General features: G+C 70.8%; 77 protein-coding genes (1 of these 77 only partly in view). 44 read left to right on the top strand and 33 right to left on the bottom strand.

Annotated features, from left to right (window positions below; genetic code table 11):
• Positions 1–44: 44 nt before the first annotated feature.
• A complete protein-coding gene (locus ACFVW6_RS33090; protein WP_355275683.1) occupies positions 45–380 on the bottom strand; it encodes an STAS domain-containing protein in 336 nt (111 codons plus the stop codon).
• A gap of 182 nt (positions 381–562) precedes the next feature.
• On the opposite strand from ACFVW6_RS33090, the gene ACFVW6_RS33085 reads away from it, so the two are divergent.
• A complete protein-coding gene (locus ACFVW6_RS33085; RefSeq protein ID WP_378830329.1) occupies positions 563–1,090 on the top strand; it encodes a pyridoxamine 5'-phosphate oxidase family protein in 528 nt (175 codons plus the stop codon).
• Positions 1,091–1,095: 5 nt separating this feature from the next.
• Here the strand turns inward: ACFVW6_RS33085 and ACFVW6_RS33080 are convergent, their stop codons facing one another.
• From ACFVW6_RS33080 to ACFVW6_RS33065, 4 genes are all read right to left on the bottom strand, one after another.
• On the bottom strand, positions 1,096–2,817 hold the full coding sequence (locus ACFVW6_RS33080) for an aldehyde dehydrogenase family protein (RefSeq protein ID WP_378830330.1): 1,722 nt from the start codon (positions 2,815–2,817) through the stop codon (positions 1,096–1,098).
• Positions 2,814–4,184, bottom strand: a complete 1,371-nt coding sequence (locus ACFVW6_RS33075; protein ID WP_378830331.1) for a flavin monoamine oxidase family protein — start codon at positions 4,182–4,184, stop codon at positions 2,814–2,816. Before ACFVW6_RS33075 ends, ACFVW6_RS33080 begins: the two co-directional genes overlap by 4 nt.
• A 108-nt stretch (positions 4,185–4,292) precedes the next feature.
• A complete protein-coding gene (locus ACFVW6_RS33070) occupies positions 4,293–4,913 on the bottom strand; it encodes a TetR/AcrR family transcriptional regulator (RefSeq protein ID WP_378830332.1) in 621 nt (206 codons plus the stop codon).
• A 72-nt stretch (positions 4,914–4,985) separates the two neighbouring features.
• The gene (locus ACFVW6_RS33065) at positions 4,986–5,120 is read right to left on the bottom strand and encodes a hypothetical protein (RefSeq protein ID WP_378830334.1); all 135 of its coding nucleotides are present in this window, start codon (positions 5,118–5,120) and stop codon (positions 4,986–4,988) included.
• Between the two features lie 63 nt (positions 5,121–5,183).
• Here ACFVW6_RS33065 and ACFVW6_RS33060 point away from each other — a divergent pair, with 63 nt between their 5' ends.
• Genes ACFVW6_RS33060 through ACFVW6_RS33050 form a run of 3 tightly spaced genes read left to right on the top strand, consistent with a single transcriptional unit; the run spans position 5,184 to position 7,411 of the window.
• Complete coding sequence (locus ACFVW6_RS33060) at positions 5,184–5,663, top strand: TrkA C-terminal domain-containing protein (protein ID WP_355275672.1); 480 nt, start codon at positions 5,184–5,186, stop codon at positions 5,661–5,663.
• 60 nt (positions 5,664–5,723) lie between these two features.
• Entirely contained in the window at positions 5,724–6,206 is a 483-nt protein-coding gene (locus tag ACFVW6_RS33055) for a TrkA C-terminal domain-containing protein (protein ID WP_355275671.1), read from the top strand.
• A gap of 5 nt (positions 6,207–6,211) precedes the next feature.
• Positions 6,212–7,411, top strand: coding sequence for a cation:proton antiporter (locus ACFVW6_RS33050; RefSeq protein ID WP_355275669.1), 1,200 nt, complete (start codon positions 6,212–6,214; stop codon positions 7,409–7,411).
• A gap of 50 nt (positions 7,412–7,461) precedes the next feature.
• On the opposite strand, the gene ACFVW6_RS33045 is transcribed toward ACFVW6_RS33050, so the two are convergent.
• Both ACFVW6_RS33045 and ACFVW6_RS33040 read right to left on the bottom strand, forming a co-directional pair.
• Positions 7,462–8,115 (bottom strand): response regulator transcription factor, encoded by a 654-nt coding sequence (locus ACFVW6_RS33045; protein WP_355275667.1) that lies wholly within the window; start codon positions 8,113–8,115, stop codon positions 7,462–7,464.
• Positions 8,112–9,098, bottom strand: coding sequence for a histidine kinase (locus ACFVW6_RS33040; protein WP_378830336.1), 987 nt, complete (start codon positions 9,096–9,098; stop codon positions 8,112–8,114). The genes ACFVW6_RS33045 and ACFVW6_RS33040 overlap by 4 nt, the downstream gene beginning before the upstream one ends.
• Before the next feature lie 181 nt (positions 9,099–9,279).
• On the opposite strand from ACFVW6_RS33040, the gene ACFVW6_RS33035 reads away from it, so the two are divergent.
• Genes ACFVW6_RS33035 through ACFVW6_RS33025 form a run of 3 tightly spaced genes read left to right on the top strand, consistent with a single transcriptional unit; the run spans position 9,280 to position 11,306 of the window.
• Positions 9,280–9,549 carry a hypothetical protein gene (locus tag ACFVW6_RS33035; RefSeq protein ID WP_378830337.1) on the top strand — a complete coding sequence of 90 codons (270 nt, stop codon included), beginning with the start codon at positions 9,280–9,282 and terminating at the stop codon, positions 9,547–9,549.
• A gap of 27 nt (positions 9,550–9,576) precedes the next feature.
• On the top strand, positions 9,577–10,014 hold the full coding sequence (locus tag ACFVW6_RS33030) for a CBS domain-containing protein (protein ID WP_355275661.1): 438 nt from the start codon (positions 9,577–9,579) through the stop codon (positions 10,012–10,014).
• A gap of 8 nt (positions 10,015–10,022) precedes the next feature.
• Positions 10,023–11,306 (top strand): SLC13 family permease, encoded by a 1,284-nt coding sequence (locus tag ACFVW6_RS33025; RefSeq protein WP_378830339.1) that lies wholly within the window; start codon positions 10,023–10,025, stop codon positions 11,304–11,306.
• A gap of 10 nt (positions 11,307–11,316) precedes the next feature.
• Here ACFVW6_RS33025 and ACFVW6_RS33020 read toward each other — a convergent pair whose 3' ends face one another.
• The 7 genes from ACFVW6_RS33020 to ACFVW6_RS32990 all read right to left on the bottom strand — a co-directional run bounded on the left by ACFVW6_RS33020 (position 11,317) and on the right by ACFVW6_RS32990 (position 18,979).
• Complete coding sequence (locus ACFVW6_RS33020; protein ID WP_378830340.1) at positions 11,317–12,333, bottom strand: ABC transporter substrate-binding protein; 1,017 nt, start codon at positions 12,331–12,333, stop codon at positions 11,317–11,319.
• Between the two features lie 61 nt (positions 12,334–12,394).
• Positions 12,395–13,207 (bottom strand): ABC transporter ATP-binding protein, encoded by an 813-nt coding sequence (locus tag ACFVW6_RS33015; RefSeq protein ID WP_378830342.1) that lies wholly within the window; start codon positions 13,205–13,207, stop codon positions 12,395–12,397.
• Positions 13,204–14,223, bottom strand: coding sequence for a FecCD family ABC transporter permease (locus ACFVW6_RS33010; RefSeq protein WP_378830343.1), 1,020 nt, complete (start codon positions 14,221–14,223; stop codon positions 13,204–13,206). Before ACFVW6_RS33010 ends, ACFVW6_RS33015 begins: the two co-directional genes overlap by 4 nt.
• Positions 14,220–15,230 (bottom strand): FecCD family ABC transporter permease, encoded by a 1,011-nt coding sequence (locus ACFVW6_RS33005; protein WP_378830344.1) that lies wholly within the window; start codon positions 15,228–15,230, stop codon positions 14,220–14,222. Before ACFVW6_RS33005 ends, ACFVW6_RS33010 begins: the two co-directional genes overlap by 4 nt.
• 198 nt (positions 15,231–15,428) lie before the next feature.
• Positions 15,429–16,343: a formimidoylglutamase gene (gene hutG, locus ACFVW6_RS33000; protein WP_378830345.1), complete on the bottom strand. Its 915-nt coding sequence runs from the start codon at positions 16,341–16,343 to the stop codon at positions 15,429–15,431.
• A 10-nt stretch (positions 16,344–16,353) separates the two neighbouring features.
• Positions 16,354–17,529 (bottom strand): imidazolonepropionase, encoded by a 1,176-nt coding sequence (gene hutI / locus ACFVW6_RS32995; protein ID WP_378830346.1) that lies wholly within the window; start codon positions 17,527–17,529, stop codon positions 16,354–16,356.
• A gap of 13 nt (positions 17,530–17,542) precedes the next feature.
• Positions 17,543–18,979 (bottom strand): purine-cytosine permease family protein, encoded by a 1,437-nt coding sequence (locus ACFVW6_RS32990; protein WP_378830527.1) that lies wholly within the window; start codon positions 18,977–18,979, stop codon positions 17,543–17,545.
• A gap of 246 nt (positions 18,980–19,225) precedes the next feature.
• On the opposite strand from ACFVW6_RS32990, the gene ACFVW6_RS32985 reads away from it, so the two are divergent.
• From ACFVW6_RS32985 to ACFVW6_RS32975, 3 genes are all read left to right on the top strand, one after another.
• Positions 19,226–20,638, top strand: a complete 1,413-nt coding sequence (locus ACFVW6_RS32985) for an amino acid permease (protein WP_378830347.1) — start codon at positions 19,226–19,228, stop codon at positions 20,636–20,638.
• A gap of 47 nt (positions 20,639–20,685) precedes the next feature.
• Complete coding sequence (gene hutH / locus ACFVW6_RS32980) at positions 20,686–22,254, top strand: histidine ammonia-lyase (protein WP_378830529.1); 1,569 nt, start codon at positions 20,686–20,688, stop codon at positions 22,252–22,254.
• A 152-nt stretch (positions 22,255–22,406) separates the two neighbouring features.
• Positions 22,407–23,009: a hypothetical protein gene (locus ACFVW6_RS32975; protein ID WP_378830348.1), complete on the top strand. Its 603-nt coding sequence runs from the start codon at positions 22,407–22,409 to the stop codon at positions 23,007–23,009.
• Between the two features lie 80 nt (positions 23,010–23,089).
• Here the strand turns inward: ACFVW6_RS32975 and ACFVW6_RS32970 are convergent, their stop codons facing one another.
• The gene (locus ACFVW6_RS32970) at positions 23,090–23,677 is read right to left on the bottom strand and encodes a TetR/AcrR family transcriptional regulator (protein ID WP_378830349.1); all 588 of its coding nucleotides are present in this window, start codon (positions 23,675–23,677) and stop codon (positions 23,090–23,092) included.
• Positions 23,678–23,732: 55 nt separating this feature from the next.
• Here ACFVW6_RS32970 and ACFVW6_RS32965 point away from each other — a divergent pair, with 55 nt between their 5' ends.
• Together ACFVW6_RS32965 and ACFVW6_RS32960 are read left to right on the top strand one after the other, a co-directional pair.
• Positions 23,733–24,251, top strand: a complete 519-nt coding sequence (locus ACFVW6_RS32965) for a GNAT family N-acetyltransferase (RefSeq protein WP_378830350.1) — start codon at positions 23,733–23,735, stop codon at positions 24,249–24,251.
• A 59-nt stretch (positions 24,252–24,310) separates the two neighbouring features.
• Entirely contained in the window at positions 24,311–24,808 is a 498-nt protein-coding gene (locus tag ACFVW6_RS32960) for an NUDIX hydrolase (RefSeq protein WP_378830351.1), read from the top strand.
• A gap of 221 nt (positions 24,809–25,029) precedes the next feature.
• On the opposite strand, the gene hutU is transcribed toward ACFVW6_RS32960, so the two are convergent.
• The gene (gene hutU / locus ACFVW6_RS32955) at positions 25,030–26,709 is read right to left on the bottom strand and encodes a urocanate hydratase (protein ID WP_378830352.1); all 1,680 of its coding nucleotides are present in this window, start codon (positions 26,707–26,709) and stop codon (positions 25,030–25,032) included.
• 146 nt (positions 26,710–26,855) lie between these two features.
• Here hutU and hutC point away from each other — a divergent pair, with 146 nt between their 5' ends.
• The 3 genes from hutC to ACFVW6_RS32940 all read left to right on the top strand — a co-directional run bounded on the left by hutC (position 26,856) and on the right by ACFVW6_RS32940 (position 28,877).
• Positions 26,856–27,629, top strand: a complete 774-nt coding sequence (hutC, locus tag ACFVW6_RS32950) for a histidine utilization repressor (RefSeq protein WP_355275634.1) — start codon at positions 26,856–26,858, stop codon at positions 27,627–27,629.
• Positions 27,630–27,998: 369 nt separating this feature from the next.
• Positions 27,999–28,256, top strand: a complete 258-nt coding sequence (locus ACFVW6_RS32945) for a hypothetical protein (RefSeq protein ID WP_378830353.1) — start codon at positions 27,999–28,001, stop codon at positions 28,254–28,256.
• A gap of 9 nt (positions 28,257–28,265) precedes the next feature.
• Positions 28,266–28,877: a hypothetical protein gene (locus ACFVW6_RS32940; RefSeq protein WP_378830354.1), complete on the top strand. Its 612-nt coding sequence runs from the start codon at positions 28,266–28,268 to the stop codon at positions 28,875–28,877.
• Here ACFVW6_RS32940 and ACFVW6_RS32935 read toward each other — a convergent pair whose 3' ends face one another.
• Positions 28,878–29,375 carry an HIT family protein gene (locus ACFVW6_RS32935; protein WP_378830355.1) on the bottom strand — a complete coding sequence of 166 codons (498 nt, stop codon included), beginning with the start codon at positions 29,373–29,375 and terminating at the stop codon, positions 28,878–28,880.
• Between the two features lie 895 nt (positions 29,376–30,270).
• Here ACFVW6_RS32935 and ACFVW6_RS32930 point away from each other — a divergent pair.
• From ACFVW6_RS32930 to ACFVW6_RS32875, 12 genes are all read left to right on the top strand, one after another.
• A complete protein-coding gene (locus ACFVW6_RS32930; protein WP_378830357.1) occupies positions 30,271–31,296 on the top strand; it encodes a polyprenyl synthetase family protein in 1,026 nt (341 codons plus the stop codon).
• On the top strand, positions 31,293–32,564 hold the full coding sequence (locus ACFVW6_RS32925) for a hypothetical protein (protein ID WP_378830359.1): 1,272 nt from the start codon (positions 31,293–31,295) through the stop codon (positions 32,562–32,564). The genes ACFVW6_RS32930 and ACFVW6_RS32925 overlap by 4 nt, the downstream gene beginning before the upstream one ends.
• A gap of 58 nt (positions 32,565–32,622) precedes the next feature.
• Positions 32,623–33,615 (top strand): fatty acid desaturase, encoded by a 993-nt coding sequence (locus tag ACFVW6_RS32920; RefSeq protein ID WP_355275622.1) that lies wholly within the window; start codon positions 32,623–32,625, stop codon positions 33,613–33,615.
• Positions 33,606–34,415: an isoprenylcysteine carboxylmethyltransferase family protein gene (locus ACFVW6_RS32915; protein ID WP_357345485.1), complete on the top strand. Its 810-nt coding sequence runs from the start codon at positions 33,606–33,608 to the stop codon at positions 34,413–34,415. Before ACFVW6_RS32920 ends, ACFVW6_RS32915 begins: the two co-directional genes overlap by 10 nt.
• Positions 34,416–34,492: 77 nt before the next feature.
• The gene (gene mvk, locus ACFVW6_RS32910) at positions 34,493–35,533 is read left to right on the top strand and encodes a mevalonate kinase (protein ID WP_378830360.1); all 1,041 of its coding nucleotides are present in this window, start codon (positions 34,493–34,495) and stop codon (positions 35,531–35,533) included.
• Positions 35,530–36,582, top strand: a complete 1,053-nt coding sequence (gene mvaD / locus ACFVW6_RS32905) for a diphosphomevalonate decarboxylase (protein ID WP_378830361.1) — start codon at positions 35,530–35,532, stop codon at positions 36,580–36,582. The genes mvk and mvaD overlap by 4 nt, the downstream gene beginning before the upstream one ends.
• Positions 36,579–37,673 carry a phosphomevalonate kinase gene (locus ACFVW6_RS32900; RefSeq protein WP_378830362.1) on the top strand — a complete coding sequence of 365 codons (1,095 nt, stop codon included), beginning with the start codon at positions 36,579–36,581 and terminating at the stop codon, positions 37,671–37,673. The genes mvaD and ACFVW6_RS32900 overlap by 4 nt, the downstream gene beginning before the upstream one ends.
• A complete protein-coding gene (gene fni / locus ACFVW6_RS32895) occupies positions 37,670–38,767 on the top strand; it encodes a type 2 isopentenyl-diphosphate Delta-isomerase (RefSeq protein ID WP_365013240.1) in 1,098 nt (365 codons plus the stop codon). The genes ACFVW6_RS32900 and fni overlap by 4 nt, the downstream gene beginning before the upstream one ends.
• Positions 38,760–39,818, top strand: coding sequence for a hydroxymethylglutaryl-CoA reductase (locus ACFVW6_RS32890; RefSeq protein ID WP_355275610.1), 1,059 nt, complete (start codon positions 38,760–38,762; stop codon positions 39,816–39,818). The genes fni and ACFVW6_RS32890 overlap by 8 nt, the downstream gene beginning before the upstream one ends.
• Positions 39,815–40,987, top strand: coding sequence for a hydroxymethylglutaryl-CoA synthase (locus ACFVW6_RS32885; protein WP_378830364.1), 1,173 nt, complete (start codon positions 39,815–39,817; stop codon positions 40,985–40,987). The genes ACFVW6_RS32890 and ACFVW6_RS32885 overlap by 4 nt, the downstream gene beginning before the upstream one ends.
• Before the next feature lie 9 nt (positions 40,988–40,996).
• Complete coding sequence (locus ACFVW6_RS32880) at positions 40,997–42,520, top strand: flavin-containing monooxygenase (RefSeq protein WP_378830365.1); 1,524 nt, start codon at positions 40,997–40,999, stop codon at positions 42,518–42,520.
• Entirely contained in the window at positions 42,517–43,995 is a 1,479-nt protein-coding gene (locus ACFVW6_RS32875; RefSeq protein ID WP_378830366.1) for a flavin-containing monooxygenase, read from the top strand. The genes ACFVW6_RS32880 and ACFVW6_RS32875 overlap by 4 nt, the downstream gene beginning before the upstream one ends.
• Before the next feature lie 494 nt (positions 43,996–44,489).
• On the opposite strand, the gene ACFVW6_RS32870 is transcribed toward ACFVW6_RS32875, so the two are convergent.
• From ACFVW6_RS32870 to mftR, 6 genes are all read right to left on the bottom strand, one after another.
• On the bottom strand, positions 44,490–46,820 hold the full coding sequence (locus ACFVW6_RS32870; RefSeq protein ID WP_378830367.1) for a SpoIIE family protein phosphatase: 2,331 nt from the start codon (positions 46,818–46,820) through the stop codon (positions 44,490–44,492).
• Between the two features lie 10 nt (positions 46,821–46,830).
• Positions 46,831–47,454 (bottom strand): stage II sporulation protein M, encoded by a 624-nt coding sequence (locus ACFVW6_RS32865; protein ID WP_378830368.1) that lies wholly within the window; start codon positions 47,452–47,454, stop codon positions 46,831–46,833.
• The gene (locus ACFVW6_RS32860) at positions 47,447–47,860 is read right to left on the bottom strand and encodes an ATP-binding protein (RefSeq protein WP_355276000.1); all 414 of its coding nucleotides are present in this window, start codon (positions 47,858–47,860) and stop codon (positions 47,447–47,449) included. Before ACFVW6_RS32860 ends, ACFVW6_RS32865 begins: the two co-directional genes overlap by 8 nt.
• Entirely contained in the window at positions 47,850–48,233 is a 384-nt protein-coding gene (locus tag ACFVW6_RS32855; protein ID WP_218719716.1) for an STAS domain-containing protein, read from the bottom strand. The genes ACFVW6_RS32860 and ACFVW6_RS32855 overlap by 11 nt, the downstream gene beginning before the upstream one ends.
• Before the next feature lie 10 nt (positions 48,234–48,243).
• Positions 48,244–49,149, bottom strand: coding sequence for an STAS domain-containing protein (locus ACFVW6_RS32850; RefSeq protein WP_218719715.1), 906 nt, complete (start codon positions 49,147–49,149; stop codon positions 48,244–48,246).
• Positions 49,150–49,267: 118 nt separating this feature from the next.
• Positions 49,268–49,867 (bottom strand): mycofactocin system transcriptional regulator, encoded by a 600-nt coding sequence (gene mftR, locus ACFVW6_RS32845; RefSeq protein ID WP_378830369.1) that lies wholly within the window; start codon positions 49,865–49,867, stop codon positions 49,268–49,270.
• A gap of 63 nt (positions 49,868–49,930) precedes the next feature.
• Here mftR and mftE point away from each other — a divergent pair, with 63 nt between their 5' ends.
• From mftE to ACFVW6_RS32830, 3 genes are read left to right on the top strand one after another with little or no spacing between them, the layout of a single operon-like run.
• The gene (mftE, locus tag ACFVW6_RS32840) at positions 49,931–50,635 is read left to right on the top strand and encodes a mycofactocin biosynthesis peptidyl-dipeptidase MftE (RefSeq protein ID WP_378830371.1); all 705 of its coding nucleotides are present in this window, start codon (positions 49,931–49,933) and stop codon (positions 50,633–50,635) included.
• Entirely contained in the window at positions 50,632–51,810 is a 1,179-nt protein-coding gene (mftD, locus tag ACFVW6_RS32835; RefSeq protein ID WP_387793563.1) for a pre-mycofactocin synthase MftD, read from the top strand. Before mftE ends, mftD begins: the two co-directional genes overlap by 4 nt.
• Positions 51,807–52,292, top strand: a complete 486-nt coding sequence (locus ACFVW6_RS32830; protein ID WP_378830374.1) for a hypothetical protein — start codon at positions 51,807–51,809, stop codon at positions 52,290–52,292. The genes mftD and ACFVW6_RS32830 overlap by 4 nt, the downstream gene beginning before the upstream one ends.
• 3 nt (positions 52,293–52,295) lie before the next feature.
• Here ACFVW6_RS32830 and ACFVW6_RS32825 read toward each other — a convergent pair whose 3' ends face one another.
• Positions 52,296–52,826, bottom strand: a complete 531-nt coding sequence (locus ACFVW6_RS32825; RefSeq protein ID WP_378830375.1) for a MarR family winged helix-turn-helix transcriptional regulator — start codon at positions 52,824–52,826, stop codon at positions 52,296–52,298.
• A 221-nt stretch (positions 52,827–53,047) separates the two neighbouring features.
• On the opposite strand from ACFVW6_RS32825, the gene ACFVW6_RS32820 reads away from it, so the two are divergent.
• The 6 genes from ACFVW6_RS32820 (at position 53,048) to ACFVW6_RS32795 (ending at position 59,873) form a co-directional block, all read left to right on the top strand.
• Positions 53,048–54,724 carry a fumarate hydratase gene (locus ACFVW6_RS32820; protein ID WP_378830376.1) on the top strand — a complete coding sequence of 559 codons (1,677 nt, stop codon included), beginning with the start codon at positions 53,048–53,050 and terminating at the stop codon, positions 54,722–54,724.
• A 101-nt stretch (positions 54,725–54,825) separates the two neighbouring features.
• Positions 54,826–56,229: an ABC1 kinase family protein gene (locus ACFVW6_RS32815; protein WP_378830378.1), complete on the top strand. Its 1,404-nt coding sequence runs from the start codon at positions 54,826–54,828 to the stop codon at positions 56,227–56,229.
• 108 nt (positions 56,230–56,337) lie between these two features.
• On the top strand, positions 56,338–56,742 hold the full coding sequence (locus ACFVW6_RS32810; RefSeq protein ID WP_378830379.1) for a hypothetical protein: 405 nt from the start codon (positions 56,338–56,340) through the stop codon (positions 56,740–56,742).
• Positions 56,743–56,845: 103 nt separating this feature from the next.
• Positions 56,846–57,949: a PLP-dependent cysteine synthase family protein gene (locus tag ACFVW6_RS32805; RefSeq protein ID WP_378830380.1), complete on the top strand. Its 1,104-nt coding sequence runs from the start codon at positions 56,846–56,848 to the stop codon at positions 57,947–57,949.
• A complete protein-coding gene (locus ACFVW6_RS32800) occupies positions 57,946–59,265 on the top strand; it encodes an MFS transporter (RefSeq protein WP_378830381.1) in 1,320 nt (439 codons plus the stop codon). Before ACFVW6_RS32805 ends, ACFVW6_RS32800 begins: the two co-directional genes overlap by 4 nt.
• Before the next feature lie 95 nt (positions 59,266–59,360).
• Entirely contained in the window at positions 59,361–59,873 is a 513-nt protein-coding gene (locus ACFVW6_RS32795) for a M15 family metallopeptidase (RefSeq protein WP_355275582.1), read from the top strand.
• A 27-nt stretch (positions 59,874–59,900) separates the two neighbouring features.
• Here the strand turns inward: ACFVW6_RS32795 and ACFVW6_RS32790 are convergent, their stop codons facing one another.
• Positions 59,901–61,037: an epoxide hydrolase family protein gene (locus tag ACFVW6_RS32790; protein ID WP_378830382.1), complete on the bottom strand. Its 1,137-nt coding sequence runs from the start codon at positions 61,035–61,037 to the stop codon at positions 59,901–59,903.
• 82 nt (positions 61,038–61,119) lie between these two features.
• Here ACFVW6_RS32790 and ACFVW6_RS32785 point away from each other — a divergent pair, with 82 nt between their 5' ends.
• Positions 61,120–62,079, top strand: coding sequence for a helix-turn-helix transcriptional regulator (locus ACFVW6_RS32785; protein ID WP_378830384.1), 960 nt, complete (start codon positions 61,120–61,122; stop codon positions 62,077–62,079).
• Between the two features lie 2 nt (positions 62,080–62,081).
• Here the strand turns inward: ACFVW6_RS32785 and ACFVW6_RS32780 are convergent, their stop codons facing one another.
• The 6 genes from ACFVW6_RS32780 to ACFVW6_RS32755 form a co-directional block, all read right to left on the bottom strand.
• A complete protein-coding gene (locus ACFVW6_RS32780) occupies positions 62,082–62,513 on the bottom strand; it encodes a hypothetical protein (protein WP_355275576.1) in 432 nt (143 codons plus the stop codon).
• Positions 62,510–63,304 (bottom strand): hypothetical protein, encoded by a 795-nt coding sequence (locus ACFVW6_RS32775; protein WP_378830385.1) that lies wholly within the window; start codon positions 63,302–63,304, stop codon positions 62,510–62,512. The genes ACFVW6_RS32780 and ACFVW6_RS32775 overlap by 4 nt, the downstream gene beginning before the upstream one ends.
• A 527-nt stretch (positions 63,305–63,831) precedes the next feature.
• Positions 63,832–68,217 (bottom strand): TIGR02680 family protein, encoded by a 4,386-nt coding sequence (locus ACFVW6_RS32770; RefSeq protein WP_378830386.1) that lies wholly within the window; start codon positions 68,215–68,217, stop codon positions 63,832–63,834.
• Between the two features lie 4 nt (positions 68,218–68,221).
• Positions 68,222–69,604: a TIGR02678 family protein gene (locus ACFVW6_RS32765; RefSeq protein ID WP_378830387.1), complete on the bottom strand. Its 1,383-nt coding sequence runs from the start codon at positions 69,602–69,604 to the stop codon at positions 68,222–68,224.
• Positions 69,601–71,160, bottom strand: a complete 1,560-nt coding sequence (locus ACFVW6_RS32760) for a TIGR02677 family protein (RefSeq protein ID WP_378830390.1) — start codon at positions 71,158–71,160, stop codon at positions 69,601–69,603. Before ACFVW6_RS32760 ends, ACFVW6_RS32765 begins: the two co-directional genes overlap by 4 nt.
• Positions 71,161–71,243: 83 nt before the next feature.
• The gene (locus ACFVW6_RS32755; protein WP_378830392.1) at positions 71,244–72,383 is read right to left on the bottom strand and encodes an XRE family transcriptional regulator; all 1,140 of its coding nucleotides are present in this window, start codon (positions 72,381–72,383) and stop codon (positions 71,244–71,246) included.
• A gap of 333 nt (positions 72,384–72,716) precedes the next feature.
• Here ACFVW6_RS32755 and ACFVW6_RS32750 point away from each other — a divergent pair, with 333 nt between their 5' ends.
• Positions 72,717–73,022, top strand: coding sequence for a hypothetical protein (locus ACFVW6_RS32750; RefSeq protein WP_355275569.1), 306 nt, complete (start codon positions 72,717–72,719; stop codon positions 73,020–73,022).
• Here the strand turns inward: ACFVW6_RS32750 and ACFVW6_RS32745 are convergent.
• Entirely contained in the window at positions 72,924–75,467 is a 2,544-nt protein-coding gene (locus tag ACFVW6_RS32745) for an AMP-binding protein (RefSeq protein ID WP_378830395.1), read from the bottom strand. The two genes, ACFVW6_RS32750 and ACFVW6_RS32745, sit on opposite strands and share 99 nt — an antisense overlap.
• A gap of 72 nt (positions 75,468–75,539) precedes the next feature.
• Positions 75,540–76,424 carry a PAC2 family protein gene (locus ACFVW6_RS32740; RefSeq protein WP_355275565.1) on the bottom strand — a complete coding sequence of 295 codons (885 nt, stop codon included), beginning with the start codon at positions 76,422–76,424 and terminating at the stop codon, positions 75,540–75,542.
• A 138-nt stretch (positions 76,425–76,562) separates the two neighbouring features.
• On the opposite strand from ACFVW6_RS32740, the gene metH reads away from it, so the two are divergent.
• From metH to ACFVW6_RS32710, 6 genes are all read left to right on the top strand, one after another.
• On the top strand, positions 76,563–80,159 hold the full coding sequence (gene metH / locus ACFVW6_RS32735) for a methionine synthase (RefSeq protein ID WP_378830398.1): 3,597 nt from the start codon (positions 76,563–76,565) through the stop codon (positions 80,157–80,159).
• A gap of 220 nt (positions 80,160–80,379) precedes the next feature.
• Entirely contained in the window at positions 80,380–82,206 is a 1,827-nt protein-coding gene (locus ACFVW6_RS32730) for a protein kinase (RefSeq protein WP_378830401.1), read from the top strand.
• A 77-nt stretch (positions 82,207–82,283) separates the two neighbouring features.
• On the top strand, positions 82,284–82,979 hold the full coding sequence (locus ACFVW6_RS32725; protein ID WP_378830403.1) for an HAD family hydrolase: 696 nt from the start codon (positions 82,284–82,286) through the stop codon (positions 82,977–82,979).
• 154 nt (positions 82,980–83,133) lie between these two features.
• The gene (locus tag ACFVW6_RS32720; RefSeq protein ID WP_355275558.1) at positions 83,134–83,997 is read left to right on the top strand and encodes an arpA protein; all 864 of its coding nucleotides are present in this window, start codon (positions 83,134–83,136) and stop codon (positions 83,995–83,997) included.
• Positions 83,998–84,009: 12 nt separating this feature from the next.
• Positions 84,010–84,825, top strand: coding sequence for a class I SAM-dependent methyltransferase (locus ACFVW6_RS32715; protein ID WP_378830406.1), 816 nt, complete (start codon positions 84,010–84,012; stop codon positions 84,823–84,825).
• A gap of 9 nt (positions 84,826–84,834) precedes the next feature.
• A protein-coding gene (locus ACFVW6_RS32710) for a choline/carnitine O-acyltransferase (protein WP_378830408.1) crosses the window boundary here: on the top strand, positions 84,835–86,001 show its 5' portion. The gene runs 654 nt beyond the window's last position; the window shows 1,167 of its 1,821 coding nt (coding positions 1–1,167); it begins with the start codon at positions 84,835–84,837; its stop codon lies off the right edge, out of view.

The raw sequence follows: 86,001 nt of genomic DNA, 5'->3' as shown, positions 1-86,001 counted from the left end.
GCCCGGAGGGGATTCTCCGGGCGGCGGCGCGTTTTATCGTGTGGTCAGGACGTGAACGACGCCAGGGCGGCGGCCAGCGTGGTGTGCATGGCGAACACCTGATCCAGGCTCGTCATCTTGAGCTGACGACTGGTGGCCGGCCCGTCGGCGACGACCGCGATCGAGGTGTTCTCCCCGGCCCGCTGGTGCGCGGCGACCAGGGTCGCCATGCCCGCCGACGCCAGGAACCCGACCGCGGTCAGGTCGATCACCAGCGCCGCCGGGCGGTCGGCCAGGATCGCCTCGATCGCGGCGTCCAGCGCGGGCGCCGTCGCCAGATCGACCTCGCCGGTCACCGTGAGCACCGTGACGCCGTCCTGTACCGCCGTCGTGGTGGTCATCGTGTCCGTGAGTGGATACGCGTCTCCGGATGAGTTGGTCACGACTCAACAACACACAACTTCGCCCGAATACGCAAGCCGTTCGGGTTCGGGCGGCCCTGCGCGACCGGGCGCGCGCCTATACTCGGGCACCAGTTGCGTGTCCTCCACGGGCCCCGGCGGGCCACGACGAAGGAGTGCCGATGCTGCCCGATCCCGTCGACGCCACCGATCTGAACATCTACGGCAACGACCAGCTGCCGTGGAGCCGGGTGGCCACCGCCATCGAGCAGGGCCTCGCCGCCCTCGAGACCGCCCAGTTCCTCGGCACCGTCGGCCCCGACGGCAGGCCGCACTCGGCGGGGATCGGCGCGACGCTGGTCGGCGAGTACTTCTACTTCACCAGCGGCCCCGGCACCCACAAGTCGCGCTACCTGGCCGCCGATCCCGCGTGCACCCTGTCGTTCCGGTTCCCCGACGATGTCGACCTCGTCGTCGAGGGCACCGCGGCGCGCACCGTCGACCACGCCGAGATCGACCGCGTCACCGCCGCCTACCGCGACACCGGCTGGCCCGCCGAACGCGACGGCGACGCGATCACCGCGCCGTTCAGCGCCCAGAGCGCAGGCCCGGCGCCGTGGTACCTGTACCGGTTCACCACCCACACCGCGGTGGGTGTCGCGCTGACCGATCCGCACGGCGCCACCCGCTGGCGGTTCGACCAGCGCTAGCCGGTTCACCCGCGCAGGGCCGAGGCGAACAGCGCGGGCAGCGTGCGCCACCGCGGCCGGGCGACGAAGCCGGTGAGCAGGCGGCCGGTGGTCGCGGCGGTCCGGTTCGTGACGAACCACGGCGGCACCGGCGACAGCGACAGCTCCCCGTGCAGCAGCGAGCGCGGCGCCGGGCGGAACGGCCCGGTGACGACGGTGCGTTCGGCGCCGTCGAGGAGCAGGGCGTTGTGGACCACCCCGATTCCGCTGCGCACGTCGTCGAGGGTGTGCCCGGGGAAGGCGCCCCAGGTGGCGCGCGGGGTCAGGTAGCCGACACCGGTCCACGCGTTGATACCGATGGTGCCGTAGCGCAGGGCGGCCACCGCCCGGTGCAGCCGGTCGCCGAGGGCCCTGATGGTGCCGGGGTGCGCGATGATGTTGGCGCCCAGGGTGCCGTGCAGCCGGTCGTTGGCGGCGGCGACGGCGGCGTCGAGGAACGCGGCGCCGGTCCCCGGCAGCTCCGCCACCCCGAGCACCGGGCCGAAATACTCGGCGGTGAAGGCGGATTCGTCGGGATCGCCGAGGTCGAGCCCGGTCAGCAGGGTGCGTTCCGGTGTGCCGCCGACTTTTTCGGCGGTGGGGTGCAGCTCCCGCGCGGAGCGCACCCGGTCGGCGCTGCCCGGGTACCAGGCGGGCCGGGCGGGCGCGGCCGCCAGTGCCCGGCGCAGGGCGGCGAGGAATTCGTCCTTCTGCGCCCAGTCCGCGCTGAGCAGGACGATCTGCCCGGCGATGCAGTTGCTGCCGCTGTTGTGCAGGCGCTGGGTGGCCACGTGTTCGGCCTGGAAGCGCAGATCGGCCGCCGACCATTCGCCCGGCACGACGATGATGGGGGCGACACCGCCGAGCTCGCTGGTCATCGGCTTGTCGAGGATCGGGGTGCCCGCGGCCTTCGCCGCCGCCCCGGCCGCGCCGGTGCCCCAGACGACGGCGTCGTGGGTCGCCTCGCTGCCGGTCATGTGCACGGCGGTGATGCCGGGGTGATACGCCAGGGCGGCACCGACCTCGGGTCCGCCGGTGACGATCTCCACCAGGTCGCGCTCGATCAGCGGGGCGAAGATCGCCCGGAACACCGGCGCCAGCGCGTCGGTCATCGGATTGAGTTTCAGGACGGCGGTGCGGTTCTCGGCGAAGAGCTGGTGCAGCACGTCCAGGGGCGCGATCGAGAAGATGTTGCCCGCGCCCAGCACCAGGGCCACCCCGTCGGTGGCTTCCGGCGTGCGCTGTCCGAGTCCGATGCCCGCGCGCAGCTGCGTTTCGGTGGTGCCGGGGGTAGTCCACACCTCCGCCTGGTAGCCGTTGAGCAGCAGCTGGTCGGCGAGGCCGCCCGGCAGCACGCGGACGGTGCGCCGATCGCCGGGTGCGGTCCCGAGGCGGTAGCCCGCCAGGACGTCCGAGCCCTGGGCCAGCCGGCGCAGGGTCTCCTGGAGGGCCTGGGTGTAGCCGATCAGGGCGTACGGTCCGCTGATCCATTCCTCGCCGACCAGCGGCGAGGACGGGTCGAGCTGCTTGACGGCGGCGGCGACGCGGACCCACTCCGCGGCCTGCGCCGCCGCGGCCTCGCCGACCTCCAGGAGCAGGTCGCGGCGCACCGCCAGGGAGAGCGCGGCCCAGGTCTTCTCGCCCGCACCGAGCCTGCGGACGATCTCGTCGATGCCGGTCGGCGCGGTGGTGCTGTTGTCGTTCGTCATGCGCTGCGATCCTCGGTGCGGGACTGGGCGGTGAGCACTTCGTCGGCCGCGCGATAGCCGGAGCGGACGGCGCCGTCCATGTAGCCGTTCCAGACCGTGGCGGTCTCCGCGCCGGCCCAGTGGATCCGGTCGATCGGTGCGGCCAGGGCCTTGCCGTACTGGGTCCAGACGCCGGCGCCGAGGCGGCCGCCATAACAGCCGCGGGTGAATTCCTCGGCGTTCCAATCCTGTTCGACCAGGTCGAACGGTTCGGCGGCCTGCGGGCCGAAGTACTTCACCAGCGCCGAGACGACGAGTGCGCGCCGTTCCCCGGCGGTCAGCAGCGCGGCGGTGCGGGCGTGCGCGCCCTCGATGAAGCCGACCAGCACGCCACAGGAACCGTCCTGCGGCGAGTTGTCCAGCACGAGCCCGAACGCGTCGTCGACGCTGAGCGCGAACCCGTTGAGCCCGTCGGCCCGCCAGAACGGCGTCTCGTAGCCGACCTGGAACTTGATCACCGAGCCGGCGGGCATCTGCTGGGTGAGCCCGTCGCGCAGGGCGGGCAGCGGCGGTACGTAGCGCAGCCGGCCCGCCAGCGTCGGCGGCACCGCGACGATCACCCGATCGGCCGTGACGCTGCCGCCCTCGTACTCGACGACGACGCCCTCGGCGTCCTGCCGGATCGTCCGCACGACCGTGCCGAGCCGGACCGCGTCGCCCAGCTCGGCGGCGATCCGCTCGCTGATCAGATGGGTACCGCCGGTCACCCGGCGTTCCTGGGCGCCGCCGGTGGTCGCGACCAGGGTGGCGAGGCTGGTGCCCGACCGGAGGTAGAACAGGAAGTGCAGCAGCGACATCTCGGGCGACTCCGCGGAGAACAGCGCGGGCACCAGCAGCCGGAAGAAGCGCCGGGCGAGGGTGTCCTCGGTGTTCGCGCACAGCCAGGTGTCGAGCGTCTGCCGGTCGAATTCGTCGGCGCCGTCGGTCTCCCACGGTGTGTCGGTGGTGATCGAGGCGGCGAGGGTCTCCAGCTCCACCCACAACCGGCCGACTTCGGCGGCCGTCTCGTCGGGGAGGCCGAACGTCTCGTCGGTGTACCGGATGACGGCGCCGTCGACGACGGTCAGCCCCGCGCCCTCGTCGAAGGTCGCGAAGGTCGACAGGCCCAGCTCGGCGACGAGCTCGGCGACGACGTCCTGGGTCGGGCCGATCCACTGACCGCCCAGTTCCACCGGCACCCCGTTGCGCAGCGCACCGCCCATGGTCCGGCCGCCCACGCGATCGCGTGCCTCCAGCACGGCCACGGTCTTGCCCGCGGCGACCAGCGTGCGCGCCGCGCTCAAGCCCGCGAGTCCGGCGCCGATCACGGCGACATCGACCTGCTGCATTTCTCTGCCCTCGATTAAAAGTCGGTCGGTTGTATGACTGTTGTGACAGAGGTTACTGCCGGGCGGAGGGGCATGCAACCCCCAATTCATACAAGCGACCGGAAAATTTCAATCGATGGGCGTGGTGGTCTCCCGCGCGCCGGTCAGTGCGATGAACATATCGATGGCGACGTCGAGGTCGGCCCTGGCCCTGGCCTGGTGGGGGTCGGCCACGTACTGCACGATCAGCCCGTCCACGGTCGCCAGCATGACCCTGGCGAGCCGGGCGAACGGCACGGCGCAGGTCTCGCCCGCGCGGTGGGCGGCCTGCTGGCACCAGTCGGCCACGACGCTGCCGTAGCGCTCGTATTGCCAGCGTGCGAGGGCTTCCTGGCCGGGCGTGCGCAGGGCGTAGGTGACCAGTTCGTACTGCATGATCTGCAGGCCCGACCGGTCGACCACCAGGCGCTCCCAGAACTGGGTGAAGCCGGACCGGATCGCGTGCGCCAGGCCGTGGTCCAGATCGGTGGTCTCGGCCAGCACCGCCGCGATCTCGTCGACGACGTCTTCGATCACCGCGCGCAGCAGCTGTTCCTTCGACGGGAACACGTACTGCAGGGTGCCGAGCGGCACCTCGGCCTCGGTGGCGACCGCGCGCAGCGACGTCCCGGCCACGCCGTGGCGTTCCAGCGCGCTGCGGGCCGCGCTCACCAGCTGGGTGCGCCGGACCGACGCCTCGACATACACCATCTCGACTCCTCGAATTCGGTCAACGGACCGAATTCTCTCACGGTGCGGGTCGGCCGTGTCGCCGCCGGCTGGCTACTGCTGAGCAGGCAGCTGCCCGACTCGCCCGCCGACGATCTCACCACCGGGTGGATCGCGGGTCACCGCGCACAGCGTGCTCAGCTTCTTCGTCAACGCGGCCGTGGTGGCGATCGCCATCGACTGGCTCACGGGGTGAACGCCGGGTAACGGGGTAGGGCTGGTGTTATTCGGAAGTCGTCGTACTGTGAGGGCGTGAACATCGATGTGACGCCTCTCCCGGGGATCGGCGTGTGCAAGGACTTTCCGCTGGTCGAGGCGCGCCGGCGGATCGGCGTGATCGAGCACCGCGACGGTTCGGTCGACCTGGTGGTCTCGCGGCCGGGTGACTACGACACCACCACCTCGATTCCGCTGTCCGGCACCGAGATCGGTGTCCTGGCCGGGCTGCTCGGGGCGCCGCAGGTGGTGCAGAAGAGCCGGGACGTCCCTGTCGTCGGTGAGCTCTCGACCAGGCAGTTCGCGATCGATCGGGGCAGCCCGTTCGACGGTCGTCCGTTGCGCGACACCGCGATGCGCACCCGCACCAAGGCCTCGGTCGTCGCGGTGGTGCGCGCCGGTGACGTGACCCCCTCGCCCGGAACGGATTTCACCTTCATCGCCGGTGATCTGGTGGTCGTGGTCGGCACCGACGAGGGCCTCGACGCCGCTGGAAGGTTGCTCGACCAGGGCTGAGCCCCCGTGCGAATGGTAAAGAGAAGGTAAGGTATCGCCTAGCTGAGGTTAGGTGATCCAATGAATGTAGATGTGACTTCCCTGCCGGGAATCGGTGTCCGGAAAGAGTTTTCGCTGACGAAGGTAGACCGCCGGATCGGTGTCGTCGACCACCGGGACGGCGGTACCGACCTGATCTTCACCAAGGTCGGCGACCCGGACACGACCGTGCAGGTGCCCCTGTCCGAGACCGAGGCGCGCACCCTGGCGAGCCTGCTCGGTGCGCCCCAGTTGGTGGCGCAACTGCGCGAGGAGCACCGCGAGCTCGACGGCGTGAGCACCCGGTCGCTGCCGGTGCCGCCGAACTCGCCCTACGCCGGACGGCGACTGGGCGAGACCGAGATGCGGACCAGGACCCTCGCCTCGATCGTCGCGGTCCTGCGGGCGGGTCAGGTACACGCCTCGCCCGGACCCGAATTCGGGTTCGTCGGTGGGGACATGGTCGTCGTGGTCGGCACCAACGCCGGGCTCGACGCCGCCGCCGCGATTCTCTCCGACGGCTGAGCGCGGTGCAGCTCACGGGAACCGCGCTGGCATTGATCCAGTTGGGGGCGGTGTTCTTCGGGTTGGGGGTACTCGGGCGGATCGCGGCGAAGGTCGGCCTCTCGCCGATTCCGCTCTATCTGCTCGGTGGTCTGGTCTTCGGCACCGGCGGCCTGATCGAATTGCACGAGGTGGAGGACTTCATCCACCTCGCCAGCGAGATCGGTGTCGTCCTGCTGCTTCTGCTGCTCGGCTTGGAGTACACCGCCGGTGAACTCGTCACGGGTATGCGCAAATCGTGGACGGCGGGTCTGCTCGATCTGGTGCTCAACGCGACGCCGGGGGTGATCGTCGCGCTCATGCTCGGATTGGGTCCGACCGGGGCGATCGCGATGGCGGGCGTCACCTACATCTCCTCGTCCGGCATCGTCGCCAAGGTGCTCAACGACCTGGGCAGGCTGGGCAACCGCGAGACGCCGACGATCCTGTCGATCCTGGTGTTCGAGGACCTGGCGATGGCGATCTACCTGCCGGTGCTGACCGCGGTGCTGGCCGGCGTCGGCTTCGTGGCCGGCCTGACCACGGTGGGGATCGCGCTGGTCGCGGTGACGGTGGTGCTCGTCGTCGCGCTGCGCTACGGCAAGTACGTCTCGGCGATCGTGGCCAGCGAGGATCGGGAGATCTTCCTGCTCAAGCTGCTCGGTTCGGCGCTGCTGGTGGCCGGGGTGGCCTCGGCGGTGCAGGTGTCGGCGGCGGTCGGGGCGTTCCTGCTCGGTATCGCGATCTCCGATTCCACCGCGCACGACGCCACCAAGATCCTCGAGCCGCTGCGTGATCTGTTCGCGGCGATGTTCTTCGTGCTGTTCGGTCTGAGCACCGATCCGCGGACGATTCCGCCGGTGCTCGGCTGGGCGGTGCTGTTGGCCGTGGTCACCACCGCGACCAAGATCGCCACCGGTTGGTGGGCGGCCAAACGCGCGGGCGCCTCGCAGCTGGGCCGGGCGCGGGCCGGTACCGCGCTGGTCGCGCGCGGTGAGTTCTCGATCGTCATCGCCGGTCTGGCCGTGGCCGCGGGCGCGGTGCCCGACGAGTTCGCCGCGCTGGCGACGACCTACGTGCTGCTGATGGCGATCATCGGCCCGATCGCGGCGCGCATCGTGGAACCGGTCATGCGGGTCACCGTCTCGCGCAAGCAGACGCTGCGGGCGGACCCGGTCACCGAGTGAGCGCTGTCGTCGGCCCTCGCGTCTGTCCGGCGCGGGGGCCGTCGGCGTTCTCACGGCTCGATCAGCCCGGCCCGGATCGCGTATCTGGTGAGCTCGAGCCGGTCGCGCAGCCCCAGTTTCTGCAGGATGTTGGCCCGGTGCCGGTCGACGGTCTTCGCGCTGATCACCAGGGTGGCCGCGATGTCGCGGGCCGAGTGCCCCTCGGCGATGAGCTTGAGCACCTCCTCCTCGCGCGGGGTCAGGATCGCGTCCGGCAGCGTCGCGCCCTGCCGGGCCAGCTGGAGGTAGTCGCGTACCAGGGCGGTGACCGCGCCCGGGTAGAGAAAGGACTCGCCGCGCATGGTGGCCCGGCACGCCTCGATCAGGTCGCGGTCGGCCACCGACTTGAGCACGTAGCCGGACGCGCCCGCCTTCAGCGACTCGAAGAAGTACTGCTCGTTGTCGTACATCGACAGCATCAGGATCCGCACGCCCGGCCGGGTGCGGGCGATCTCGCGGGCGGCCTGGATGCCGGTCATCCGCGGCATGGCGATGTCGAGGATCACCAGGTCGATCCCGTCCTGCGCGAGCGCGGTCACCGCGTCGAACCCGTTGGCCGCCTCCGCGACCACCCGCAGGTCCGGTTCGTTGTCCAGGATCATCCGCAGGCCGCTGCGGACCAGGGCGTGGTCGTCGGCCAGCAGGATCCGGGTCGGCGCGCTCATGTCGGTGCTCCGTTCTGCCGCACGGGGATGGCGAGTTCGACCGCGGTGCCCCCGGCGACCGGGGAGGTGATGGTCAGCGTCGCGTCGATCAGCATGGCGCGCTCGCGCATGCCGCGGATGCCCGCCCCGTCCTGGACGACGCCGCCGCGCCCGTTGTCGGAGACCCGCAGCAGCACGGTGCCCGCGCGCGGGGTCAGCCGCAGATGGACCTCGTCGGCGCCCGCGTGCCGCAGCACATTGGTCAGGCTCTCCTGGGCGATCCGGTAGCAGACCAGCTCGACATTCGGGTCCAGCCGGGAGATGTCCGGGTCCAGCTGCCGGTGCACGGGAATGGCCGCGGTGCGGGTGAATTCGTGGCAGAGCGCGTTGATCGCGCTGTGCAGTCCCAGGTCCTCGAGCACGTCGGGGCGCAGCCGTGAGGCGATCCCGCGGACCTCGTCCAGGCACCCGCGCACCGTCTCCTGCGCCTCCTCGACCTCCTCGCGCAGCTCCGCGGGCGCCCGGTCGAGCACCCGTTTGAGCCGCAGCAGCGCCACGGTCAGGCTCTGCCCGATCTCGTCGTGCAGCTCACGGGCGATGCGCTGACGCTCGCCCTCCTGGGCGGCCAGCGCGGTGGCCCCGGCGACCGAACGCTCGGCCTCGAGCCGGTCGAGCATGGCGTTGAACGTCTCGATCAGATGGTGGAAGTCGCCGCTCGCGTGCCGGTCCAGCCGGTCGCTGCGGTGCGGCGGGTCGACCCGGCGCATCGAGGCGACGAGTTCGTCGAGCGGGGCGAAGCTCCGGCGCAGCGCGATCGCGTTGGCGGTGAGGATCACCGCCAGCCCGATCAGCAGCACCGGGATCTCGGTCAGCCGGACCCGCGCCGAGACGGTGGCGGGGGAGAACGCCAGGACCAGCGTGCCGAGGGTGAAGACGACCCCGTTGAGCAGGCACACCCGCCAGAACAGGGCCGTCACCGGAGTTCGGGCTGCTGAACGGCTCATACGACCCAGCATGCTGGCGCGCCTCCTCTGTTGTCCATGGGGTCCGGCACCCATTCCCGGCCCGGCTGGTCGATACCGCGGCGCCGGGAAATGGGTGTCACGGCCGATGGTGGCGGCCCGCCCGGCGCCCGAGACTCGGTGGTGGACGCATTCCACCAGGTCAGGAAGGACCCGCTCGCCGATGGACACCGATCGCACGACGATCCCCGGCACCGGCGTGCTGTACAGCTTCCGCACCCGGCGCGGCACCCGCTTCGCGTTGCTGACGGAGCCGACCGGCACCCGGCACCTGCTCACCTACGCCCCCGGCAGCGACGAGCCCGCCGCCGACATCGCGCTGGCGCCCGACGAGGCCGACCAGGTCGCCGAACTGCTGCACAGCAGTTCGGTCCGCGACCGGCTCGCCCGGCTCGAACGGCGCCTCGACCACCTGAGCACGGACCGGGACTGATCCGCCGTGCGCGCCAGGGACATCGCGATGAACCTGCCGACCGTGCGGCCCAGCGACCCGGTCGCGCGGGCGGTGCGGCTGATGGTGGTCAACCGGCTGCCCGGTCTGATCGTCGTCGACGCGGCCGACCGGCCCGTCGCCGTGCTGCCCGGCACCCAGGTGCTGCGCCTGGTGATCCCCGGCTCGTATCAGAGCGATCCGTCGCTGGTCCGCACGATCGACGAGGTGCACGCCGACCTCTTCTGGCAGGAACCCGGCAGTCTCACCGTCGGTGACTGCCTGCCCGACGGCGCGGTGACCCCGGCGACCGTCACCCCGGACGCGACCCTGCTCGAGATCGCGATCCTGATGGCGCGCAAGCACAGTCCGCTGCTGGCCGTGGTCGACCGCTCGCGCACCCTGTGCGGGGCGATCACGCTGGAGCGGCTGCTGACCAGCCTGGCCGTCGTCGGCCCCGGCGACTGAGCGCGACGATGGCCGCCGCCCTCGCCGTGCTGATCTTCGTGGTCGCCTTCTTCTTCATCGCCACGGAGAAGGCCGACAAGGTCAAGACCGTGCTCATCGCGGCGGGCTTGATGGCGGTGTTCGGGCTGATCCCCGGCGAGGAGGTGTTCTTCTCGCCGCACGAGGGCATCGACTGGAACGTCATCTTCCTGCTGCTCGGGATGATGATCATCGTCGGGGTGGTCAAGCAGACCGGGCTGTTCGACTACCTGGCGATCTGGTCGGCCAAGCGCTCGCGCGGCAACCCGTACCGGCTGATGGTGATGCTCATGCTGATCACCGCGGTGGCCTCGCCGTTCCTCGACAACGTCACCATCATCATGCTGGTGGCGCCGGTGACGCTGGTGGTGTGCCGCAGGCTCGGCATCGCCGCGCAACCGTTCCTCATCGCCGAGGTGCTGGCCGCCAACATCGGTGGCGCGGCGACGCTGATCGGCGACCCGCCCAACATCATCATCGCCAGCCGCGCCGGGCTGAGCTTCAACGACTTCCTGGTGCACATGGCGCCGATCGTCGTGCTCACCTTCGTGGTGTTCGTCGCGCTCACCCGGCTGCTGTTCCGCTCCGCGCTGCGCACCGATCCCGGTTCGGTCGACGCGGTGATGGCCCTGCGGGAACGCCGCGCGATCCGCGACCCGAAACTGCTGGTCCGATCGCTGATCGTGCTGGCAGGGGTGATCCTCGGATTCTGCCTGCACAGCGTCGTGCACGTCGCGCCCTCGGTGATCGCGCTGGTCGGCGCGGGCACCATGGTGCTGGTCTCGGGCCTGGACATCGGCGAGATCCTGCACGAGGTGGAATGGCCGACGCTGGTGTTCTTCATGGGCCTGTTCGTCATGGTCGCCGGGCTCGTGCACACCGGGGTGATCGCGGCGATCGGCGCCGCCGCCATCGACCTGGTCGGTGACGACTATTTCCTGGCCGCCACCGCCCTGGTCTTCGGGTCCGCGCTGCTCGGGGCCTTCGTCGACAACATCCCCTACACCGCCACCATGGCACCGGTGGTCGAGGACATCGTCGCCGGTGCCCCCGACCCCGAGACCGGGCGATCGCTGTGGTGGGCCTTCGCCCTCGGCGCCGACTTCGGCGGCAACGGCACCGCCGTCGCGGCCAGCGCGAACGTCGTCGCCCTCGGCATCGCCGCCCGCGCAGGCCAGCGCATCTCCTTCTGGCAGTTCACCCGATACGGCATCCTGGTCACCCTGCTCAGCACGACGATGGCCTGGATCTACGTCTGGCTGCGCTACTTCTGATCCGGCGAGCTCACTCGGCGGGCAGCGGCACGCCGGTGGCCTGGGCGATGTCGGCCAGCATCCGCTGGGCCGCCTGCACGCCGATACCCGACATCCAGGTCTCGTCCGGCACCTCGAACACCTTGCCGTTCTTCACCGCGGCCAGATCGCGCCAGACCGGGCCGCTGGTGACGGCGTTCTTGGGAGTCTTGCCCGGATCGTCGATGGTGGCGACGAAGATCAGGTCGGCGTCGGCGCCGTCGATCTGTTCCGGGCTCACCTCGAGCATGGTCTTCTTGGCATCGGTCGAGACCTGGTTGGCCGGGCGGTTCAGGCCGACATCGGTCAGCACGACACCGCTGAACGACTGTGTCAGGTACAGCCGGGTCGGACCGGCCAGGAAGCGGACCACCGAGGCCGACGGCGCGGTCCCGTTGTTCTTCGCCGTGATCGCCGCGCCCAGCGCCCGCGCGCGGGCCTCGTACTTGCGCAGCGCGTCGGCGGCGGGCTGGTCCAGGCCGAGGGCCTTGCCGTGCACGGCCAGGTTGGCCTTCCACGGGCCGCCGGTGGTCTCGGTGAACACGGTCGGCGCGATGCCGCTGAGCTTGTCGTAGATCTTCTCGTGCCGGATCTTGGAGGACAGGATCAGATCGGGCTTCAGCGAGGCGATGCGCTCGAGGTTCGGCTCCAGCAGCGGGCCGACATCGGTGACGCCGTCCAGGCCCGCCTTCAGGTAGTCGGGGAAGCCACCCGCGGTCTTGGTGTGCGGGATGACCGCGCCGACCGGCGTCACCCCGAGCAGGGTGGTCGAGTCGAGTTCGGCGGTGTCGAGGACGACCACGCGCTGCGGGACCCGCGGGATGGTCACCTGCCCCATGACGGTGTCGAGGGTGCGCGGGAAGCTCGCGGCGTCGGCGGCGGTGTTCGCGCCGCCGGTGGTGGCGGTGTCGGTGCCGCAGCCGACGAGCGTGCCGAGCGCGAGCAGCGCGCCCGCGGCCACGGTGCCTGCCCGGCGGACTCCGCGGGCGCGGAGACGTCGAAGGGACATGACGGTCCTCATTTCTAGTGGGGGACAGGGCGACCCGGAACGGGGTCGCCGGGGCGGGAGGTCAGACGCGGGCGCGGGCGGCGCGGCCCAGCGGAACCACCAGGGGGGTCCCGGTTTCCGGATCGGGGATCACCCGGCACTCGACGTCGAAGACGGTGCGCACGAGGTCGGCGTCGAGGACCTCGGCGGGCGGCCCGGCCGCGGCCAGCGCGCCGTCGCGCAGGACCACCAGGTGGTCGGCGTAGCGGGCGGCCTGGCCGAGATCGTGCAGCACCATGATCACTGTGCGGCCCGCGTCGGCGTTGAGGTCGGCGACCAGATCGAGCACGTCGAGTTGATGACGCAGATCCAGGAAGGTGGTCGGCTCGTCGAGCAGCAGCAGGTCGGTGTCCTGGGCGAGTGCCAGGGCGATCCAGGCACGCTGGCGCTGGCCGCCGGAGAGCTGGTCGACGGGCAGGTCGCGCAGCGCCGTGGTGCCGGTGCGCGCCATGGCCTCCTCGACCGCCGCCTGATCGCTCGCCGACCAGGGGCGCAGCATCTTCTGGTGCGGATACCGGCCCAGGCGTACCAGTGCTTCGACGGTGATCGCCTCGGGGGTGATCGGCTGCTGGGGGAGCAGGCCGAGCCGCAGGGCCAGGGTGCGCGCCGACATCCGGTGGATGTCGGCGCCGTCGAGGGTGACGGTGCCGCCCGCGGGACGCAGCAACCGGGTCAGGCCGCGCAGCAGCGTCGACTTGCCGCAGGCGTTGGGGCCGACGATCGCGGTGACGGCGTGTCCGGGCAGCGTCAGGTCGAGCCCGTCGATCACGGTGCGCTCGCCGTAGCGCAGCGCCAGTGCGCGGGTGGCGAGTTCGTTGCTCGGTCGCTCGGTCATGCGTTCCTCCGGTTCGCCGGGTTGCTGTCGCGCACGAGCAGCCACAGCAGCCACGGTGCGCCGACGGTCGTGGTGACGACGCCGACCGGCAGTCCCCGCACCGGCAGCAGGTTCTGCGCGACGAAATCGGCGGCGGTGAGCAGGGTCGCGCCCGCCAGTCCGGTGACGGCGAGGGTCGCCGCCGTCGGCGGCCCGCACAGCAGCCGCACCAGCTGCGGGACCGCCAGCGCGACGAACACGATCGGCCCGGAGATGGCCACCGCCAGCGCGGCGAGCGCCACGGCGGTGCACAGCAGCCGCAGCCGCGCGCCGGAGACGCCGACCCCGAGTCCGCCCGCCGAGTCGTCCCCGAGATCGAGTACCGCCAGGGTGCGGTACTGCACGACCAGCGCGACCAGCACGACGACGGAGCCGAGGGCGGCGCCGGTGACCTCCGGCCAGGTCCGGCCGTAGAGCGACCCGGCGGTCCAGTGCATCGCCGAACCCGCCAGCTCCCGGGGGAAGCGCACGATTACCAGATTCACCGCGGCGGCGAGCCCGGCCTGGATGGCCAAGCCGACCAGCACGAGCCGGGCCGTGGACAGCTGTGAGCGCCAGCCGATCGCGCCGAGGGCGACCGCGGCCACCATGCCGCCCGCCAGCGCGGCGAGCGGAATCGAGTACTGGCTCGCGCCCGCGGCCAGCACGACCACCGCGCCGAGCGAGGCGCCGCCGGTCACACCGATCACGTCGGGGGAGGCGAGCGGATTGCGGAACAGCCGTTGCAGCACGCCGCCCGCGACGGCCAGGCCGGCGCCCGCGACGACCCCGGCCGCGATCCGGGGCGCGCGGAACTCCTGCACCACGTAGACGTCACCGCGATCGCCGAGGCCGACCGCGGCCCCCAGCGCGGTGATCGCGTCCATCGGCACCTCGCCGGTGGCCAGCGCGACGGTCACGAGCGCGAGCAGCGCGACGGCGAGAACCACGGCGAGCAGCCGGACCCGCGTGGTCGTCGAGGTCGTCAGGGTGGTCATCGGCGCACCTTCCGTGTCGCGAGCACCGCCAGCAGCGGGGCGCCGAGGAATGCCGTGACGATGCCGACTTCGACCTCGGTCGGGCGCATGATCATCCGGCCGACGATGTCGGCGCTCAGCAGCAACAGCGGCCCGGCGAGCAGGCAGCCGGGCACGAGCACCCGGTGGTCGGTGCCCGCGACCAGGCGCACCAGATGCGGCGCCGCGAGCCCGACGAACGCGATCGGCCCGGCCACCGCCACCGCGGTACCGGCCAGCAGGACCACCGCGACCATGCCCGCGACCCGGATGCGGGTGACCGGCACGCCCAGCGCCTCGGCCGCCTCGTCACCGAGGGCCAGCGCGTTGAGCCCGGCGGTGATCGCCAGCCCGACGACGGCGCCGACCGCGAACAGCGGCAGCAGCGGAACCAGCACCGACAGTTCGCGTCCCGCGATCGAACCGACCAGCCAGAACCGGGCCTCGTCGAGGGTGCGCTCGCTGAACAGCAGCACCGCCGAGGTCCACGAGGCCAGCACGAGCTGCACGACGGTGCCGCCCAGCACCAGCCGGATCGGGTCCAGGTCACCGGCCCGGCGGCCGAGCGCGAGGGTGGTCGCCGCCGCGACGGCGGCACCGGCGAAGGCGAACCAGACGTACTGTCCCGGCTGGCTCAGGCCCAGCGCGTAGATGGCGGTGACGACCGCGAGCGCCGCGCCCGCGTTGATACCGAGCGTCGTCGGCGCGGCCAGCGGGTTGCGGCTGACCCCCTGCACGACCGCGCCCGCCAGCCCCAGCGCCGCCCCGACCACCAGTCCGACCACCGTTCGCGGCCACCGCATTCCGGTGACCACCGCCGCGTCGCGATCGGTGCCGTGGCCGAGGATCGCGTCGACGACGGTGCCGACGGGCACCGACCGCGAGCCGAGCGCGAGGCTCAGCACGACGCACAGCGCCAGCGCGGCGGCACCGAGCGTGAAGAGCGCGAGACGGCGCAGCGCCGGACTGCGCAGAGCGGGAGTGGACACGGTGGGCATTCCTCATCGCGCACGACCGAGCGCGCCTGGCCGTCGGGCAGGCGGAAGACGCTGTGGTGCATGCGGATCGGTCGGCGGGCGGGTGCGGGACGACGGCGCGGTCGTCACCACCGCCGAGATGCGAAGGTTGCGAACCGGATCGCGGCAGACTTTAGGGTAGGCAAGCCTTAATGCGCAAGATCGTCGATCTCAGCCGCGGACGTGCCGGGTGACCAGGCGGTGCAGCAGCCGGGCCGCGGTCCGCGCGGTGCGCTGGTCGATATCGAGGTCCGGATTGAGTTCGGCGACATCGGCGACGGCGAGTTTGCCACTGGCGGTGACCTGGTCACAGACGGCCTGGATCGTCGGCAGCGGCACGCCGAACGCGGCGGGCGCGCTGACGCCCGGCGCGACCGCGGCGGGCAGGACGTCGAGATCGATGGTCAGGTAGAGCAGATCGATCCCCGCCAGGAACTCCGCCACGAACGCGGCGGCGCGGTCCGGCGCGCAGTCGTCGTCGAGCAGGTACCGCACGCCGAACCGATCGGCGGTGTCGAACAGGATCGTGGTGTTGCTGGGCTGGCTGATCCCGAGCACCGCGTACCGCACGTCGGGATCCCGGTCGAGGATCTGCCGGAACGGCGTCCCCGAGCTGGGCACCGGATCGGGGCGCAGGTCGAAATGCGCGTCCAGGTTGAGAATTCCGACGACGGTGCCGGGTGTGCGCCGCGCCGCGCCGGCGACCCCGAGATAGGTGCCGTAGGCGACCTCGTGCCCGCCGCCGAGCACGACCGGGAAAGCGCCCGCGTCCAGCAGCTCCGACACCGTCGCGCCGAGCAGGCGCTGGCCGTCTTCGAGCCGGCCGTCGGTGACCGCGACGGTGCCCACGTCGTAGGCGCGCAGCGGTGCGCCGAGCGCCATCGGCGACAGCGCGCGGCGCAACGCCTCCGGGCCCCGCGCCGCGCCCGTCCTGCCCTTGTTGCGCCGCACCCCTTCGTCACTGGCGAAGCCGACGAACACGCACGCACCGGGATCGGCGCCCGGCGCGTAGGGTGCCACGGCTTGATGCCAGCGCAGGTGCTCCGGCGTGGCGCCGTCGATCCGGCCGGTCCATGCGGATGTCATCGGGCAGACCTCATTTCGTCGCGGCGAGCGCGCCCGCGCGCCACACCCGGTCGATCAGCGGGACACCGGGGCGATAGGCCAGGTGCAGGTGGGAGGGCGCGTCCAGCGCGATCGCGTCGGCGCGCGCACCGGGCGTCAGCGCGCCGATATCGGTGCGGCGCAACGCCCGCGCGCCGCCCGCGGTCGCCGCCCAGACGGCTTCGTCGGGCGTCATGCGCAGGTCACGCACGGCCAGCGCGATACAGAACGGCAGGCTCGTCGTGTAGCTCGTGCCGGGATTGCAGTCCGCGCCCAGCGCCACGGTGACGCCGGCGTCGAGCAGGGCCCGCGCGTCGGGATAGCTGTTGCGGGTGCAGAAGTCGGCGCCCGGCAGCAGCGTGGCCACGGTCTCGCTGCCCGCCAGGGCGTCGATGTCGGCGGCGGTCACATGCGTCACGTGATCCACCGACGCGGCGCCGAGTTCCACCGCCAGCCGCACCCCGGGACCCTGGTGCAGCTGGTTGCCGTGCACCCGCGGCACCAGGCCGTGCGCGATGCCCGCCGAGAGCACGGCGTGCGCCTGGTCGCGGTCGAACGCGCCCTGCTCGCAGAACACATCGATCCACCGGGCGTGCGGCGCGCACGCCGGGATCATCTCGGCGCACACCATCGCGACGTAGTCGTCGGCGCGACCGGCGTACTCCGGCGGCGGCACGTGCGCGGCGAGCAGGGTCACCTCGTCGGTGAACCGGCCCGCGATTCGCACGCTGCGCAGTTCGTCGGCCACGGTCTGGCCGTAGCCGCTCTTGCATTCGACCGTGGTGCTGCCCGCGCGCAGCGACTCGTCCATCAGCCGCGCCACGTTCGCGGCGAGCTGCTCGTCGGTCGCCGCGCGGGTGGCCGCGATGGTGGTGCGGATGCCGCCGGCGCCGTACGGGCGCCCGGCCATCCTGGCCGCGAACTCCTCGGCGCGCTCGCCCGCGAACACCAGGTGCGAATGGGTCTCGACGAAGCCGGGCAGCACGGCGCGCCCGCCGAGATCGACGCCGGTGTCGGCGGCGGGCGCGTCGGCGCTGTCGCCGACCCACACCACCGTCGCGTCGTCGAAGACGACGGCGGCGTCGCGGCGCAGGCCGAGTGGGCCGTCACCCAGGGCGGGGTCGTTGGTGACCAGGGTGCCGATGCCGGTCAGTGCGGTGGTGGGCACTGGGGGAGTCCTCCTAGGTGCGGGTGTCGACCATGTCGGTGTGCGCGGGGTAGATCATCCGCGCGGGCGGGTGGGCGGTGCGGCGCGCGATCGGGTAGTAGATCGCCGCGGTGAACACGATGCCGACGATCCAGGAGATGTCGGCGCCGCCGAGCAGATCCGTGATCGGACCGGTGTAGAGCTTCTGCGCCAGGAACGGGATCTGGGCCACCACACCGAGGCCGTAGCAGGCCAGCGCGGGCACGTTCCAGGCGCCGTAGCGGCCGTGCGGGTCGTAGAGCGCGGGCAGGTCGACCCGTTCCTTCGAGATCAGGTAGTAGTCGATCAGGTTGATCGCGCTCCACGGCGTGAACACCATCAGCAGCACGAGCACGAAGTTCTTGAAATTGTTCAGGAAGTCCGCGCTGGCGGCGATCGCGATCACCATCGACACTCCGACGAACCCGACGATGTAGAGCGTGCGGGCACGGGTGGAGATCTGCGAGCGCCCGTCGAACGCGGTGACGGTGGTAAGGATGGACATGAACCCGCCGTAGGCATTGAGCACGTTGACCGTCAGCTTGCCCACCACGATCACCAGGTACACGCAGAACGCGAGCACGGCGGGCCCGGCCAGGTGCCCGAGGAACCCGACCTGGTCGGCGAGGAAGGCCTTGCCCGCGACCGCGGCCACCAGCGCGCCGAAGGTCATCGCCCACTGCGAGCCGAGCACGCTGCCCAGGAACGTCGACCAGAAGGTGGTGCGCTCGCTGGTGTTGCGCGGCAGATAGCGGGAGTAGTCGGCGACGTACGGGCCGAAGGTCAGCTGCCAGCCCGCGCCGAGCGAGATGGCGAGCAGGAAGGTGACGATGTCGAAGCCGATCACTCCGACGAAGTCGCCGACCGGGTACTCCGCGAACAGCCGCACCGTCAGATAGGTGAAGCCGACGATCCCGATCACGGTCGCGATCCGCCCGACGACGTGGATCAGCCGATACCCGGTGACCGCGACGAACGCCGTCAGCGCGCCGAAGATCACGATGCCGATCACGGGGTTGTCCACGTGCAGCATGTTGTTCACCGCCTGCCCGGCCAGCACCGTGCCGGTCGCCGCGAAGCCCAGGTACATCAGGATCACCAGCACCAGCGGCACGACCGCGCCCTTGACCCCGAACTGGGCCCGGCTCGAGATCATCTGCGGCAACCCCATCCGCGGGCCCTGCGCCGAGTGCAGCGCCATCACCACGCCGCCGAAGACGTTGCCGAGCAGCAGCCCGACGATCGCCCACAGCGCGTCGGCGCCGAACACCACCGCCAGCGCGCCGTCGACGACCGCCGTGATCTGCATGTTCGCCCCGAACCAGAGGGTGAACTGACTGCGCGGCGTGCCGTGCCGTTCGCTGTCGGGGACGACGTCGATGGTGCGGCGTTCGGGGGTGAGGAGGTCCTCGGAACTGCCGGAGCTGGTCATAGCGGCCTGTCTTTCTGCGGTGACGCCGTCGAGCGTGGGACCGGCGCGTGTGCGCTGGATCACGTCCGATATGTATATGCCTGTATAGACAGGTACGTCAAGCGCTAGGCTGCCCGGCGACCGGCCGTGCGTTGACAGAGCTGTATATACAGGTTTATACATGTAACGGTCGTTGTGACCGGCCCCACAGGCGAATCCGCCGGGTATCACCCGATCCGTGCGCCTTTCCGATCCCGGGAGAATGGTTTGAACAAGCCCGTTGCTGTGCTGACGCGCGGACTCACCGCGCGTCACATCCGTTTCATCGCGCTCGGCTCGGCCATCGGCACCGGCCTGTTCTACGGCTCGGCGGAGGCCATCCACCGCGCGGGCCCGTCGGTGCTGCTCGCCTACCTGATCGGCGGCGCCGCGATCTACATCGTGCTGCGCGCCCTCGGCGAGATGGCGGTGAGCAACCCGGTCTCCGGTTCGTTCGGCGAGTACGCCAGCAAGCACCTCGGCCCGCTGGCCGGCTTCGTGACCGGCTGGACCTACACCTTCGAGATGCTCATCGTGTGTCTGGCCGACGTCACCGCGTTCGGCGTCTACATGGGCTTCTGGTTCCCCGACGTGCCCCGCTGGATCTGGGTGCTGTCGATCATCTTCTTCATCGGCGCGATCAACCTGCTCAGCGTGAAGGTGTTCGGCGAGGTCGAGTTCTGGTTCAGCCTGGTCAAGATCGTCGCCATCGTGGCCATGATCGCCGGCGGCATCGCCATCCTGATCTTCGGCTTCGGCATCCACGACACCAGCGGCGGCGTGCAGAACCTGTGGGCCGACGGCGGCTTCTTCCCGACCGGCTTCGGTGGCTTCGTCGCCTGCTTCGCGATCGTCATGTTCGCCTTCGGCGGCACCGAGATCATCGGCATCACCGCGGGCGAGGCCGAGGACCCGCAGCGCACCATCCCGCGCGCGATCAACACGGTGCCGGTCAGGATCATCCTGTTCTACGTCCTCACCCTCGCGGTGATCATGGCGATCAATCCGTGGCAGACCATCGGCGACGAGGGCAGCCCGTTCGTGCAGATCTTCCAGAGCCTGGGCCTCGGCCCCGCGGCGGCCGTGCTGAACGTCGTGGTGATCACCGCGGCGCTCTCGGCCATCAACAGCGACATCTTCGGCGCGGGCCGGATGATGTACGGCATGGCCCAGCGCGGTCAGGCGCCCGCGGTCATGCGGCGGGTCTCGCGCAACGGGGTGCCGTGGATGACGGTGGTCATCATGACCGTCACCCTGCTGGTCGGTGTGCTGCTCAACTACCTGATCCCGGACAAGGTGTTCCTGGTGATCGCCTCGATCGCCACCTTCGCGACCATCTTCGTCTGGTTGATGATCCTGTTCTCGCAGTACCGCTCGCGGCAGCGGATGTCGGCCGCCGAGGTCGCCGCGCTGAAGTTCCCGGTGCCGTTCTGGCCCTACGGCCAGCTGATCACCATCGGCTTCCTGGTGTTCGTGATCGCGGTGATCGCCTTCGACGCCGACAGCCGGGTGGCGCTGGTCGTCGGCGCGGTCTGGCTGGTCCTGCTGTGGGTGGCCTACCGGCTCTGGGTCCGTCCGGCCCCGGCGCCGGAGTCGCCCGAACCGGTCGCGGCGCCGGATCCCGTCGCCGACATCGCCTGAGAAACCTGGTCCCGCACATCGTTCGGAATGGAGAAAACATAGTGAGCATCGACTCGGACCGGACCGCACCGGTCGCGGTGGAACCGGTCGTCGTCGGGACGGGGCCGGTGGCGCCCCTGGACGTGGTGCGGGTCGCCAGGGACGGCGCCGCGGTGCGGCTGTCGGCGGAGGCACTCGCCGCGATCGGCACGAGCCGCAGGCGGATCGAGGCGCTGGCGGCCGACCCCAAGCCGGTCTACGGCGTGTCCACCGGCTTCGGCGCCCTCGCCGTCCGGCACATCCCGCTCGAGCTGCGTAAGCAGTTGCAGCGCAGCCTGGTCCGTTCGCACGCGGCCGGGTCGGGTGCCGAGGTGGAGCGGGAGGTGGTGCGCGCGCTGATGCTGCTGCGCCTGTCGACGTTGGCCACCGGCCGGACCGGCGTGCGTCCGGTGGTCGCCGAGACTTACGCCGCGCTGCTGTCGGCGGGGATCACCCCGGTGGTCTACGAGTACGGCAGCCTCGGCTGTTCCGGCGACCTCGCGCCGCTGGCGCACGTGGCGCTGGCCGTCCTCGGCGAGGGCACGGTGCGCGACGCCGACGGCGAATTACGTCCCGCCGCCGAGGCATTGGCCGCCGCGGGCATCGAGCCGGTCGAGTTGGAGGAAAAGGAGGGGCTGGCGCTGATCAACGGCACCGACGGCATGCTCGGCATGCTGGTGCTCGCCTGCCACGACCTGCGGCAGCTGCTGCGCTTGGCCGATGTCACCGCGGCCATGAGCGTGGAGGGTCTGCTCGGCACCGACAAGGTCTTCGCCGCCGATCTGCAAGCGCTGCGGCCCCAGCCCGGACAGGCCGTCGCCGCCGCCAATATGACCCGCCTGCTGGCCGATTCGGCGATCGTCGCCAGCCACGCGACCCCCGACTGCACGGTGGTCCAGGACGCCTACTCGCTGCGCTGCGCCCCGCAGGTGGCCGGTGGCGCGCGCGACACCCTGGCCCACGCCGAACGCGTCGCCGGCTACGAATTGGCCAGTGCCGTGGACAATCCCGTCGTCACCCTCGACGGGCGCGTCGAATCCAACGGCAACTTCCACGGCGCCCCCGTCGCCTATGTCCTGGACTTCCTGGCGATCGTCGTGGCCGATGTCGCCAGCATCAGCGAACGCCGCACCGACCGGTTCCTGGACAAGGCCCGCAACCACGGCCTGCCCCCGTTCCTGGCCGACGATCCCGGCGTCGACAGCGGTCACATGATCGCCCAGTACACCCAGGCCGCCATCGTCTCCGAACTCAAGCGCCTGGCGGCCCCCGCCTCGGTCGACTCGATCCCGTCCTCGGCCATGCAGGAGGACCACGTCTCCATGGGCTGGTCGGCCGCCCGCAAACTCCGCCGCGCCATCGACGGCCTCACCCGCGTCCTCGCCATCGAGGCCCTCACCGCCGCCCGCGCCCTGGACCTGCGCGCCCCCCTCACCCCGGCCCCCGCCACCGCCGCCGTCCGCGACGCCCTCCGCACCCAGGTCCCCGGCCCCGGCCCCGACCGCTACCTCGCCCCCGAAATCGACGCCGCCTACCACCTCGCCACCTCCGGCACCCTCCTCACCGCCGCCGAATCCGTCACCGGCCCCCTGGGCTGAACAACGCACCGCCTGGGACCCACCGGATTCACGGGTCCCAGGCGGTTTCCGAGCAGATCGGAACACCTCCGCCTGGTGCGCGGTCCCGAATCACTCCTCGCGAGACTGGTACGTTCGTCTCCGACTACGCCGAGTCGCCCGGGGGTTCGATCATGTTGTCGCTGTACGACTATCAATTGGCGATGCTGCATGTGATGCGTGACAGCGCGCCCATCGAGGCCGCGGCTCTGCTCGATTCCCTCGGTGCGACGCGAGTGGAGACTGCACTGGCCGAGCAGCGGCTCCGGCGTGCGCCTCAACAGCGTTTCGACGACTATCTCGCGGCATGGGGCGCACCGGATTCGGCGGCCGTGGAGATTCTCGGTGTGGGTACGGAATGGCGGAAGGCGTGGTGGGGCCTGTCGTGCTGGCCTGGCCTGCGCATCGAACTGACCAGCCCGGTCGAGTGGTTCGTCGGTCGGCGGCTGGTCCGTCATGGCGATTGTCCGCCGCCGGTGCTGGAGACGGTGGCCGACCTGCGGCCATGGTCGTGTACCTACGACGAATTCGTCGACAGTGGGCGCTGGCATGTCCACTACTTCGACGGGATGCGTTCGACGCGGGACATCGACGCCTTCGTCGCGACCGATCCGGAGTCGGGCCGCACCTGCACCTATTGGGCAAGGTTCGACTGGTCGCTGCTGCAGTCGGTCGAACTCGCGCCTGCCGAGTACGTGTGGAAGCCGTGTCGTGACTGTGACGGATCGGGCCGGTAGGCCAGGGCTCCGCGCGGCGCCGAGCGTGACGTTTCTCGCCGCAGGCCGCGAGCACGGTGATGTCGAGCCGGCCGGTGCGGTCAGCCGCGGGTGCCGCGGAGCGTGGTGATGTGGTGCTGGACGGCGGCGGTCGCGCGGGGTTCGTCGCCGGTGGCGAGGAGGTCGAGGAGGGCGCCGCGCAGGACTGACAGGGCGAGGGTGCGGGTGGTGCGGGCGGTGGGGGTGTCGCGGTGGGCCGGGGGCTGGAAGCGGGCGAGGAGGTCGAGCCAGTCGTCGACGGTGGTGCGGGCGAAGCCGGTCCAGGGGCCGTCGGGGTCGACCAGGGAGCGGGCGTAGGCCTCGGTCCACAGGCGCAGGAGCGGGTGGTGCTCGGGGGCGGACAGCCAGCGCCAGACCTGGTCGACGGCGGCGGCGAGGTCCGGGGGAGTGGGGTGGTCGGTCAGAGCGTCGAGAAAGGTCAGCTCGTCGGCCCGTGCCCGGGCGAGGAGGGCCCGGACCAGGCCGTCCTTGTTGCCGAACAGGAACATCAGGACCCGGGGGCTGGACCCGATGGCGGTCGCGAGCGGGCGCAGGGAGAGGTCGGCGAGCCCGTGCTCGAGGACGTACCGGTAGGCGGCCTCCAGCAGTTCGGTCTCGCGGGCGGAGGGGGTTGTCGCGGCAGGGCCCATGGCGGTAGCTTACAGCTACTGAAACAGTCGTTTCAGTGAACCGCGGAGGTGACCGATGTCCGACGATGCGCGAGTCCTGATCCGCCCGGCCGACCAGCCGGGCGACCTGGGCTGGGTGGTGATGGCCCACGGCGAGATCTACGCCGAGCAGTTCGGGTGGAACACCGACTTCGAGGCCATGGTCGCCGGCATCGTCGGCGACTACGCGACCGCGCACGACCCGGCCGTCGAAGCCGCCTGGATCGCCGAGGTCGACGGCCGCCGCGCCGGCTGCGTCTTCTGCGTGCGCGGCACCGAACCCGGCGTGGCCAAACTACGCACCCTCCTGGTCACCCCCGCGGCCCGCGGCCTCGACCTCGGCACCGACCTGGTGCACACGGTCATCGCCTTCGCGACCGCCTCCGGCTACCGGCGAATCACCCTGTGGACCACCGACGCCCAGTCGACGGCCCGCCGCATCTACGAATCCGCCGGCTTCACCCTGACCACCGAAGACCCCCACCCCGGCTTCGGCCACGACGTCCTCGGCCAGCACTGGACCCTGAACCTCGCCCCGATCGCCGCGAGCCGATAGCCCACTCGCGATCGGGCATGCTGGAGGTGATCCCGCTCGTCGACAGAACAGGAATCACCGTGCCTCCGACGACCGATCGCCGCGAAGCGACTGTCCGGCACTCCATCCGGCTGGTCCTGCTCGACGAGCACGACCGGCTCCTGCTGTTCTCCGGCACCGACGAAGCCGACGGCCACACCTTCTGGTATCCGATCGGCGGCGGTACCGAAGACGGCGAGACACCGCAGCAGACCGCGGCCCGGGAAGCACACGAGGAAACCGGCCTCACCGACCTCGTCGTCGGTCCCGAAGTCTGGCGCCGCCGCGCCTACGCCACCTGGGGCGGCACCACTTACGACTGCCGCGAACGCTACTTCCTCGCCCGCGTCCCCGCGTTCGACATCGACACCTCCGGTTTCACCGAGGTCGAACGCGCCACCGTCACCGGCCACCGCTGGTGGACCCTGGCCGACCTCGCCGCCAACCCCGACCGCATCGTCCCCGGTGACCTACCCACCCGCCTGGCCGACCTCCTGCTGAAAGGCCCACCCGCCGAACCGATCACCCTCGACGCCTAGCAGGCCGCCGCACCCGCCGAGTCGACCAGCGCGCCACGCACCCAGTCGATCGCCCGGCCCACGGTGATCCGGTCGCCGATGAGCTGGCAGTCAGTGTCCAGATGGAGGCGGATCAGCCGGACCTCGCCGCGGAGATGGAAGCGAAGTTCCGGGCGGCACAGCCGGAGTGAGCCGACACCGCCGCCCGCGCCGGGGAACGGTGCGGGCGGCGGTGCGCCGGATCAGCTCTCCCGCATCGGAATACGCACCCCGCGCTCGCGGGCGACGTCGGCGGCGTGTTCGTAGCCGGCGTCGACGTGGCGGATGACGCCCATGCCGGGGTCGTTGGTGAGCACCCGCTCGAGCTTCTGGGCGGCCAGCGGCGTGCCGTCGGCGATGCACACCTGGCCGGCGTGGATGGAGCGGCCCATGCCGACGCCGCCGCCGTGGTGGATCGAGACCCAGGAGGCGCCGGAGGCGGTGTTGAGCAGGGCGTTGAGCAGCGGCCAGTCGGCGACGGCGTCGGAACCGTCGGCCATGGCCTCGGTTTCGCGGTAGGGGGAGGCCACCGAGCCGGAGTCGAGGTGGTCGCGGCCGATGGCCAGCGGCGCGGACAGCTCACCGGAGGCGACCATCTCGTTGAACTTCAGGCCGGCGCGGTGGCGCTCGCCGTAGCCGAGCCAGCAGATCCGCGCCGGCAGGCCCTCGAACTGCACCTTCTCCCCGGCCATGGTGATCCAGCGCTTCAGGTGCTCGTTCTCGGGGAACAGCTCCATGATGGCGCGATCGGTGGCGGCGATGTCCTTCGGATCGCCCGACAGCGCGGCCCAGCGGAACGGGCCGAGGCCCTCCTCGAACAGCGGCCGGATGTAGGCGGGCACGAAGCCGGGGAACGCGAAGGCCCGGTCGTAGCCGCCCTTGCGGGCCTCGTCGCGAATCGAGTTGCCGTAGTCGAACACCTCGGCGCCCTTGTCCAGGAACCCGACCATCGCCTCGACGTGCTTGGCCATCGACGCCTGGGCCTCGGTGGTGAACCACTCCGGGTCCTTCGCCGCGAGGGTGTGCCAGTCCTCGAGCGCGACACCGATCGGCAGGTACGACAGCGGATCGTGGGCCGAGGTCTGGTCGGTCACGATGTCGATCGGCGCGTCCATGGCCAGCAGCCGCGGGAACACCTCGGCCGCGTTGCCGACCAGGCCGATCGACAGCGCGCGCCGCTCGTCACGGGCCGCGATCGCGAGCGCGAGTGCATCCTGGAGGGTCTCGGCCTTGGTGTCGAGGTACCCGTGCGCGATGCGCCGATCGATGCGGGCCGGATCGCAGTCGACGCAGAGCGCGACGCCCTCGTTCATCGTCACCGCCAGCGGCTGCGCGCCACCCATGCCACCGACACCGGCGGTGAGGGTGATGGTGCCTGCCAGCGTGCCGCCGAACCGCTTGCGCGCCACCGCGCCGAAGGTCTCGTAGGTGCCCTGGAGGATGCCCTGGCTGCCGATGTAGATCCACGAACCGGCCGTCATCTGGCCGTACATCATCAGGCCGAGCTGCTCGAGTTTGCGGAAGTCCGCCCAGTTCGCCCAGTCGCCGACCAGGTTGGAGTTGGCGAGCAGCACGCGCGGCGCCCACTCGTTGGTGCGGAACACGCCGACCGGCTTGCCGGACTGCACCAGCAGCGTCTCGTCGTCGGCGAGGGTCTCGAGGGTTCGCACGATCGCGTCGAAGGCCGCCCAGCTGCGCACCGCGCGGCCGGTGCCGCCGTAGACGACGAGGTCGTCGGGACGCTCGGCGACCTCGGGATCGAGGTTGTTCATCAGCATCCGCAGGGCGCCCTCCTGCTGCCAGCCCAGCGTGTGCAGCCGCGATCCGCGCGGGGCGGACACGGGCCGGGGGCCGGGTTCGGGCTGGGTGGCGGCGTCGGTCATCGGTTCACTCCTCGGAAATGACGGCTGTGTCCTGGGTCACTGGAATCCAGACTAGTGGTATAGTCCTGTATATACAAGTAGCTGTCAAGCGTGCTGTGTCGTTCGGGCGCAACGTATTCTCTGGGCAAACTGAGGGAACGGATACCGTGGTGGCGATCGAAGTGGTCGATGCGGACCTGGCCGCACTGTACGGCGAACTGGGCACCGAGTTCGCGGCGTACGAACGCGTCAAGCAGCTGATCATGGCGCAGATCAAGGGCGGCCGCTGGACCGAGGGTGAGCAGATCCCCTCGGAGAACCAGCTGGTCAACGCGCTGGGCCTGTCCCGGATGACGATCAACCGCGCACTGCGCGACCTCACCGCCGACGGCGCGCTCAACCGGGTGATGGGTGTGGGCACCTTCGTCGCCCCGACCAAGGCCGCCTCGCCGCTGTTCGAGGTCAGGAATATCGCCGACGAGATCACCCGGCGCGGTCACCGGCATCGCACCGAGGTGGTGTTCGTGCGCGCGGAGGAGGCGGGCGACCGGCATCCGGTGCTCGGGAACGCCATGAGCGGCAGGGTGTTCCACTCGCTGCTGGTGCACCGCGAGGACGACATCCCGATCCAGGTGGAGGACCGCTATGTCAACCCGGCGCAGGCGCCCGACTATCTGGCGCAGGACTTCACCACCGTCACGCCGAACACCTACCTCAGTGAGGTGGCTCCGCTGATCCGCGGCGAGCATGTCGTCGAGGCGGTGCGGGCCAGTCGCGAGGAGTGCGCGCTGCTCGACATCGATCGCGACGAGCCGTGTCTGCTGATTCGCCGCCGCACCTGGTCCTCGGGCGGGCTGGTCAGCGCGGCCCGGTTGATCCACCCCGGATCACGCAACCGGCTGGAGGGCAGCTTCGGTTCCGCGGCGAATGACGCCGAATAAGAGGTCTCGGCTCGGGCGGGTAACTCGCCACGCCATTCTCCGCAGTGTGCGCACTGTCCGGTGAAAGATGTGACTCGCCCCGCGGCGGTCCCCGGAATTGTTATGCGATCTGAATATCCTGAAGCGATAGCAAATCTTCCGCTAATCGCAAAGATGGGCTTGACCAGGCTGTCTCCGCAATAGATGGGTGAGGGCCGGTTTCGGGTTATCACTGTTTCGTGACGAACTACGCGACATGCCGGATTCGGGCTGTACGTTTAGTGGCCCATGGCTCGCTGGGTTCCATTCGGGTAACGGAGGGCGGAAATGGCTACAGTCGCGCGGCAGTCGGGGCCGCACAGGGTGAGTGCCCGGCAGAGCTTTTCCGCAGTGAAATCCACGCTGTCGCCGTCGACGCTGGTGACGGTCGGGTTGATCTTGTTGATCCCGGTTCTCGCCACCGCGGGACCGATCCTCGCGTCGGCGATGATCGCCCGCTACGCCGGGGTCGGGCGGTCGGGGGTGGTGGTGCTGGCGGTGCTCGCCGGCGTGGTCGTGGTCGCGGTGCTCGCCGCGTGCTGGGCGTTCCGGCAGGCGTGGCGACGCGGTCCGGCCGGTCGGCCTTCGTTGGGTTCCTTAGCGCGGTAGGAGATCGCCATGCAGACGTACCGACCCACCGCGGGCGCTGTCGTCCCCGCGATCGAACCGATCAGTACCCCGGACGTCGTCGAGGAATGCCGCCGCTTGCGCATCGTCGCCCGGATCGACGACGCCGTCGTCTGGCAGGCGGCCGCGACGCGACTGCTCGAGTGCGGTCGCCGCCGCTGGCGCACCCGCACCGATATCGCCGATCAGCCTGCGGTGCGCCGGTGGTCGCGCATCGAGGCCGCGCGGGAAGTTCCCGAGCGGCCGAGCCTGCCCGCGCTGTTCGCCGCGGTCGCCGCCGGCGCGGAGATCGGCGCCGCGGACCCGTACGCCGACTTCGCCGCCGCGATCATGCTGCTGGCGAGCTGCCCGGCCGAGGTGGTCCTGCAGTCGGATCCGCGCCACGATCCACGCGCCGTGCGCTTCTCGGTCTTCGCCTGCCGCGAGGACGACCTGCCCCTGGCGGAGGATCTGATCACCACCACGATCCTGTCCTGCGGCGCGGTCCTGGCCCGGCGCTGCTCGGTCCTGCGCCGCGGCCCGGCGGTCCGCCCGCCCGCTCCGATCGTGGACCATCCACTGCCGGAACTGCTCGTTCTCGGCAGCAGTACCGCGGCCCGCTGATCACCCCTCGGCGAGTATCTCGCCGAGGGCGGCCGTGATCGCCGCACGCAAGTCGTCGTGCCGGGCGTCGAGAGCATGCTCGGGCGCCGTGCGTTCGGCGCCGTACAGGTACACCGGTCCGGCGCGGAGGTCGGCCGGCTCCCACTCGTACCGCGCGTGCACGTGCCCGTGCAGGTGCGTCCAGGTGTTGCCGAGCACCTCGTAGTTGATCCGCCGGAACGCGGGATCGGCTGCGCGGCAGGCCCGTTCGACCGCCTCGCCCAGGACGACGAGGTCGGCCATGAACGAGATCCGTTCCGGCCGTGGCAGATCGGTGAGCTGATCGGCCGCGCCGTCGTAGATCAGGACGCAGTATCCGGGCAGGTGCTGGGTGTCGCCGATCACGGCCCATCCGGTCGTGAGACGGCACAGTGCCGTCGGATTCGTTCCCGCGGCCGCCGTCCCCGCGCGATCGCGGCGCCAGTCGTCGTCGGCGGTGTCGACCTGGTCTCCGGTCATGCTGCCCCGTTCCTGGTGTGCGCCGACGGCGCCTGTGTGAGCAGGGATTTCGATCCTACCCCGGGCTCGACGCCCGCGCCGATCCGAAAACCGCGAATGTTCCTCTTTGACATTCGGTGATGAATTGTCAAGTGCGCCTGCATATCTCGAGCCGGGCACAGGGCGGTTTGGGAAAAGCCCCAAAAGTTCGACTTCCGAGTCGGCGAGATCTCACCAAGCGCTCGACCCGATTCGCGGCATCGACGGTGTGGTCGTAGAGTCGTCGCACGAGCAGTGTTCGCGTGCTCCCTCGGTGGCCGCTCGCCGGACGATGATGTCCTCGGCGAACGGTCCGGTCAGGCCGTTCCCGGCATCCCAGGGACCGGCCTCGTAGTCGGCGTGACCCTACAAGGGGGCCGTCACGCCGAATCATCTCTGCCGCAGCGTCGCGTCAGCCCACGATTTTTACGTTCACGCAACACGTTCCCGGCCACGCATGGGCTAGGGTCACGAAATCTGTTGGGGCACTGACGCTTACGACGCAAGTCCGATCGGACGAGCGGGGGTCGTCCACCATCTTCGGTGCGCTCGGGCGCACGAGTTACTTTGCGGCACTATCGATTCCAACATCTCGAACTGGAACTTGTTGTAGTGCTTGACAATTCGGCGGGGTCTCTACAAAACTACCCGTCGGTAGCCGACGATCGGGAAGCTCGGGCCCGGTAGTTGTGACAAGTCACCGCCGACGATGCCACCGCCTGAACCCCCGTGAACCCCTGTGCACCAGTCGGGGTGAACCTCACCGCCACCGTGACCATCACCAAAGGAGTTCAGCGCTATGGACAATCCCGCGCTACCCTCAGCGCACCGTCAGGATGCTCATCCGGCAGTGCACCCGGAGCACTCGGGTGATCAGGTGGCGGTCCTGCCCAGACCGTCGGTCAGCACGCCGTCCACCGTCGCCGACGACGTCAGGACCGTGGGCCCGGTCGAGCTGCTTCCGCTGGTCACCGACCGATTGCGGGAAATCCTCATCACCGGTGGCGATTTCGACGACATCTACCGGCACGTCCTGGCCGCGCCCGGCAAACGCGTGCGGGCCCGCCTCGTGCTCGCGTGCGCGCGACTGCTACCCGACGGCGCGGCCGCCCCGCGACCCGCCGCGATCGACCTGGCCTGCGCCATGGAGATGCTGCACGAGTCCTCGCTGCTGCACGACGACATCTGTGACGGGTCCCTGTTGCGCCGCGGCGCACCCTCGGTGCCCGCCGCGTTCGGGGTGCGCGTCGCCGCCAGGGCCGGCTTCCACATGGCGGGCACCGCCATGCAGGTGGTCGCCCAGGTCCTGGCCGAGAATCAGAACGTGTTCGGCGGCATCGGCGAGGCGCCGGGCGTCACCTACGCCGACCGGCTCTCCGACCTGTCCTTCGGCCAGCTCATCGAAACCCTGCCGCCCGCGGTGGACGCGACCGCGCTGCGCAGGCACTACGAACTCGTGGCCGGCGCGAAGACCGGCACGCTGTTCCGGCTCTCGTGCTCCTACGGCGGCACGGCGGGCGGTGCCGATCACGATCGCCTGCAGGCCCTGATGCAGTACGCCGACCAGCTCGCGCTGGCCTTCCAGATCATGGACGACGTCCGCGACATCGAGGGCGGCCCCGAACTGGGCAAGGACGCCTGCGGCGACCTGGACCGGCGGGTGCCGACCTGGCCGGTGATCGAGTGGCTCGCGGTGCGTCCCGGTGCCAGGGAGATGTGGCTGTCGACCGAGACCGCCAGCGCGACCCTGCAGGCCGACCTGGTCGACAGCGGCGCCACCCAGGCCGCGCGTGCCGTCGCGCTGCAGGCCACCGAGACCGCGAGCGCGGCCTTGGACATCTTCCCGTCGTCGCCGGCCCGCGACGATCTCCGCGAACTCTTGCAGCAGGTGATCAACCGATGAGACAGACCAGAATCGGCTCGCTGGCCTACGGGCTGCGGCATCTGCGGCGCGCGCCCGACATGGCCGCGCTGCGGGCCGCGGCCACACCGGACGAACTGGCCCGGCTGGCCCTGATCCCCGCGGGCCGCAACCTCGGCATTTCGGTGAGTTTCCTGCCCGCGCACCTGCGCGCGGAGGCGACCGCCGCGCTGCTCGCGTGTCGCGTGCTCGACGCCTTCGAGGATCTCAGTGACCGCGCGGTCGCCAGCGGCGCCGTGCTGGCCGCGGCCGACTACCTCAACAGCACCTCCGACACGCCGCCACCCGCCTTGCCTGCGGTGACCGCCGAGGCCCGCGACAGCGAGGCCGTCGACCGGCTGCTGGCCGAGCGCATCGGTGACATCAGGGCGCTGCTGTCGGCGCTGTCGGCCGAAGGCCAGAAGCGGGTCGGCGAGGTGATCACCGACGTCGCCGGGGTGATGGCCCGCAATATCGACGGACCGCTCTCGCGCGTGGCCTACAGCGAGGGCGTGCTCGGCCGGGTCACCCACTACGCGTGCGCCCTGGTCGCCGAGGACGTGCTCTCGGAAGCGGACCTGCGCGAACTGACCGGCTGCGTCGCGGTGATCGCCCAATCGGCGAACGACCTGCGCGACAACGAGTTCGAGATCTACGGCGTCGCCGACCGCGAGGAACTGAAGCGGATGGTGATGCTGCAACTGCTGGCACCCGCGCTCGGTGGGTTCGCCCTGCTGGCGCGCCTGGGCCCCGGCACACCCAGTCGCGGTGCGCGCGCGGCGATGGCGTACATGACCATCACCACCTCCGCGTTCCTGTGCTCGGTGGTCGACGCGCCGTCGCCGTACCGGCGCAAGGTCGGCGCCGCGCTGCTGGCCGCGTCCTCGGCGCGGTACTGGACCAGGATGATCGACCGCGTCCGGCACACCGCCGACCTGGCGATCCACCGGATGCTCGACGCCTCACCGGATTTCGCGGAGGGCGCCGGCGGCACCCGCGAAGTGCTCGGCGCCGGTGATCCGGCCACGATGCCGACCTCGCTGGTCCCGCTGATCGTCGACACCACCTTCGCGCTGGTGCAGACCCTGCCGGAAGCCCCGCTGACCGGCGAACTGCCCGACGCCGAGGTGCGCACGATGATGATCGCCGATCATCTCGCCTTCGGCGCGATGGAGCGGGTGCCACCGCACGAACCCGAAGCGCTGCACGCGCTCGCCACGAGACTCCAACTCGCTGCCCTCGACACCAGCACCCAAGGGAGCCGCCCATGAGCATCCGCACCAGACCCGCGCTCACCGTCCTGGACACCACTAGCGAAGGAGCTCGACTATGAGCACCGGAACTCCCGTCGCGCCCGAACAGGCCCCGTTCAGCAAACGGGTGCTCAAGCTCGAGCACGCTTCCAATGTCGGCCCGCTCGTCCACATCGCGCTGTGGATGGGCATGACGGCCTTCGGCCTGTTCGTGCCGTTCGCCTCGAACTGGTACGTGGCCGTGCCGCTGATCATCGTGCTGGCGCTGCTGAACCTGTCGCTGACCATCGGCGTCATGCACATGCACACCCACCGGCCGCTGTTCGTGTCGTCGCTCCCGAACCGGGTCGTCGACATCCTGTGCTGCCTGCCGGGCAATCTGACCGCGGCCGAGATGCGTGAGGTGCACGTCCTCAACCATCACCGGTTCAACGACGGCCCCGGCGACGTCACCGCGACCACCGGCATGGAGAAGGGCATCGGTGCCATCTGGTACTGGGTCCGCTACGGCGTGATCGTCAAGATCCACACCATGCGGATGATCTTCGCCGCCGATCCGGCGCCGCGCCGCCGTCGCACCCGCCACCAGTTCCTGTTCGACATCGCGGTGTACGCGCTCGTGATCGGCGGCGTCTGGTACGCCGCGGGCATGGAGAAGTTCGTCCTGTTCTACTGGGTGCCGTTCCTCATCACCCAGGTCAACGCGGGCTACTTCGCCTGGCTGAGCCACGCGCCCGCCAAGGGCTTCGAGGACGACCCGAGCACCTCGCTGAACAACGCGGGCAACATCCTCAACTTCCTGATCTTCAACCAGGGCTACCACAGCGTGCATCACCGTTACCCCGGTATCCACTGGAGCCAGATCCCGGACAAGCTCGACTACATGCGTGATGTCAACCCCGGCGTCATCGTGCCGTATTGGATGGTCGCGCAGTCGGGGTGGCGGCTGTTCTGGCCGGGCGGCTTCCTCAACGAGGGCTACGGCACCAAGTGGAAGGCCCGGCTGGAGCGGCGGATCGAAGAGGGGACCGTGCGTAATCGGTACCTGCCGTGGTTCGCATGGATCTGATCACCCCGACGCCCACCCAGGCACGGGACGTGCTGACGAGCCGTTCGCGGCTCGTCCCGTTCCTCTTCTCCTTCGCCGTCTACGGCGTCGCCGGCATCACCGTGCCGCTGATGCTGCTCTTCGCCGGCGGCTGGTTCCTGCCGAAGACGATCGACAAGGGCCCGCACCTGTCGACCGTCCCGGCGCTCGTCATCGATGTGGCGCTGCTGGCCCTGTTCGGCCTGCAGCACTCGGGCATGGCCAGGCCCGCGTTCAAGGCGTTCATCACCCGCTGGGTGCCCGAAGCCCTCGAACGCTCGGTCTACATCGTCATGGTGTGCCTGGTCATGTGGGTGATCATGCTGGCGTGGCAGCCGATCCCGGCCGAGCTCTGGTCGGCCGAGGGCACGGTAGGCCTGGTGCTCGACGCCGGGTTCTGGCTCGGTTTCGTGCTCGTCTACGCGGCGACGTTGCTGCTGAACCACTTCCATCTGCTCGGCATCAGCCAGGCCTACCGCGAGTACGTCATCCAGGTGCCGGACGCGACCGTCGACCGGTTGCAGGTGAACGGGGTCTACAAGCTCGTCCGCCATCCGCTGATGACCGGTCTGCTGATCTCGTTCTGGTTCGCGAGCACGTTCACCGTCGGGCACCTGGTGTGGGCACTCGGGCTGACCTGCTACATCCTGCTGGGCACCTACCTGGAGGAACGCGATCTGATCGCGCGCTTCGGTGCGTCCTACCGCGCCTACGCCGCGCAGGTCCCCGCGTTCTTCCCGTCCGTGCTCCGCATCTTCGGCCGATCGACTCGGCAGCCGTAACGGCAGGCCGCCCAGCGCGTTTCCCCTCGGGGTGACGTGCTGGGCGAGTCCGGCCCGAGTTCGGGAGAGGAATCGACGTGAACGGTCATCCTGTTCGAGAGCGCATCAGACACAACTCCACCGACCCGGGTTCCGTCGCCGGCGTCGGCCACTCCTACGCCAAGGCGATCCTGCTCGGCGAGCACACCGTCGTCCACGGCACTCCCGCCATCGCGTTCCCGCTGCCCGCGCTGCCGGTGCGCGCCGTCGCCCGGCCCGCGTTCGCGGGTACCGAAGCCGATGTTCTCGCCGCGGGCCACTTCCGTTTCCGCACCGGTGACGCGGGGACCGCGTCCGGACCGCGCGTCGCGGTGGAGGAAGCGCTGCGGCGCTGGGGACTCGCCGACGACATCGTCGATGTCGTTGTCGAGTGCGACATTCCGCTCGCCCGCGGCCTGGGTTCCAGTGCCGCGTGCGCGGGCGCCGCGGTGCGCGCGGTCGCCGATCTGTACGGCCGCGCGGTCGCTCCCGGCACGCTCTACGAGCTGGTGCAGTGTGGCGAGCAGGTCGCGCACGGCCGGGCCAGCGGCATCGATGCCAGTGCCGTGCTGGCGAGCGGGCCGATCTGGTTCCACGAGGGCACGGCCCGGCCGATGACGGTCGGACTGGACGCCGCGCTGGTGATCGCCGACACCGGGGTGCCGGGGTCGACCCAGCACGCCGTCGCTGGCGTGCGCCGGGTCCTGGACCGGGACCGTGCGGCCGCCGATCGGCTGCTGGCCGAAGCCACGGACCTGATCACCGCGGCCGCGACCGACCTGTCGGGCGGACAGGCCGCCGCGCTGGGCGCGACGATGCTGGCGTTCCAGCGTCTGCTCACCGAACTCGGGGTCAGCACACCGCATATCGACACCCTGGTGACCGCGGCGCTGGACGCGGGCGCGTACGGCGCCAAACTCACCGGCGCCGGCCTCGGCGGCTGCGTCCTCGCCCTCACCGCGACCGACCTCGCGCCCGCGGTCGGCACCGCGCTGCGCCGGGCGGGCGCGGTGCGGACCTGGACGGTCCCCACCGCGAGCCTGCGCTCGGACGCCCTGTCCCTATCCGCCTCGAGACCGGAACGCGAAACCCACCGATGACACCCACTTCCGCAGTCCCCGTCGCCGCCACAGGGCCGGTCGAGCACGTCCGTGAGGGCGAGGCCGTCGCGGTCGCGTACCCGAACATCGCCCTGGTCAAGTACTGGGGCAAGCGCGACGAGACGCTGTTCCTCCCCGTCACGGGGAGCCTGTCGATGACGCTGGACATCTTCCCGACGACCACCTCGGTGCGGCTGATCGACGGTCCGGCCGACACGGTCGAGCTCAACGAGGCCGCCGCCACCGGCACCGCCCTGACCCGCGTCGAGACCTTCCTCGACCTGGTCCGCGCGCTGGCCGGCCGCGACGAGCGCGCCGCGGTGGTGACCGGCAACGCCGGTCCCACCGGCGCGGGCCTGGCCTCCTCGGCGAGTGGGTTCGCCGCGCTGGCCACCGCCGCGGCCGCCGCCTACGGACTCGACCTGGACGGTCGCGCCCTGTCCCGGCTGGCCCGCCGCGGTTCCGGATCGGCCTCGCGCTCGATCTTCGGCGGCTTCGTCGTGTGGCACGCGGGCGAGGGCGACGGCGAGGCGGGCGATCTGAGCTCCTTCGCCGAGCCGATCGGCGGCGACGACCTCGACCCGGCGCTGGTCGTCGGCGTCGTCGAGGCGGGCGCCAAGGCGGTGTCGAGCCGGGTGGCCATGCGGCAGACCACCGAGACCTCGCCGTTCTACCGCCCGTGGGCCGAGTCCTCGGTCCTCGATCTCGCCCAGATGCGCGACGCGGTCGCGCGCCGGGATCTTCCGGCGATCGGGGAGATCGCCGAGCGCAATGCCCTCGGCATGCACGCCACCATGCTCACCGCGCGACCCGGGATCCGCTATCTGTCACCGCATTCGGTCGCCATCCTGGACGCGGTGCTCGCGCTGCGCGCCGACGGCATCGCCGCCTACGCGACGATCGACGCGGGCCCGAATGTGAAGGTGCTCTGCACCCGCGCCGAAGCGCCCGTCGTCGCGGCCACCCTCGAGGGGCTCGGTGACTTCGTCACCACCCGGACCGCGCACATCGGTCCGGGCGCCCGGCTGATCGGGGGCGACGACCGGTGATCAGTTGTCGCGCTCCGGGCAAACTCTTCATCGCGGGGGAGTACGCCGTCGTCGAGCCGGGGCATCTCGCGGTGCTCACGGCCGTCGACCGCTACGCGACCGCCACGGTGACCGGGGTGTCCGCCGGGACGGCCACGACGCTGCACTCGGATCTGGACGGCGGAGTCTCGCTCACTCTCGGCCGCGACGGTGACCGTCTGGTCCCGGCGACGGCCGATGCCACCGTGCCCGCCGCGTTCGCGTACGTCTTCGCGGCCGTGTCGGTCCTGGACCGGCTCCGCGCCGAGCGTGGAATCGATTCCGGCGCTTACACAGTGACGGTATCCGCCGATCTCGGTGACGCCGACGGTCGCAAGTACGGTCTCGGGTCGAGCGCGGCCGTGACGGTCGCGACCGTCGCCGCCCTCGGCCGCTTCCACGGGCTCGAACTCACCGCGATGGATCGGTACCGGCTGGCCGTGCTCGCCACGATCGCGGTCAATCCCCGCGCGTCCTGCGGCGATGTCGCCGTGAGCACGTGGGGTGGCTGGCTGGCCTACGGCTCGCCCGACCGCGCGGTGGTCGCCACGAAGGCCGCCGCCGACGGCATCGACGCCGCCCTGCGCGCCACCTGGCCCGGCCTGTCGATCCGCCCGCTGCCGACCCCGACCGGACTCGACCTGCGGGTCGGCTGGACCGGAAACCCCGCCTCCACACCGGCATTGGTCGGTGCGGCGAGCCGGGCGAAGAGCGACCGCACCGTCTTCAACGCGCGCAGCAACGAGTGCGTGACCCGTCTGCGGACGGCGATCGAAGCCGACGACTCGGTCGGTGTCGGCAGCGAGATCGACCACGCCAGGGAACTCCTGCTCGACCTCGACCTGAGCGCCGGGCTGGGCATCATGACGCCGCGCCTGCGCGCGCTGTGCGCGGCGGGCGCCGCCGTCGGCGCGGCCGCCAAACCGTCCGGCGCGGGCGGCGGCGACTGCGGGATCGCACTGGTCGACCGCGCCCGCCCGGCCGCGAGCACCGAACTGACCGACCGTTGGGTCGCCGCCGGCATCCGGCCGCTGCCGTTGCGGACCCACCCGTTCGAAGGGGAGACCGCATGATCGCCGATCGCAAGGACGACCACGTTCGCCACGCGGTGAACCAGCGCCGCGCCGACACCGGCGCCAACGACTTCGACGACGTCACCTTCGTCCACCACGCGCTGGCCGGGATCGACAGCCAGGACGTCTCGCTGGCCGTCGACATCGCCGGAAAGCAGTGGGACACACCGCTCTACGTCAACGCGATGACCGGCGGCAGCGTCAACACCGGCGAGATCAACCGCAAGCTGGCCATCGCCGCCCGCGAGACCGGCCTGCCCATCGCCACCGGGTCGATGAGCGCCTACTTCCGCGACCCCGAGGTCGCGGGCACCTATCGGGTGCTGCGCGAGGAGAATCCGCACGGCTTCGTGATGGCCAACGTCAACGCGACCGCCTCGCTGGATCAGGTGCGCCGCGCGATCGACCTGCTCGAGGCCGACGCGCTGCAGATCCACCTCAACACCGTCCAGGAAGTCGTGATGCCCGAGGGCGATCGGTCCTTCGGCGCGTGGCCCCGGCAGATCGAGCACATCACCGCCCACGTCCCGGTCCCGGTGATCGTGAAAGAGGTGGGCTTCGGGCTCAGCAGGCAGACCGTGGCCTGGCTGCGCGATGCCGGTGTCTCGGTGGCCGATGTCGGCGGCCGGGGTGGCACCAACTTCGCCCGCATCGAGAACGAGCGGCGCCCCGCCGCCGACTTCGCCTTCATCGAGAGCTGGGGGCAGTCCACCCCCACCTGCCTGCTCGACTGCGCCGGGATCGACGGCATCGATATCGCCGCGTCCGGCGGTATCCGATCGCCGCTCGACATCGCCAGGGCGCTCGCGCTCGGCGCCGCCGCGACCGGGGTCGCCGGCGCCTTCCTGGACACCGTCGTGCGTCAGGACACCGACGCGCTCGTCGAGCAGATCCGTACCTGGCTCGACCAGTTGCGCCAGATCCTGACCGTGCTCGGCGCCCGCACCCCGGCCGACCTGGCCGGCTGCGACCTGCTGATCACCGGGGACGTGGCGGCGTTCTGCGCACTGCGCGGCATCGACGCGGCGTCCCTTGCCCACCGGAGTCCCTGGTGGCGCGAATCGAAAGATCGAGGAGGAGTCATCGATGAATGACATGTCGTACGCAGCGGTCCCGCTGCAGTGGGTGGGGCCCTTGCGCATCACGGGCAATGTCGTCGACGATGCCGTCGACGTGCCCCTGGCCACCTACGAAACGCCTCTGTGGCCCTCGGTCGGTCGTGGCGCGCGGATCTCCACCCTCACCGAGCGCGGCATCGTCTCCACGCTCGTCGACGAGCGGATGACCCGCTCGATCCTGCTCGAGGCCGACGACGCCTACACCGCGCTCACCGCGGTCCGGCAGCTGAAGGATCGCTTCGCCGAGCTGCAGGAGGTCGTCACCGGCAGCAGCCGCTTCGCCCGCCTGATCGACCTGCACCACCAGATCAACGGCAACCTGCTGTTCCTGCGGTTCGAATTCAGCACCGGCGACGCGTCGGGCCACAACATGGCCACCCTGGCCAGCGACCACCTGATGGACCACATCCTGACCACGGTCGCCGGCGTGCGCTACGGCTCCATCTCGGGCAACTTCTGCACCGACAAGAAGGCCACCGCGGTCAACGGCATCCTCGGCCGCGGCAAGAACGTGGTGACCGAACTGCTGATCCCGCGCGAGGTGGTGCAGCAGCGCCTGCACACCACCGCGCGGCAGGTGGTGGAACTCAATATCCGCAAGAACCTGATCGGCACCCTGCTCGCGGGTGGAATCCGGTCCGCCAACGCGCATTACGCGAACATGCTGCTGGCGTTCTACCTGGCCACCGGGCAGGACGCCGCGAACATCGTCGAGGGCTCCCAGGGCGTCACCCACGCCGAGGACCGCGACGGTGACCTGTACTTCTCGTGCACGCTGCCCAACCTCATCGTCGGCACCGTCGGCAACGGCAAGCACGCGAGCTTCGTGGACGAGAACCTCGAACGTCTGGGCTGCCGGGAAGACCGGGAGCCCGGCGAGAACGCCCGCAGGCTCGCCGTCATCGCGGCGGCGACCGTGCTGTGCGGCGAGCTGTCGCTGATGGCCGCGCAGACCAATCGCGGTGAATTGATGCGCGCCCACACCCAATTCGAGCGGTCCACCACGAGCAACGGAACACAACGATGAACACATCCTCGGTCGGCATCCACGACCTGTCCTTCGCGACCACCCACTACGCCCTCGACCACGCCGTGCTCGCCGAGCGGCTCGGCGTCGACCGTGACAAGTTCTACCTGGGCATCGGCCAGGAGAAGATGAGTGTCGCCGCGGCCGACGAGGACATCGTCACCATCGCCGCGGCCGCGGCCAAGCCCATCCTCGAGCGGCACGGCACCGACAACATCCGCACCGTGCTGCTGGCCACCGAGACCGGTGTCGACCAGTCCAAAGCCGCCGCGCTGTACCTGCATTCGCTGATCGGGCTGCCCAACGCCGCGCGCGTGGTCGAGCTCAAGCAGGCCTGCTACGGCGGCACCGCGGGCCTGCAGTTCGCCGCGGGCCTGATCGCGCGTGATCCGGCCCAGCGGGTGCTGGTCATCGCGGCCGACATCGCCAAGTACGATCTGGACTCCCCGGGCGAGCCGACCCAGGGCGCGGCCGCGGTGGCGATGCTGATCACCGCGAATCCGGCCATCCTGCAACTGGATCCGCATTCCGGGCTGTACAGCGCCGACATCATGGACTTCTGGCGCCCGAACTACCGCAGCGCCGCCATCGTGGACGGCAAGACCTCGGTCAACGCCTACCAGAAGGCCGCGCAGGAAGCCTGGACCGACTACCGGCGCCAGGGCGGCCGCGAGCTGTCGGAGTTCGCCGCGTTCTGCTACCACCAGCCCTTCACCAAGATGGCCTACAAGGCGCACCGGCACCTGCTGGAGAGCCAGGGCCACACCGCCGACGCCGCCGAGATCGAGGCCGCCATCGGCGACACCACCCGCTACAACCGCACGGTCGGCAACAGCTACACTGCCTCGCTCTACCTGGGCCTGGCCGCGCTGCTCGACTACGCCGACGACCTGACCGGACGGCCACTGGCCATGATCAGCTACGGCTCGGGCAGCGTCGCCGAATTCTTCAGTGGCACCGTGCAACCCGGCTACCGCGAGCACCTGCGGACCGAGGCGAACCGCACCGCGATCGACTCGCGCGAACTGATCGGCTACGAGCACTACCGCGAGTTGCACGAGGCCACCTCGCCCAGCGACGGCGCCTACCACGCCATGCCGGAGGAGACCCGCCGTCCGTACCGGCTCTCCGCCGTCTCCGGCCACAAACGCATCTACGAATCCCGCTGAGGTCGCCCCATGAGCAGTAACGACACTTCCACGACCGTGGACGACCGGCCCGCCGGCGACACCACCCGCAGGCACGTGCAGGTCCTCATCGTCGGGAGCGGCCTGTCCGGCCTCGGCACGGCGATCCGGCTCAGCCAGCACGGGATGACCGACTACCTGGTCATCGAGCGCGGCCCCGATGTGGGCGGCACCTGGCGCGACAACACCTATCCGGGCGCGGGCTGCGATGTGCCCTCGCACCTGTACTCGTACTCGTTCGCGCTGAATCCGGGCTGGTCCCGGTCGTTCTCGCCGCAGGCCGAGATCGAGCGGTACCTGCGCGAGGTGGCCGACCGGTACGGCGTGCGCGACAAGCACAAGTTCGACTGCGCGATGACCGCGGCGCGCTGGATCGACGCCGACGGCCGGTGGGAGGTCGACACCAGCGACGGCGGCTTCACCGCCGACTTCGTCGTGTCGGCCGCGGGCGTGCTCGCCGAGCCGAATCTGCCCGACATCAAGGGGATCTCGAGCTTCGAGGGCGAGATCTTCCACTCGGCACGGTGGAACCACGACGCGAGCCTGGCGGGCAAGAAGGTCGCCGTCATCGGCACCGGGTCCTCCGCCGTGCAGATCGTCCCGTCGATCGCGCCCGAGGTGGAACGGCTGGATGTGTACCAGCGCACCGCGACCTGGGTGATGCCGCAGCTGAACCGGCCCTACCTGGCGCCGGAACGCTTCGCGTTCGAGCACGTGCCCGGCCTGCAACGGCTGATCCGCGCGCTGATCTACACCACGCGCGAACTGTTCGTGATCACCCAGGTGAAGTACCCGTGGACCGGCCTGCTGCTCGAGGCCGTCGGGCGGGTGAAGATGCGGCTCGAGATCCGCGACCCGGAGAAGCGGCGCAAGGTGCTGCCCACGCACCGCGTCGGCTGCAAGCGCATGCTGGTCTCGAACAAGTTCTACGGCGCGCTCGACCGCGACAACGTGGATCTGGTCACCGACGGCATCGCCGAGGTGCGTGCGCGCTCGATCGTCACCGAGGACGGCACCGAACGCGAGGTCGACGCCATCGTCCTGGCCACCGGGTTCCACGTGGCGGATTCGCCGACGTTCAACCTGTACACCGGTCGCGACGGCCGGACGGTGTCGGAGGCGGCCGACGCCGAGGGCTACCAGATGTACAAGGGCACCACGGTCGCCAACTTCCCGAACATGTTCTTCATGCTCGGCGCCAACTCCGGGCTGAACTACACCTCGCTGATCTACATCATCGAGTCGCAGATCAACTACATCGTCGACGCGATCGCCACCATGCGGGCGCGCGGTCTGCAGTCGTTCGAGGTGAAGGTGGACACCCAGCGCGCCTACAACAAGGCGCTCGAGCCGAAGATGGCCCGCACCGTGTGGGTCAACGGTGGCTGCACCAGCTGGTTCCTCGACAAGCACGGCAACAACTCCGCGCTGTGGCCGGACTTCAGCTTCCGGTACCGGAAGCTGGTGCGTCACTTCGACATCGAGGCCTACGACACCACGGCGTCGACGCGGTGACCGACACGCCTCGGCGCCACGTGCGGGTGGCGATCATCGGGGCCGGGTTCGCCGGGCTCGGCGTGGCCATGCGGCTGCGCCGGCTCGGGATCACCGACTTCGTCGTCTTCGAGCGCGCGGGCGACATCGGCGGCACCTGGCGGGACAACACCTATCCCGGCGCGGGCTGTGACGTGCCGTCGCAGCTGTATTCGTACTCGTTCGCGCCGAATCCGGACTGGACGCACTCGTTCTCGACCCAGCCGCAGATCCAGCGGTACGTCCAGGACACGGTCGACCGGGAAGGGGTGCGCGAGGCGATCCTGCTCGACTGCGAGGTGACCGACGCGCGCTGGAACCCGGCGGCGGCGCGCTGGGACATCCAGACCGCCCGTGGCGCGTTCACCGCCGACATCATGGTGTCGGCGGCGGGTCCGCTCAGTGCGCCGAAGCCGCCCGATATCAAGGGCATCACCACGTTTCGCGGCGCGATGTTCCACTCCGCGCGCTGGGATCACGACGTCGACCTGACCGGCAAGCGGGTGGCGGTCGTCGGGACCGGCGCCTCGGCGATCCAGATCGTGCCGTCGATCGCGGAGCGGGTGGGCCGGCTCGAGGTGTACCAGCGCAGCGCGCCGTGGGTGCTGCCGCGCCTCGGTCATCGCTACACGCTGCCCGAACGCCTCTGGTACCGCCACGTTCCGGGGTCGCAGCGGCTGGCCCGCGCGGGGGTGTACTGGCTGCGTGAGTCGTTCGTGCTCTGGCAGTCGAAGTACCCGCCGCTGGCCGACATCTTCGCCGCCGGTGCCCGGCTGAAGCTGTGGTGGGTGATCCGGGACGCGGCGTTGCGCCGCAAGGTGACGCCGAACTACCGGCTCGGCTGCAAGCGGATGCTGATCTCCAACGAGTACTACCCGGCCCTGGCGCGCCCGAACGTCGACGTGGTCACCGACGGCATCAAGGAGATCAGGGAGCAGTCGATCGTCGCGAACGACGGCACCGAACGCGAGGTCGACGCGATCGTGCTGGCGACCGGCTTCGAGATCACCGATTCGCCGACCTACGACCTGATCACCGGCCGGGACGGGCGCACGCTGGCGGAGGTGTTCGGCGCGGACGGGCTCAGCGTGTACAAGGGCACCACCATCGCGAACTTCCCGAACATGTTCCTGATGATCGGGCCGAACGCGGCGCTGAGCTACACCTCGGCGGTGTTCACCATCGAATCGCAGATCAACTACATCGTCGACGCGATCACGACGATGGAGGCGCGCGGGCTGCGCACGGTGGAGGTACGCGCGCAGGCGCAGACCGAGTACAACCGGGAGCTACAGACGAAATTCGCCGGCACCGTGTGGAACGCGGGGGACTGCACGAGCTGGTTCGTCGACGAGCTCGGGCGGCACTCCCGGCTCTGGCCGGACTTCAGCTTCCGCTTCGAGCGGATGCTGAAGACCTTCGATGTCGAGGCCTACGACACGACCGCGCGGACGTAGGGCTCGCGGCGCACAGCTGATCCCGGGACGAGGTTGGGGGCGTCCCGGGATCGCTGCTGTTGCTAGCCCGACAGCGTCTCGATCAACGTGATGATTACGTCGAGGAGGTCACCCAGAAAACCGGAAAACATGAATCTCTCCCTTCAGTCGGATGATCGGCCCGCAGGAGAACCCAAAGCGGCGCAGCGCGCGGCTTCATCGATGTTGTGCAGAATGGGCGGAAGGCCCGTACTCCGGACTGCGGGAAGATCGCTGGAATATCCGGGATCACACCAGGCTCGGTGTGGAAATGCATCCACACCGTAGCAAACCGGGATTTGTGCGGACAAGGATTTGTCGGCGCGCGGAAGAATCGTTATAGGGGTTTCGAACCAGCAGGTCACGGCGGGTATTCGGGTCGATCCGACGGTGTCGGGGGAGGGAATTCGCCCCGCCGTTCTCCGTGGCTGCCCGGGTGACCGCGACGGCGGTCGACACGGCGCGTCCGCGGGCCGTTATCGGAATGTATTGTTGGCCGCCTGCCCCGCAGGCCGGGTCGATCCGCGCAGCGGATTCGCAGTGGGAAAGGTGATCGACGGGAGCGTGACCCACATGCGGACGCGCGTGCCCTTCTCGTCGTGGCCGAATTCCAGGTCCTCGGTGAGCACACGCATCATCTCCACGCCGCGCCCGCGGAAGCCGGGGTCGGTCGGGGTGGGGACCCAGCGGCCCGAATCGGCGACCTCGATGACCACCCGGTCGCCCTCACACGTGGCGGTGAGCGTGACCCGGCCGGGCTCGGCATCGCGGTAGGCGTGCTCGACGCTGTTGCTGCACGCCTCGTTGGCGGCCGCGACGAGGTCGGCGGCCAGATCGTGCGGGACCGCGGCGGTGGCGAACCAGCGGTAGAGGTTGCGCCGCAGCCCGGTCAATTCCGCTGCGGCGGCGGGGATGTCGAGGTGCAGTGGTTCCGGCGGCTGGCGGTAGACGACCATGGCGACGTCGTCGTCGTAGCCGGCGGGCGGACACAGGCGCGACAGCACGGCGTCGGCGACGTCACGGGGCAGCGCGGCACCGGTCTCGCTGAGCACCCCGGCGATCTTGACGAAGCCCTCTTCGATGTCGTACCCGCGCTGTTCGACCAGGCCGTCGGTGAACAGCACCAGCGTCGCGCCCGGCGGCAGTGCCGTGGTGGCCTCGGGCCTGCGCGGGGTGTCGAAGGTGGCCAGCGGCACCGCCCTTCCGCCGTCGAGTACCCGGCCGGTGCCCCCGGGCGGTGCCAGGATGGGCGGCATGTGACCGGCGTTGGAGTAGCGGACCATGCCGCGCTCGGGATCGAGCACCGCCGCGCACACCGTGGTGCACATGGCGCCGGGGATCCGGGCGGCGACGGCGTCGAGCTCGGCCAGCAGCTGCGCCGGACCGGCGCCGCGCAGCAGCAATGCCCGTGCGGCCGTACGCAATTGGCCCATCACGACGGCGGCCGAGAGGCCACGGCCGACACAGTCGCCCACCACGACGCCGATGGTGCCGTCGCGCAGCGGCACCACGTCGTACCAGTCGCCACCGATCTCGAGCGGCGGCAGCGCCGGCTCGTAGTGCACCGAGAACCGCGGCGGCAGCTCGATCGGGCCGAGCATCGCGCGTTGCAGGGTGAGCGAGGTCGCGCGGGCCTGGTCGAAGTTGCGGGCGCGCTGCAGCGCGACGCTGAGATGGCCGACCAGCAGCGAGTACAGCGCCCAGTCCGCGGCGCTGATCGCGCGCGGCGCCCCGAAACGCACCCACAGGGCCGCGTCGCCGGTCTCGCCGAGCGGCGCGACCACGGCGTCGACGCCGCCGTCCTCGCCGGTGATGGCGGACAGGCCACGGGCGGGCTGCCTGCGAGCCCGATCGACCAGGGCGCGGACCTCCTCGTCGAGGACGACCCGGCCGGTCGGTCCCGCGACCGGCGCGGCGACGAACTGCGGTGCGCCCGCGCTGCTTTCCGGTGCGCCGGCGGGCGGTTCGCCACAGGAGTACACGTCCGGCTGCCCGGTCCGGCTCGGCCAGACCGCGACCAGCGCGGTCCGCGCGCCCATCGTCCGGCGCAGCTCGTCGAGCCCGACCTCGAGCACCTCCACCATGCTGGTGGCCGCGCCGACGGCGGTCGCCAGCCGCGAGGCCGCCTGATCGCGGGCCTGCGCGTCGTGTTCGGCGGTCACGTCGCGCACGGTGCCGACGAAGATCTCCTCGTTGTCCTCCTGCTTCACCAGCGAGCTCGCGCTCACCGCCAGCCAGCGTTCCCGACCGTCGCGATGCCGCACCGGCATCACGAAACGGGATGCCTCCGTACCGATCTGGGGGTAGCCCGCCCGATCCGGCAGGGCCCAGGGATGTGGCACCGGGTAGGGGACCGCGTCCGCGCCGTAACCGGTGAGCACGCCGAAGGCGGAGTTCACCTCGACGATGGTGCCGTGGTCGTCGGCGACGAAGAACCCGTCCTGCAGGGACTCGACCAGCGCGGTGCGGAACGCGTCGCGGCCGGCGAGATCCTCGGCGCGCGAACGCTGTTGCTCGTAGCGGCGGGTGCCGTCGAGATAGCCGCGGGTGGCGATGTCGAGCGCGGCCATCGTCTGAAGCAGGAACTCCAGCGCCACCTCGGCGCTGCGCGAATCCGCCGCCTCGTCGGTGTACGCGGCGACCGCGCGGAAATGGTGCTCGGTGAGGTCGAGCAGGCTGATGCCCTCGACGAGGGCACGCCTGCCGAGGTCGTAGCCCTCGGTGAGGCCCGCCTGGCCGGGCGCGGCGACGTGGCGGCCCAGGGCAGCCGAGTAGTCGTCGAGAAATGCGGCCAGGACAGCGCTCATCGGCAACCTCTCATGGACAGGCTCCGCGGAAACGGGCCGCGAGGACCAGGGCGTCGTCGGTGTCCTTGGCATCGCGGGCGAGCAGATCACCGGCGATCTGGGTGGCCGGACGCGCCAGATCGATCGACTCCGGGCCCACCGAGACGATTCCGTCGGTGGCCATCAGCAGCAGGTCACCCGGCCGGATCGGCAGGGTCTGGGGTTGCAGGTGCGAGGGCAGCCGGTAGCCGACGATGCCGCCGGTGAGCAGCATCGTCGCGCGTAGCTCCGGACCGGCCGGGCCGAGCGTCAGCAAGCGCGACTCGACATTGCCGACGCCGAGCCACTGCAGGGTCTCGCCCGGACCCATCAGTGCCAGCGAGACCGCGGCGCCGCGGGTTTCGACCATCGCGCGATGACACAGCACCATCAGCACGTCCAGCGGTTCGCCGCGATTCTCGGACAGGATGACCATCGCGCGATCGGCGGCGTCGGCCGCGGCCGCGCCGTGCCCGAGGCCGTCGAGGACGCCGAACAGCGCACCGCCGTCACCGGTGTCGAGGATGACCGCGCGATCGCCCGAGACGTCCTGCCCGGGCAGTGCCCGACCGGCCGTCGACCATTCCGTGCGGCCGATGATCCCGTCTTCATGCACCGTCGGGTACCCACTTCCACATCTCGATCAACGTCCCGCGGCCGGGGGCGGAATCGATGGTGAGGCCGTCCATCAGCCTGCGCGCGCCGGGCAGGCCCAGCCCGAGTCCGCGGCCGGTGGAATAGCCGTCCTCCAGGGCGCGCGCGATATCGCGGATGCCCGGTCCCTGGTCTTCCGCCTGTACGACGAGGGAACGTCGGCCGTCGCGCAGGTCGACGAGCAACCGGATCTCGCCGCTGCCCGCGTAGCTGGTGATGTTGCGCGCGATCTCCGAGATCGCGGTGGAGATCATGGTCCGGTCGGTGAGGGTGAAACCCAGGGCCGCGGCCAGCTCGTGTCCGGCCTGGCGTGCGGTGACGATGTCTTCGGAGACTTTGACCGCGATGGCCACCTGCTCAGCGGCCACTGTCACGACCGTCTCGTCGCCTGCTCGGCAGACGGTTCAGCCAGGCCAGGCCTTCCTCCAGGTCCAGCGCGGTGTGCATGTCCTCGAAGGTCAGGCCCAGCTGGACCATCGCGAACGCGACTTCGGGCTGGAGCCCGACGATGACGGTTTCGGCTCCGCGCAGCTGGGTCATGTGCGCGATGGTGCGCAGCGAGCGCGCGGCGAAGGAGTCCATCACGTCGATCGCGGTGACATCGACGACGATGCCGGTAGCCCGATAGCGGCTGACCTGCTTCATGAGGTCGTCCTGGAGCCGCTCGGTGTCGCTGTCGGTCAGGGCCGACTGCACCGAAGCGATCAGGAACGTGCCCTGTTTGAGAATGGGTACCGGCATGGTGGCTAGCTCAGCGTCCGTCTCGTTCGCTCAGGCGCTCGGTGACCCGGGAGACCTCGTACCCGAGCAGGCGCTCGGCCTCTTCGATACCGCCCTGCAGGTCGCCGACCGCGTTCATCTTCGACAGGTCGAGGCCGATGGTCACCAGCGTGAGCGCGATCTCCGAGGACAGGCCGGTGATGATGACGTTGGCGCCCATCAGGCCCGAGGCGTCGACGGTCTGCACGAGGTGGTTGGCCACCACGGAGTCGATCGCGGGCACACCGGTGATGTCGATGACGACGACCTTGGCGCGGTTGGCGCGGATGGCGCGCAGCAGCTGCTCGGTGAGCTGGCGGGCGCGCTGGGAGTCGAGCACACCGATGATCGGCAGGATGAGCAGCTGCTCGCGCACCTGGAGCACCGGGGTGGACAGCTCGCGGATGGCTTCCTGCTGCTGGCGGATGACGCGCTCGCGCTCCTGCACGAACGAGATGGCCACGGTGCTGGCGATGCGGTTGGCGGCCGGTTCGTAGGCGTCGAGGACCTGGTTGAGCAGGTCGAAATCGGCCTGGTACTTCTCGAACAGCGAGCGGGCCAGCACGTCGCGCAGCAGCAGCACGATACCGAGGACCTCGTCGGTCTCGACGCCTCGCGGAATGATGCGCTCGGACAGGTCGCGCGCGTAGGCCTGCAGGGCCTCGACGCTACCGGTGACGAGCACCTCGACGTAGTTGTCGTACATCGACGTGGCCTCGGAGAAGATCTCCTCCGGGGTCATGGCCGTCAGCAGCTCGGCCTCGGTGATGCGGCGTGCCCACTCCTCGCGCAGTCCGGTGCGGTTCTGCCGGAGGTGCTCGACCAGTTGCGGCAGCAAGTTGTCTACCGGGCGCGCCGGCAGCGAATCCGCCGAAAGACTCATGGACACCTCGGACATGGAAACTCCTGCCCCTTTCGACGGGCTTTCTCTGGTGCGCACCGCGCGCTTGGCTCGAGCCTACTCATACCCCATCCCGGATGCCGCCCAAACGTGTGGGTTGCTCGGCGGGCGCTGGCTACTCCGGGGCGAACCCTCGTTCCAGCGCCCGCAGCGCGCGGTCCAGGTAGCTCGTCAGATCGGTGTCGCCGCGTTCGAGCCAGGCGTCGAACGCGGCCCGCGCGGCCGCGAGGGTGGTGCGGCCGACGGCCAGCGGGACCAGGTCACCGGCGGTGGTGCCGAGGCGGCGGGCGGCGAACTCGCCGACCGCGCGTTCCCAGGCGTCGTAGTGCGCGCCCGCGCCCGCCGAGAGCGCGGGCACCCCGGAGACCAGGCGCATCCTGGTGCGCAGTTCGGGGATGTCCTCGGCGCGATATCTGTTGGCCGCCACCACGATTCGGCGCACGGCCGCCATCATCGGCTCGTCGTCGGGGACCGCGGCGAACGCGTCGCGCAGGTCGGCGACCTCGTTGTCGAACTGGTGCCAGAGCACCTCGGCCTTGCTGGGGAAGTACCGGAAGAAGGTGCGTTCGCTGACGCCGGCCTCGGCCGCGATGCGCTCGACGGTGATGTCGTCGAAGCCGTGCTCGGCGAACAACTTCATCGCGATGACTTCGAGTTCGCGGCGCGTGGTGCGCGGCGGGCGACCGCGATGAGCGCGCGGAGACGGGGCGGACATGGATACAGAGTAGGGAATCCCGCGCTCTTGATTATGTCAGTGACTGTCGTTAATCTCGGGATCATGTTCGTGGCCCACCTCACATGGCCCGAGGCGGGCACATGTGCCGCCGCGGGAGTGATCCTGGTCATCCCGCTCGGCGCCACCGAGCAACACGGCCCCCACCTGCCCCTGTCCACCGATACCGACATCGCCGCCGCCGTCTGCGCGCGGGTGGCCGCCGCGCGGTCCGACGTGCTGGTCGCCCCGCCGGTGCCCTACGGCGCCAGCGGAGAGCACGCGGGCTTCGCGGGCACCCTGTCGATCGGGCAGGCCGCGCTGGAACTGCTCGTCGTCGAGCTGTGCCGGTCGGCCACCGACACCTTCGACCGGATCGTGCTGGTCAACGGGCACGGCGGCAACGTCGAGGCGCTGCGGCGCGCGGTCACCCTGCTGCGCGCGGAGTCGCGCGACGTGCGCCTGTTCTCGCCCGGGTACGGCGGCGACCCGCACGCGGGCCGCGCCGAGACCTCGATCCAGCTCGCGCTGGCGCCCGACCTGGTGCGCGCCGAGCTGGCCGAACCGGGGGACCGGCGCCCGCTGGCCGAGCTGCTGCCGCTGCTGCGCGCCGGCGGTGTGCGGGCGGTGAGCCCCAACGGAATTCTCGGTGACCCCACCGGGTCGAGCGCAGGCGAAGGCGCCGCGCTGCTGAACGCGGCAACCACCGCACTGCTGACCGACCTGGGCCGCTGGTGGCCCCAGGTTCCTGAGGAAGGATCACGTCGATGAATCCCTGGTTCGAGACCGTCGCCGAGGCGCAGCGCCGCGCCCGCAAGCGCCTGCCGAAATCGGTGTACGGGGCGCTGATCGCGGGCTCCGAACGCGGCCAGACCATCGAGGACAACCAGACCGCGTTCACCGAACTCGGCTTCGCCCCGCACTGCGCCGGCCCGATCGGCGAGCGCGACCAGTCGACCACGGTGCTCGGCCAGCAGGTCTCGATGCCGGTGCTGATCTCGCCCACCGGCGTGCAGGCGGTGCACCCCGACGGTGAGGTCGCCGTGGCCAGGGCGGCGGCCGCGCGCGGCATCGCCATGGGCCTGAGCTCGTTCGCGAGCAAGCCGATCGAAGAGGTCGTCGCGGCCAACCCGTCGACGCTGTTCCAGCTGTACTGGTGTGGCAACAAGGACCAGATCCTGGAGCGGATGGCCAGGGCGAAGGCGGCCGGCGCGGTCGGGCTCATCCTGACCCTGGACTGGTCTTTCTCGCACGGTCGCGACTGGGGCAGCCCGGTGATCCCGGAGTCGCTGAACCTGCGCACGATGATGAAGTTCGCGCCGCAGACCCTGGCGCGCCCGCGCTGGCTCGCCACCTACCTGCGCTCCGGCTCGATTCCCGACCTCACCGCGCCCAACATGGCCGTCGGCGGCGGCGCGGCGCCGGGCTTCTTCGGCGCCTACGGCGAATGGATGCAGACCCCGGCGCCCGACTGGGACGACGTCGCCTGGATCTGCGCGAACTGGGACGGCCCGGTGCTGCTCAAGGGCGTCATGCGGGTCGACGACGCGCTGCGCGCGGTCGACGCGGGCGTGGCCGGCATCTCGGTGTCCAACCACGGCGGCAACAACCTCGACGGCACCCCGGCCGCCATCCGGGCGCTGCCGGTGCTCGCGGACGCGGTCGGCGACCAGATCGAGGTCGTCCTCGACGGTGGCATCCGCCGCGGCAGCGATGTGGTCAAGGCCGTGGCCCTCGGCGCCCGCGCGGTGCTGATCGGCCGCGCCTACCTGTGGGGCCTGGCCGCCAACGGCCAGGCGGGCGTGGAGAACGTGCTCGACATCCTGCGCGGCGGTATCGATTCGGCGCTGCTCGGCCTGCGCAAGACCTCGATCGCCGACCTCGACCGCGGCGACATCATCGTGCCCGCCGGGTTCGAACGGGCCCTCGGCGTGCCCGAATCATGAAGTCGCGCAGCGTGTCCTGCACGCTGCCCGCCGTGGTCGCGATGGCGCTGGTGTCGGCGGGCTGCGGCACCGACGCGTCCGCGCACCGCGCGGCGACCACCTCGGTGAAGCCGCCGGTGACCAGCACGGTCCGGCCGACCACGACCGCGCGGCCGACCACGACGACCTCGGCTCGGCCCACCACCAGTGCCTCCGCGCAGCCGACCGCGGTGGGCATCTGCGTGGACACCACCTCCTCGACCCGGGTGGCCGACGGGCAGTGCGACACCACCGACAGCCGCTACGCCAATTTCTGGTACCAGCACACCGATACGCTGGTCTACCCCGCGATCGGAGCCGCCGTGGCGCTCGCCGCGGGCAGCTTCCTGCGGCCGTCCGGCACGGGCGTCTACGACCGTGGCGTGCCGGAGGCGGGCGGTACGGTCCAGCGCGGCGGGCTGGGCACCAGTCGCCCCGACTCCGGCGGCAGCTCCGGGTCGTAGCGCTCAGGCCGGGTCAGGGGCGGGCTCGGGGGCCCTGGTGGCTGCGCTGCCCCGTCCGGTCGGATCGAATCCGCCTGCCGCGCTGCGATGGTGGTTGATCAGCACGTCGTAGATCTCGGCCAGGGCGGCCAGCTGGCCGCGGTCGAGCACGTCGATCATGTGCCGTCGCACGCTGCGCACGTGCGCCGGCGCGGCCGTGGTGAGCAGTTGCCCACCCGCGGTCGTCAGCCGGGCGACGGTGCGGCGCTGGTCGTGCGGCATCGTCTCCCTGATCACCAGCCCGCGCTTCTGCATGCGGGTGATCTGGTGCGAGAGCCTGCTCTGCGACCATTCCAGCGCGCCCGCCAGATCGGCGAAGGTCAGGCGCTGTCCCGGCGCGTCGGCCAGGTACACGAGCACCGAGTACTCGACCCAGCTGAGGTCGGCCGCCCGGCCCGCGTCACGTCCGATCGCCGCGGCGATCAGGTCGCGGGTCCGCACGTAGCCCAGCCAGGCGCGCATTTCGACATCATCGAGCCACTGTGGATCGGTCACGATCGAGCTCCAGATTCTCCGGTGCAGGCTTCGGATTGGAACGGTGCACGCCCCGCCACCGTTCGGGTGAATGGGTAGCACCGTTTGGGTTGAACGTGCAACCTCGATCTTGGTTCAGGCGTTTGCCTTACGTCACATAGGGTTGCCTAACCAGCAGGTGGGCGCGGGTGGTCGATAGGCTTCCGAGTGCTTTGTGACCAGCCACCCGAGGAGTGCGATTCGTGACCGCGCCGGAGTTCCGCTATTCCGATCTGCTGCCGATCGGCGCCGACGACACGCCGTACCGCTTGCTCACCACCGAGGGGGTCAGCACCGTCGAGCACAACGGGCGCACCTTCCTGCAGGTCGAGCCCGAAGCGCTGCGGCTGCTCACCGAGACGGCGATCCACGACATCAGCCACTACCTGCGCCCCGCGCACCTGCGCCAGCTGCGCAAGATCATCGACGACCCCGAGTCCTCGGGGAACGACCGCTTCGTCGCGCTGGACCTGCTCAAGAACCTCAACATCTCCGCGGGTGGCGTGCTGCCGATGTGTCAGGACACCGGCACCGCGATCGTGATGGGCAAGAAGAGCGAGGGCGTGCTGACCGGCGTCGACGACGCCGAGTGGATCAGCCGCGGCGTGTTCGACGCCTACTCCAGGCTGAACCTGCGCTACTCCCAGCTCGCCCCGATCACCATGTGGGACGAGAAGAACACCGGCTCCAACCTGCCCGCGCAGATCGAGCTGTACTCGACCGAGGGCACCCCCGACAACCCGGTCTACAAGTTCCTGTTCATGGCCAAGGGCGGCGGCTCGGCCAACAAGTCGTTCCTGTACCAGGAGACCAAGGCCGTCCTGAACCCCGAGCGCATGCTCGAGTTCCTCGACGAGAAGATCCGCTCGCTCGGCACCGCGGCCTGCCCGCCCTACCACCTCGCCGTGGTCATCGGCGGCACCAGCGCCGAATTCGCCTTGAAGACAGCGAAGTACGCCTCCGCGCACTACCTGGACAACCTGCCCACCGAGGGCTCGATCACCGGCCACGCGTTCCGTGATCTTGAGCTCGAGGAAGAGGTCTTCCAGCTCACCCGCGAGTTCGGCATCGGCGCGCAGTTCGGCGGCAAGTACTTCTGCCACGACGTGCGCGTGGTGCGCCTGCCCCGGCACGGCGCCTCCTGCCCGGTCGCCATCGCGGTGTCCTGCTCGGCCGACCGCCAGGCGCTGGCCAAGATCACCAAGGACGGCATCTTCCTGGAGCAGCTGGAAACCGAACCGGCCCAGTACCTGCCGGAGCAGACCGAGGACATCCTCGGTGGCGACGTGGTGCAGATCGACCTCAACCGCCCGATGGACGAGATCCGCGCCGAGCTGTCGAAGTACCCGGTGAAGACCCGGCTCTCGCTCACCGGCCCGCTGGTCGTGGCCCGCGACATCGCGCACGCCAAGATCAAGGAGCGCCTCGACGCGGGCGAGCCGATGCCGGAGTACCTGCGCGACATGGCCGTCTACTACGCGGGCCCGGCCAAGACCCCCGAGGGCTACGCCTCCGGTTCCTTCGGCCCCACCACCGCGGGCCGGATGGACTCCTACGTCGACCAGTTCCAGGCCGCGGGCGGCTCCATGGTGATGCTGGCCAAGGGCAACCGCTCGGCCCAGGTGACCAAGGCCTGCAACGAGCACGGCGGCTTCTACCTGGGCTCCATCGGCGGCCCGGCCGCGCGCCTTGCGCTGGACTGCATCAAGAACGTCGAGGTGCTCGAGTACCCCGAGCTCGGCATGGAAGCCGTCTGGAAGATCGACGTCGAGGACTTCCCCGCTTTCATCGTCGTCGACGACAAGGGCAACGACTTCTTCGCCGAAACCTCCAAGCCGATCGCCCTGCGCGTGCGCACCCGCTCCAAGGAACGTGTGTAAGCGGTCGAAGATCCCGAAGACCCCGGCCTCGCCACGGTGCGATCCGGGGTCTTCGTTCGTCCGGCCCTGCGCGGTCGCGGTGCGGTGTAGGGTGACGCGACATGCGCTGGACCGGCTCGACGGGGGTGGATATGGCGACCTCCGGAGTTCCCTCCGGCCGCGTGGCGCGCGGCGGGAAGCTGGGCAGGCTGGCCGCCGAGCAGACCGTGCGCGGGGTCGGGACGCGGCTGTCGATGATCGGGCGCACCGAGGAGGCCAGGCAGGTCCTGGCCGAGCGGTCGGCGATGAAGACCGCGCAGCAGATCGTCGCGGTGCTCGGCAGCATGAAGGGCTCGGCGATGAAGCTCGGGCAGATGCTGTCGGTGCTCGACCTCGACTTCGTCCCCGAATCGCACCGCGCGCAGTTCACCCGCCAGCTCGCGGCGCTGCGTGATCGCGCGCCCGCCGTCGCGTTCCCCACCATGCGCACGGTGATCGAGGAGGACCTCGGCCCGCTGTCGGGGATCTTCGCCGACTTCGACGAGACCGCGATCGCCGCGGCCTCGATCGGCCAGGTGCACCGGGCGACCTTGCACGACGGGCGCGTGGTCGCGGTCAAGGTGAAGTACCCCGGCGTGGAGCGCGCCGTGCACGCCGATATCGGCAACCTCGAATTCCTCAGCAAAATGGCCAGATCCGTGCTGCCGAGCATGGCCGACACCGGGGTGCTGGAGGAGATCGCCGCCAATCTGCGCAGCGAACTGGACTATCTGCGCGAGGCCAGGACCCAGCACCTGGTCGCCCAGCGCTACCGCGGCCATCCCTACATCACCGTGCCCGACGCGATCGAGGAGTACTGCTCGCACAACGTGCTGGTGACCGAATACGTGGCGGGCCACGGGTTCTCGCACCTGCAGACGCTGCCGTCGGCGGAGCGAGACCACTACGGCGAACTGATCTACCGCTTCTACCTCGGCACCCTGTTCGCCGACAACGAGTTCTGCGGCGATCCGCATCCGGGCAATGTGCTGCTCGCCGAGGACGGCAGGCTCGCCTTCGTCGACTTCGGGCTCTACAACCGGATGGATCCCGAGCACGTCGATTTCGAGCGCTCCTGCCTGCGGGCCGCCGCCGAGGACCGGCCCGAGGACCTGTACGCGGCCTGGGTCGGGCGCGGCATCATCGACCCGGACGCCGGCGTCACCGTCGAGGAGTGCCTGGCCTACGTGTGGGCGGCCTGCGGGTGGCACCTGCTCGACGAGGAGGTGACCATCACGCCCGAACTGGCCACCAGCGCCGTCCTGCTCGCCGTCGACCCGCGCTCGGTCGAATTCCAGGGCATGCGCAGGCAACTGCTCCCGCCCGAACACGTCTTCTCCCGCCGCGCCGACCTGTTCACCTTCGCCACCCTCGGCCAGTTGCGGGTGCGCGCCAACTGGCATCGGCTGGCCCGCGAATGGCTCTACGGCGAGCCGCCCGCCACCGAGATCGGCCGCGCGATCGCCCGCTGGCGGGCGGACCGGTAGCCGCCACCGCGACCGAATCGCCTGGCTCCATGGCGCTGACCTGTGTCTACGCAATGACGTAGTAGCTTGGTCGGCGGAGGTCACCGGCGACGAGCGGAAGGAGGCGCGGTGGGTCATCCGACGGACCGTCGCTCGCCGCGCCGGGCGGGGGCGCTGTGCGCGTTCGTCATGATCGTGGCCGCCGTGTGCGCGCTCGTGATCGACTGCACCACGGTGCATCACGACGACCATCACCGGGTGGACGCGCCGCTCGACGTGGTCGCCGCCGCGTTCGTCGACGGGGCGGGGCTCGCCGTTCCCGATCATCCGCTGCCCGACCACTGCCTGGTCGGCACCGCGGCGCCCGACACCGGCCTCGTGCTCCCGCTGCTCGGTCTGTTCGGCGCGCTGGTCGTCGTTCTCTTCGCGAGCCTCGGTCATCCGGCCGCGGCCCCGCGCGCCCCGCCGCGCGCGCAACTGCGGTACCGCCAGGGCCGCGACATCCTCACCCAGTTCTGCATCTGTCGACGCTGATCGGTCAGCGCCAGGCCCGCCACACCCGTGGCAGGGCCGGTGTTCGCGTGCCCGTTCTCGTCCGCGCCGTCGTCCCCGGCGGCCGACACAGGAAGCGACAGACATGCAGGAATACGTGCTCGACCGGACCGTTGCCGCGATCGCCGAGCGCCCACAGGGCCTCGTCGGCAATACCCCGGTGATGTGGGTGGGGGCGCCGCTGGCCGCCGCCGACCGGGGGTTCTGGGCCAAGCTGGAAGGGTTCAACCCCGGCGGGATGAAGGACCGCCCCGCCCTGCACATGGTGCGCAGGGCCGAGCAGCGCGGTGATCTCGTCCCCGGCGCGCGGATCGTCGAATCCAGCAGCGGCACACTCGGACTCGGGCTCGCGCTGGCCGGGCTGGTGCACGGTCATCCGGTCACCGTGGTCACCGATCCCGGGCTGGAACCGATCGTCGCGCGCATGCTCACCGCCTTCGGCGCCGAGGTCGACCTGGTCGACCGCGCCCATCCCACCGGCGGCTGGCAGCAGGCGCGCCGGGACCGGGTCGCCGAACTGCTCGCCGCCGAGCCCACCGCGTGGTGCCCGGACCAGTACAGCAATCCCGATGCCGCCGACGGCTACGCCGGGCTCGCGCACGAGCTCATCGACCAGATCGGGCGGGTCGACGTGCTGGTCTGCGCGGTGGGCACCGGCGGGCATTCCGCGGGCGTGGCCAGGGAACTGCGCCGCCGGTATCCCGGGCTGCGCCTGATCGGCGTCGACACGGTGGCCTCCACGATCTTCGGCCAGCCCGCCGGGCCGCGGCTGATGCGCGGCCTCGGCTCGAACATCCACCCGGCCAATGTCGACTACCGCGCCTTCGACGAGATCCATTGGGTCGCACCGGCGGAAGCGGTCTGGGCGTGCCGGACCCTGGCCGCGACGCACTACGCCACCGGCGGGTGGAGCGTGGGCGCGGTCGCCCTCGTCGCGGGCTGGGCCGCCCGCACCGCCGACGCGGAGACCAGGATCGTCGCCGTCTTCCCCGACGGGCCGCATCGCTACTTCGACACGGTCTACAACGACGGCTACTGCCGCGAGCACGGCCTGCTGACGGGGCCGCCCGCCACCGATCCCGCCACGATCGCGCACCCCGCCGAGCGGGTGGTCGAGTCCTGGACGCGCTGCACGACAGTGCTCGATCCCGGCGCGCTCGCCGCCGGGCTGGGACCGGTGCGCGCATGACGACCCTGCGGACCTTCGCCGGTTTCGACACCCCGGCGCGACTGCTCATGATCAACCAGTTCGGCATCAATCTCGGCTTCTACATGCTGATGCCGTACCTGGCCGGGTACCTGTCCGGCCCGCTCGGCCTGGCCGCGTGGGCGGTCGGGCTGGTGCTCGGCGTCCGGAACTTCTCCCAGCAGGGGATGTTCCTGATCGGCGGCACGCTGGCCGACCGGCTCGGCTACAAACCGCTCATCGTGGCCGGATGTGTGCTGCGCACCGCGGGATTCGCCGCGCTGATCTTCGCCACCTCGCTGCCGATGCTGCTGCTCGCCTCCGCCGCGACGGGATTCGCCGGTGCCCTGTTCAATCCGGCCGTGCGCGCCTACCTGGCCGCCGAGGCCGGTGAGCGGCGGGTCGAGGCGTTCGCGGTGTTCAACGTGTTCTACCAGGCGGGCATCCTGGCGGGCCCGCTCGTCGGGATCGCCCTGCTCGGTGTGGATTTCCGGTGGACCGCCGCCGCGGCGGCGGCCGTGTTCGCGGTGCTCTCGGTGGCGCAGCTGTGCGCGCTGCCGCAGCGCTCCGGGGTGAGTACCACGGCGTCGGTGTGGAGCGACTGGCGCACCATCGCCGGCAACCGGCGCTTCGTGGCGTTCGCGGTGGCGATGGGCGGCACGTATGTGCTGTCGTTCCAGGTGTATCTGGCATTGCCGCTGCACGCGGGCACCGTCTCGGGTGCGGGCGGGCAGGAGCTGACCGCGCTGGTGTTCGTGGTGTCCGGGGTGGTCGCCGTCGCGGGACAGGTGCGGATCACCGCGTGGTTGCGCGCGCGATGGGGGATCGGGCGCGGTCTCGTCCTCGGGGTCGGGGTGCTGGCCGCGGCCTTCGTCCCGCTCGCGCTGGTCCCCGGCGCGGCGTCGTTCGGGACGGCGGCCGCGGCCGGGGCCCTGCTGCTGTCGGCGGCGGTGTTGGCGGTCGGGACGGCGGCGGTCTTCCCGTTCGAGATGGACACCGTGGTCTCGCTGAGCGAGGACAGGCTGGTGGCGACCCACTACGGGTTCTACAACACCATCGTCGGGGTGGCCATCCTGGCGGGCAACCTGGGCACCGGCGCGGTCCTCGACGTCGCCCGCGCGGCAGGCGCCGACCGGCTGGTGTGGGTCGGGCTGACGCTGATCGGCCTGCTGACCGCGCTCGCGGTGCATCGGGTGATCCGGCCGGGCCCGGGCAGGCACCGGCAGTCCGACGGGCTGCCCGCCTACACCGCGGCGCCGGGTCGATGGCCGATCCGGTCGGCTCGGGAGTCCGCCGACGAGCTGACCCGAACACGGTGAGAGGGTCGTTCGACCTGCGGAAATGAACCCGAGGCCCGGGCCGGGGCCGACCCCGGCGGTCGGCTCGGGCTCGGGCCGGTCGATAGACTCCCGGCATGACTACTGTGCTCGGCCGGGTGGCCGACCGGATGCTGGTGACGATGACGGCCGCCGCGGCCGTGACCGCCGTCGGCCTCGGCATCGCCGGCGCCCAGCCGACCGACCAGCGTGAACAGTTCCAGTCCGCCGCCGGGACCGAGGGCCTGGACCCGGCGCTGGCCCTGGCCTACACCCTCGCCGAGCAGCAGGCGCACGCCGAGGGTGTCCCGCTGTCGATCACCTCCGGCTACCGCACCCACGAGCAGCAGGAAATGCTGTGGCAGGACGGCCTGGCCACCTACGGCACGCCCGACGAGGCGCGCCGCTGGGTGCTGCCGCCCGCCGAGTCGACCCATGTCTCCGGCCACGCGGTCGACGTCGGCCCGCAGCAGGGCGCGCAGTGGCTCGAGGCCAACGGCAACCGTTGGGGCCTGTGCCGGACCTTCGACAACGAATGGTGGCATTTCGAGCTGGTCACCGCGCCCGGCGCCGCGTGCCCGCCCCGGGTCCCGGACGCCAGCATGCGGTAGTCCACGAGACGAACGGCCGGGCCCGGTTCAGCGCAGGTCGGTGAAGAAGGTCCGGATGTCGGTGACGTGGGCCAGCGGTTCCTCCATGGCGACGAAGTGATTGCCCGGGTTGCCCGAGGGCCAGTGGGTGATCTTGTGGTCGCGGTCGGCCAGCTTGCGCATCAGCGGTGAACCGCCGCCGTAGACGCCGGTCGGCACCAGGTTCTGGCCGGGCGGCCAGCCGAAGCCGCCGTCGCGCAGGCCGTCGTACATCGGCCACGAGGAGGTGCCCGCGGTCTGGGTGAACCAGTAGATCGCGACATTGGTGAGCAGGTGGTCGCGGTCGATGACGTCCTCGGCGAGGTCGGCCATCGGGGTGAACTCCTGGAACTTCTGCATCAGCCAGGCCAGCAGCGCCACCGGGGAATCGTTCCAGCCCAGCGCGAAGGTCTGCGGCGCCGCGCGCAGCAGCGTGTGGTGATCGACGCCGCCGGTCATCCACTGCTGCATCTCCGCCCACTGGCTCAGGTCCTCCGGCGACATGCTCGGCACGTCGGCCTCGGTCGGCATGCCGATGCCGCCGTCGAGGTGGACGCCGATCACGTGCTCCGGCGCGGCCAGCGCCAGCTCCGGCGCGACATAGGCGCCGAGATCACCGCCCTGGGCGCCATAGCGGTCGTAGCCGAGCCGGTCCATCAGCGTCGCCCACATCCGGGCCACCCGCGCCGTGCTCATCCCGGTCTCGCGCGGTGCCGCCGAGAAGGCGAACCCGGGCACCGACGGCACCACGACATGGAAGGCCAGGGCCGGATCGAGGCCGTGGGCCCGCGGATCGGTCAGCGGGCCGATGGTGCGGGTGAACTCGACGAACGAATTCGGCCAGCCGTGGGTGAGCACCAGCGGCACCGCGTCCGGCTCGGGGGAGCGCACGTGCAGGAAATGCACGTCGAGGCCGTCGATCTCGGTGACGAACTGCGGGAACTCGTTGAGCGCGGATTCCTGTGCGCGCCAATCGAAATCCTCGGCCCAGTACCGCGCCAGCTCGCGCAGGTAGTCGGTCGGCACGCCGCGTTCCCAGCCCGCGCCCGGCAGCGGCGCGGCCCACCGGGCCCGGCCCAGGCGCGCCCGCAGGTCGTCGAGGTCGGTCTGCGGGATGTCGAGGTGGAAGGGGCGAATGGTCGTCATCTGATCTCCTCGGTCGGTGTACACACCACGCTAGAAGCCATCTAGGACAGTTTCGGTCCTAGATGCGCGGCAGAATGTGGACATGACCGATACCGCCGCTCGGCTGCTCCGTTTGCTCTCCCTGCTCCAGCTGCCCCGGGAGTGGCCGGGCAGTGAACTCGCCGACCGGCTCGGCGTCACCGACCGCACGGTCCGCCGCGACGTCGACCGGCTGCGTGAGCTGGGCTATCCCGTCGTGGCCGCGCTGGGCGCGACCGGCGGCTACCGGCTCACCGCCGGGTCGGCGCTGCCGCCGCTGGTGCTCGACGAGGACGAAGCGGTGGCCGTCGCGGTGGGCCTGCGGGTCGCGGCCGGACAGGCCGTCACCGGGATCGAGGACGCGTCGGTGCGCGCGCTGACCAAACTCGAGCAGGTGCTGCCGACGAAACTCCGCAGGCGGGTGCGGGTGGTCGGCGCGACGGTGACGGTCGGCGCGGGCAGCGGCCCCACGGTCGACCCGGACGTGCTCACCACGCTCGCCGCCGCGGTGAGCAACCGGGAACGGCTGCGCCTGCGCTATCGGGACGCGGCGGGCGCAGAGACGCGGCGGCACGTCGAACCGATCGGCGTCGCGGCGGCGGGCCGACGCTGGTACCTGGTCGCCTACGACCTCGACCGGGACGCCTGGCGCAGCTTCCGCGCCGACCGCATCGAGGGACCGCAACCGACGGGCGCCCGCGTCGTCGCCAGGGCACTGCCCGCCGCCGACGCCGCCGAGTACGTCGCGGGTCGCCGAACCGACTGGGCCACACCGAGTTACGAGGTGGACGTGACGATCGAGGCGCCACCGCACCGGGTCGAGGGCAGGCTCGGCGCGACGCCGGGCAGCATCGTCGCCGACGGCGCCACCGGATGCCGGTTCACCGAGACCCGCGACGACGATCCGGAATGGCTCGCCGCGCAGCTGATCACCCTGGGCGTGCCGTTCCGGGTACACGGATCACCGGAATTGCGCGCGGGGCTGCGCGGTTGCGCGTCGCGGCTCGCGCACGCGCTCGACTGAGCTCAGAGCCGACCGGTGTCCTTGAGCACCCGGCGGGACTGCGCGAAGAGCATGCCCACATTGACGGTCTTGCGGCACACCACGACGACCACCAGATCGTCGCGGCTCTCCGCGCGCAGGAACAGGTGGGTGAGATTGTTGGAGTTGACCAGGATCTCCTGGAAGTAGTGGTCGTCGCTGCGGATACCGCGACGTTCCTTCCAGATGTCCTCGATCATCACCACATTGCGGCCCTGGAACAGGTCCAGGGTGGCGGCCGCGAGCAAGTCGAGCACCTCCGGCGGGTGGTTGTCGACGGTCTCCACCGACAGCAGCATGCCGGTCGACATGTCGATGACGCCCGCCGCGACGCAGTCGGGAACTTCGCCACGCAGCGACTTGACCATGCCGGCCAGCCGTTCGCTCATGCTGGCGGGGGTGCCGTTGGTGTTCATGGGATCCTCTCGGTTCTCCGCCGTGGCGAAGAGTCGGGCACGTCCACGGCGGTCGTGGACGGGGGAGCGGCCTGCGGTGGACGCGGCCGCAGAGTGTCGTTGATGCCGCTGGCACCGCGGCGGCGGCGCGGCAGCGCGGGATCGACCATGCCCGCCCCGACGGTGGCGGGCGGCTGATCGGCGGCGTGCCGGGCCGGCACCGTCAGCTGGCCGCCGCCGAGCAGGCGCGCGACCTCGACGGTCACCGGATAGAGCGGACGCCCGAGCAGGAAGGCCAGGTCGCGGCAGCTCCGCGTGCCGTCGACCAGGCGCAGCAGCTCGGCGCCCTCCGCGCGCATCGAGCGGCCGAAGTCGGTGAGCGCCAGCAGGTTCCGGTACGGGGAGAAGCCGGCGTGCGCGAGCGCGGCCAGCCTGCGCTCGGTCTCGCCGAGCAGCCACTCGGCGTCGTAGCCGGGATCGTCGCCGGCGAAGACCTGGGGGTGCGCGTCGATCCAGTGGCAGCGATCGACCCAGCCCGCCGCGATCGCGAACGTCCCGTCGACGGTCGCCGTCATCCGCAGCAGCCGGGTGCGGGCCGCGCCGAGCGGCTGCTCCTCGTCGCGCGGGTCGAGCTCGTCGAAACCCGGTGCGCCACCGGTACTCACGGCCACGATCCGGCCGTCGACGAGGCGGATGTCGCCGCCCGGTTCGCCGGTGACGCGCAGGATGCCGGTGAACCGGCTCGCGTCGGCATCGGTGAGCGCGGCCGCGAGTGGACGGGTGGTGTCCCGCAGGGGGACGGGGAGCTGCATGGTGGTCACATCCCGCGGTGGGCAGGGGAAGGTCGGCGCCGGATCGGTGGAACGGCGACCCCGGCGCAGGCGAGCCAGCAACGGCCGCAGGCCATTTCCGGCGAATATGTCCGGCACCTTCATCGGGCTGGGTCGGCCGAGTTCCGGCGAACTCAGCGCATCGGCGCGCGCGGCGGCCGCGATGGGCCGCCGGGCACGGCATCCCGGCCCGGAGCGCTGCCGGAAAACTGCCGGTATGCCCCGGGTGGGAGGTGTTGATTCTGTCGATATCGCACGACGATCCCCTGAAGAATTGCTGAAGACGTGCGGCATCGACCGCACCGTGATCGTGACGACCCGGCCGGGGCCTGCGCCGTCACGAGCAAAATCCTGGCAGCACTGAGGATTTCGAGCAACCGATTCCGCGAAATTCGATGCGGTTAATTCCGAGTAAGAAAACTGGTCGGTCTAGGGCTTCCGGCAATTGCCTGGCCACCACGCCGCCGGTGCGGCGTGGTGGCGTCAAGACCGGTTGGCGCGGCGGGCTGTCAGCCCACCGGCGCCGGTTCGCCCGGCATGCCCTCGAGGGTGAGTCCGCCCTCGATGGTGTTGGGGACCCGGCGGCGGTTGGGGGAGCCCAGTGCGGTGGTCAGGTCACCGCCGTCGTGTTCGGCGAGCAGCTCGCCGCTGTCCCACACCAGCAGGGTGGCGCTCACGGTGTTCTCGGCGGTGGAGTGCGCCAGGTCGTAGTGCGCGCAGCCGGGGACGTGGCCGTAGGTGATCCACAGGTCGTAGCCGGTCATGAACAGGTCGAGGTCGAATTGCACACTGAGGCCGAGCAATTCGCTGCGGCCGTTGTCGTCGACACCGGCGAACGCCTCGTCCAGCGCGAGCAGGCGCGGGGCCTGCGGGTCGGCGGAGTCGAGCATCACGTGCGCGGCCGCGAACAGCGGCAGGTGCAGCGAGACCGACTGCTCGCCGCCGGAGAGCGCGCTGTGCCGGGCCACGGTCAGCTTGTCCTCGCTGCCGTCACCGTTGATCAGGGTGAACGAGAACACCCGCCAGGTGCGGTAATCGAGTGTGGCGCCGAGGATCTCGGGGTAGGAGCGCTCCGGATGGGCGGTGCGGGCCGCCCGGATCTCGGCGGCGAAGTGGGCACGGACCGCGCCCAGATCCTCCGGGCTCAGCGCGGCGGTGTCGCGGTCGAGCAGTTTGCACATGGCGCGGGCGGCCTCGGACAGGCCGTCGGCCAGGATCCAATGCACGCCGATCGTGTTGCCCGAGGACATCCGGCGCTGCTTCATCTCCGCGCCCATCCGGGTGATGAGTTCGCGTGCGTCGCTGGTGCGTTCGTGGATCTGCTGGGCCAGGCCGGTCAGCAGCGCGTCTTCCAGGATGCGGCGTTCGGCGTCGGTGAGCAGCAGTTCCTGATCGCGGCGCGCGGCGTCGATGCGCGCGGCGAAGTCGGCGAGCGCGGCCTGGCCGTTCTCGTCGTGCACGGCCACCACGGTGAGCCCGTCGGCGGCATCCCAGTGCAGGCGGTAGTCACGCCCCGAGGCGGTGAGCGCGGCGTCGAACTCCTGCAGCGCGCTGGTCACCGCCGACCGGGTGGACTTGCGCCCGGCCTCGGTGGCCCGCACCTGGGTGGTGGCGGTGTCCAGGTCGGCGAACAGGGCCGCGACCTCGTCGGGCAGCACGACCGGGTCGGTCTCCGGTCCGGCCGCGACGATCCGGTACTGCAGCTGCTCCGGGGTCGACCACGCGGCATCGGTGCTCGGCCAGCGGTGCTCGACGGAGGCGCCGAGCAGGCTCAGCAGGTCGGGCCGGGCGTACGGCGCCAGCGACCGCACCTCCGCCAGCACCTCGGTGAGCGCGGTGGCCAGCGCCTCGTTGGCGGTGCGGTAGGCGGCCTCGGCGTCGCCGACCGCCTCGATCGCGGTATTGGCGGCCTTGCGCGCGGCCCGCTGCTCGGCTTTGGCCGCTTCGATGGCCGCGCGCGCGGCGTCGAGTTCCCGATCGATGTCGGCCGCACTGGCGCCCAGCGCTTCCCGCAGCGTCTCCAGTTTGCGCTGTTGTTCGGTGAACCCGAGCCGGGCGGCCTCGGCCTCCTCGGCGAAGGCCTCGGCCAGCGCCCGCGCCTCGTCGTGCCGGTCGGCGCCCTCGCGCTCGCGCTCGTGTTCGCGCTCGTGCTCGGCGCGCAGGCGCAGCAGTCCGGTGCCGGTGTTCTCGAAGTGCCGGATCGCGGCGGCGAGGGCGTCGAGTTCGCGGGCCTCGGTCGGGGTGCGATGCGCCTGCGCGGTGGCCCGCAGCTTCTTCTCCATCGCGGTGGCTTCGCCGACCGCCTGGTCCAGATCGCGCTCGGTCTGGGTGACGGCCTCGGAGCGGGACCGCATGAGGCCGGCCGTCTCCGCGACCGCGCGCAGGGCGGCGGTGATGGCGGACGGGCGGGGGAGGACCTTGACGGCCGCGCTGATACTCGCCAATTCGGCCGTGGCCGTGGCTTCCTCGGCCTTCGCCGCGTCGGCCTCTGCCGTGGCGGCCTCGATCGCCGCGTCGAGTTCGGCCTGGCGCAGTTCCCGGCGGCGGGCGCGCGCGGTCGCGCCGAGGAATTCGGCTTCACGCTTGGTGTGGCGTCCGGCCTGGAGGCCGTGACGATAGGCGCCGGAGGTGCCGATGATGACGGGGGCCGGTTGGAACACTGAGACCAGCGGGTGGAGCCGACCGGATCGCGACTCGGTTGTCGCGGGGTCTCCCACCGTCGCGTCGGCGAGTGTGATCGAGGCCAGCACATCGGCAACGATGCCCGTCGGGACAGACAGATCATCGGAGTCGTCCTCGACGACGAGGATGTCGGCGAGGGAGCGACCCACCGGGCGATCGGCGGCGGGCAGCGGGACCAGATAGCGGACCCCGTCGACTTCGGGGACGAGTGCCGGGTCGCAGATCCAGGCGTCGAGCAGCCCGCCGGCCTGGAGGGCGGCCTCGATACCGGCGGCTTCGGCCGGGGTCACCGAGTCCGCGAAGCGCACCGAGCGCCAGAAGGGCACGCCGGGAAGGTCTTTCGGCTCGCGGGAGTCGGTCGGGTGCACCGGGGGCGCGTCGTCCCGTTCGGCGGCCACCTCGGCGCGCTCGGCGACCAGCGTGTCCCGGCGTGCGGTCGCCGCCGCCGCTCGCGCCTTGGCTTCCTGACGGCGGGTGCGGAGCTGTTCCTGCCGGGGCTCGCAATACTCGGCCAGCACCTCGTGCACGGACGGGACGTCCTCGGTGCCCGCCGCGGCGACAGCCGATGCCAGGGCGTCGAACAGCCCGGGACGCTCCGAATCAGCGATGCGCGGTACGTCTTCGGAGCCGCTGTGGCCGGAGCCGGAGCTGAGGTCGGAGTCGGCCGACTGGCCGTTCGGGTCGGTGTCGGGCCCGGTCGGCATGTCCGCGGCGATCGGTGCGAGCACGGCCGCATTGGCCTGCCACCAGGTGCGCAGGGCGGCCGCGGATTCGGTGCGCGCCAGCGCGACGGCGGCTTCGGCGTGGGCCACCTCGGCGGCCGCCGCGTCGCGCAGTTCCACGGCGCGTTCGGCCAGACGCTGGGCGCGGGTGCGGTCGGCGGCCAGGGATTCCCAGCGGCTCAACGCTTTTCGCACGGCGCGGACATCGGCGTCGCGTTCCTCCGCGTGCCCCCGGACCGCGGCGGTGATCTGATCGCCGCGGCCGTCGCCCGGCGCCGTCCACTCGATGCCCGCTTCCTCGGCGGCGGCGCGCAGGGCGTCCTCGCCGCGGACCAGCGCGGCGGCGGCGGTGCGCACCGCCTCGGCGGCCCGCTCGGCCTCCTCGGCGCGGCGCTGCAGGGTCTGGCCCGCCTCGGCGGCCTTGTCGCGGTGCACGGCGGCGGAGGTCTCCAGCCTGCGGACCGCGTCGGCGAGGTCGTCGAGCTGCTGTTTGCCCTCGTAGGCGCTGGAGCGCTGCAGGTTCTCGCGGTCGGCGATGGCCTGCTCGTAGGCGCGGTCGGCCTCTTCGGCCCTGGTCTCGGCCTCGGTGCGGTCGGCCTCGCGCCGCGTGCGCAGCGCGGTGGCGGCGAACAGGGCGGTCGAGGCGTTGGTGACCGCGTCGAGGCGGGTGCGGACCTGGTCGACATCGGTCTTCGCCTGCACGGCAAGGTATTTGCGGTACACGTCGACGAAGCGGCGCGTCGCGGTGTCGGCCTGGACGAGCCCGTCGAGGGTGCGCCCGACCTCCTCCATATCGCTGAAGGACCGGGCCGCGTCCAGGATCAGCTGCTCGTCGAGCGGGCGCAGGCCGTCGGTGAGCGCCTGCGAGAGACCGCGCGGATCGAGGTTCTTGGCCAGCTGTGGCCTGCGCAGCGTGAGGATCAGGTTGATCAGCTGGTCGTAGCGCTGTACGCCGAGCCCGAACATCCTGGCGTCGATCGCGGCCCGGTACTCCACCGGCCGGTCGACGATGGCGTCGCTGCCGATCTGCTCGGCGAGCTGCTTGCGGGTCAGCGGCCGGTCGTCGGGACCGATCAGGGAGAAGTCGACGCCGGCGCGCCCGTCGGCGACGAAGTACCAGCGCGTCACCTTGTCCGAGGACCGGGTGGCGCGCATGCCGATGCCGACGGTGACGACCTCCGGGTCCGCCCAGCTGCCGCGCGCGAACTCCATCCACACATACGAGTAGGCCGATTCCTGCTTGCGGTACAGCAGATTCGACTTCATGGTGCGCTCTTCACCGGCGAAGGGATTGAGCCTGCGCGGCTCGATCCGTCCGTCGAGCACGAACGGGAACAGCACCTCGAGTGCCTTGGTCTTGCCCGATCCGTTCGGCCCGCGCAGCACGAGCCGGCCGTCGGCGAAACAGAACTCCTGGTCGCGGTAGTCCCAGAGATTGACGATGCCCGCGCGGGTCGGGACGAAACGCACTCCGCCGTGAATGAGCGACATCTCCTCAGTTCCCTCCCGTTCCGGTGCTGCTGCCGTCGGTATCGGCGGCGGTGACGAACAATTCCTCGGCCTGTCGGACCCGCACGGTGACCACCGCGCCCCGGTACCTGGCCAGCGCGGGCAGGATCAGCAGCCCGCCCTCGACCGGCCGGACCAGCCGCAGCTTGGCGAGCAGGGCGACGACCTCGGTGGTGAGCCCGCCGACATCGGCCTGCCACTGCGCGGCGAAGGTCGCGCCGTAGCGGTCGGTCAGGGCGGTGACCGTGGTGCGCACCCAGGCGTCGTCGAGGAACGGATAGGTCACCGGTTCGGTCTCGGCGAGCTCGTTGTCGACGGAATCCGCCGGGGCGTCGAGTGTTTCGGCGTCCTCGGCGAGCGGAGCGAACACCCCCGCCGCGGGGATGGCCGCGTCGAGCTGGTCGAGCAGTGCGTCCTCGTCGGCCGGGGCCGGGCGCGCGGGGACGGGATTGTCGATGTCGAGGACCACGTCGGCGATCTCGCCGATGAGCAGCAGGGCCACCTGGGCGAGCGTGCCGGTGCCGGGGAAGCGGGTATCGGAGAGCCGGCCCGAGGTGTCGATGAGCGCGACCCCTTCGGCGCGGCGCTCGGCGCGCAGGCCGGTGCAGTACTCGACCTCGTCGACCACGCGATCCTGACCGAGCAGAGCGCGTTCGGCGGGTGTGAGGTCCTCGAGGTACACGACCGGACGTTCCACCAGGGCGCGGCGCACCCGGCGGGCCTGTTCGGCGGGCGCGTGCTCGGTATCCTCGGCCAGCAGGCCGCGCACGCTGTGCAGATGCTGGAGTGCGCGCGGTGGCCGGAACAGCGCGAACACCACCGGCCGGTCGATGTCGTAGAGGGCCTCGCCCGCCTCCGGGTCGCTGGCCCAGCCGCCCGCGTCGCCGTCGGCCAGGGTCAGCGCGCCCCTGGCGCCGAGCCAGCCGACCGCGTCGACGAACGCGTCCCGATCGGCGGCCCGGTCGGTGGACAGCTCGAGGCCGTCGATCCGGCTCGCGTAATCGGCCACGTGCTCGGCCAATTCGGACAGGGTGATCTGATCGCCCGCCCGGCCGAGCGCCGCCAGGGCCAGGGCGAGATAGGCGTAGCGCCGCCGATCGAAGACCCGGTCGTTGACGCTGCGCGCGGGCAGGGTGTCGTCGAGCCGGTCGTGTACCGGATAGAGCCGGGCCGTGGTCTCGGTGACCTCGAGCCGGTAGCCGAACAGCTCGGCGAGGTCCTCGCGCAGTTCGGTGGCCCAGCGCCGGATCAGCGGCAGCGCGATCCGGTCGGGATAGACCCGGGTGACCAGGTGGTTGGCGAGCATCACGCGGGCGGCGCGCTGATAGCTGTCCAGGGCGAGGGCGTCGATGCGGCGCTGCTGTCTCATCCGCGCGTCCCCCGTCGCGTCGTCGCGGTGACCTCGAGGCGGCGGTTGTTCAGGTGCAGCAGGCCGGCGGCGGTCCGGATGACCGTCGATCCGTCGCACGGTCGCACGGTCAGGGTCACGCCGTTGTCGGAACCCGTTGTGCCGTCGACCCGTCCGCTGACCGGCACCCACGCCGTCGACGCGGCGTCGAGCAGGCGCAGCAGCACCTCGGTCTCGCGCTGGTCCAGCACCCGCTCGTGCACGGCGCCGGTGGCCAGCGAGGCCGCGGCCGCCGCCCGCTCGCGCTGGGCCGCCAGCTGGGCCTCGCGCAGCCTGCGGATACCGGCGTCGTTGCGGGCGATCCGGGCTGGCGCGCCGGCGGTGGGCGCGCGGCCGGTCTCGGCGAGGGTCCGCGAGATCTCCAGCGGCGGTGCCTCCCACCAGGACCGGCCCGCCGGGATCACCTCGGCGTCGGGATGCTCGAGCGCCAGGTGCCGGGGCCTGCCCAGGCCGAACACCGCGTCGTAGAGCGCGTGCGCGCTGCCGGTGGTGGGGGTGTCGACGAACCAGGCGGCCAGATGCCGCAGCGCCGATTCCCGGCTCACCCCGCCGCGGCGGGTCTCGGTGACCCGGCGCAGCAGCGACAGCACCGCCGCGATCGCGCTCATCGTCGCCTCGCGCAGCCGGTCGGCCTCACACGACTCGTTCGCCTCGCCGCTGCCCGCGGCCACGAACCAGGTGCGCAGACCGTCCCAGCGCGACCGCCAGTCGGCCTCGCGTTCGGCCGGGCTGAGCAGCACCCGCTCGTCGCAACTCGCCGCGCGGCCGATCAGTTGCTCGACGCCGGTGTCCTCCACCTCGCCGATCGCCGCGGCCAGCCGGGGCGCGAACCGGGCCAGGTCCATGCTGAACTCGCGCATGTGCGCCAGCAGCGCGTCCTTGTGCGCGAGAAAGGATTCCGGGGTGATCTCGGTGGTGCGCACCAGGTCGCCCAGCGACAGGTAGAAGTGCGCCGCGCGCGCGGCCATGTCGGTGAGCGCGGCGTCGAGCCTGCGCAGCGTGGTGTAGACCCGCTCGGCGTCGCCGTCGCGATTGGCCGCCGCGAGGGTGCGCAGGTCGGTGAGCAGCTCGGGCAGCACCAGCCGCGACAGCGACGCGTCGTCCATCCTGGCCGTCAGCACGCCGGCCACCGCCCGGTACGCCTGGAAGCCCGCCTGCGCGAACTGGTAGACGTAGTGCCGGTTGCGGTACTCCGCGAGGGTGGCCGCGCGGGTGCCGTCGTAGCTGCGTTCCAGCACGCCCCAGCGGTGCAGCTGTTCGAGCAGCGGGCCGATCTCGACGGCGGGCAGCGGCACCCCGGCGGGCCCGGCGTTGGCGCCGGTCTCGGCCCTGGCGATCCACTCGGCGACGTCGTCGGCGTGCAGCAGCACCACGTAGGCGGCCCTGGCGCTGTCGAAGGCGCGCAGCACCCGCAGGTAGTCGGCGCGCTTCTCCGCGGTCGCGAACGAGAACAACCGCAGCCGCTCGTCCCACAGGGCGGGTACGGCGCTGGGCAGGCCGTCGGCGAGGTCGGTCACCGTAGAAAGGGTAGTGGTGGCCGCTCCCGCCACCGGGGGACCCGTCCCGGATCGGCGTGCCCCCGCCGTCTGGTAGGCCCCGCTCACCCGACGTTGAGCGAGCGCAGCTGCTCGAGGAACGACTGGGTGCGCGGGTCTCCTGGATAGCGCTCGATGATCTCCCTGGCCGCCTCGCCGGCGATCCAGGCCAGCGAGGGCAGCGAGCGCCTGCCCGCCGTGAACGCGGCGACACCCTCCTCCACCGCGCGCTCGAGATCGCGGTCGCGGACGGCGACCACGGCCAGCGTCAGCCGGGCCTCGGAGACCCGCATCGGATTGCGGACCGAGCCGTCGGGCCGGGTCGAGTCGCTGATCACCTGCTGGGCGTAGCGCTCGGCCAGCCGGTCCTGGCCCGCGACGCGGCAGCAGTCCATGGCGTAGAAGTCGAACTTCGTCGCGTCGACGACGAAGTGGTTGTCCAGATCGGCCGGATGACCCATCCGCGAGAGGATCGCCCTGCCCTCGTCGAGCGCGGTCTGCACGGCCCGGCGATCACCGAGGCGGGCCCAGCCCTTGGCCCGCTGCGCGGCCAGCTGCACCCCGACACTCATCGACGCGGTGCCCGGCATGGCCTTCTCCGAGACGTCGATCGCGCCCCGGAAATTGCCCTGGGTGAGCGCGAACCAGGCCGACATCTCGGCCGCCCACGCGGCGATCTCGACGTTGCCCGCCTCGCGGCCCAGCGAATCCGCGGCCCGCCGGGTGGCCTCGGCGCCTGCCCGGCGGCCGAGGTCGTAATCGACGCAACCGACCAGCAACGCCACCCAGCCCGCCAGCACGAGGATCTCCCGATGCTGGCTCAGGGTGAGCCTGCCGTCGAGCAGCGAGGTGATCCGGCGCAGCCACGCCGTGCCCTCGGCGTGCAGCGCGTGCGGGTCGGCGTAGGCGTACTCGCAGCACAGCCGTTCGGCGGTGGTCCGCACCGCGTCCAGGGTGGCGCTGTTGACGTCGGACATCCGGAGCCTGCCGATGAACTCCAGGGTGTCCATACCCGTCGCCGATAACAGCTCGTCATCCCGGTTGGGCCGGGACTTGGGGAAGAACGCGGCGGGGACGGTGTCGAACGCGGCCGCGATGATCGGCGCGTAGAACTCGTCGGGGCGCGATTCCCCGGACTCCCAGCGCCGCCAGTTGCGCAGCAGGGTACTGTCCGTCGGCAGGTTGTGGGAGGACTTGGCACGCATCGCGCGGACGGCATCGGCTTGCGACCAACCCCTCGCGTCACGTTCCGAACGCATCCGAACAGCCCAGACGGGTCGATCATCAGTTGCGGTCACGGCGGTAGTATCCCACCAGTTAACGTTCGGCGTCCCGAATAGGGCATGTAGATGTCATCGGCTTGACATCTGCTGCGCCGGGCCGTGAATACGCATGCTGTAAGTAGGTGCTCGGCCCGCAGACCGGACACCCGCTTTGCAGGAGAGCTTGCAGGGCAACGCAGTACCCCCGCGCGGCGCACGGCGTCGCGCGGGGGGATCCGACAACAGAACAGCGATCCCAATCCAACGGAGGTTCGGGTGGAAGCGTTGATCTATGGATACTTGCGGGACGACCTGGCCGAGGGCCGGGGCGACCAATTGGAGGATGCGCTACGCAGCCTCGCGCGCACCGCGGGGATGTGTTTCGCCGCGACGTTCCATGAATCGACCGCGGGTGACGGTGCGGCGTTCGCCGAGCTCACTCAGGAATTGAAGCGGGCCGACGCCCACCACGTGGTGGTGCCGTCACTCGATCACCTTGCCGGCCAGACGATTCCGCGTGACCTGCTGATCGCGAAGCTGGCGCACGAGGCGGCCGCCCAGGTACTGACCCTGGAGCGCTAGCCGTGTCCGGTTCCGCCGGCACAGAACCACCATCCTGGTAGCGGCCGCACCGGCCGCGAGCGAGGCGAACAACGCGAGCAGTCGCTGGTCGCCGAACGCCGGGTACACCTGCCAGTGCAGCAGGTACGCGAACAGGGAGCTGTCGGCCACCGCCACCGCCACCACGGCGACGACGGCGGGCACGCGCAGCGCGGGCAACCACACGAGCAGCAGGATGCCCGCCATCACCAGGCGTTCCCGATCGGTGACGCCGAAATACCCGGGCACACTTGCCAGCAGCACGGCGCTGACGATCAGCCGCTGCCAGACTGCCGTCGCCTTCGCTCCGGCCCAGCCGAGAACGAAGTACCAACAGGCCAGCGGTGACAACGGGATGTCGCGCACGGGATAGAGCCCGAACGAGTGCCAGCGCAGTACCAGCGTGAGCCCGAGCAGGGCCAGGGCGAACCAGAACGGCCCCCGCCGCTCCCAGCGGTCCAGCCACGGGATCCGCAGCAGCAGCGCGGCCGCGACCGTGCAGTAGACCAGCACCTCCAGGAACCACAGATGCCCCGCCGTGTCGTTGCGCGGGCCGAGGATCTTGTTGAGCAGCAACACATTCTGCCAGCTGTAATAGCCGGGCTGCCACACCATCGTGATCAGCACCCACAGCGCCGTCGGCACCGCGATCATCGCCACCGTCCGCGCGGTGTGCCGCAACCGCTGCGCCGGGGGAGCCGAACTCACCGAGAAGCGCGCGAAGTTGTAGCCGGCCACCGCGAGCAGCACATGCGCCGCGCCCCACACCTCGAACAGCTGGATGTGCGAGCCGAGGACCAGCACGATGCCGATGGCGCGCAACGCGGTCGAGGTGTCCAGCGCCCGCCCGAGACCACCGCGCGACCGCGGTGTTCGCTCGAGCCGCTCGATCGGCTGCTGCGGCCAGTCGGCGGGCAGCCTGCCGATGACCCGTTCCAGCCGCGCCGCGGTGGTGACGTAGCTGAGCGAATTGCCACCCAGCTCCACGAAGCTCTGCTCGCGCGAAACCTGCTCGACGGGCAGGGCCAGCGCGTCGGCGTAGATCGACCGCACATCGTCGCCGGGGTCCAGCTCGGCCGGGGGCAGCGCCCGAATCGCCGGGTAGTCGATCTTGCCGTTGGCCAGCCGGGGCAGCTCGTCGACGGCCGTCACGGCCACCGCCGCCGCGGGCAGACCCGCGACGCGCGCGATCAGCGCGGCGGGATCGCCCCGGCCCCGGCCGGTCACCGCCGCGATCAGGCGGGCGCCGTCGTCGGTGCAGGCCGCGCCGAAACCGGCGGCGGCCAGCTCGGATTCGATCCGGCCGAGATCGATCCGCAGGCCGAACAGCTTGGCGAAGCGGCTGCGTCTGCCGATCACCTGGTACAGGCCGTCGGCGGTGCGCCGGGCCAGGTCACCGGTGCGCAGGGCGGTGACGGTGCGGCCCAGCGCGAGCTCCGCGGGGTGGGTCGCGTAGCCGAGCATGACGTTCGGGCCGTGATAGACCAGTTCCTCGGCGGCGCCGTCGTCGACCGGTTCGAGCGTGAAATGTCCACCGGGCACCGGTATCCCGATGCATTCGGGGTGCTCGGCCACCAGGTCAGGGGGCAGATACGCCATCCGGGCGGTCGCCTCGGTCTGGCCGTACATCACGAAGAACCGCCAGCCCGCGGCCGCGCCGAGCCGCGCGTAGGCCCGCACCCGCGCGGGTTCGAGCTTGCCGCCCGCCTGCGTCACGTACCGCAGGTCGGGCAGCGACAGCTCGGCGAAGCCGATCCGGTCCAGCAGGTCCACCGTGTACGGGACCGCCGCGAACGAGGTCGCCCGGTGCGCGCGGAACTCCGCCCAGAACTCGGGGTCGAGGACCGACCGCTCGGTGAGCAGCAGGCTCGCGCCGCGCAGCAGATGGCTGTGCACCACCGACAGCCCGTAGCAGTAGAACAGCGGCAGCGTGGTCGCCGCCCGATCGTGCGGCCCGATCTCGAGATAGCGGGCGATCGAGTCGGCATTGGCGAGCAGGTTCGCCGCCGAGAGCCGGACCAGCTTCGGCGAGCCGGTCGACCCGGACGTGCTCAACAGCAACGCGAGCTCCGGATGCAGCTCGTGCGCCGGTTCCGCGCGCTCGGTGACGATCCGGCCGTGGTCGACGACGACGTCCGGATCGTAGATCGCGGCGAGTTCACCGGAGAGTTCGCCGGTCAGCAGCACCACGCAGCCCGCGTCGAGCGCGCCCAGGTAGGCGACGAGGGAGTCGAGGTCGTTGCCCGCGGTCAGCGCGACGAGCCGGCGCGCCGGGCCGAGCCGCGCCGAGAACGCCGCGACGCGGTCGGCGAGCTGGGCGTAGGTGACCCGGCACAGGGTGTCGGCGGGCGCAATCGGGTGCCGGTGGAGCACCGCGATCCGGTCGTCGAATCCCCGGAGATGAGCGACGATCGGGTGGTTCGGCACGCGAAAAAGTCTAGGTGGCGTGCCGCCGATATCCGGGAGGTGCTCGCGTGGCGAATTCCCGGTGAACGCGGGTCAGAGGCCGAAACTGCCCGGGCCCCGCCTGCGCAGGTACTTCTCGAACTCCGCGGCGATGGCGTCACCGTCGATCTTGGCCATCGTCTCGTTGAGGTCGATCGCCGCGTCGCCGCGCTCCTCGAGCGAGCGCACGTACTCGTTGATCTCCTCGTCGCCGACGGTCATCTCGTTGACCGCGGCCTCCCATTCCTCGGCCTGTTTGGGCAGCTCACCGAGCGGAACCTCGATGTCGAGGACGTCCTCGACCCGGTGCAGCAGGGCGATCGTGGCCTTCGGGTTCGGCGGCTGCGACACATAGTGCGGCACCGCCGCCCAGAACGACACCGCGGGCACCCCGGCCTTGACGCACTGGTCCTGCAGGACCCCGGTGATCCCGGTCGGGCCCTCGTAGCGGGTCTGCTCCAGGCTGAACCGCTCGGCGGCCTCGGGACTGTAGGCCGAACCGGTCACCGGCACCGGGCGCGTGTGCGGCGTGTCGGCCAGCAACGCGCCGAGGATGACCACCGTCTCCACCCCGAGCTGCTCGATGAACTCCAGCAGGTCGTTGCAGAAGCTGCGCCAGCGCATATTGGGCTCGATCCCGCGCAGCAGGACGACGTCGCGGTCGCTGCCCGGGGGCGAGCACACCGACAGCATGGTCGAGGGCCACTGGATCTCCCTGGTCACCCCGTCGACCTGGCGCACCGTCGGGCGGTTCACCTGGTAGTCGTAGTAGTCCTCGGAATCGAGTTCGGCGAGCGGCTCGGCGTCCCAGATCAACTCCAGATGTTCGACCGCGCCACTGGCGGCGTCACCGGCGTCGTTCCAGCCCTCGAAGGCCGCGACCAGCACGGGATTGCGCAACGTCGGCAGTTCCGTCTCGGGGGTTTCACTGGCATCCACCCGGTCAGCCTAGTGTCTTCGGCGAATTGTTTTGCGGTGACCGGCGCTGTTGCGTGTTTCCCGTGCGGGCTGTGTCCGGCGCCACTCGAATCACCCGCAGTGGTCTTGTGCGTCGGGGCCGCCCATTAGTCTTGAATCATGTCTGCGTCCTTGCCCACCGGGTTCGATACCACGCTCCTCGATACGCTCCGACGGCGTGTCGTCATCGGCGACGGTGCGATGGGCACGATGTTGCAGGCCGCGGATCTGACGCTCGACGATTTCCGTGGCCTCGAGGGATGCAACGAGATCCTCAACGACACCCGTCCCGACGTGCTGCGCGCGATCCACCGCGCGTACTTCGAAGCGGGTGCGGATGCGGTGGAGACCAACACCTTCGGCTGCAATCTGCCCAACCTGGCCGACTACGACATCGCCGACCGGATCCGCGATCTGTCCGAGCGCGGCACGCGCCTGGCCCGCGAGGTCGCCGACGAGATGGGCCCGTCCGCCGACGGCACCCCGCGCTACGTCCTGGGCTCGATGGGGCCGGGCACCAAGCTGCCGACGCTGGGCCACGCCCCGTTCGTCTCGCTGCGCGACGCCTACACCGAGGCCGCCCTCGGCATGCTCGACGGCGGCGCCGACGCCATCCTGATCGAGACCTGCCAGGACCTGCTGCAGGTCAAGGCGGCGATCACCGGCAGCAGGCGGGCCATGCTCGCCGCGGGCCGCCGGATCCCGATCATCACCCACGTCACCGTGGAGACCACCGGCACCATGCTGGTCGGCAGCGAGATCGGCGCGGCGCTGACCGCGCTGGAACCGCTCGGCATCGACATGATCGGCCTGAACTGCGCGACCGGCCCCGACGAGATGAGCGAGCACCTGCGGCACCTGTCGCGGCACGCGCAGATCCCCGTCTCGGTGATGCCGAACGCGGGCCTGCCGGTGCTCGGCGCGAACGGCGCGGAGTACCCGCTGACCCCGGAGGAGCTGGCCGTCGCGATGAGCGGCTTCGTCTCCGAATTCGGCCTGTCGCTGGTGGGTGGCTGCTGTGGCACCACCCCCGAGCACATCCGCCAGGTCGCCGAGGCCGTGCGCGCGGTCGAGACCACGCTGCCGCCGATCGAGCAGCGCCGCACGCCCGCGCACGAGCCCGCCGTGTCGAGCATGTACACAGCGGTCCCGTTCGAGCAGGACGCCTCGATCCTGATGATCGGCGAGCGCACGAACGCCAACGGCTCCAAGGCATTCCGCGACGCCATGCTGGCCGAGGACTGGCAGCGCTGCCTCGAGATCGCCAAGGACCAGACCCGCGACGGCGCGCACATGCTCGACCTGTGCGTCGACTACGTCGGCCGCGACGGCACCAAGGACATGAACGAGCTGGCCTCGCGCCTGGCCACGTCCTCGACCCTGCCGATCATGCTCGACTCCACCGAGCCGCCGGTCCTGCAGGCCGGTCTGCAGCACCTGGGCGGCCGCTGCGCGGTGAACTCGGTGAACTACGAGGACGGCGCGGGCCCGGATTCGCGCTTCCAGCAGATCATGCGGCTGGTGTCCGAGCACGGCGCCGCGGTGGTCGCGCTGACCATCGACGAGGAGGGCCAGGCCCGCACCGCCGAGACGAAGGTCGCGATCGCCGAGCGCCTGATCGACGACATCACGACCAACTGGGGTCTGCTGGAGTCCGACATCATCGTCGACACCCTGACCTTCACCCTCGGCACCGGTCAGGAGGAGTCGCGCAAGGACGGCGAGGAGACCATCAAGGCCATCCGGGAGCTCAAGCGCAAGCACCCGGAGGTGCAGACCACCCTCGGTCTGTCCAACATCTCCTTCGGCCTGAACCCGGCCGCCCGGCAGGTGCTGAACTCGGTGTTCATGCACGAATGTGTCGAAGCCGGACTGGATTCGGCGATCGTGCACGCGTCGAAGATCCTGCCGATGAGCCGGATCCCCGACGAGCAGCGCCAGACCGCACTGGATCTGATCTACGACCGGCGCACCGAGGACTACGACCCGCTGCAGAAGCTGATGGCGCTGTTCGAGGGCGTCTCGACCGCGTCGTCGAAGGCCTCGCGGGCCGAGGAGCTGGCCGCGCTGCCGCTGTTCGACCGGCTCGAGCGGCGCATCGTCGACGGCGAGCGCAACGGCCTCGACGTCGACCTGGACGAGGCGATGCAGACGGTGCCGCCGCTGCAGATCATCAACGAGACCCTGCTCTCGGGCATGAAGACCGTCGGTGAGCTGTTCGGTTCCGGCCAGATGCAGCTGCCGTTCGTGCTGCAGTCGGCCGAGGTGATGAAAACCGCGGTGGCGCACCTGGAACCGCACATGGAGGCCACCGACGACTCCGGCAAGGGCCGGATCGTGCTCGCCACCGTCAAGGGCGACGTGCACGACATCGGCAAGAACCTGGTCGACATCATCCTGTCCAACAACGGCTACGAGGTGGTCAACCTCGGCATCAAGCAGCCGATCGCCACCATCCTCGACGCCGCGCAGGACAAGAAGGCCGACGTGATCGGCATGTCCGGGCTGCTGGTGAAGTCGACCGTGGTGATGAAGGAGAACCTCGAGGAGCTCAACGCCAAGGGTGTCGCCGAACAGTTCCCGGTGCTGCTCGGCGGCGCCGCGCTGACCCGCGCCTACGTGGAGAACGACCTCACCGCCGTCTACGAGGGCGACGTGCACTACGCCCGCGACGCGTTCGAGGGCCTGCGGCTGATGGACGAGATCATGACCGTCAAGCGCGGCGGTGGCCTCGATCCCGACAGCCCCGAGGCGATCGCGGCCAAGGAGAAGGCCGCCGAGCGCAAGGCCCGCCACGAGCGCTCCAAGCGGATCGCCGCCGAGCGCAAGGCCGCCGAGGTGCCGATCGAGGTTCCGGAGCGGTCCGACGTCGCGGCCGACCTGCCTGTGCCTACCCCGCCGTTCTGGGGTACCCGCGTGGTGAAGGGCCTGCCGCTGCAGGAGTATTCGGGCCTGCTCGACGAGCGGGCGCTGTTCCTGGGACAGTGGGGCCTGCGCGGTCAGCGCAGCGGCGACGGGCCGTCCTACGAGGAGCTGGTGGAGACCGAGGGCAGGCCGCGGCTGCGCGCCTGGCTCGATCGGCTGGCGACCGAGGGCGTGCTGCAGCACGCCGCGGTGGTGTACGGGTACTTCCCGGCGGTGTCGGAGGGCGACGACGTCATCGTGCTCACCGAGCCCGACGCCGACGCGCCCGAGCGGTACCGGTTCACCTTCCCGCGCCAGCAGCGCGACCGCTTCCTGTGCATCGCCGACTTCCTCCGTTCGCGCGAGCGGGCGCGCGAGACCGGCCAGGTCGACGTGCTGCCGTTCCAGCTGGTCACCATGGGCCAGCCGATCGCCGACTTCGCCAACGCGCTGTTCGCGGCCGACAACTACCGCGACTACCTCGAGGTGCACGGCATCGGCGTGCAGCTCACCGAGGCGCTGGCCGAGTACTGGCATCGCCGGGTGCGCGAGGAACTGACGCTGGAGGGCCAGTCGGTCGCCGACGACGATCCCGCCGACATCCTCGACTACTTCAAGCTCGGGTACCGCGGCGCGCGGTACTCCTTCGGCTACGGCGCCTGCCCGGAGCTCGAGGACCGGGCCAAGCTGGTCGACCTGCTCGACGCGGGCCGGGTCGGGGTGACGCTGTCGGAGGAGCTGCAGCTGCACCCGGAACAGTCGACCGACGCGTTCGTCCTGCTGCATCCGGAGGCGAAATACTTCAACGCCTGAGACACTGACAGGCGACGGCAGATCGGACCGGTCCCCGCGGGGCCGGTCCGATGCCGTTGTGCCGGTTGTGAGTCTGGTCACGAAGCGGCCGGGAGTCCATGGACCGGGGCCGTCGGGGACGAGGGCAAAGCAGTTCAGCACGTAGGATTTTCGGAAGTTTCATCCCGCTGTGGCGCGGAGGGCTGGACGACTCGGCGGTATTGCAGGAGGGGCACACGTTATGACATCGGATCGGTTGATCGCGGGACGCTATCGACTCACCGACCCGATCGGCACCGGCGCGATGGGGGTCGTGTGGCGTGCCACCGACGTCCGGCTGCGCCGCACCGTCGCGGTGAAGCAGTTGCTGCTCGCACCGGGACTCACCGGATCGCAAGCGCTGGAAGCGAAGCTGCGCGCCATGCGCGAGGGCCGCATCGCCGCCCGCCTGCACCACCCGAACGCCATCACCGTCTTCGACGTCGCCGAGGAAGACGGCCAGCCCTGGCTGGTCATGGAGTACATGAACGCGCCCAGCCTCGCGGTGAAGCTGGCGGGCGGGGCGACGCTGCCGCCGCTCGAGGTGGCCGGGATCGGCGCCCAGGCCGCGGCCGCGCTGTCGGCGGCGCACGACGCCGGGATCATGCACCGCGACGTGAAGCCGGCCAACCTGCTCGTCGGCGACGACGGCACCGTCAAGCTCACCGACTTCGGGATCTCGCACGCCACCGGCGATGTCACCGTCACCGCCACCGGCTTCCTGGCGGGCACGCCCGCCTACCTGGCGCCCGAGATCGCCCGCGGCGACGACCCGAAGCCCGCGGCCGACGTGTTCGCGCTGGGGTCGACCCTGTACGCCGCCGTGGAGGGCGCCCCGCCGTTCGGCGAGGGCGACAACCCGCTCGCGGTGCTGCACGCCGTCGCCAGGGGCGTGGTGCCGCAACCGCAGCGAGCGGGATCACTCGGTCCGGTGCTGATGTGGCTGCTGACCGCGTCGGCCGAGGACCGGCCGACCATGGCGCAGGCGCGCAAGGCACTCGAAGATGTCGCGGCGGGCCGGGTTCCGGCACTGCCCGCCACGGCGACGAAGGTGCTGCCGCTGAGCGAGGCGGCCACGACGTTGCTGCCCCAGCCCACCACGTCGACAACGGCGAAGTCCGGCGCCGCGGGTCTGCTCGGTGGCGGACTGGCGCTGGCGAAGGCGGCGAAGTCCGCGATCACCGGCGGATCGACCGCCACGGGAACGGGGGGAGCGGCGGGCGTTTCGCCCGCGGCGCCGTCGGGACCGGACAGTGGGGCAGCGGCGGCAGGCGCGCGACAGGACCGGCCACAGGACGCCACGCCCGGCACCGGCGCCGAACGGGCCGCGACCCCGTCCGGACCGCCGCCGGCCGGCCCGACCCCGCTCGCGCGCACCGACGGGCCGAACAACAGCCGGGCCATCCTGCTGCTCGCCGCCGCCGTCGCCGCGTTCACGGTGATGCTGGTCGTGCTGGTCGTGACGCGGGACCGGGGCGCGGACCCCACGCAGCAGGCGCTGGACCCGGTCACCGTCACCACGGTGGTCGACGGCAAGGTCAGCACCGTCGTCATCGTCCCCGAGCAGGAGACGGTCACCGTGTCCGCGCCGCCGGGCCCGTCCCAGACGGGGCCGACGACCCCCGGCGCCACGTCCGCTCCGTCGGGCACGAGCACCTCGGGCAAGCCGACCGTCACGCCCAGCCCGACCAGCACCACGATCACCACCACCCCGTTCGGCCCGCCGAGCCCGGACCGCATCGGCCAGTTCATCGCCGGGTACTACGGCATGCTGCCCGGCAATATCGGCGGCGCCTGGGCGCAGCTGGCCCCCGGCTATCAGGCACAGACCGGTGGGTACGGCCAGTACTCCTCGTTCTGGTCGACGGTGCGGTCGGTGACTGTCGGCTCGATCACGCCGAACGGGGAGAACCGGGCGGTCGTCTCGCTCACCTACCACCTCACCAACGGCACCGTGACCTCGGAGAACCGCTGGATCCAGGTGAGCGGCACCGGCAACAGCCTGCAGATCGCCGGATCCGGTGTCTGATCCGCACCGGCTACCCTGAACGCGGCCCGGCGTCCGCCGGGCCGATCCGACGCGGAAGAGAACGAGGCGAGAAACAGGTGAGCGCGCGACCGGCCGCGGTGCTGTGGGACATGGACGGCACGCTGCTCGACTCGGAGAAGCTGTGGGACATAGCGGTGCGCGAACTGGCTCGCGAACACGGCCGTGAGCTCACCGACGAGATCCGCCACGCGCTGATCGGCGCCTCCGGCCCGAACGCGCTGCGCATGCTGTTCGACGGCATCGGCGTCGAGGCGACGCCGCGGGTCCTCGCCGAGGCGGGGGAGTTCCTCGAACGGCGGGTCACCGAGCTGATGCTCGGGCCGATCCCGTGGCGGCCCGGCGCCAAGGACGCGCTGGCCATGGTGCGCGCGGCGGGACTGCGCTGCGCGCTGGTCACCAACACCAAGCGCTCGCTCACCGAATACGGGCTCGACACGCTGGGCCGCGACTTCTTCGACACCTCCGTCTGCGGTGACGAAGTGGCGCACGGCAAACCCGATCCGGCCATCTATCGCAAGGCCGCCGACCTGCTCGGACTCGACCCGGCCGACTGCGTGGCGATCGAGGATTCGCCCACCGGCGCACTCGCGGCACAGGGCGCCGGGTGCGGCCTGATCGTGATTCCGTGCGAAATCGCGGTTCCCGAGGCGCCGGGGCGGGTATTCCGGGAGTCACTGGTGGGTTTGTCGGCCGCCGATCTGGGGGCCGCGCTCGTGGCGCGCGACGAACATTTCGGCAGCGCAGCGAGATAGGGCGAATAGCCTACCGTGATAATTCCGGTATCGACAGAGATTGTTCGAAAACTGTTGTCGCACAGTTGATTTCATGACGCTGTGATCTGCCCGGGATAGGCCGGATTTGCCGAAACCCTGGGCGTGTCGGCGAAAGTTACCGCAAACTGAAGCCATGACAGGGACGCGGGGGCTTGACGAAATCGTCGACATCGCACGGTATCCGCTCACCGATCTCGGTGGTCCGGGCCGGCGCGCCGCGGTCGAGGCCGCCCGCGCGGAACTGGCGCAGGACGGCTGTACCGTCCTGCGCGAGTTTCTCCGTCCGGAGCTGTGGGACACGCTGCGCGCGGAGGGCGAGCGGATCGCCCCGCACGCCCACTACAAGGTGGAGCGGGTCAACGCCTACAACATCCCGCTCGACACCGATCTGCCCGCCGACCACCCGGCCCGGATCGTGCTCGACCGCGGCAACGCCTTCGTCGCCCGCGACCGCATTCCCGCCGACGCGCTGATCCAGCGCCTCTACACCGACCCGATCTTCCAGCGTTTCGTCGCCGACTGCTTCGAACTCGACGAACTGCACGAATTCGCCGACCCGCTGGCCGGTCTGTGCCTGAACGTGGTCGAGCCGGGCATGTCGCACCCCTGGCATTTCGACACCAACGAGTTCACCGTCAGCATGCTGACCCGCCGCCCCGAAGCCGGCGGTGTCTTCGAGTACTGCCCCAATATCCGCGATCCGCACGCCGAGCATCTCGACGACGTGCGCGCCGTGCTCACCGGCGAGGGCGAACGGTTCATCCGCGCCCTGGAACTGCGCCCCGGCGATCTGCAGCTGTTCAAGGGCCGCTTCTCGCTCCACCGGGTCACCGAGGTGGCCGGTGCGGGACAACGACATTCGGCGATCTTCGCCTACACGGACCGGCCCGGGGTGATCGGCACTGTCGAACGCACCAGGCAGCTGTTCGGCCGTGTCCTGCCCGACCATGTGGCCGCCGCGGCCGACGCCGTCCGAGGTGACCGACTGCTCGACTGAGAGGAACCGCCCATGTCCGTTCCGTTGCACACCACCGGCAAAGCATCCTTCGACGACATCTACGAAAGTCCCGATCCGCGTGCCTACTTCGCGCGGATGAACGAGCTGGACTACCGGATCCCGGAGCTGGCCAAGCCGCACTTCCAGGAGCAGTTGCGTCAGTTGCGGGCGGCGCGGCCGGACCGGATCCCGACGGTGCTCGACCTGGGCTGCTCCTACGGGGTGAACGCGGCGCTGCTGCGGACCGGCACGACGGTCGAGGAACTGGCCGGGCACTATCGCGACCACGCCGAGACCGACAAGGTCGGGCTGATCGCGGCGGACCGGGAGCGGTTGCGCGCCGACCTGATGCCCGACGTACGCTTCGTCGGGATGGACGCCGCACGCCCGGCGCTGACCTACGCCCACGCCGCCGGACTCCTGCACGACTACGTGCACGCCGACCTCGAGGCCACCGAGCCGACCGAGGCCCAGCGGCGTGTGCTCGCCTCCGCCGACCTGGTGATCTCCACCGGGTGTGTCGGCTACATCACCGAGAAAACCCTCTCCAGGGTCGCCCAGGCGGATCCCCGCAAGCGACCGTGGATGGCGCATTTCGTGTTGCGGATGTTCGATTTCGGCCCGATCGCCGCGGAACTCGCCGCGCTCGGCTATCGCAGCGAGCAGCGTCCCGGTATGTTCCAGCAGCGGCGCTTCGCTTCGGCCCAGGAACGTGCACAGGTGCTGGAAGCGTTGGCGGCCAAGGGAATCGACACCACCGACCACGAAGCCGAAGGCTGGCTCTACGCCAACCTGTTCGTGTCCCGCCCGCATCCCATCGAGACCTGAGGATCTGGATTGAACCAACCGACGTTCGCCGCCGAAGACAGCCTGCCCCGGGTTCCGCTGCCGACACTGGACGACAGTTGCGCGCGGTTCCTGCAGTGGTGTCAGCCGCTGCTCGGCGCCGAGGAACTCGCCACCACCGAGGCCGCAGTCGCCGAACTGCTGCGGCCCGGTGGGGCAGGGCGGACCCTGCACGCCGCGCTCGCCGAGTACGACGCCACACCGGGGGTCGGCAGCTGGCTCGACGAGTTCTGGCCCTCGCGGTACCTGGGCCGCCGCGACCGGATCGCGCTGAACGCCAACTTCGTCTTCCTGTTCCGCGACGACACCCCGCTGGCCGCCTCCACCGTGGCGGGCCAGGCCGAGCGGGCCGCCGCGATCATCGGCGCCGCCGTGGACTACAAGCTGGCGCTGGACGCCGAGCGGATCCCGCCGGTCACCCAGCGCGGGCAGCAGCTGTCGATGTGGCAGAACGAGTACCTGTTCTCCGAGACCCGGATCCCGGGCGAGGAGCAGGACACCGTGCGCAAGCCCTACAGCCCGGAATGGCCGGGTCCCTCGGACGCGCGCCACATCGTGGTCTTCTACCGCGGCAACATCTTCCGGATGGACGTGATCGGCCCGGACGGCGCGCCGTACGCGTTCGAGGACGTGGTCGACGGGCTGCGGGCGGTCATCAAGGGCGGCACCAAGCCCGCGGCCACCGACACCTCGATCGGACACCTGACCACCAAGGCCAGGGCGGAGTGGGCCCGCAGCCGGGCCACCCTGCGCGCCGAGGCGGCCAATGTCGCGGCGTTCGACGAGGTCGAGACGGCGCTGTTCGCGGTGTGCCTGGAGGACTTCACCCCTCGCGACGAACTGCACGCCTGCGATCAGCTGCTGCACGGCGACAGCGCCAACCGGTACTTCGACAAGTCGGTGTCGTTCATCGTCTTCGCCGACGGCCAGGCCGGCATCAATATCGAGCACTGCGGTCTCGACGGCACCACCGTGCTGTCGTTCGTCGACGCGCTGCTCGAGCGGACCGAGTCCGACCACGCCGCCACCAGCGGCGCGCGGGCCCAGGGGCTGCCGCAGGTCGAGCCGATCGAGTTCGTCCTCGACTCGGCCGCCCGCGCCGACATCGCGGCGGCGGGTGCCGACTTCGCCCGCTTCGCCGCCGACACCGCGACCGCG

The organism is Nocardia sp. NPDC058244 (assembly GCF_042882065.1).
Lineage (GTDB): Bacteria > Actinomycetota > Actinomycetes > Mycobacteriales > Mycobacteriaceae > Nocardia.
This window is presented reverse-complemented; position numbering and strand designations above follow the sequence as displayed.

Coding starts and splice junctions, on each gene's coding strand:
- ACFVW6_RS33090 (WP_355275683.1), bottom strand. CDS start 380: ATGACCACCACGACGGCGGTACAGGACGGCGTCACGGTGCTCACGGTG.
- ACFVW6_RS33085 (WP_378830329.1), top strand. CDS start 563: ATGCTGCCCGATCCCGTCGACGCCACCGATCTGAACATCTACGGCAAC.
- ACFVW6_RS33080 (WP_378830330.1), bottom strand. CDS start 2,817: ATGACGAACGACAACAGCACCACCGCGCCGACCGGCATCGACGAGATC.
- ACFVW6_RS33075 (WP_378830331.1), bottom strand. CDS start 4,184: ATGCAGCAGGTCGATGTCGCCGTGATCGGCGCCGGACTCGCGGGCTTG.
- ACFVW6_RS33070 (WP_378830332.1), bottom strand. CDS start 4,913: ATGGTGTATGTCGAGGCGTCGGTCCGGCGCACCCAGCTGGTGAGCGCG.
- ACFVW6_RS33055 (WP_355275671.1), top strand. CDS start 5,724: ATGAATGTAGATGTGACTTCCCTGCCGGGAATCGGTGTCCGGAAAGAG.
- ACFVW6_RS33045 (WP_355275667.1), bottom strand. CDS start 8,115: ATGAGCGCGCCGACCCGGATCCTGCTGGCCGACGACCACGCCCTGGTC.
- ACFVW6_RS33040 (WP_378830336.1), bottom strand. CDS start 9,098: ATGAGCCGTTCAGCAGCCCGAACTCCGGTGACGGCCCTGTTCTGGCGG.
- ACFVW6_RS33035 (WP_378830337.1), top strand. CDS start 9,280: ATGGACACCGATCGCACGACGATCCCCGGCACCGGCGTGCTGTACAGC.
- ACFVW6_RS33030 (WP_355275661.1), top strand. CDS start 9,577: ATGAACCTGCCGACCGTGCGGCCCAGCGACCCGGTCGCGCGGGCGGTG.
- ACFVW6_RS33025 (WP_378830339.1), top strand. CDS start 10,023: ATGGCCGCCGCCCTCGCCGTGCTGATCTTCGTGGTCGCCTTCTTCTTC.
- ACFVW6_RS33020 (WP_378830340.1), bottom strand. CDS start 12,333: ATGTCCCTTCGACGTCTCCGCGCCCGCGGAGTCCGCCGGGCAGGCACC.
- ACFVW6_RS33015 (WP_378830342.1), bottom strand. CDS start 13,207: ATGACCGAGCGACCGAGCAACGAACTCGCCACCCGCGCACTGGCGCTG.
- ACFVW6_RS33010 (WP_378830343.1), bottom strand. CDS start 14,223: ATGACCACCCTGACGACCTCGACGACCACGCGGGTCCGGCTGCTCGCC.
- hutG (WP_378830345.1), bottom strand. CDS start 16,343: ATGACATCCGCATGGACCGGCCGGATCGACGGCGCCACGCCGGAGCAC.
- ACFVW6_RS32990 (WP_378830527.1), bottom strand. CDS start 18,979: ATGACCAGCTCCGGCAGTTCCGAGGACCTCCTCACCCCCGAACGCCGC.
- ACFVW6_RS32975 (WP_378830348.1), top strand. CDS start 22,407: ATGTTGTCGCTGTACGACTATCAATTGGCGATGCTGCATGTGATGCGT.
- ACFVW6_RS32970 (WP_378830349.1), bottom strand. CDS start 23,677: ATGGGCCCTGCCGCGACAACCCCCTCCGCCCGCGAGACCGAACTGCTG.
- ACFVW6_RS32965 (WP_378830350.1), top strand. CDS start 23,733: ATGTCCGACGATGCGCGAGTCCTGATCCGCCCGGCCGACCAGCCGGGC.
- hutU (WP_378830352.1), bottom strand. CDS start 26,709: ATGACCGACGCCGCCACCCAGCCCGAACCCGGCCCCCGGCCCGTGTCC.
- ACFVW6_RS32940 (WP_378830354.1), top strand. CDS start 28,266: ATGCAGACGTACCGACCCACCGCGGGCGCTGTCGTCCCCGCGATCGAA.
- ACFVW6_RS32935 (WP_378830355.1), bottom strand. CDS start 29,375: ATGACCGGAGACCAGGTCGACACCGCCGACGACGACTGGCGCCGCGAT.
- ACFVW6_RS32925 (WP_378830359.1), top strand. CDS start 31,293: ATGAGACAGACCAGAATCGGCTCGCTGGCCTACGGGCTGCGGCATCTG.
- ACFVW6_RS32920 (WP_355275622.1), top strand. CDS start 32,623: ATGAGCACCGGAACTCCCGTCGCGCCCGAACAGGCCCCGTTCAGCAAA.
- ACFVW6_RS32915 (WP_357345485.1), top strand. CDS start 33,606: ATGGATCTGATCACCCCGACGCCCACCCAGGCACGGGACGTGCTGACG.
- mvaD (WP_378830361.1), top strand. CDS start 35,530: ATGACACCCACTTCCGCAGTCCCCGTCGCCGCCACAGGGCCGGTCGAG.
- fni (WP_365013240.1), top strand. CDS start 37,670: ATGATCGCCGATCGCAAGGACGACCACGTTCGCCACGCGGTGAACCAG.
- ACFVW6_RS32890 (WP_355275610.1), top strand. CDS start 38,760: ATGAATGACATGTCGTACGCAGCGGTCCCGCTGCAGTGGGTGGGGCCC.
- ACFVW6_RS32885 (WP_378830364.1), top strand. CDS start 39,815: ATGAACACATCCTCGGTCGGCATCCACGACCTGTCCTTCGCGACCACC.
- ACFVW6_RS32880 (WP_378830365.1), top strand. CDS start 40,997: ATGAGCAGTAACGACACTTCCACGACCGTGGACGACCGGCCCGCCGGC.
- ACFVW6_RS32870 (WP_378830367.1), bottom strand. CDS start 46,820: ATGAGCGCTGTCCTGGCCGCATTTCTCGACGACTACTCGGCTGCCCTG.
- ACFVW6_RS32855 (WP_218719716.1), bottom strand. CDS start 48,233: ATGCCGGTACCCATTCTCAAACAGGGCACGTTCCTGATCGCTTCGGTG.
- ACFVW6_RS32850 (WP_218719715.1), bottom strand. CDS start 49,149: ATGTCCGAGGTGTCCATGAGTCTTTCGGCGGATTCGCTGCCGGCGCGC.
- mftR (WP_378830369.1), bottom strand. CDS start 49,867: ATGTCCGCCCCGTCTCCGCGCGCTCATCGCGGTCGCCCGCCGCGCACC.
- mftE (WP_378830371.1), top strand. CDS start 49,931: ATGTTCGTGGCCCACCTCACATGGCCCGAGGCGGGCACATGTGCCGCC.
- mftD (WP_387793563.1), top strand. CDS start 50,632: ATGAATCCCTGGTTCGAGACCGTCGCCGAGGCGCAGCGCCGCGCCCGC.
- ACFVW6_RS32830 (WP_378830374.1), top strand. CDS start 51,807: ATGAAGTCGCGCAGCGTGTCCTGCACGCTGCCCGCCGTGGTCGCGATG.
- ACFVW6_RS32815 (WP_378830378.1), top strand. CDS start 54,826: ATGCGCTGGACCGGCTCGACGGGGGTGGATATGGCGACCTCCGGAGTT.
- ACFVW6_RS32805 (WP_378830380.1), top strand. CDS start 56,846: ATGCAGGAATACGTGCTCGACCGGACCGTTGCCGCGATCGCCGAGCGC.
- ACFVW6_RS32800 (WP_378830381.1), top strand. CDS start 57,946: ATGACGACCCTGCGGACCTTCGCCGGTTTCGACACCCCGGCGCGACTG.
- ACFVW6_RS32795 (WP_355275582.1), top strand. CDS start 59,361: ATGACTACTGTGCTCGGCCGGGTGGCCGACCGGATGCTGGTGACGATG.
- ACFVW6_RS32790 (WP_378830382.1), bottom strand. CDS start 61,037: ATGACGACCATTCGCCCCTTCCACCTCGACATCCCGCAGACCGACCTC.
- ACFVW6_RS32785 (WP_378830384.1), top strand. CDS start 61,120: ATGACCGATACCGCCGCTCGGCTGCTCCGTTTGCTCTCCCTGCTCCAG.
- ACFVW6_RS32780 (WP_355275576.1), bottom strand. CDS start 62,513: ATGAACACCAACGGCACCCCCGCCAGCATGAGCGAACGGCTGGCCGGC.
- ACFVW6_RS32775 (WP_378830385.1), bottom strand. CDS start 63,304: ATGCAGCTCCCCGTCCCCCTGCGGGACACCACCCGTCCACTCGCGGCC.
- ACFVW6_RS32770 (WP_378830386.1), bottom strand. CDS start 68,217: ATGTCGCTCATTCACGGCGGAGTGCGTTTCGTCCCGACCCGCGCGGGC.
- ACFVW6_RS32765 (WP_378830387.1), bottom strand. CDS start 69,604: ATGAGACAGCAGCGCCGCATCGACGCCCTCGCCCTGGACAGCTATCAG.
- ACFVW6_RS32755 (WP_378830392.1), bottom strand. CDS start 72,383: ATGCGTGCCAAGTCCTCCCACAACCTGCCGACGGACAGTACCCTGCTG.
- metH (WP_378830398.1), top strand. CDS start 76,563: ATGTCTGCGTCCTTGCCCACCGGGTTCGATACCACGCTCCTCGATACG.
- ACFVW6_RS32730 (WP_378830401.1), top strand. CDS start 80,380: ATGACATCGGATCGGTTGATCGCGGGACGCTATCGACTCACCGACCCG.
- ACFVW6_RS32720 (WP_355275558.1), top strand. CDS start 83,134: ATGACAGGGACGCGGGGGCTTGACGAAATCGTCGACATCGCACGGTAT.
- ACFVW6_RS32715 (WP_378830406.1), top strand. CDS start 84,010: ATGTCCGTTCCGTTGCACACCACCGGCAAAGCATCCTTCGACGACATC.